Raw genomic sequence first — 114,884 nt, 5'->3', positions numbered from 1 at the left:
GGTCATAGTTCTTATAGACACGGTGACCGAAGCCCATCAGACGGAACGAATCGTTCTTATCTTTGGCGCGACGCAGGAATTCCGGAATGTGTTTAACGGTGCTGATCTCTTCCAGCATCTTCAGTGCGGCTTCGTTCGCGCCGCCGTGCGCCGGTCCCCACAGGGAAGCGATACCAGCCGCGATACAGGCAAACGGGTTCGCGCCCGACGAGCCTGCGGTACGCACGGTAGAGGTGGACGCATTCTGCTCGTGGTCAGCGTGCAGGATCAGAATACGATCCATGGCGCGTTCCAGAACCGGGTTCACTTCGTACGGCTCGCACGGCGTGGAGAACATCATGTGCAGGAAGTTGCCCGCATAGGAGAGGTCGTTACGCGGGTAAACAAACGGCTGACCGATGGAGTACTTGTAGCACATCGCGGCCACGGTCGGCATTTTGGAAAGCAGACGGAACGCAGCGATTTCACGGTGGCGCGGATTGTTAACATCCAGCGAGTCGTGGTAGAACGCCGCCAGTGCGCCGGTCACACCGCACAGCACCGCCATCGGGTGCGAGTCGCGACGGAAACCGTGGAACAGACGGGTAATCTGCTCATGGATCATCGTGTGGCGGGTAACCGTCAGCGTAAACTCTTCAAACTGCTCCTGAGTCGGTTTTTCGCCGTACAGCAGAATGTAGCAGACTTCCAGATAGTTGGACTCAGTCGCCAGTTGATCGATGGGGAAGCCACGGTGCAGCAGAATCCCTTCATCGCCGTCGATAAAGGTGATTTTCGATTCGCATGATGCGGTTGAGGTAAAACCTGGGTCAAAAGTGAAAACCCCTTTTGAACCGAGACTACGGATATCAATAACATCCTGACCGAGCGTGCCTTGTAGCACATCCAGTTCAATAGCATCGTCACCATTGTAGGTGATGGTTGCTTTCTTATCAGCCATTTACGGTCTCCTTAGCGCCTTATTGCTTAAGACCGCCAGCCACCGGGTTTGCCTTCACTTGACCGTCAATGTTAACGAATTGTTATATAGCTCGCTGCTCTGCGAAGAGGAGATACCAGGGTACAGAGCGATAGGCGCGTGCAGATACACATTGAAAATACAGTGAAAAAACAGCAAATCAGCGTCTTAGCAGTCCGAATTTATCAAACCTGTATATCACTAATAACTGTCCTAATTAAATCGGTCAATACCATCACACTGTTACATAACTTATTCTCAGGTGAAAGCAAGACCCCATAACTTTTAAGCATTATAAGTTCTTTCTGGCGTAGTTTGTAACAAGAATGTTTAACTTTTGTCAAATCAGATGATTAAATTTTAAAATAATGTTGTTATCGTGACCTCGGTCACTGTTCTGCATAAAACCCGACAAACTATATGTAGGTTAATTGTAATGATTTTGTGAACGACCTATACTGCCGCCAGGTCTCCGGAATACCCTGCCATCCCGAGCCACCCAGCGTTGTAACCTGTCGTTTAGCATATGGAAGCACATTTTTTGCATGACGAGCAGTTATAGAAAGGACGCTGTCTGACCCGCACGCAGACCGGAGGAAGGAAACTATAAGAATAGCATGTGGGCGTTATTCATGATAAAAAATGTGAAAAAACAAAGACCTGTCAATCTGGATTTAACAACGATCCAGTTTCCTGTTACGGCTATAGCTTCCATTCTCCACCGCGTTTCCGGTGTCATCACGTTTGTGGCGCTCGGCATTCTGTTGTGGTTACTGGGCTTGTCGCTGTCATCTGAAGAGGGCTTCCAGGCCGCTTCTGCCATCATGAGCAGTTTCTTCGTCAAATTCATCTTCTGGGGCATCCTTACCGCGCTGGCGTATCACGCTGTCGGCGGCATTCGCCACATGTTTATGGATTTTGGCTGGCTGGAAGAGAACTTCGCCGCAGGAAAACGTTCCGCTAATATTTCTTTTGTGATCACTGTCGTGCTTTCAATTCTCGCAGGAGTCCTCGTATGGTAAGCAACGCCTCCGCATTAGGACGCAACGGCGTACATGATTTTATTCTCGTCCGTGCTACCGCTATTGTCCTGACGTTATACATCATCTACATGGTCGGCTTTTTCGCGCTGCACAGCGAAGTGACCTGGGGTGTCTGGACGGGCTTCTTCTCCTCCGCCTTCACGAAAGTCTTTACCCTGCTGGCACTCTTTTCCATCCTGATCCACGCGTGGATTGGCATGTGGCAGGTATTGACCGACTACGTTAAACACGTTGCAACGCGCCTGCTGCTGCAGCTGGTGATTGTTGTTGCGCTGCTCGCGTACGTCATTTATGGATTCGTTGTGGTGTGGGGTGTGTAATGAAACTGCCAGTCAGAGAATTTGATGCTGTTGTAATTGGCGCAGGTGGCGCAGGTATGCGCGCGGCGCTGCAAATTTCCCAGAGCGGGCAAACCTGTGCGCTGCTCTCTAAAGTCTTTCCAACCCGTTCCCACACTGTCTCTGCGCAGGGCGGTATCACCGTTGCGCTGGGCAATACCCATGAAGATAACTGGGAATGGCACATGTATGACACGGTAAAAGGCTCCGACTATATCGGTGACCAGGACGCCATTGAATATATGTGTAAAACCGGCCCGGAAGCGATTCTTGAGCTGGAACATATGGGCCTGCCGTTTTCCCGTCTGGAAGATGGCCGTATCTATCAGCGTCCGTTTGGCGGTCAGTCGAAAGATTTCGGCGGCGAGCAGGCGGCACGTACGGCGGCCGCAGCTGACCGTACCGGTCACGCGCTGCTGCACACCCTTTATCAGCAGAACCTGAAAAACCACACCACCATCTTTTCCGAATGGTACGCGCTCGATCTGGTGAAAAACCAGGATGGCGCGGTGGTCGGCTGTACGGCGCTCTGTATCGAAACCGGTGAAGTGGTCTACTTCAAAGCGCGCGCAACCGTGCTGGCAACCGGCGGGGCGGGGCGTATTTACCAGTCCACCACCAACGCACACATTAACACCGGTGACGGTGTTGGTATGGCGCTGCGTGCCGGTGTACCGGTGCAGGATATGGAGATGTGGCAGTTCCACCCGACCGGTATCGCCGGTGCAGGTGTACTGGTCACTGAAGGCTGCCGTGGTGAAGGCGGTTACCTGCTGAACAAACATGGCGAGCGCTTTATGGAGCGTTATGCGCCGAACGCGAAAGATCTGGCGGGCCGCGACGTGGTTGCGCGCTCGATCATGATCGAAATTCGCGAAGGCCGCGGTTGCGATGGCCCGTGGGGCCCGCACGCCAAGCTGAAACTCGATCACCTCGGTAAAGAGGTGCTGGAATCGCGCCTGCCGGGGATCCTTGAGCTGTCGCGCACCTTTGCCCACGTTGATCCGGTCAAAGAGCCGATCCCGGTTATCCCGACCTGCCACTACATGATGGGCGGTATTCCGACCAAAGTAACCGGCCAGGCACTGACCGTTAACGCCCAGGGCGAAGATGTTGTTATTCCGGGTCTGTTCGCGGTCGGCGAAATCGCCTGCGTATCGGTACACGGCGCGAACCGTCTGGGCGGCAACTCGCTCCTTGACCTGGTGGTGTTTGGCCGCGCGGCGGGTCTGCATCTGCAGGAGTCTATCGCCGAGCAGGGCGCGCTGCGTGATGCCACCGATTCTGATATCGACGCTTCCCTTGAGCGCCTTAACCGCTGGAACAACAACCGCGATGGCGAAGATCCGGTCACCATTCGTAAAGCGCTGCAAGAGTGTATGCAGCATAACTTCTCGGTCTTCCGTGAAGGCGATGCGATGGCGAAGGGCCTTGAGCAGCTGAAAGTGATCCGCGAGCGCCTGAAAAACGCCCGTCTGGACGACACCTCCAGCGAGTTCAACACCCAGCGCGTTGAGTGTCTGGAACTGGATAACCTGATGGAAACGGCCTATGCAACGGCGGTTTCTGCCAACTTCCGAACCGAAAGCCGTGGCGCGCATAGCCGCTTCGACTATCCGGATCGTGACGATGAGAACTGGTTGTGTCACTCCCTGTACCTGCCAGAGACGGAATCTATGACGCGTCGCAGCGTCAATATGGAACCGAAACTGCGTCCGGCGTTCCCGCCGAAGATTCGTACTTATTAATGCGGAGACAGGATTGATGAAACTCGAATTCTCGATTTATCGCTATAACCCGGACGTCGATGACGCGCCGCGTATGCAGGATTACACCCTCGAATCGGAAGAGGGTCGCGACATGATGCTGCTTGATGCCTTAATGCAGCTGAAAGAGACCGACTCCACGCTGTCGTTCCGCCGCTCCTGCCGTGAAGGGGTGTGCGGTTCCGATGGTCTGAACATGAACGGCAAAAACGGGCTGGCCTGTATCACCCCGATTTCCGCGCTTGGCAACGGCAAGAAGAAGATTGTGATCCGCCCGCTGCCAGGTCTGCCGGTAATTCGCGATTTGGTGGTGGACATGGGGCAGTTCTATGCCCAATATGAAAAAATTAAGCCTTACCTGTTGAATAATGGGCAAAATCCGCCGGCGCGTGAGCACCTGCAGGGGCCTGAACAGCGTGAGAAACTCGATGGTCTGTATGAGTGTATTCTCTGTGCCTGCTGCTCGACCTCTTGCCCGTCGTTCTGGTGGAACCCGGAGAAATTCATCGGCCCGGCAGGCCTGCTGGCGGCGTACCGCTTCCTGATCGACAGCCGCGATACGGAAACGGACAAACGCCTCGATGGCCTGAGCGATGCTTTCAGCGTATTCCGCTGCCACAGCATCATGAACTGCGTCAGTGTATGTCCGAAAGGGCTCAACCCGACGCGCGCCATTGGCCACATTAAGTCAATGTTGTTGCAACGCAGTGCATAAAAAAGTAAAGCCGGATGGCGCTTGCGCTTATCCGGCCTACAGTATTGAGTAGCCCGGTAAGCGCAAGCACACCGGGCGAGTAAAGCAGCAGAAACCTCTAAAAACCGCCACTGAAACATAATCGAGATGTTTGGCGCGAGACAAGGCAGCAACTGAGCACATCCCGGGGAGTTATGTGACCGGAATGAGTAAAGGCAGCCAACGCCGTCGCAGCCCGAACAACGAAGATTAGGCTGTTTTTAAAGGTTCCTTCGCGGGTCAAAGAACCCGCAGGTGAACCCTGGGACGTGCGCGTACGTGTACGTCGAAGTTATCCACGGCGAAGTAAGCATAACAATGCTTAAGGGATCACGATGCAGAACGGCGCAATGAAAGCCTGGCTGGACTCTTCTTACCTCTCTGGGTCTAACCAGAGCTGGATAGAACAGCTCTATGAAGACTTCTTAACCGATCCTGACTCGGTAGATGCGAACTGGCGATCTATGTTCCAGCAGTTACCAGGTACCGGAGTCAAACCGGATCAGTTCCACTCCAAAACGCGTGATTACTTCCGCCAGCTGGCGAAGGACGCTTCACGTTACTCCCCCTCGATTTCCGACCCCGATACCAACGTTAAGCAGGTCAAAGTCCTGCAGCTCATTAACGCCTACCGCTTCCGTGGTCACCAGCATGCGAATCTCGATCCGCTGGGATTATGGCAGCAGGAGAGGGTCGCCGATCTCGATCCCGCATTCCATGACCTGACCGAAGCCGATTTCCAGAACAGCTTCAATGTCGGGTCATTTGCTATCGGCAAAGACACTATGCCGCTGGGCGAGCTGCTCCATGCGCTGAAAGAGACCTATTGTGGCTCCATCGGCGCGGAGTACATGCACATCACCAGCACCGAAGAGAAACGCTGGATCCAGCAGCGCATCGAGTCGGCCACCGGTAAATCCAGCTTCTCGGCAGAAGAGAAAAAGCGCTTCTTAAGTGAACTGACCGCCGCCGAAGGGCTGGAGCGCTATCTGGGCGCGAAATTCCCGGGTGCGAAACGCTTCTCCCTTGAGGGTGGCGACGCGCTGGTACCGATGCTGAAAGAGATGATCCGCCACGCCGGTAAAAGCGGCACCCGCGAAGTAGTGCTGGGCATGGCGCACCGTGGTCGTCTGAACGTGCTGGTTAACGTGCTGGGCAAAAAGCCGCAGGACCTGTTCGACGAATTTGCCGGTAAACATAAAGAGCATCTCGGCACCGGCGACGTGAAATACCATATGGGCTTCTCGTCCGACGTTGAAACCGAAGGCGGCCTGGTTCACCTGGCGCTGGCGTTTAACCCGTCGCACCTTGAGATCGTAAGCCCGGTAGTTATCGGTTCCGTGCGCGCGCGTCTCGATCGCCTCGACGAACCGAGCAGCAACAAAGTGTTGCCGATCACCATTCACGGTGACGCAGCGGTCGCAGGCCAGGGCGTGGTGCAGGAAACCCTCAACATGTCCAAAGCCCGCGGCTATGAAGTGGGCGGCACCGTGCGTATTGTTATCAACAACCAGGTGGGCTTCACCACGTCGAACCCGCTGGATGCGCGCTCTACGCCGTACTGTACCGATATCGGTAAAATGGTGCAGGCACCGATTTTCCACGTTAACGCGGACGATCCGGAAGCCGTAGCTTTTGTGACCCGCCTGGCGCTCGATTTCCGTAATACCTTCAAACGCGATGTCTTTATCGACCTGGTCTGCTACCGCCGTCACGGCCATAACGAAGCCGATGAGCCGAGCGCAACCCAGCCGCTGATGTACCAGAAGATCAAAAAGCACCCGACGCCGCGTCAGATTTACGCCAGCCGTCTGGAGCAGGAAACCACCATCGCCGCGGAAGACGCCACCGAAATGGCTAACGTCTACCGCGATGCGCTCGACGCCGGTGAGTGCGTGGTCGCTGAATGGCGTCCGATGAATATGCACTCCTTCACCTGGTCGCCGTACCTCAACCACGAGTGGGATGAGAGCTACCCGAACAAGGTGGAGATGAAGCGCCTGCAAGAACTGGCGAAGCGCATCAGCACCGTGCCGGACGCGATTGAGATGCAGTCCCGCGTAGCGAAAATCTACGCTGACCGTCAGCTGATGGCGAACGGCGACAAGCTGTTTGACTGGGGCGGCGCGGAAACTCTGGCTTACGCCACGCTGGTGGATGAGGGCATTCCGGTGCGTCTCTCCGGTGAAGACTCCGGGCGCGGCACCTTCTTCCATCGTCATGCGGTGGTGCACAACCAGACTAACGGTTCGACTTACACCCCGCTGGCACATGTGCATAACAGCCAGGGCGCGTTCCGCGTCTGGGACTCCGTGCTGTCGGAAGAAGCGGTACTGGCGTTTGAGTATGGCTACGCCACCGCTGAGCCGCGCACGCTCACTATCTGGGAAGCGCAGTTCGGCGACTTCGCCAACGGTGCGCAGGTGGTTATCGACCAGTTCATCAGCTCCGGCGAGCAGAAGTGGGGCCGTATGTGTGGCCTGGTGATGCTGCTGCCGCACGGCTATGAAGGGCAGGGCCCGGAGCACTCCTCCGCGCGTCTGGAGCGCTATCTGCAACTCTGCGCCGAGCAGAATATGCAGGTTTGCGTGCCGTCGACCCCGGCGCAGGTTTACCACATGCTGCGTCGTCAGGCGCTGCGCGGTATGCGCCGTCCGCTGATTGTGATGTCACCGAAATCTCTGCTGCGTCATCCGCAGGCGGTCTCAACGCTTGATGAGCTGGCAAACGGCACCTTTATGCCGGCGATTGGCGAAGTGGACGATCTCGATCCGCAGGGCGTGAAACGCGTTATCCTCTGTTCGGGTAAGGTTTATTACGATTTGCTGGAACAGCGTCGTAAGAACGACCAGAAGGATGTCGCGATTGTCCGCATCGAGCAGCTCTATCCGTTCCCGCACCAGGCGGTGCAGGAAGCGCTGAAGCCGTACGCGCATGTGCATGATTTTGTCTGGTGTCAGGAAGAGCCGCTGAACCAGGGCGCATGGTACTGCAGCCAGCATCACTTCCGTGATGTGATTCCGTTTGGGGCAGGTCTGCGTTACGCAGGTCGCCCGGCCTCCGCCTCTCCGGCGGTGGGATACCTCTCCGTTCACCAGAAACAGCAACAAGATCTGGTAAATGACGCGCTGAACGTCAATTAATTAAAGGATAAATAATGAGTAGCGTAGATATTCTTGTTCCCGATCTGCCTGAGTCCGTTGCTGACGCGACCGTTGCAACCTGGCACAAAAAACCAGGCGATAGCGTTAAACGTGATGAAGTGCTGGTAGAAATCGAAACTGACAAAGTGGTACTGGAAGTGCCGGCGTCAGCGGACGGCATCCTTGATGCCGTGCTGGAAGAGGAAGGCACAACCGTTACCTCCCGCCAGATTCTGGGCCGTCTGAAAGAGGGCAACAGCGCAGGCAAAGAGAGCAGTGCTAAATCTGAAGAGAAAGAGTCTACACCGGCGCAGCGTCAGCAGGCCTCGCTGGAAGAGCAGAACAATGATGCCCTGAGCCCGGCGATCCGTCGCCTGCTGGCCGAGCACAACCTGGAAGCCAGCGACATCAAAGGTACCGGTGTTGGTGGTCGTCTGACCCGTGAAGATGTTGAGAAGCATCTGGCGAAAGGCCCGGCGCAGAGCGCTGCACCAGCGGCAGCTCCGGCTGCTGCCAGCACCCCGGCTCCGGCCCCGGCTGGCCGCACCGAAAAACGCGTTCCGATGACCCGCCTGCGCAAACGCGTAGCCGAGCGTCTGCTGGAAGCGAAAAACTCCACCGCCATGCTGACGACCTTCAACGAAGTCAACATGAAGCCGATTATGGATCTGCGTAAGCAGTACGGCGACGCGTTCGAGAAGCGTCACGGCATCCGTCTGGGCTTTATGTCCTTCTACGTCAAAGCGGTGGTTGAAGCGCTGAAACGCTACCCGGAAGTGAACGCTTCTATCGATGGCGATGATGTGGTTTACCACAACTATTTCGATGTCAGTATGGCTGTTTCCACGCCGCGTGGCCTGGTGACCCCGGTGCTGCGCGATGTCGACACCCTCGGCATGGCAGATATCGAGAAGAAAATTAAAGAGCTGGCGCTGAAAGGGCGCGACGGCAAGCTGACCGTGGAAGATCTGACCGGCGGTAACTTCACCATTACCAACGGCGGCGTCTTCGGCTCGCTGATGTCCACCCCGATCATCAACCCGCCGCAGAGCGCGATCCTCGGCATGCATGCCATCAAAGATCGCCCGATGGCGGTTGATGGCAAGGTTGAGATCCTGCCGATGATGTACCTGGCGCTCTCTTACGATCACCGTCTGATAGACGGCCGTGAGTCTGTGGGCTATCTGGTCGCCATCAAAGAGCTGCTGGAAGATCCGACCCGTCTGCTGCTGGACGTGTAGTCGGCCAGGGCCCGGCGGATGCCGGGCCTGAAGTCATCACCTGACTGTGGGCGGATCCGGCAAACAGGGCACCCCGACCCGCAGACACCCTGATAATGATTACCTGAAGGATGGATAGAACAGATGAACTTACATGAGTATCAGGCGAAACAGCTTTTTGCCCGGTCAGGTCTGCCGACTCCGGTTGGATACGCCTGTACTACCCCGCGTGAAGCCGAAGAAGCGGCATCGAAAATTGGCGCAGGCCCGTGGGTCGTAAAATGCCAGGTTCACGCAGGCGGCCGCGGTAAAGCGGGCGGCGTAAAAGTGGTGAACAGCAAAGAAGAGATCCGCGCATTCGCGGAGCACTGGCTGGGTAAACGCCTGGTAACCTACCAAACAGACGCTAACGGCCAGCCGGTTAACCAGATTCTGGTTGAAGCGGCGACCGATATCGACAAAGAGCTCTACCTGGGCGCAGTGGTTGACCGTAGCTCGCGTCGCGTGGTGTTCATGGCCTCCACCGAAGGCGGTGTTGAGATTGAGAAAGTGGCGGAAGAGACCCCGCACCTGATCCACAAAACCACTATCGATCCGCTGACCGGCCCGATGCCGTATCAGGGTCGTGACCTGGCGTTCAAACTGGGTCTGGAAGGTAAGCAGGTTCAGCAGTTCACCAAAATCTTTATGGGTCTGGCGACCATTTTCCTTGAGCGCGACCTGGCGCTGATCGAAATCAACCCGCTGGTGATCACTAAGCAGGGCGACCTGATCTGCCTCGACGGCAAACTGGGCGCTGACGGCAACGCACTCTTCCGCCAGCCGGATCTGCGCGAAATGCGCGACCAGTCTCAGGAAGACCCGCGCGAAGCACAGGCTGCGCAGTGGGAGCTGAACTACGTTGCTCTCGACGGCAACATCGGCTGCATGGTTAACGGCGCAGGCCTGGCGATGGGCACCATGGACATCGTTAAACTGCACGGCGGCGAACCGGCTAACTTCCTTGACGTTGGCGGCGGCGCGACCAAAGAGCGCGTAACCGAAGCTTTCAAAATCATTCTCTCCGATGAGAACGTGAAAGCCGTTCTGGTTAACATCTTCGGCGGCATCGTGCGCTGCGACCTGATCGCAGACGGCATCATCGGTGCAGTAGAAGAAGTGGGCGTGAACGTGCCGGTAGTGGTACGCCTGGAAGGTAACAACGCTGAACTGGGTGCCAAGCGCCTGGCTGACAGCGGCCTGAATATTATCGCAGCGAAAAGTCTGACGGATGCAGCACAGCAGGTTGTTGCCGCAGTGGAGGGGAAATAATGTCTGTTTTGATCGATAAGAACACCAAAGTTATCTGCCAGGGCTTCACCGGAAGCCAGGGTACATTCCACTCCGAACAGGCGATTGCCTACGGTACGCAGATGGTTGGCGGCGTAACGCCAGGCAAAGGCGGCACCACGCACCTCGGCCTGCCGGTCTTCAATACCGTGCGTGAAGCGGTAGAAGCGACCGGCGCGACCGCAACGGTTATCTACGTTCCGGCTCCGTTCTGCAAAGACTCTATCCTCGAAGCGATCGACGCAGGCATTAAGCTGATTATCACCATCACTGAAGGTATCCCGACGCTGGATATGCTGACGGTGAAAGTGAAGCTGGATGAAGCCGGCGTGCGCATGATCGGGCCGAACTGCCCAGGCGTGATCACCCCAGGCGAGTGCAAAATCGGCATTATGCCGGGCCACATCCATCAGCCGGGTAAAGTCGGCATCGTTTCCCGCTCCGGCACCCTGACCTATGAAGCGGTTAAACAGACCACAGATTACGGTTTCGGTCAGTCCACCTGTGTGGGCATCGGCGGCGACCCGATCCCGGGCTCTAACTTTATCGACATCCTGAAACTGTTCCAGGAAGATCCGCAGACCGAAGCGATCGTCATGATCGGTGAGATCGGTGGTAGCGCGGAAGAAGAAGCCGCAGCTTACATCAAAGAGCACGTCACCAAACCGGTTGTTGGCTATATTGCCGGTGTTACCGCGCCGAAAGGCAAGCGTATGGGCCACGCAGGCGCCATCATCGCAGGCGGTAAAGGTACGGCGGACGAGAAGTTCGCCGCACTGGAAGCTGCTGGCGTGAAAACCGTGCGCAGCCTGGCCGATATCGGCGACGCTCTGAAAACCGTAATTAAATAAAAAAACCATCGCTCCCCCTTGCAGGGGAGCAGCGCAATTCGACATGGTTGGCCGCTCCTGGAGCGGCCTTTTTTATTGCCCGTGTCTATACGTAGTAAAAAAGCGCGGCAGGCAGGGGAGGGCGTATGCGGCATTATCCCTCGACCTGAAAGCAAATTATAAAAGTTATGAATAATAGCGCTCAGCCTCGCCTTTTAATGATGGTTATTTTTAATGATAACGAAGCGGTGTTAATTATATTAATTGGATAAGTGAAATATTTGTAAAATCAATATGGGAGTAGTTGGGAAGTTTCACTTTGGACTCGCGTACTTTTCCTGTTTTAACTTACCGCGTAAAGTAACCTGCCTTTCTTCGCTTTATCCGTCAATTGATAACCATAAATTGCGTTACAGTAAACATATTATTAACACTGTTTTTACCCGCCGGACACCTTAAATACAAAATTAACACCGTCAATAATAAATGATTTAAATCAATATTTAAAAGCTTGGAAAAGCGGTCAAAACTAGTTAAATTGTCGCCGATCAAATTGACCGCGAAGTGCAAAGTTGGGGATTAATTGATCGCCGTCGTAAAACGTAAAACATAATCAATAAATGCTTTTTATTGTTAGGGTTTTGCGGAGTAATATATTCGCGAGATCAATTCGAATTTTTTATTAACCTGGTTGTAACTTTTTTTATTCATTGTCCCGACATTTGGGAGAGTGAATAAAACAGTGCAGCAAATTTGTATTGGGGCATGCGTGTGAACCTTCGCTAACGGGGGTTTACTCTCGGAGTCTTCATGCGATGAGCAAGGAGTCATGATGTTAGATATAGTCGAACTGTCACGCTTACAGTTTGCCTTGACCGCGATGTACCACTTTCTATTTGTGCCGCTGACGCTTGGTATGGCGTTCCTGCTGGCAATTATGGAAACGGTCTACGTCCTCTCCGGCAAACAGATCTACAAAGATATGACCAAGTTCTGGGGCAAGTTGTTTGGGATCAACTTCGCGCTGGGCGTGGCGACCGGTCTGACCATGGAGTTCCAGTTCGGGACTAACTGGTCTTACTATTCTCACTACGTTGGGGATATTTTCGGTGCGCCGCTGGCCATTGAAGGTCTGATGGCCTTCTTCCTCGAATCCACATTCGTGGGTCTGTTCTTCTTCGGTTGGGATCGTCTGGGCAAAGTTCAGCACATGGCGGTAACCTGGCTCGTTGCTCTGGGCTCCAACTTGTCCGCACTCTGGATCCTCGTCGCCAACGGCTGGATGCAGAACCCTATCGCCTCTGATTTCAACTTCGAAACCATGCGTATGGAGATGGTGAGCTTCTCTGAACTGGTGCTTAACCCGGTTGCGCAGGTGAAATTTGTGCACACCGTGGCTTCCGGCTACACCTGCGGCGCTATCTTTATTCTCGGTATCAGCTCCTACTACCTGCTGCGCGGTCGCGACGTTGCCTTTGCGAAACGCTCCTTTGCTATCGCAGCCAGCTTCGGTATGGCGGCAATCCTCTCTGTTATCGTGCTGGGTGATGAGTCCGGTTACGAAATGGGTGACGTGCAGAAAACCAAACTGGCGGCCATCGAAGCGGAATGGGAAACCCAACCGGCTCCGGCAGCGTTTACCCTGTTTGGTATTCCGGATCAGGATAAACAAGAGAACAAATTCGCTATCCAGATCCCGTTTGCGCTCGGCATTATCGCTACCCGCTCTGTCGACACGCCGGTTATTGGCCTGAAAGACCTGATGGTGCAGCACGAAGAGCGTATCCGTAACGGCATGAAAGCGTACCAGCTGCTTGAACAGCTGCGCTCCGGCTCTGCGGATCCGGCGGTACGTGAGCAGTTCAATAATGTGAAGAAAGATCTTGGTTACGGCCTGCTGCTGAAACGCTATACCCCGAACGTCACCGACGCAACGGAAGCGCAGATCCAGAAAGCGACCCAGGACTCTATTCCACGCGTTGCGCCGCTCTACTTCGCCTTCCGCCTGATGGTTGCCAGTGGCGTGCTGATGCTGCTGATTATCGGTATCTCCTTCTGGACGGTGATCCGTAACCGTATCGGTGAGAAGAAATGGCTGCTGCGCGCCGCGCTGTATGGCATTCCGCTGCCGTGGATTGCGATCGAAGCAGGCTGGTTTGTGGCGGAATACGGTCGTCAACCGTGGGCGATTGGTGAAGTGCTGCCGACTGCCGTTGCCAACTCCTCATTGACCGTCGGCGATCTGCTGTTCTCAATGATTCTGATTTGCGGCCTTTATACGCTGTTTATGGTGGCCGAAGTGTTCCTGATGTTCAAATTTGCTCGCCTTGGGCCGAGCAGCCTGAAAACAGGTCGCTATCACTACGAGCAGTCCACCGTGACTACTCAGCCGGCACGCTAAGACAGGAGTCGTGAAATGATCGATTATGAAGTATTACGTTTTATCTGGTGGCTGCTGGTGGGCATTCTGCTGATCGGTTTCGCCGTCACCGATGGCTTCGACATGGGCGTCGGCATGCTGACCCGCGTGTTGGGGCGTAGCGACACCGAGCGCCGCGTGATGATTAACTCCATCGCGCCACACTGGGACGGCAACCAGGTATGGCTTATCACTGCTGGTGGCGCGCTGTTCGCCGCCTGGCCGATGGTCTACGCGGCAGCCTTCTCCGGCTTCTATGTAGCGATGATCCTCGTGCTGGCCTCACTCTTCTTCCGTCCGGTTGGCTTTGATTACCGTTCGAAAATTGAAGACGTGCGCTGGCGCGGCATGTGGGACTGGGGCATCTTCATCGGTAGCTTCGTGCCGCCGCTGGTGATTGGCGTAGCGTTCGGTAACCTGTTGCAGGGCGTACCGTTCCACCTGGATGGCGACATGCGCCTCTTCTATACCGGTAACTTCTTCCAGCTGCTGAACCCGTTTGGTCTGCTGGCCGGTGTAGTGAGTGTGGCGATGATCCTGACCCAGGGCGCGACCTACCTGCAAATGCGTACCGTTGGCGAACTGCACCTGCGCGCACGCGCCACGGTACAGATTGCAGCCCTGGTGACGCTGGTCTGCTTCGCGCTGGCCGGTGTCTGGGTGGTGTACGGCATTGACGGGTATGTAATCACCTCTGCGATGAATCACCATGCGGCCTCAAATCCGCTGACTAAAGAAGTTGCGGTACAGGCGGGTGCCTGGCTGACCAACTTCAACAATACTCCGGTATTGTGGGCGATTCCGGCGCTGGGCGTAGCGCTGCCGCTGCTGACTATCCTGACTGCGCGTCTGGATAAATCAGCCTTCGCCTTTGTCTTCTCGTCCCTGACGCTGGCGTGCATCATTCTGACCGCAGGCATCGCGATGTTCCCGTTTGTCATGCCTTCCAGCACCATGCTGAACGCCAGCCTGACAATGTGGGATGCGACCTCGACGCAGCGCACGCTGAACCTGATGACCTGGGTTGCTGCGGTATTCGTACCGATCATTCTGCTCTACACCACCTGGTGTTACTGGAAAATGTTCGGTCGTATTACCAAAGAGCAGATCGAAAGCAACACCCACTCTATGTACTAAGTAAGGAGCTAAATATGTGGTATTTCGCCTGGATTTTAGGAACGCTTCTTGCCTGTGCTTTTGGTGTGATCACCGCGCTGGCGCTGGAACATGTTGAAGCAACCAAAGCCGGTCAAGAAGAACATTGATGGATAAGGTTATCGCAAAGCTCTATGCGGTAATGGACAAGGGCCCGTTACGGGCCCTTTCCTTAATAATGGCGCTGCTGCTGGCAGGGTGCATTTTCTGGGACCCGTCGCGCTTTGCGGCGAAAACCAGCGAGCTTGAGATCTGGCATGGTCTGCTATTGATGTGGGCCGTTTGCGCCGGTGTGATCCACGGCGTCGGTTTTCGTCCTCGCGCGCTGCACTGGCAAGGGCTGTTTTGCCCGCTGATTGCCGATGTTGTGCTGCTTGCAGGTCTGCTTTTCTTCTTCTTTTGAATAAGAAATATCCGCTATCCCGATGGGCTTGCAAAAGCCCATAAATTTTTACTCTCCGTTTACCACAACCCATTCCAAAGCACCTTGCCCGCGCGTATAGTAGCGAAGTTTAAAAGCTCTAACCTTTTGCATTACCGGGATGTAAAGTGAATACAACGCTGTTTCGATGGCCGGTTCGTGTCTATTACGAAGATACTGATGCCGGTGGTGTGGTTTACCACGCCAGCTACGTTGCTTTTTATGAAAGAGCCCGCACCGAGATGCTGCGCCACCATCACTTTAGCCAACAGGCTCTGCTGGCAGAGCAGGTCGCGTTCGTGGTGCGCAAAATTACGCTGGAGTATTTTGCACCCGCCCGACTCGACGACATGCTCGACGTCCAAACGGAAATTACATCAATGCGTGGAACGTCAATGGTGTTCTCGCAGCGGATCGTCAACGCAGAGAACAAAGTGCTGAACGAAGCTGAAGTGCTGGTTGTCTGTGTTGATCCACTCTTAATGAAGCCTCGTGCGCTTCCCAAGTCTATTGTCGCGGAGTTTAAGCAGTGACTGACATGAACATCCTTGATTTGTTCCTGAAGGCGAGCCTTCTGGTCAAACTTATCATGTTGATTTTGATTGGTTTTTCAATCGCATCCTGGGCAATCATTATCCAGAGAACCCGCATCCTCAACGCCGCAGGGCGTGAAGCGGAAGCGTTCGAAGATAAGTTCTGGTCCGGCATTGAACTCTCTCGTCTCTATCAGGAAAGCCAGGGCCGTCGCGATAATCTGAGCGGCTCTGAACAGATTTTCTATAGCGGTTTTAAAGAGTTTGCCCGTCTGCATCGCGCCAACAGCCACGCGCCGGAAGCGATTGTTGAAGGTGCCTCCAGGGCGATGCGTATCTCGATGAATCGCGAACTGGAAAGCCTCGAAAACCACATTCCTTTCCTCGGTACCGTCGGTTCCATCAGCCCTTATATCGGTCTGTTTGGTACCGTCTGGGGGATCATGCACGCCTTTATCGCGCTGGGCGCGGTAAAACAGGCGACGCTGCAAATGGTTGCACCGGGTATCGCCGAAGCGCTGATTGCGACCGCTATCGGCCTGTTCGCGGCAATTCCGGCGGTGATGGCCTACAACCGTCTGAACCAGCGCGTCAATAAACTGGAACAGAATTACGACAACTTTATGGAAGAGTTCACGGCTATTCTGCATCGCCAGGCGTTTGCCAGCAGCGACAGCAATAAGGAGTAAGCCATGGCCAGATCCCGTGGGCGGAGCAAGCGTGCCCTGAAGTCCGAAATCAATATTGTGCCGCTGCTCGACGTGCTGCTGGTGCTGCTGCTGATCTTTATGGCAACGGCGCCCATCATCACCCAAAGCGTCGAGGTCGATCTGCCGGATGCGACGGATTCTCAGACCGTCAGCACCAATGACGATCCTCCGGTCATTATTGAAGTTTCCGGTGTCGGGCAATACAGCGTGGTGGTAGAGAAAGATCGTATGGATCAGCTGCCGCCGGAGCAGGTTATTGCGGAGGCGCAGCGTCGCCTGCAATCCAATCCGAAAACCGTGTTCTTAATCGGCGGGGCGAAGGACGTGCCGTACGACGAAATCATTAAAGCGCTGAACCTGTTACATAGCGCGGGTGTGAAATCGGTTGGCTTGATGACGCAGCCTATCTGATCACCGGCTTAACAGGCGGACAGTTTTTGGGAACCGAGAGTGTCAAAGGCAACCGTACAAAACGACAAGCTTAAGCGAGCGATACTCATTTCAGCCGTGCTGCACGTAATTCTGGTGGCGCTGCTGATCTGGAGTTCGTTCGATGAGCATATTGAAGCGTCGGCGGGCGGCGGTGGCGGCTCGTCGATCGACGCCGTAATGGTCGATCCTGGCGCGGTAGTGGAGAACTACAACCGCCAACAGCACCAGCAATCGAGCGCCAAACGCGCGGAAGAGCAGCGTGAAAAACAGGCGCAGCAGCAGGCGGAGGAGATGCGTGAAAAGCAGGCCGCCGAGCAGGAACGTCTGAAGCAGGTAGAGAAAGAGCGTCTGCAAGCGCAGGAAGCGGCGCGCGAACAGGCTGAACAGCAGAAACAAGCGGAAGAAGCGGCTAAGCAGGCGCAACAGCAGCAGAAACAGGCTGAAGAAGCGGCAGCGAAAGCAGCCGCTGACGCGAAAGCCAAAGCGGATGCGCAGGCGAAAGCAGCGGAAGAGGCGGCGAAGAAAGCCGCAGCGGACGCACAGAAGAAAGCGCAGGCGGATGCAGCCAAAGCCGCCGCCGATGCACAGAAGAAAGCCGAAGCGGAGGCCGCGAAAGCCGCCGCTGACGCACAGAAGAAAGCCGAAGCAGAAGCCGCGAAAGCAGCCGCTGATGCGAAGAAGAAAGCGCAGGCGGAAGCGGCTAAACAGGCTGCTGCTGAAAAAGCCGCAGCCGAGAAGGCCGCCGCCGCTGAAAAAGCTGCCGCAGAGAAGGCCGCTGCCGCAGAGAAAGCCGCAGCGGAGAAGAAAGCCGCTGCAGCGGAAAAAGCAGCAGCCGAGAAGAAAGCGGCTGCGGAAAAAGCCGCCGCTGAGAAGAAAGCTGCCGCCGAGAAGGCCGCCGCCGATAAGAAAGCGGCTGCCAAAAAAGCCGCAGCAGAGAAAGCCGCCGCCGCTGAAGGCGTTGACGATCTGTTTGGCGATCTCAGCTCCGGTAAGAATGCACCGAAAACGGGCGGCGGAGCGAAAGGCAACAATGCAGCGCCGGCGGGTTCGGGTAACACTAAGAACAACGGTGCATCCGGAGCCGATATCAGTAACTACGCAGGGCAGATTAAAACGGCGATTGAGAGCCGCTTCTATGATGCATCCTCCTACACCGGGAAGACCTGTACGTTACGTATCAAACTGGCTCCTGATGGGACGCTGTTAGATATTCAGTCTGAAGGGGGCGATCCGGCGCTCTGTCAGGCCGCGCTGGCCGCGGCACGACAGGCGAAAATGCCGAAGCCACCAAGTCAGGCTGTGTATGAAGTGTTCAAAAATGCGCCGCTGGACTTCAAACCTTGAGGTACACTTTCCTCGCGATCCCGTGAGGAAAGTATGCGAAGGCGGTTCCAACGCGGGTAGTTTTGTCTTATTGGTTTGTTAAAATTCTGCTAAATTATCGCGGGTTTTTTGCCCGGATAAGGGAGATATGATGAAGCAGGCATTACGTGTTGCATTTGGTTTTTTGATGCTGTGGGCAGCGGTGCTGCATGCAGAAGTACGTATCGAGATCACCCAGGGGGTAGACTCGGCACGCCCGATTGGCGTTGTGCCGTTCCAGTGGGCAGGCCCAGGCGCTGCGCCTGAGGACGCTGGCGGTATCGTTGCGGCGGATCTGCGCAACAGCGGTAAATTCAACCCGCTGGACCGCTCCCGTTTACCGCAGCAGCCGGGCACCGCGCAGGAAGTGCAGCCCGCTGCATGGTCCGCGCTCGGTATTGATGCGGTCATCGTAGGTCAGGTGACACCGAATCCTGATGGCAGCTACAACGTCGCTTACCAGCTGGTCGACACCGGCGGCGCGCCGGGTACCGTGCTGGCGCAAAACTCCTTCAAAGTGAACAAGCAGTGGCTGCGTTATGCTGCCCATGCCGCCAGTGACGAAGTATTCGAAAAGCTGACCGGTATTAAAGGCGCGTTCCGTACCCGTATCGCTTATGTCGTTCAGACCGCGAACACTCAGTTCCCGTACGAACTGCGCGTCTCTGATTACGACGGCTACAACCAGTTCCTCGTCCACAAATCGCCGCAGCCGCTGATGTCCCCGGCCTGGTCCCCGGACGGTTCAAAAGTCGCGTATGTGACCTTTGAGAGCGGTCGTTCTGCGCTGGTTATCCAGACTCTGGCTAACGCCAGCATTCGTCAGGTAGCTTCGTTCCCGCGCCACAACGGCGCACCGGCCTTCTCGCCGGATGGCACCAAGCTGGCGTTTGCCCTGTCAAAAACCGGCAGCCTGAACATCTATGTGATGGACATCGGTTCCGGCCAGATCCGTCAGGTTACCGACGGTCGCAGCAACAACACCGAACCAACCTGGTTCCCGGACAGCCAGAACCTGGCCTTTACCTCTGACCAGGCCGGTCGTCCGCAGGTTTACAAAATCAATATCAATGGCGGCGCAGCGCAGCGTATCTCCTGGCAGGGTTCTCAGAACCAGGATGCGGATGTCAGCAGCGACGGTAAATTTATGGTGATGGTTAGCTCTGACGGTGGTCAGCAGCACATTGCTAAACAAGATCTGGAAGCGGGTGGCGTGCAAGTTTTGTCGTCAACGTTCCTGGATGAAACGCCAAGTCTGGCACCTAACGGCACTATGGTCATCTACAGCTCTTCTCAGGGGATGGGCTCCGTGCTGAACCTGGTTTCTACAGATGGGCGTTTCAAAGCGCGTATTCCGGCGACTGATGGACAGGTTAAATTCCCTGCCTGGTCTCCGTATCTGTGATAATAAATAAATATTAAAGGAATCAAAGAAATGCAACTGAACAAAGTGCTGAAAGGCCTGATGCTGGCTCTGCCTGTTATGGCAATCGCTGCATGTTCTTCTCACAAGAACAACACCAGCGACCAGAGCGGCGAAGGCATGATGGGTGCCGGCACTGGCATGAACGGTAGCGGTAACATGTCCTCTGAAGAGCAGGCGCGTCTGCAGATGCAGCAGCTGCAGCAGAACAACATCGTTTACTTCGATCTGGACAAGTACGACATCCGTTCTGACTTTGCAGCGATGCTGGATGCTCACGCTAACTTCCTGCGTAGCAACCCGTCCTACAAAGTGACCGTAGAAGGTCATGCTGACGAACGCGGTACCCCGGAGTACAACATCTCCCTGGGCGAACGTCGTGCTAACGCCGTTAAAATGTACCTGCAGGGTAAAGGCGTTTCCGCTGACCAGATCTCCATCGTTTCTTACGGTAAAGAAAAACCTGCAGTACTGGGTCACGACGAAGCGGCTTACGCTAAAAACCGTCGCGCCGTACTGGTTTACTAAGAGAATTGCATGAGCAGTAACTTCAGACATCATCTGTTGAGTCTGTCGTTACTGGTTGGCATAGCGGCCCCCTGGGCCGCTAATGCTCAGGCGCCAATCAGTAGTGTCGGCTCAGGCTCGGTCGAAGACCGCGTCACTCAACTTGAGCGTATTTCCAATGCTCACAGCCAGCTTTTAACCCAACTTCAGCAGCAGCTCTCTGATAATCAGGCCGATATTGACTCCCTGCGTGGACAGATCCAGGAAAGCCAGTATCAGCTCAATCAGGTCGTTGAACGCCAGCAGCAAATTCTGCAGCAGATCGGCAATCTGAGCAGCGGTGCAGCAGCAGGGCAGACGCAGCAGGCTTCCGGCGATCAGAGCGGTGCGGCAGCGCAGGCTCCGGCAGCGGATGCAGGCGCAAACAACGGTGCGGCGGCTTCAGGCGCACCGGTACAAAGCGGCGATGCCAATACCGATTACAACGCGGCTATCGCCCTGGTGCAGGATAAATCCCGCCAGGATGATGCGCTGGCTGCGTTTCAGAACTTCGTCAAAAAGTACCCGGATTCAACTTATGTACCGAACGCCAACTACTGGCTCGGTCAGTTGAATTACAACAAGGGTAAGAAAGACGACGCGGCTTACTACTTTGCCTCGGTAGTGAAGAATTTCCCGAAGTCACCGAAAGCGCCAGACGCGATGTTTAAAGTCGGCGTGATTATGCAAGACAAGGGCGATACTGCAAAAGCCAAAGCGGTTTACCAGCAGGTGGTCAGCAAATACCCTGGTACCGATGGTGCGAAACAGGCGCAAAAACGCCTTGCTTCGATGTAATGCATAGCGCATGACCAGAAAACGCGGTTTTTCTGGTCTTGTCGCATGAATCATAAGCAGTTAAACAGTGCGCGTCGAAATTGTTGTTGCGCTGAGTTCTTAAATCAGTAATATATGCCGCCGTTGCCACGGGATATCTCTTAACCCGGAAGCAGCACAAAAGTGGGTCGTTAGCTCAGTTGGTAGAGCAGTTGACTTTTAATCAATTGGTCGCAGGTTCGAATCCTGCACGACCCACCACTTAACCTCGCGGTGGAGAGGTTAAACGTTACGAAAGTAACGAACCACCTAAAAGCAGTATCCAGCGCAGTATCGGGTGATTAGCTCAGCTGGGAGAGCACCTCCCTTACAAGGAGGGGGTCGGCGGTTCGATCCCGTCATCACCCACCACCGGGTCGTTAGCTCAGTTGGTAGAGCAGTTGACTTTTAATCAATTGGTCGCAGGTTCGAATCCTGCACGACCCACCAATTTTGATAATTGGTGAAGGTGTCAAACGTGAAGGATAGCGTTGCGTCAGCAACCGCCCGCCGGTAAAAGCCGACTCATCCTGAACAATTGCCACGCATTACGTGGTTCCAAAGATTTATCTTCGAAGTCGCTACCCTGTATGGGTCGTTAGCTCAGTTGGTAGAGCAGTTGACTTTTAATCAATTGGTCGCAGGTTCGAATCCTGCACGACCCACCAATTTTGATAATTGGTGAAGGTGTCAGACGTGAAGGATAAGGTTGCGTCAGCAACGGCCCAGTAGGGCGAGGCAAAAGCCGAGTCATCCTGCACGACCCACCACTTCGAAGAATCCCTGCAAAGGGTCGTTAGCTCAGTTGGTAGAGCAGTTGACTTTTAATCAATTGGTCGCAGGTTCGAATCCTGCACGACCCACCAATGTAAAAAAGCGCCCTAAAGGCGCTTTTTTGCTATCTGCCGGTTTCAAAGATTCGAACCTGCGGCAGGTTCGGGTCGAACGTAGTGAGACAACGGAGCCGCTTGCGGCGACGGCCCGAAGGGCGAGCGAAGCGAGTCATCCTGCACGACCCACCAATGTAAAAAAGCGCCCTAAAGGCGCTTTTTTGCTATCTGCCGGTTTCAAAGATTCGACAAAATTGTCGGGAACAATTTTGAACAACGCGAAGCGTTGGCCCGTAGGGTGAGTCTCAGGATGAGACGAATATACCTGCGGCAGGTTCGGGTCGAACGTAGTGAGACAACGGAGCCGCTTGCGGCGACGGCCCGAAGGGCGAGCGAAGCGAGTCATCCTGCACGACCCACCAATGTAAAAATGGCGCTTGCGGCGCTTTTTTGCTATCTGCGATTTGAAAATTCCGTGCGCTCTTCTTGTCGGATGGCGGCTACGCCTTATCCGGCCTACAATACCTCTCCGCACCCGGTTTTCGTAGGCCTGCTAAGCGCAGCGCCAGCAGGCAATCTGTTTTGAACCGGAACGCACAGCCGGATGGCGGCTACGCCTTATCCGGCCTACAACACCTCTCCGCACCCGGTTTTCGTAGGCCTGCTAAGCGTAGCGCCAGCAGGCATTCTGTTTTAGCCCTGAACGCACTGCCGGATGGCGGCATGAATGCCTTATCCGGCCTACGCACCCGCAGCGCCAGCAGGCAATAATCCACACCAACTACTTCCCACCGCGAATAAATTCACCGCGACAATATCTCTGCGATCGGGTATCTTGTTTAGTATATAAAACATCGGCCGCTCAGGAATCCATATCAGGCCGCTGTTAGGGTTATCATGTTAAGCATGCAAAACGAGTGAGCATCATGAGCGTAATGTTTGATCCTGAAACCGCAATCTATCCCTTTCCTGCCAAACCCGCGCCGTTAAATCCGGCGGAAAAAGCGTTTTACCGCGATAAAATCAAACGCTTGCTGAAAGAGCGTAATGCGGTGATGGTCGCCCATTACTACACCGACCCGGAAATCCAGCAACTGGCGGAAGAGACCGGCGGCTGCATCTCCGATTCGCTGGAGATGGCGCGCTTTGGCGCGCGTCATTCCGCCTCAACGCTGCTGGTCGCGGGCGTGCGTTTTATGGGGGAAACGGCGAAAATCCTCAGCCCGGAAAAAACGATCCTGATGCCGACGCTTGACGCTGAATGCTCGCTCGATCTGGGCTGCCCCATTGAGCCGTTTAACGCTTTCTGCGATGCGTACCCGGATCGCACAGTAGTGGTCTACGCCAACACCTCGGCGGCGGTAAAAGCCCGTGCCGATTGGGTGGTCACCTCAAGCATTGCGGTAGAGTTGATTGAGCACCTTGATAGCCTTGGCGAAAAAATTATCTGGGCACCGGATCGTCATCTCGGCAATTACGTCCAGAAGCAGACGGGCGCGGACGTACTTTGCTGGCAGGGGGCGTGCATCGTCCATGATGAGTTCAAAACCCAGGCGCTGCGGCGCATGAAGGCGCTCTACCCGGACGCCGCAATATTGGTGCATCCTGAATCGCCACAGGCGGTGGTAGAGTTAGCTGATGCGGTCGGTTCGACCAGCCAGTTGATCCAGGCCGCAAAAACGTTGCCCCACTCGCAGCTGATTGTCGCCACCGACCGCGGGATCTTCTATAAAATGCAGCAGGCCGTGCCGCATAAAGCGCTGATCGAGGCGCCAACGGCTGGCGAAGGGGCGACGTGCCGCAGCTGCGCTCACTGCCCGTGGATGGCAATGAACGGTCTGAAAGCCATTGCCGACGGGCTGGAGCAGGGCGGAACGGCGCATGAGATAGAGGTGGAGGCCAGCCTGCGTGAACGCGCGCTGCTGCCGCTTAACCGCATGCTCGATTTTGCGGCTACACTTCGACCTTAACGTTTTCATAGACATCAATGCGTAACACTACGCTCTGGGGAAAGAATGGACTTTTTTAGTACGCAAAACATCCTCGTGCACATTCCGATCGGTGCCGGGGGATATGACCTTTCATGGATTGAAGCCGCAGGCACGCTGGCGGGTTTACTCTGTATCTGGCTCGCCAGCCTTGAGAAAATCAGCAACTACGCTTTTGGTCTGATTAACGTTACGCTCTTCGCCATTATCTTCTTTCAGATCCAGCTCTACGCCAGCCTGCTGCTGCAGCTATTCTTCTTCGCCGCCAATATCTATGGCTGGTATGCCTGGTCGCGCCAGACCTCGCAAAATGAGGCCGAGCTACAAATCCGCTGGTTGCCGCGCAGCAAAGCCCTCGGCTGGCTTGCCGCCTGCGTGGTGGCGATTGGCCTGATGACACTGTTTATCAACCCGGTCTTCGCCTTTCTGACGCGTATCGCCGTCAATATCATGCAGGCGGTCGGGCTGAACGTGGCGATGCCAACGCTGCAACCTGATGCTTTCCCGTTCTGGGACTCCTGCATGATGGTGCTCTCTATCGTGGCGATGATCCTGATGACGCGTAAATATGTCGAAAACTGGCTGCTGTGGGTAATTATCAACGTGATAAGCGTGGTGATTTTTGCACGTCAGGGTGTGTGGGCGATGTCGCTGGAGTATATGATCCTCACCTTTATTGCCCTCAACGGCAGCCGGATGTGGATTAACAGCGCGCGCGAGCGTGGCTCTCGCGCGCTTTCACATTAATGATGATGTCCGTGGTGGGGATCGGCCGTAACGTCGCCCAGACGGCAGTCTGAGCCGCTACAGGGCTGATACTCCATCTGCACCGTTGCATGAGCAATCTCATAATGGTGCGCCAGGAAGTGGTGGATCTCGCCGAGCAACTTATCGTGATCGCGCGGCGGGATCACCTGCACATGCAGGGTCATCAGCGGTTTTTCACCCACCTGCCAGACGTGCACATGGTGCACATCGCGAATTTCCGGAATCGCGCGGCGCAAATGGCGCTGCAACGCACCGATATCCAGCGAAGCGGGAACCCCCTCCAGCAGTTCATTGACGCTCTCCTTCATCAAGCGCCACGCGCTCTTCAGCACCAGCGCAGAAACCAGCACCGACAGAATCGGGTCGATGGGCGTCCAGTTGGTCACCATGATCACCACTGCCGCGACAATCGCGCCGACGGAGCCAAGCAGATCTCCCAGCACATGCAGCGCGGCGGCACGCACGTTCAGGTTCTTCTCTTCACTACCGCGATGCAGCAGCCAGAAGGAGAGCAGATTTGCCACAAGGCCGGCGATCGCAATCGCCATCATTGTCATTCCGGCAACCGGCTGTGGGTGGCTAAAACGCAGAATCGCTTCCCAGACAATCCATATCGTTATCAGCACCAGCGCCAGGGCGTTGATAAAGGCGGCAAGCGTTGTCAGACGTAGCCAGCCGAAGGTACGTTTTGCGCTCGGCGGCTGGCGGGCAAACCACACCGCCAACAGGGCGAAGAGCAGGGCGGCGGCATCCGTGAGCATATGTCCGGCGTCGGCCAGCAGCGCCAGCGAGCCGGAAATAATCCCGCCCACCACTTCAATAACCATAAAAACAGCGGTGACCGTAAAGGCCAGTAGCAGACGGCGAGCATTGGCATCCGATGAGCCATGCGAGTGATCGTGCGCCATGATGGGATCTATCCTTTTGACCGTTGAGAAAACGCCTACATCATTGCAGATTTTGAGTTTTAAGGAATAAAAAAAGGAGAGCCTCAGCTCTCCTTCTTCACTTCAGCATCACGCCTTACTGGGTGGTGCCATCAGTTTTGGTGTTCACTTTGCTGTTGTCACCGCTGCCGGTTTCAACTTTTTTATTCACGTCCGGGCAACGACCATCTTTACACATGGTGTTTTTATGCACTTCCTCTTTGCTCATATGGCCAGATTTGTGCTCCATCTGCGTAGAGGTGGAATTAGTGTTGGTATTGCCGGTATTAATGTTGCTGTTATCAACATTGCCTGGCGCTACATTCTGTTTCGCGTCAGGTGCAACCTGGCCTGCATTCGCTGCCGCGTTTGCATCGCCGTTGCTGGAGCTGGAAGAGGATGCGTCCGCCGCATACGCTGCGCCGCCTGCCAGAGTCAATGTGGTGGTCAGTAAAAGCGTCGCTAATTTATTCATTTTCATCATGATGCTCCTGTGCTGGTCGTCTAATGCCGCGCTGGACGTCGGCAGAATATGCGCGAACCCATCGCACGCTCAGTGGTGAAAGATGCCATACGTGCCATAAGTAGCAGCATGGAATAACGAAAAAATGTAAAACAAAGGTATTTACAGTTAAAAAGTGTAGTCGGGATGTGGCGACTTGCTACTTTTCCCACCACTTTCCGTAGATTCCAGGAATTATCCGGGCGAAGTGTAAAATCGCGTTTACACTACGGCGCGAGCGAGATAGATTGGTCAGATTGCTTTTCTTCTAAAAAACATGTTCACACTGGAAAGATCATGACTTATCAGAACGACGATTTACGCATCAAAGAGATCAACGAGTTACTCCCTCCTGTCGCGCTGCTTGAAAAATTCCCCGCTACCGAAACCGCTGCCAGAACGGTCTCCCAGGCGCGCCGGGCGATCCATCAAATCCTGCGCGGCAGCGACGACCGCCTGTTAGTGGTGATTGGCCCCTGTTCCATTCACGATCCCGTCGCGGCGAAAGAGTATGCTTCGCGCCTGCTGGCGCTGCGTGACGAACTGAAGGGCGAGCTGGAAATTGTAATGCGCGTCTATTTTGAGAAACCTCGCACCACCGTTGGCTGGAAGGGGCTGATTAACGATCCGCATATGGATAACAGCTTCCGCATCAATGACGGCCTGCGCATTGCGCGCAAACTGCTGCTGGAAATTAACGACAGCGGGCTTCCGGCGGCGGGTGAGTTCCTCGATATGATCACCCCGCAATATATGGCGGATTTGATGAGCTGGGGCGCGATTGGCGCGCGCACGACCGAATCTCAGGTACACCGTGAGCTCGCCTCCGGCCTCTCTTGCCCGGTTGGTTTTAAAAACGGCACCGACGGCACCATTAAAGTAGCGATTGACGCTATCAATGCCGCTGGCGCGCCGCACTGCTTCCTCTCCGTGACCAAATGGGGCCACTCGGCCATCGTTAACACGGCGGGCAACGGCGATTGCCATATTATTCTGCGCGGCGGCAAAGAGCCGAACTACAGCGCGAAGCATGTCGCCGAAGTGAAAGCAGGGCTGGAAAAAGCGGGCTTGCCGGCGCAGGTGATGATCGACTTCAGCCATGCGAACTCCAGCAAGCAGTTTAAAAAGCAGATGGAAGTGAGCGCAGATGTTTGCCAGCAGATCGCCGGCGGTGATAAAGCGATCATGGGCGTAATGATTGAGAGCCATCTGGTAGAAGGCAACCAGAGCCTTGAGAGCGGCGATGTGCTGGTCTATGGCAAAAGCGTGACCGATGCCTGTATCGGCTGGGAAGATACCGACGCGGTGCTGCGCCAGTTAGCGCAAGCAGTCAAAGCGCGCCGCGGTTAACGGGCCCTCTGTTTTGTATGCCGGATGGCGGCTACGCCTTATCCGGCCTACGGTAACGAAGCCGCTGAAACCGCGTAGGCCGGATAAGCGTTTACGCGCCATCCGGCAATTTTACGCAGCAAAAAGCCCGGCAGCGCGAAGCGTACCGGGCCTGAGAGTTGAAAGCCGGGCATCGATGATGTCCGGCTTTTTTATTACTTCGCTTTACCCTGGTTTGCTACCGCAGCAGCTTTCGCGGCGATCTCATCCGCATTACCCAGATAGTAGTGCTTAATCGGTTTGAAGTTTTCGTCGAACTCATAAACCAGCGGTACGCCGGTCGGAATGTTCAGTTCGAGGATCGCTTCTTCGCTCATGTTGTCGAGGTATTTCACCAGCGCACGCAGGGAGTTACCGTGTGCGGCGATGATCACGCGCTCACCGCTTTTCAGACGCGGCAGAATGGTTTCATTCCAGTAAGGAATAACGCGATCGATAGTCAGCGCCAGGCTTTCGGTCAGCGGCAGCTCTTGTTCGGTCAGTTTCGCGTAACGCGGATCGTGGCCCGGGAAACGCTCATCATCTTTGGTCAGCGCCGGCGGGGTAACGGCGAAGCCGCGACGCCACTGTTTAACCTGATCGTCGCCATATTTCTCAGCGGTTTCTGCTTTGTTCAGACCCTGCAGCGCACCGTAGTGACGTTCGTTCAGTTTCCAGCTCTTCTCAACCGGTAACCATGCCTGATCCAGTTCGTCCAGAACGTTCCACAGCGTGTGGATGGCACGTTTCAGCACAGAGGTATAAGCAAAATCAAACGCGTAGCCTTCAGCTTTCAGCAGTTTGCCTGCCGCTTTCGCTTCGCCAACGCCTTTCTCTGACAGATCAACATCGTACCAACCGGTGAAGCGGTTTTCGTTGTTCCACTGGCTTTCGCCATGACGAACCAGAACCAGCTTAGTAACAGCCATACACTTACTCCTGTGAGCCTGATTTAATGATAACGATTCTCATTGTATTGCCGAAGCGCACTGCCCGGCAACGATTACCCTTAACCATAGCGAAAATAGGCGCAGAGTGTAAGCTGCTTGTGAATCAAGGGTTATTGTTTTGAGGATAAGTGGCGCATATTTCAGCAAAAAGGGCAAAAAAAAGCCCTCCCGCAGGAGGGCTCATGCTCAGAGCGGAATAAAGTGATACTCCGTCCGGCTGACATATTCGTCGCCAGGTTGCAGCATACAATTCGGCTGCGGGAAGTCCGGGCGGTTCGGGCTGTCGGGTAAAAACTCGCTCTCCAGCGCCAGACCCTGCCATGCGCTGTAGGTTTTCCCGCCGCGCGCAGGCGTCCCTTCGAGATAGTTGCCGGAGTAGAATTGCAGCGCAGGCGCGCTGGTATAAACCGACATTTGCAGCTGCTTATCCGTTGACCACAGGTGCGCCGCAGGGGTATTCACATCCCCCTGCGCCTGCAGTAAAAAGGCGTGATCGTAACCCTTCACCACGCGCTGATCCTCATCGCTGAGGAACTCTTCCGCCACGGTTTTTGGCGTACGGAAATCAAAACTGGTCAGCGCCACCTTCTTCAGATCGCCGGTCGGAATGCCCATCTCATCCACTGGCAGATAGGCATCGGCCAGCAGTTGCAGCGTATGGTTGCGGACATCGCCCTGCGCGCCATCAAGGTTGAAATAGGCGTGATTGGTCAGGTTGACCGGGCTGGGCTTGTCGGTGGTCGCGCGGTACTCAATGGTGATGCGGTTATCATCACCGAGACGGAAGTGCGCCGTGGCGTTGACCGTGCCCGGATAGCCCTGATCGCCATCCGGCGAGGTGAGGGAGAAGAGCACTTCGCTGTCGTTCTGGCGCTCAATGCGCCAGCGGCGTTTATCAAACCCTTCCGGGCCGCCGTGCAGCTGATTTTCGCCCTGGCTTGGGGTCAGCGACCAGGTCTCGCCATCAAGGGTAAAGCGGCTCTTCGCAATGCGGTTCGCATATCGGCCAATAGAGGCACCGAGATAGGCGGTCTGCTCCCAGTAGTGCTCCGGCGTCGCGCAGCCGAGCAGCGCTTCGCGCACGCTGCCATCTTTCATCGGCACGCGCGCAGAGAGCAGCGTCGCGCCCCAGTCCATTAAGCTCACCACCATTCCCGCGCCGTTGCGCAGGGTGATCAGTCGTACCGGCAGCCCATCGGGTGCTACCGCAGGCGTTTCATTTAGCACTGTCCTGCCCCCTGAGAAGGTTTACACACGTAGAAGGTCTCTTTGATACCGGTTTTCGCTTCGTACTGGCTCTCAACCGCCTGTTTCACTTCCGGCACCAGCGCTTCCGGCACCAGCGCAACGACGCAGCCGCCAAAGCCGCCGCCGGTCATGCGCACGCCGCCTTTATCACCGATGGTTGCTTTGACAATCTCTACCAGCGTATCGATTTGCGGCACGGTGATTTCAAAATCGTCGCGCATAGAGGCGTGAGATTCCGCCATCAGCTCGCCCATCCGTTGCAGGTCGCCTTTCTCCAGCGCGGCGGCCGCTTCCACGGTGCGGGCGTTCTCGGTCAGCACATGGCGCACACGTTTCGCGACCAGCGGATCCAGCTCATTCGCCACAGTGTTGAACTGATCGAGGCTGACATCACGCAGCGCTTTTTGCTGGAAGAAGCGCGCACCGGTTTCGCACTGCTGGCGGCGGGTGTTGTATTCGCTGCCCACCAGCGTACGTTTGAAGTTGCTGTTAATAATGACAATCGCCACGCCTTCGGGCATAGAGACCGCTTTAGTACCGAGCGAGCGGCAGTCGATCAGTAGCGCGCTACCTTTCTTGCCAAGCGCAGAGATCAGCTGATCCATGATGCCGCAGTTACAGCCGACAAACTGGTTCTCCGCTTCCTGGCCGTTGAGCGCAATCTGCGCCCCGTCCAGCGGCAGATGGTAAAGCTGCTGGAAAACGGTACCGACCGCCACTTCCAGCGAGGCAGACGAGCTTAAGCCCGCGCCCTGCGGCACATTGCCGCTGATCACCAGATCCGCGCCGCCAAAGCTGGCATCGCGCTGTTGCAGATGTTTCACCACGCCGCGCACATAGTTGGACCACTGCTGGCTGTCGTGCGCCACAATCGGCGCATCCAGCGAAAACTCATCGCGCTGGTTGTCGTAGTCGGCCGCGACCACGCGCACGGTGCGATCGTCGCGCGCTTTGCAGCTGATCACCGTCTGGTAATCGATGGCGCAGGGCAGCACAAAGCCGTCGTTGTAATCGGTATGTTCGCCAATCAGGTTGACGCGGCCCGGGGCCTGGATGGTGTGGGTGGCAGGGTAGCCGAATGTCTCAGCAAACAGCGCGTCTGTTCTCTCTTTCAGGCTCATTGTTATTCTCCGGATTCGCGAAAATGGATATCACTGACCGCGCGCAGGCGTTCGGCCGCTTGTTCTGCCGTGAGATCGCGCTGGGTTTCGCCGAGCATCTCGTAGCCAACCATAAATTTACGCACCGTGGCGGAGCGCAGCAGCGGCGGATAGAAGTGCGCATGCAGCTGCCAGTGGGCGTTATCCTCGCCATTAAACGGCGCGCCGTGCCAGCCCATCGAGTAGGGGAAGGAGCACTGGAACAGGTTGTCGTAGCGGCTGGTCAGTTTTTTCAGTGCCAGCGCAAGATCGCTGCGCTGCGCGTCGGTTAACTCGGTAATGCGCTGAACGGCGGCTTTTGGCAGCAGCAGCGTTTCAAACGGCCAGGCGGCCCAGTAGGGAACCACCGCCAGCCAGTGCTCGGTTTCCACCACCGTGCGGCTGCCATCTTTCAGCTCGCGCTGCACATAATCGAGCAGCATCGGTGAGTGGTGTTCGGCAAAGTAGACTTTTTGCAGGCGATCTTCGCGCTCGGCTTCATTCGGCAGGAAGCTGTTAGCCCAAACTTGCCCGTGCGGATGCGGGTTGGAGCAGCCCATCGCCGCGCCTTTGTTCTCAAACACCTGGATCCACGGGTAGGTTTTCCCCAGCTCAGCGGTCTGCTGCTGCCAGGTTTTTACTACCTCTTCCAGTGCCGCCACGCTCAGCTCCGGCAGCGTTTTGCTGTGATCCGGTGAGAAGCAGATAACCCGGCTGGTGCCGCGCGCGCTCTGGCTGCGCATCAGCGGGTCGTTACTCTCTGGCGCATCCGGCGTGTCGGTCATCAGCGCCGCAAAGTCGTTGGTAAAGACATAGGTGCTGGTGTAATCGGGGTTTTTATCCCCGGTGACACGGGTATTGCCCGGACAGAGGAAACAGTCCGGATCGTGCGCAGGCAGCGTCTGTTTAGACGGCGTCTCCTGCGCCCCTTGCCAGGGGCGTTTCGCACGGTGCGGAGAGACCAGAATCCACTGATCCGTCAGCGGATTGTAGCGGCGATGCGGGTGATCGACCGGGTTAAATTGCGACATTACCACTCCTGTTAATCGGGATAGCCCTGCGGATGGCGTGACTGCCAGCGCCAGGTATCTTCTGCCATTTCATCAAGGGTGCGTGTTACGCGCCAGTTCAGCTCTTTGTCGGCTTTGGTGGCGTCCGCCCAGTAGGCCGGGAGATCGCCGTCGCGGCGCGGCGCGAAGTGCCAGGCAATCTGTTTGCCGCAGGCTTTGCTGAAGGCGTTAATCACATCAAGCACGCTACTGCCGACGCCAGCGCCGAGGTTGTAAATATGGACGCCCGGTTTACCTGCCAGCTGCTGCATTGCGGCAACGTGACCGTCGGCCAGATCCATCACGTGGATATAGTCGCGCACGCCGGTGCCATCTTCTGTCGGGTAGTCATTGCCGAACACCGCCAGCGATTCGCGGCGGCCCACCGCCACCTGGGCGATATAGGGCATTAAGTTGTTCGGAATCCCCTGCGGATCTTCACCCATATCGCCTGACGGATGCGCGCCCACCGGGTTGAAGTAGCGCAGCAGCGCGATGCTCCACTCCGGCTGCGCTTTTTGCAGGTCGGTGAGGATCTGCTCAACCATCAGTTTGCTTTTGCCGTACGGGCTTTGCGGGGTGCCGGTCGGGAAGCTTTCGGCATAAGGGATTTTCGGCTGGTCGCCATAGACGGTTGCCGAGGAGCTAAAGATAAAGTTCTTCACGTTGGCGGCGCGCATGGCGTTAATCAGGCGCAGCGTGCCGTTGACGTTGTTGTCGTAATACTCCAGCGGTTTGGCAACGGATTCGCCAACGGCTTTCAGCCCGGCGAAGTGGATCACCGCTTCGATAGCGTGATCGTGCAGGATCTCAGCCAGCAGCGCTTCATCGCGAATATCGCCCTCAACGAAGAGCGCCCGTTTACCGCCAAAGCGCTCAATCTGGTTAAGCACGCTGCGCTTACTGTTGCAGAGGTTGTCGAGGATGATAACGTCATGACCGTTTTGCAGCAGTTGCACGCAGGTGTGGCTTCCTATGTAACCGCTACCACCAGTAACCAGAACTCGCATATTTGACTCCATCAAGCATTTGATATGAATTAACCTTAGCATAACAGAGCGGTAAAAAGTGTGACATGGGATAAAATAGTGGAATCGTTTACACTGATTTTTCAACCGCCCGCAATGCCGCATAAACGCCGGGACAGCCGCGTATTTACCGGGCTGCGCCGACGAGTGTGATTAGTCTGAAAATGACGTCACTGCGCTGCAGCGACGCAGGGAAGGTCAGCGAAAGCTGGCCAGCGCCCCGTGGAGGTTATAGGTCATCAGGGAGAGCCAGGCAATCAGCCCAAAGTACAAAAGGGTATATTCCAGACGTTTGCCAGGGGTTAGTGCGGTTAAATTGGGCGTTTCTTTGCGCCGGGTCCAGATTTGCGAAGCCGCCAGCAGGCAGACAATCAGCAGCAGCGGGCTGGGGTGCAGGTAAAAGAAACCGAGCAGCAGCGGAATGCCGAGATACCAAATCTTGCGCGAAATGGCGACGGTAATACGCCCGCCATCAAGGGGCGGCACCGGGATCAGGTTAAAGAGGTTGAGGAAAAAGCCAGCGTAAGCCACCGCCATCAACATCGAACTGTCGAAGTACTCCGCCAGATAGTAGCAGCCCAGCGCGGCAAGCGAGCCGAGCAGGGGGCCGGCGATACCGACCCACGCCTCCGTTTCCGCATCCGGAAACTCCTCTTTTAGCGCCACCCAGGCACCGACGAAAGGGATAAACATCGGCAGACCCACCGGCAAGTTACGCTGGCGCGCCGCAAGATAGTGGCCCAGTTCATGACAAAAGAGCAGCACCACGAAGCCGGTGGCGTAGGGCCAGCCGAAGGCCAGCGCATAGGTCGCCACCGACAGCAGCATTGTCCCCCCGGAAAGCAGCAGCTTGCCGAGGGTTGCGCCTTTAAACAGCAGAAACAGCAGCTTCATGCTTATTCGACAATTTTAGATTTGTCGTCTTTTTTACGGAACAGCAGCTTCTTGATGCCCATGCCTGCGCCCGCCAGCGCAATCAGCGCCAGTTTCCAGAACTTCAGCAGGGTGACGCCGATAATTGCCAGCAGACCCAGTTTTTTTGCCGCCAGGCCGCCAATCAGCGCCGCCAGGCCATATTCGGCGATCTTGTCAGTCGAGGCGTTGAAGTCGCTGTACTTTTTACCGTCGTTAAAGGTCACGGCGTTAAGCAGGTTTTTCGCCAGCGGCTTCTCTTGCTCCACGGTGCCGCGATCGGTCACCAGGTTCAGCGAGAGATACCCTTCACGGCCGAGCAGGTAGGTGTTGTAGTTCACGCCTTGCTCTTTCAGCGGTACGTTACTGCCGATATCGCGAATGGCAGCAGACCAGATCAGGCGATGAGTTGCAGCATCATAGCTCGGTTTCTCTACCCAGCCGACCACTTCGATAGGCGGAATGCCTTTCTCGCTGCGCATCTTGTTGCCTTCCTTGGTCCCTTCCTGCAGGTTGCTCAGCAGTTCGGCCGCGTCCCAGTCTTTGGCATCGTCATCTTTGATATAACCCGCATTGTCATACTCGATAGAGACGAACCCGGAGATGGCATCATTGAACACCAGCCCGTAAAAGGCGCTCTCATCGACGTGGTTGCCCAGTTCGCGCATAAATTCCGCTGCCTGCCGCGGGGGAATGTAGGTAAAACCTTCCGGAAGATTCAGCACCGCCTGGTTACCCAGCGTGACTTTATGCGGGCCCGGCACGCTAACGCGCTGCATGTTTTCTACGGCCTGGTTGATTTTTGCTTCGTTGGGGTCCGGTGCTGCCTCTTCCGCAAAAGCCAGCGTGCTGAAACCAAAGCAGAGCGCCGCGACCAGTGTAAGGGCGCGGGGAAGGGAGAGATATTGAGTCATAAAGGTCCCGTTTATATTGACCCGTCGTCCATCGGCGGGCTTTTTTCTTGCCATAACAAAAACTGGCCGCCGATAACGGGGGCGTCATCAGCAAGCCAGTAAGCGATCATTATTTTTTTTACGCGAAAACGCGCGGGCGCTATTACAGCACACAGCCAGGAGGCGAAGCAGCCCCCCAATTATTGTGGTGTTAAGGCGTAGCGGTAGCCCTCGCCGTCGGCAATAAACGCCAGCTGGTGGGTAATGCAGGCGGGCGCGTCGGTGGCGTGGTGGGAGACAAACAGCAACTGGGTTTCGCCTTCGCCGATCAGCACATCGATAAAGCGGCGCACCAGCTGTCGGTTAAGCGGGTCCAGCCCCTGCAAAGGTTCATCAAGGATCAGCAGCGTCGGGTGTTTAACCAGCGCGCGGACAATCAGCGCCAGCCGCTGCTGCCCCCAGGAGAGGCTGTGAAACGGCGCATCGGCGGTACGGGCATCAAAGCCGAGAATATCGAGCCACTGCTGCGCCAGCTTGTGCTGCTTATCGGAGACCGCCTGATAGATACCAATCGAGTCGAAATAGCCGGAGAGGATCACATTGCGCACCGTGGTGCTGACGCGGTAATCGAGATGCAGGCTGCTGCTGACATAGCCAATATGTTTTTTGATATCCCAGATGGTCTCGCCGCTGCCGCGACGGCGGCCAAAGAGGGTTAAATCGTTGCTGTAACCCTGCGGATGATCGCCGGTAATCAGGCTCAGCAGCGTCGATTTCCCCGCGCCGTTCGGGCCGGTGATCTGCCAGTGCTCGCCCGGATTCACCTGCCAGCAGAGGTGGTTAATGATCGGGCGGTCATCATAGGAGACCACGCCGTCGTTAAGCACAATCAGCGGTGCGGTGGGATCGAGCGTTGCACGGGCGGGCGCAGCGTCCGGCTCCGGCAGCGTCATGCCGCTCAGCTGTTCGCTGTGTGCCAGTTGCGCAATCAGCGCCTGCTGAAGCAGGGCCTCCTTCTCACCGGTCTCCGTTAGCGCACAATCCACCAGCACGCCCGCATGCTGAACAAAGGCCGGGATCTCATCGAAGCGGTTGAGCACAAGCACCAGCGTGTAGCCATCGGCATTCAGACGGGCGAGCAACTGGGCAAGCTGCTGGCGGGAGTCGACATCCAGCCCGTCAAAGGGCTCATCAAGAATAAGTAACTCCGGCTGCGCCATCAGCGCCTGGCAGAGCAGGGTTTTGCGGGTTTCGCCAGTCGAGAGGTATTTAAAGCGCCGCTCAAGCAGATGGGTAATACCAAACTGCGCCGCCAGCGCCGCGCAGCGCGATGGGTCTTTAACCTCATCCTGGATAATATCGGCGGTGGTGCGCCCGGTATCCTCTTCGCCCGGCGAGAGCATATCGGTGTTATTACGCTGCCACTCCTCGCTGACCAGCTTTTGCAGTTGTTCGAAGGAGAGGCGGGTAAGGCGGGTGAAGTGGCACTGGCGCTCGCCGTTAAGCAGCGTCAGCTCACCCGCCAGCGCGCGGGCCAGCGCCGATTTGCCGCTGCCATTGGCACCGACAAAGGCCCAGCTCTCTCCGGCCTGCAGGCGGAGATCTTCAAGATGCAGCGTGCGGGTATCGCTAAGACGAAACGTACCTTGCGAAATTTGCAATGACGACATGATGTATCCCAGGTTTTGCAGCACAGAAACTCAGGGATACGTGCAATGGCCCGGCTTGTCAATGCCCTCAGCACAACGTGGCGAGAATCACCCGATCGGCATTAAAATATGCCGTCACCTGCTGCTGTTCCTGCATATCCTCCACCTGCGCATTTGGCACCGTAGCGCAAAGCGTCTGGCCATCGGGCAGGGCGATCAGCACTTCACTCTGCGCCTCGCCGTGCTCAATATGGGCAATCGCGCCGGTTATCTGGTTATCCGCCTGCGCCGCACGCTGCGCATCGCAGGTCACATTGACCCACGGCGCTTTCAGCAGTACCAGCACCTCTTTACCCGCCTCAAGCCCTAAGCGTTCAGCGCTTTGCGCCGTGACCGCCGCCTTAAGCCGGGTTTGCCCATCCGCCAGCAATACCTCGACATGCTGCTGCACCTGCTGGTGGTCGCGGGCGGTAATGGTGCCAAACCACTGATTGCGGGCGCTGGTTTGCAGGGAGAAACGTGAGATTGCCGCCAGCAGGCTGTCGAGCGGCAGGGCGTCGTCGTCGCTCAGCACATCAAAAGCTTTTTGCTGGATCTGCCCCAGCAGCTCGTAGAGCTGAATCAGACGCTGCCCGTAGCGCGTTACCACCGCTCCGCCGCCGCCTTTGCCGCCGGTAGCGCGCTCAACCAGCGTCTGCTCGCTGAGCTGGTTCATCTCATTGATGGCGTCCCACGCGCTTTTGTAGCTGATGCCGGCGTTCTTCGCGCCCTGGCTGATGGAGCCGGTTTGCTCAATCTGCTTAAGCAGAGCGATGCGCCGCGGGTCGGCGAAGAGGCGCTGCTGGAGTTTAAGAGTAAGGAGAATTTCAGCCTGCATGACGCACTTCCCTCGCAAAAGGGCTATTGTGAAGGAAAAGCGCCGACGCGCCTAGTGCCAGGCAATCGCACAAAAGGCGAGTGTTTTACACAATGTTCAGGCTAGAATGCCGCATTCCCACTTTCTGGAGACGACCATGTTAGAGCTGTTGAAAAGCCTGGTTTTTGCCGTGATTATGGTGCCGGTGGTTATGGCGATCATCCTCGTTCTGATTTATGGCCTGGGTGAAGTGTTCAACGTCTTTTCCGCCGTTGGACACCGCGAAAAGCGCCGCGATACCACTACCCCATCGCGCTAATCCCTTCCTAAACGCCCACTTTGTGGGCGTTTCGCTTTCCGCCATTCAAGATCTTTTCCCTTTCTGCCGATATAGTTAGGTAGGTTTTAATTATTGATGGGTATTTCCGGCCCGCTGCCATTCTCTGATACTATCGTTATGTTTTTTTTTATATAACGAAAATGAGAGGAGTAAAAAATGGCACACACAAGGCGACGTCTGCTGGTTGGCGCAGCATTAACACTTGTCGTAGCAGGGCAGGCCGTGGCGCAGGAGGGTAAAATTACCGTCTTTGCCGCCGCCTCGCTGACCAACGCGATGCAGGATATTGCCGCCGCGTACACCAAAGAGAAGCAGGTTAAGGTGGTTTCTTCGTTCGCCTCCTCTTCCACACTTGCACGCCAGATTGAAGCGGGCGCGCCAGCGGATCTCTTTATCTCGGCCGACCAGAAGTGGATGGATTACGCGGTCGAGAAAAAAGCGGTAGATAGTGCGAGCCGTGAAACCCTGCTCGGGAATAGCCTGGTGGTGGTTGCGCCGAAAAGCAGCGCGCAGGGCGAGATCAAGATTGATGCGAAAACCGACTGGAACAGCCTGCTGAAAGGCGGCCGTCTGGCGGTGGGCGATCCGGAGCATGTTCCGGCCGGTATCTACGCCAAAGAGGCGCTGCAAAAACTGGGCGCCTGGGAAACCCTCTCGCCGAAACTGGCACCTGCGGAGGATGTTCGCGGTGCGCTGGCGCTGGTGGAGCGCAGCGAAGCGCCGTTAGGCATTGTCTACGGCTCTGACGCGGTGGCCAGCAAAGGGGTGAAAGTGGTAGGCACCTTCCCGGAAGCGTCGCATAAAAAAGTGGAATACCCGCTGGCGATTATCGATGGTCATAAAAACGCAACCGTAAGCGCGTTTTATGACTATCTGAAAGGCCCGCAGGCTTCTGAAATCTTTAAACGTTACGGATTTACAACGCACGAATGATATTGACCGATCCTGAATGGCAGGCTGTTCTGCTGAGCCTTAAAGTCTCTTCCCTGGCGGTACTACTCAGTTTGCCCTTTGGGATCTTCTTTGCCTGGCTACTGGTGCGCCGCACCTTTCCGGGCAAAGCGCTGCTCGACAGCGTGCTGCATCTGCCGCTGGTGCTGCCGCCGGTGGTTGTCGGTTACCTGCTGCTGATCGCCATGGGCCGCCGTGGCATCGTTGGTCAATGGCTCTATGACTGGTTTGGCATCACCTTCGCCTTCAGCTGGCGCGGCGCGGTGTTAGCCGCTGCGGTGATGTCATTCCCGCTGATGGTACGCGCCATTCGCCTCGCGCTGGAGAGTGTCGATACCAAACTCGAACAGGCTGCCCGCACACTGGGAGCCGGTCGCTGGCGCGTCTTTTTCACCATTACCTTACCCCTCACCCTGCCGGGAATTATTGTCGGCACGGTGCTGGCCTTTGCCCGCTCCCTCGGCGAGTTTGGTGCCACCATTACCTTCGTCTCTAATATTCCAGGCGAAACCCGCACCATTCCCTCTGCCATGTACACCTTAATTCAGACGCCGGGGGGCGAGAGCGCCGCCGCGCGCCTGTGCATTATTTCGATTATTCTGGCGCTGATCTCACTGCTGATTTCAGAGTGGCTGGCGCGCGTGAGCCGCGAACGGACGGGGAGATAACCGATGCTGGAGCTTAATTTCACCCAGACGCTGGGCACCCATCGGTTACGTATTGCCGAAACGCTGCCTGCCAGCGGCATCACCGCAATTTTTGGCGTCTCGGGCGCGGGAAAAACCTCACTGATTAACGCCATCGGCGGCCTGACGCAGCCACAAGAAGGCCGCATCGTGCTTAACGATCGCGTGCTGTTCGATACTGAACGCAAAGTGTGCCTGCCGCCCGAAAAGCGCCGCGTCGGCTATGTCTTTCAGGATGCGCGCCTCTTTCCGCACTACAGCGTGCGCGGCAATCTGCGCTACGGCATGGCGAAATCGATGGCTGCTCAGTTTGACAAACTGGTGACACTGCTCGGCATCGAGCCGCTGCTCGACCGGCTGCCCGGTGGCCTCTCCGGCGGTGAAAAGCAGCGCGTGGCGATTGGCCGCGCGTTATTGACCGCGCCGGAATTGATGCTGCTGGATGAACCGCTGGCCTCGCTGGATATCCCGCGCAAGCGCGAACTGCTGCCTTACCTGCAACGGCTGGCGCAGGAGATCAATATCCCGATGCTCTATGTCAGCCACTCGCTGGATGAGATCCTCCATCTGGCAGATAAAGTGATGGTGCTGGAAGCGGGCGAAGTAAAAGCCTTTGGCAGCCTCGAAGATGTGTGGGGCAGCAGCGTAATGAACCCGTGGCTGCCGCCGGAACAGCAGAGCAGCGTGCTGAGAGTGCTGGTGCTGGAACACCATCCGCACTACGCGATGACCGCGCTGGCGCTGGGCGATCAGCATATCTGGGTCAATAAGATCGACCGGCCGCTGAAAAGCGCGCTGCGCATCCGCATTCAGGCCACCGATGTGTCGCTGGTGCTTCAGCCGCCGATGAATACCAGCATCCGCAATATTCTGCGTGCCAAAATCGTGCAGTGTTTCGATGTCGACGGGCAGGTGGAAGTGCAGCTGGATGTCGGTGGAAGAACCCTGTGGGCGCGCATCAGCCCCTGGGCGCGGGATGAACTCAGTATCAAACCCGGCCAGTGGCTCTATGCGCAAATCAAAAGCGTGTCGATTACCGCCTGATGCTGACAAAACTGGCGCAACAAACTACCTTGCGCCAGCAAATATCCCACCTGATTTGATGATTCGCTTGTCGCGAAGTATAGTTTGCAGTCTCACTTAGCAATGAGACAAGGAAGACTATATGTATGCTCACAACAGGGATAAAGATGAATTTGAACGCCGTAGCCTCGAATATCTGAACCTTGTCCAAAAGTTATCAATGAGACATCTACAGTTTTTGCGTTCTGATTTTTACTCTAAAGCCGGAAAGCTAATACGGGATCTCACTAACGATGTACACGCAAACTGCCTCACTTTTAAAGGTGCCGCTGAAATTCTGCAGAGAGAAATTCAACACATTAGCCAACAAGATGTTGAACTGGTAGCTAATCAGGCGAAGCTTTACGTGATAGTAAAAAAAGAAAAAGTAAATAATCTAGTGCAGATTGGTCTGCATCAGGTGGGCTTTGTGGGGGGCGGTTCGCAGATTTTCGGCGGAGCAGGGATATGCGTTGCATCTTTAGGGGCTGCATGTGCTGGTTATGGTGCGCCAATGATTTTACATGGAGCCAATAATGTTTATGAAAATGGATATTATCTTTTGTTTAGAGAGAATGTTTCGGGGACTGTTCGCGACGCTTATCGTTACGCCGCTTCTAAATTAGGCTTTGGTCAAAGAGTTGGTGATTTTGCATACGGTACAGTCGATATTGCGACCGCGGGATATGGCGCTTTTCGAAAGTTGTTTAAACCCCGCGAACAATCCTGGAAATTATGGGATGTAATGTATAACGATTATGTGTTTGGATGGGAGCAAATGAGTAAAGTGGCGCTCGGTAATGACGCAATTAATAGCATCATTACGGGATGGTCTGTATATCAAATCGTAGACGAGCCGGAATGATGCCAGAGGATATTATTTTCGATAAGTATGCATGGGTGCCATGTGCTTTATATTACATTGTTTCATTAGTGATCTTTTTAGGTTTGATGCTCGGCAAGTTCTTTGTAAATAGAAATAAATCGCGGCTGCTATATATTTTTTACACGCTTTTCGTTTTTGTAGTGGCAGGAATTCAGTTTTGCCTGGCGGTGCACGGAACCTCCTTCCTGCAAGGGTTTTTCCATATTGATTATGATATTGATAGCTCGTACCCGATACGCTTTGGAGCATTCGCGTTTGGGCTGCTATTTTTCGCTGCAACGCCATCAAATAGACATTATAAAGCCACATAAAGGCGAGGCCTCGCACCTCGCCTTGCCAAAACAAAAGCGTGTCGATTACCGCCTGATTAAAGCAGTTCTTGATAGATAAATTGGGCAATGCTATCGACGGTGTTGTCGCCAATCACCACATTGGCATGGGCTTTCACCGCATCGTCGGCGTTGCCCATCGCCACACCGGTACCTGCGGCCTGTAGCATGCTGATATCGTTATAGTTATCGCCAAAGGCCACAACATCCTGCATCGATAAGCCCTGCGCGGTGACCCATTCGGCAAGCCGCTTGCCTTTGCTGTTACCGGCGCGGGCGATATCCACCTGATCGTGCCATGACCATTCGCACTCCAGCCCTAACGTCTGCTCAACATGGTGAGCAAAGTTCTTCAGCTTGCCGGTATCTTCATCGGTGAGGGCGAATTTCCAGATTGCTTCCACCTCTGCGGCCGCGGCGCGCAGGGAGTCAACCTGCTGGAACACCGGGCGCTGCTCGGGCGGCAGCGCTTCGGCCCAGGTGTTGGTGCGCAGCACATGGCCGGTCGGCTTTTCATACAGCATGGCGTTATCGACATACATCAGGCCATGCACCTGGTACTCTTCCAGCAGGGCGATCAGTTGTAGCGCCTGGTTGACCGGCAGCGGATCGGCGGCGAGCACCTTTTTTGCTTGATAATCATACAAATAGGTGCCATTACAACAAATTGCAGGTGTATCCAGCGCCAGTGCCTGATAAAAAGGGTGGATAGCGACATGGTGCCGACCGGTCACGATAATGGGCAGATGCCCGGCGGCTTTTGCGCGTGCTAACGCTTCAAGGGAAGAGGGCAGAAGCGTTTTCTTCGGGGTTAAAAGCGTACCGTCTAAATCGAGTGCTATTACGCGCGAGGTCATATCGTTTCCCGTGGTTGAAGGTGAAAATTCGTGTCCGGGGATGGTACACCCCGTCGCCGCATGCGCAAAATCTGAGGGCGAAATTCAGCATCAAGCCGCAAAAACGGCTATCCTGGTTACTTAACGCAGAGAAGAATTTGAGGAAAGGAGTGTTCATGAAACAGACCGTTTATACCGCCAGCCCCGAAAGTCAGCAGATCCACGTCTGGCGTTTGAATTCCGAAGGCAGCCTGACGCTGGTGCAGGTTGTCGATGTGCCAGGCCAGGTGCAGCCGATGGTTGTCAGCCCGGATAAACGTTACCTCTACGTTGGCGTTCGCCCTGAATTTCGCGTTCTCGCGTACCGTATTTCCCCTGAAGATGGCGCTCTGAGTTACGCCGCAGAAGCGCCGCTCTCCGGCAGCCCGACCCATATCTCCACCGATCATAGCGGTCGTTTCCTGTTTAGCGCCTCCTACAATGCGGGCAGCGTCAGCGTGGTGCGCCTGAATGATGGCATTCCGGGCGAGACCGTACACCTTGAAGAGGGGCTGGAAGGGTGCCACTCGGCCAATATTTCGCCGGACAACCGCACGCTGTTTGTCCCTGCCCTGAAGCAGGATCGCATCTGTCTCTTTACCCTCGGTGAAACGGGCGCGCTGACCGCGCAGGAGCCGTCGGAAGTGACCACCGTCGAGGGCGCAGGCCCGCGCCATATGGCCTTCCATCCGAATAAGCGTTTCGCCTACTGCGTTAACGAACTCAACAGCAGCGTCGATGTCTGGCAGCTCAGCGATCCGCACGGCAAAACCGAGTGCGTGCAGACTGTGGATATGATGCCGCCGGACTTTACCGATACCCGCTGGGCGGCGGATATCCATATTACGCCGGATGGCCGTCATCTCTATGCCTGCGACCGCACCTCCAGCACCCTGACTATTTTCAGCGTGTCGGAAGATGGCAGCGTTATCGCCGTTGAGGGTTTCCAGCCGACGGAAACCCAGCCGCGCGGCTTCAATATCGATAACAGCGGGAAATACCTGGTTGCCGCCGGGCAGAAATCCCATCACATCGCGCTGTATGAGATTGCCGGTGCGCAGGGTCTGCTGACTGAAAAAGCGCGCTACGCCGTGGGCCAGGGCCCGATGTGGGTAGTCATTAACGCCATGTAATGACCGGAAGCTAATCTCCGGGCATAAAAAAACCTCGCCGTGGCGAGGTTTTTTGTTTTGAGCGCTGAATTACTTCTTCGGCTCGGCAACCACTTTGCTGCCGAGGCCGCGGTTGTTGAACTCCCAGAAGCGGTTGAACTTCGCATCGTTCAAATCGCGCTGGATGTTGCCTTTATCATCCGCAGTGCCGGTGTTGCCCGCATAGGCGCGGCCCGATACGGCGGCATCGCCCCACGGTTTCGCCACGTTAAAGCCTTCGTTAATCACGCTATCGCGGATCACAGCCTGGCCGTTGGTGCTGCTGTCGATATCCAGCGAGCGGCCCAGCTGCGCGACACCGTTTCCGGCGGCGGTAAAGCGGCTGTTGACGGCGAGGAAACCGTAATAGAGGTTCGACAGGGTAGACGGTGCGAAGACATAGCCCGCCTGCTGAGTACGCGAGTTGACCACGCGGAAGTCGGTGTTATCAAACACCACCGCGCCGCGCCCGGAGACGATATCCACATCGCCTTCGAGGTAGCTGTTGGTCACCAGCGTGCGGGTCTGGCGATCGCTACGCAGGGTGTTATCCACGCCGCTGTTGGTCACAAAGAAGGTGTTCTGGCGGCCGAGGATATTGACGTTGTTGATCTGCACTTTATCGCCATCGCTGCGCAGCGCCACCGCCTGGTGGTTACCGGCATCGACACTGTCACCGAGCGTATTCTGAATGGTCAGGTTCTGCAGTTGCAGGCCGTTGTTCTGCGACCAGACCACGGCGGAGCACATCACGCCCACAGTCGCCGCGCGGCTGCGCTGGCAGGCATCAAACATATACCATGCTGGTTTGCCCGGCATATATTTGCCCGATGGATTAACCAGACGACGCCAGCTGGTCGGATCCATTTCAGAATCGATCGCCTGACCAATCTTCACATCCGCCGCTTTCTCACCGGTACCGTAAATGGTCACGCTGCCCGATGCCGCAGGCACATAGACGGTGCCTTCATATTCACCCGGCATCACCGCAATGTACTGGCGGTCGCTGGCGTGTTTATTGATGGCAGCGTCAACTGCGGCCTGAATGGTGGTGTGGGTTACACCCGCCGTACCGGCAGGCCCGACCACGAAATCTGCTTTTTCCGGCACGCGGATAGCATAAGGTTTCCACGCGGCGCTGTTGGCGGCCAGCGGGGTGAAGTAGCGATCGGCGGTGAAGTTTTTCGCTTCAGCTTCGCTTAGGATCGGGCGCGAGGAGGTGCCCGGCGCAGTTTGTTCAGACGGACGCTCAGAGGGCGGCGTCGAGCTACAGGCGGTCAGTGTCACGCCAAAAGCGAGCGCCAGCGCCAGACGGGAAACCGATGATGTGTTCAAGGGGTGCTCCAGACTATGCAAGTTAAAGGGGATAGCGTAATGCCTGCTTTTTTATACTAAGTTGAGCGAAACGGGAAGCCGATTTGTTAAATCGGCTGTAAAACCCTGGCTTTTAGCTGAAAAGGGCGGTGAGAGTGGCGCTGCCGAGGGTGTGAAAATGGACATTAAAGCCGACCATTGCCCCGCTGGCGTTTTCATCAATATCCAGACTCTCCACGTCCAGCGCGTGAACGGTAAAGATATAGCGGTGGGTTTCACCCTTCGGCGGTGCCGCGCCGCCATACCCGGCGCTGCCGAAGTCGGTGCGCGTCTGCACGCTTCCTTCCGGTAACGCAGCGCTGCCGGATCCGGCACCCTGTGGCAGCACACGCGTATCCGCCGGCAGGTTCGCCACAATCCAGTGCCACCAGCCGGAGCCGGTTGGCGCGTCAGGATCAAAGCAGGTGACGACAAAGCTTTTGGTGCCCGCAGGCACCTCATCCCATGTCAGATGGGGCGAAATATTATCGCCCGCATAGCCCATGCCGTTAAACACGTGACGCAGCGGTAACTTCTCGCAGTCACGAAAATTATGGCTGAGTAACTTCATGCGGCCTCCTTGCTTAGCGGTGCAGCACTTTCAGCAACTCTTCGGCGGTTGCCGCAGAGGAGGCCGGGTTCTGACCGGTGACCAGATGGCCGTCGGTCACCACATAGACGCCCCAGTCATCGGTGCGCTCGAACTGCCCGCCTGCCTGTTTCAGTGAATCTTCCACTAAAAACGGCACCACTTTCGTCAGGCCAACCGCCTCTTCTTCGCTGTTGGTAAAACCGGTGACGCGTTTACCCTGCACCAGCGGCGTGCCGTCCGGTTTTTTCACATGGCGCAGTACGCCCGGTGCGTGGCAGACCGCCGCGACCGGTTTCCCTTCCGCCCAATATTTTTCAATCAGATCGATAGAGACTGGGTGCTCGGCCAGATCCCACAGCGGGCCGTGGCCGCCCGGGAAAAAGACCGCGTCATAATCGCTGATGTTGATGCTGCTCAGGGGCAGGGTATTTGCCAGCGCCTGCTGCGCTTTTTCATCTTTACGGAAACGCCCGGTGTCCTGCGTCTGCGCATCCGGCGCATCGCTGGTCGGGTCGAGCGGCGGCTGTCCGCCCGCCGGAGAGGCGAGCACCACCTCCACGCCTGCATCCTGAAAGATGTACCAGGGTGCGGCAAACTCTTCGAGCCAGAAACCGGTTTTCTTACCGGTATCGCCGAGGGTGTCGTGCGAAGTCAGAACCATCAGAATTGCCATATATCCTCCATTTTTCAGGTCAGTAACCCAAAAGTGTAGTGCATCTTTTACGCCTCGTCGGCGAAGAGATCCGCGCGCAGCACGGCAGTATTCACCGCCTGGGTCAGGCGCGACAGCTGCTCAGGAGTGATGATATAGGGCGGCATCAGATAGATCAGGCGACCAAACGGGCGGATCCAGACGCCCTGCTCGACAAAGAAGCGCTGTAACGCTGCCATATTCACTGGCGAGCGAGTCTCCACCACGCCAATCGCCCCGAGAACCCGCACATCCGCGACGCTTGCGGCCTGCGCGGCGGGAGCCAGCTCCGCCTTCAGCTGCGCTTCGATGGCGGCGACCTGCGCCTGCCACTCGCCGCGCTGCAAAATCTCCAGGCTGGCGTTTGCCGCCGCGCAGGCCAGCGGGTTGCCCATAAAGGTTGGGCCATGCATAAAGCAGCCCGCCTCGCCGTTGCTGATGGTCTCTGCCACCGCGCGGGTAGTCAGCGTGGCGGAGAGGGTCATAGTGCCGCCGGTCAGCGCTTTGCCAAGGCAGAGAATATCCGGCGTGATACCCGCATGCTCACAGGCGAAGAGTTTACCGGTGCGGCCAAAGCCGGTGGCGATCTCATCGGCAATCAGCAGGATCCCTTCGCGATCGCACATCTTACGGATGCGCTTCAGCCACTCGGGATGATACATGCGCATGCCGCCCGCGCCCTGCACAATCGGCTCCAGAATAACGGCAGCGATCTCATGGCGATGGGCCGCCAGAGTGCGGGCAAACGCCACCATATCGTGCTCATCCCATTCACCATCAAAACGGCTCTGCGGCGCGGGCGCAAAGAGGTTTTCCGGCAGATAACCCTTCCACAAACTGTGCATCGAGTTATCGGGATCGCACACCGACATCGCACCGAACGTGTCGCCATGGTAGCCGTTACGGAAGGTGAGGAAGCGCTGCCGCGACTCGCCCTTCGCCTGCCAGTATTGCAGCGCCATCTTCATCGCCACTTCTACCGCCACCGAACCGGAGTCGGCGAGAAACACGCACTCCAGCGCCTCGGGCGTCATCGCCACCAGCTTACGGCACAGCGCCACGGCGGGCGCATGGGTAATGCCGCCAAACATCACGTGAGAGACGGCATCGATCTGCGTTTTCATCGCCGCGTTCAGCGCCGGATGGCCGTAACCGTGGATTGCCGCCCACCATGATGACATACCGTCAATTAGCCGTTCGCCGCTGGCGAGATGCAGCTCGCAGCCCTGCGCGGAAGCGACCGGATAGACGGGGAGAGGGGCGGTCATGGAGGTGTAGGGATGCCAGATATGGCTGCGATCAAAAGCTAAATCGTCGTGGGTCATAATCGACTTGTAAACCAAATTAAAAAGTTTTAGGTTTACGAGTCTACACCGAATAACGATTTAATCACACTTTTGGAGAGGCCAGATGGCTCACCACACACGCTGGACACTGTCGCAAGTTACTGCTTTATTTGAAAAACCACTGCTGGATCTGCTTTTCGAGGCGCAGCAAATCCACCGCCAGCATTTTGACCCGCGCCAGGTGCAGGTCAGCACGCTGCTGTCGATCAAAACCGGCGCCTGCCCGGAAGATTGCAAATATTGCCCGCAAAGCGCGCGCTACAAAACGGGCCTCGAGTCGGAGCGGCTGATGGAGGTGGAGCAGGTGCTGGAGTCGGCGCGCAAAGCGAAGCTCGCCGGTTCAACGCGCTTCTGCATGGGCGCGGCGTGGAAAAACCCGAACGATCGCGATATGCCCTACCTGGAGCAGATGGTGGAAGGGGTGAAAGCGATGGGGCTGGAAGCCTGCATGACCCTTGGCACCCTCAATGAGAGCCAGGCGCAGCGTCTGGCCCACGCCGGGCTTGATTACTACAACCACAACCTCGACACCTCGCCGGAGTTCTACGGCAATATCATCACTACCCGCACCTATCAGGAGCGTCTCGACACGCTGGATAAAGTGCGCGATGCCGGGATCAAAGTCTGCTCCGGCGGCATTGTCGGGCTGGGCGAAACCGTCACCGATCGCGCCGGGCTGCTGATGCAGCTCGCCAATCTGCCAACACCGCCGGAGAGCGTGCCGATCAACATGCTGGTGAAGGTGAAAGGCACGCCGCTGGCGGATAACGACGATGTCGACGCCTTTGATTTTATTCGCACCATCGCCGTGGCGCGCATCATGATGCCGACCTCCTACGTTCGCCTCTCGGCCGGGCGCGAGCAGATGAACGAGCAGACCCAGGCGATGTGCTTTATGGCGGGGGCCAACTCCATCTTCTACGGCTGCAAACTGCTGACTACGCCAAACCCGGAAGAGGATAAAGACCTGCTCCTGTTCCAGAAACTGGGGCTGAACCCGCAGCAGACCCAGGTGCTGAATGGCGATAACGAACAGCAGCAGGAGATTGAGCAGCAACTGCTTCACGCCGACACGGAGCACTATTACAACGCGGCGACCCTATGAGCTGGCAGCAGCGAATCGAAGCCGCGCTCAGCGAACGCCGCGCGGCAGATGCCCTGCGCCGCCGTATCACCGTTGAGCAGGGTGCCGGACGCTGGTTAACCCTTGAGGGTGAGCGTTTTTGCAACTTCGCCAGTAATGATTATCTCGGCTTAAGTCAGCATCCGCAGGTGATTGCTGCCTGGCAGCAGGGCGCCGCGCAGTATGGCGTCGGCAGCGGCGGTTCGGGCCATGTTGTTGGCCATACGGCTGCGCATCATCAACTTGAGCGCGAGCTGGCGCAGTGGCTCGGTTACGACCGCGCGCTGCTCTTTATCTCCGGTTTTGCCGCCAACCAGGCCACCATTGCGGCCCTCACCGGCAAAGAGGATCGCATTGTTGCCGACAAGCTGAGCCACGCCTCGCTGCTGGAAGCGGCCGCCCTCAGCCCGGCGCAATTGCGCCGTTTTGCTCATAACGATGTCGGGCAACTGGCGAGCCTGTTGAGCAAATCGCTCAGCGGGCAACAGCTGGTGGTCACCGAAGGGATCTTCAGCATGGATGGCGACAGCGCACCGCTGGCGGCGATTGCTGAGGCCACGCATCACGCAAAAGCGTGGCTGATGGTGGATGATGCCCACGGTATCGGCGTACTTGGCGAGCAGGGGCGCGGTAGTTGCCATTCGCAGGGGGTGAAGCCCGACATTCTGGTTGTCACCTTCGGCAAAGGCTTCGGCGTCAGCGGCGCGGCGGTGCTTTGCAGCGAAGCGGTTGCTGACTACCTGGTGCAGTTCGCCCGCCATCTTATCTACAGCACCGCAATGCCGCCCGCGCAGGCAGTGGCGCTCAGCGTCGCCCTCGATATTATCCGCTCCGCTGAAGGCGACGCGCGCCGCGCGCAGCTGGCAGCGCTGATCGGCCGTTTTCGTGACGGCGTACGCGGGCTGGATCTGGCGGTGACGGATTCGCACAGCGCCATTCAACCGCTGATTGTTGGCGACAACAGCCGCGCGCTGCGCCTCGCCCACACTCTGCGCCAGCAGGAGCTGTTTGCAACTGCCATCCGCCCGCCCACGGTGCCGCCGGGCACGGCGCGTTTGCGCCTGACCTTAACCGCCGCGCATCAGCCAGAGGATATCGACAGGTTGCTGGAGGCGCTGCATGGCGGTGAATAAACAGGCGGTGGCCGCCGCCTTTGGTCGCGCGGCTCAAAGCTACGCGCGACATGACGAGTTACAGCGGCTCAGCGCCGACTGTTTGCTGGCGCAACTGGGCGACATTAATCCTGCGCGGGTGATTGACGCCGGCTGCGGGCCTGGAGCGATGAGTCGTTACTGGCGCGCGCAAGGCTGCGATGTTACGGCACTCGATCTCTCGCCCGCTATGCTGGCAGAAGCGCGCCAGCAGCAGAGCGCCGCGCATTATGTCACCGGCGATATCGAAGCGTTGCCACTGGCAGACGCGACCTTTTCGCTGGCGTGGAGCAACCTCGCGGTGCAGTGGTGCGACGATCTGCGCCAGGCGGTTAGCGAACTGCGCCGCGTCACCGAACCGGGTGGGCATATCGCTTTTACCACGCTGGCGGACGGCTCCTTACCGGAGCTGAACCTGGCCTGGCGCGCGCTGGACAGCCTGCCCCACGCCAACCGCTTTTTGCCCGCAACGGAGATTGAGCAGGCGCTGCGTGACTGGCCGCTGCGCTGCGGTATTGACACCGTCACCCTGTGGTTTGCCGATGCTGCCAGCGCCCTGCGATCCCTTAAAGGGATTGGCGCGACCCATCTGCATGCCGGACGCCAGCAAGGGCTGACGCGCGGCAAATTGCAGCGCTTACAGGAAGCCTGGCCGCAACAGCAGGGCAAGTTCCCGCTGACCTATCAACTTTTTTGGGGAGTGATAACCCGTGACTGAACGCTATTTTGTGACCGGTACTGATACCGAAGTGGGTAAAACCGTGGCGAGCTGCGCACTGTTGCAGGCGGCGAATCTGCGCGGGTTGCGCAGTGCGGGCTATAAACCGGTCGCCTCCGGCAGTGAGATGACGCCCGATGGGCTGCGCAACAGCGATGCACTGGCGTTGCAGCGCCACAGCAGTTTGCTGCTCACCTATCAGGCGGTTAATCCGTACACCTTTGCCGAGCCGACCTCGCCGCACATTGTCAGCGCTGACCTGAATCAGCCGATAGAGGCGGAAGTAATGTCGGCCGGTTTACGCCAGCTGGAGCAGCAGGCTGACTGGCTGCTGGTGGAAGGGGCAGGGGGCTGGTTTACGCCGCTCTCGCCGACGCTGACCTTTGCCGACTGGGCCACCGCAGAGCGCCTGCCGGTGATTCTGGTAGTTGGCGTCAAGCTTGGCTGCATCAACCATGCAATGTTAACTGCCCAGGCAGTGCAGCAGGCAGGCTTGAGGCTGGCAGGGTGGATCGCTAATGATGTGGTCAAGCCGGGTAAACGCCACCAGGAGTATATGGCGACGCTGCAACGCGTGCTGCCCGCGCCGCTGATCGGTGAGATCCCGTGGCTGGCGGATGCGCCGGAAACCGCCGCAACCGGCCACTATCTCGATCTCAGCGTACTGACTCCGGCGACATCCAGTGCGCCAGCAGCGGATCATCTAACTGCCTGATATCCCCCCCGGCCACGCGCCGCCCGCGGTGCAGCAGGCAGAAACGGTCCGCCACCCGGCGGATCAGCGACAGCTGCTGCTCCGCCAGTAAGATCGACATGCCAAACTCCTGATTGAGTCGCACGATCAAATTCCCCAGTTTATGGATAAACGCCTGGCCGAGGCCGCGCGTCGGTTCATCGAGGATCAACAACCGTGGGCGCGTTACCAGCGCCCGCGCCATCGACAGCTGCTGCTGGTTATCCTCCGACAGCGTCGCGCCGCGCTGCTGACGCAAACTATACAACTCCGGGAAGAGATCAAAGATCTCGCGGCTCAGGCTCTGGCCTGCGTCACCGGCGGCGCGCATCGCCACATGCAGATTCTCCTCCACCGTCAGCTGCGAAAAAATGCGCCTGTCCTGCGGCACATAGCCGATGCCGACCGCGCTGCGGTGCTCGGCCTGGAGCGTCAGCAGATCGCGCGGCGGTGCGCCCGCATCCTGCCAAATCATGCTGCCGCTCTCCACCGGCAGGTAGCCGGTAATGCAGTTCACCAGCGTGGTTTTTCCCATACCCGGCAGCCCGACCAGCGAGGTGCAGAGGCCGGGGGCTAACTCCAGATCGATATCCCATAACGTATGTTGGTCGCCGTAATAGTGGTTCACCGCATGTAAGCTCAACATGATCCGCTCCTTGTTCCCATCAGGTATGACTGCTTTTCACTATGGTCAATTGCAAAAGCCTTGCCAGAACGTGAAAAGGGCATTTTTTTCGGAGACGGCTGAGAAAGCATGCGAAAAAAACGTGATGGCGCGCAAACCCAGGTAAAAATTCTGCACTTTGCCAGTGCTTACCGCAGCGGCTGGTGGTGCAACAGCGGGTGAAATTGTGAGAAGGATCCCAGGCGGATCCTGCGCATCGTTAGCCGATAATTGTCGAAAAGAGTCGATAAAAAATTTTTCCCGCACCCTTTTTGCCGCAGAGGGGGAGTTTGGCGAGGGGCGGGGTGCACGGGCTGGCGGCAGTTATCCACTATTCCTGTGGATAACCTTGTGTATTAGAGTTAGAAAACGTGTGGCAAGCGAGAGGCGGCGCGGCTTGCGCATGAATTGGTGTGAAACCCGCCTTTTTAATATTTTCTTTTTTAATCAAACGTTTAAATAAAAGCAATGGGTGTAAGAAAAGTGTCACCGACTGCCATAAAAGCGTCAAACATCACCTTGACAAATGTTAAAAGGGCAAAAATTCTGGGGATAACCTTTAACGCGAGGTTTAATCGCTTACCGATCGTCCAATCGCAGCCACAATGCGATGTTTTGCACTGCGGTAGATGAGATCGGCTTGCCTGCTACTGTTTTTTCATCCAGTATCTTCGGTTGGCAAAAATGCGCATGGTGAGTAAACTGTCTTACCTGCCCCACTCCTCATCAGGTGCCATTCATGAGTAAACCGTTCAAACTGAATTCCGCTTTTCGCCCCTCCGGCGATCAGCCTGAAGCAATCCGTCGCCTCAAGGAAGGGCTGGAAGACGGGCTCGCGCACCAGACGTTGCTCGGGGTAACCGGTTCAGGGAAGACGTTCACCGTGGCCAATGTGATTGCCGATCTGCAGCGCCCAACGATGGTGCTGGCACCCAACAAGACGCTGGCTGCGCAGCTCTATGGCGAGATGAAAGAGTTCTTCCCGGATAACGCGGTGGAGTATTTTGTCTCCTACTACGACTACTATCAGCCGGAAGCCTACGTACCGAGCTCGGACACCTTTATCGAGAAGGATGCGTCGGTTAACGAACATATCGAGCAGATGCGTCTCTCCGCCACCAAAGCGCTGCTGGAGCGGCGTGATGTGGTCGTGGTGGCGTCGGTCTCCGCCATCTACGGTCTGGGCGATCCTGACCTCTACCTGAAGATGATGCTGCATCTCACCAATGGCATGATCATCGATCAGCGCGCGATCCTGCGCCGGCTGGCGGAGCTGCAATACACCCGTAACGACCAGGCGTTCCAGCGCGGCACCTTCCGCGTGCGCGGCGAAGTGATTGATATCTTCCCGGCGGAGTCGGACGATCTGGCGCTGCGCGTTGAGCTGTTCGATGAAGAGGTTGAGCGCCTGTCGCTTTTCGATCCGCTGACCGGCCATATCGAATCGGTCATTCAGCGTTTTACCATCTACCCGAAAACCCACTACGTGACGCCGCGCGAGCGCATCGTGCAGGCGATGGAAGAGATCAAAGTCGAGCTGGCGGAGCGGCGGAAGTTTCTGCTGGAGAACAATAAGCTGCTGGAAGAGCAGCGTATTACCCAGCGCACCCAGTTCGATCTGGAGATGATGAACGAGCTGGGCTACTGCTCCGGCATCGAGAACTACTCGCGCTACCTCTCCGGGCGCGGGCCGGGCGAAGCGCCGCCAACGCTGTTTGACTATCTGCCTGCCGATGGGCTGCTGGTGGTCGATGAATCCCACGTTACCATTCCGCAAATCGGCGGCATGTATCGCGGCGACCGGGCGCGTAAAGAGACGCTGGTGGAGTACGGTTTCCGTCTGCCGTCGGCGCTCGATAACCGCCCGATGAAGTTCGAAGAGTTCGAAGCCCTGGCCCCGCAGACGATCTACGTCTCCGCGACGCCGGGTAACTATGAGCTGGAGAAATCGGGCGAAGAGGTGATCGATCAGGTAGTGCGCCCAACCGGACTGCTGGATCCGATTATCGAAGTGCGCCCGGTGGCGACCCAGGTCGACGATCTGCTGTCCGAGATCCGCAAGCGCGTCGAGATCAACGAGCGCGTGCTGGTAACTACGCTGACCAAACGCATGGCGGAAGATTTGACCGAATATCTGGTTGAGCACGGCGCGAAGGTGCGCTATCTGCACTCCGATATCGACACCGTCGAGCGTATGGAGATTATCCGCGACCTGCGACTTGGCGAGTTCGATGTGCTGGTCGGCATCAACTTGCTGCGTGAGGGGCTGGATATGCCGGAAGTGTCGCTGGTCGCCATTCTCGATGCCGATAAAGAGGGCTTCCTGCGCTCCGAACGATCGCTTATCCAGACCATTGGTCGTGCGGCGCGTAACGTCAACGGCAAAGCGATCCTCTACGGCGATAAGATCACGCCGTCGATGGCGAAAGCGATTGGCGAAACGGAGCGCCGCCGCGAGAAGCAGCAGAGCTACAACGAAGAGCATGGCATTACGCCGCAGGGGCTCAACAAGAAAGTGGTGGATATTCTGGCGCTGGGCCAGGGGCTGGCGAAAACCAAAGCCAAAGGGCGCGGCAAGTCCCGCTCGCCGGTTGAGGCAGATGCATCCGATCTGGGTCTGACGCCAAAAGCGCTGCAACAGAAAATTCATGAACTGGAAGGGCAGATGATGCAGCATGCGCAGAATCTGGAGTTTGAAGAGGCGGCGAAGGTGCGCGATCAGCTTCATCAACTCCGCGAGCTGTTTATTGTTGCCTCTTAATGTTGACTTAACATAGCCCTGTCACACTCTCCTCAGTTTTCGTGGAGGAGAGTGTGATGCAACAAATTACCGTTCGTGAGTGTTTTGCCGTCGCCTGCGCGCTGGCAGTGGTGCTCGGTTTTACCCATTTTTGGCTGCTGAGCTACTGATCGTCCCCCGGTCGGGCGCGCTGAATTTGACCCACGCCCGCACCCCATTTTGTGTCAGCCGATTGTGCAGGAAAAACTGCGCGTCATGCAGTTGCGCGATACGCGTGACGATACTTAAGCCGAGACCGGCACCGCCGTAACGGCTGTCCATTCTGACAAACGCTTTGCTCAGCTCGCCGCTGCGGCTCTCATCAATTCCCGGTCCTTCATCTTCTACCGCCAGCACTGGCGTTTCTGCCTGCTCGAGGCGCACGGTGATCGTGCTGCTGACCGGGCTGTAGCGATGGGCATTCTCCACCAGGTTACGCACCAGCAGTCGCAGCAGGGTGGCATCGCCCGCTACCGCCATATTTTCACCGTCAACCGGCATCACCAAGCGCTGATCGCGTGCCGCCAACATGGTGCGCAGCTCCTCTTCCATCGGCTGCACCACATCACTTAATAACGTCACTTGCTGATAGGTACCGGCGGAGAAAGATTGCCCTACGCGCGCCAAAAGCAGCAACTGGGCGATATTTTCCGTCATCTGATCGAGGCGCTGCACCAGCGGCTCGACCTGCATGCCGCTGCTTTTTGCCATCAGTTCAAGGTGCAGACGCAGCCCGGCCAGCGGTGTTCGCAGCTCATGGGCGACATCGGCGGTAAAGAGCCGTTCGCGGTCGAGGGTTAAGGTCAGGCGCGAGACCAGATCGTTAATCGCTGAGGTGACCGCCTCCACTTCGCTGACGCTCTGATCGAGGGTGATAGGCTGCAAATTGTTTGGCGTGCGCTTATTCAGCTCCTGCTGAAGTTCGGAGAGCGGGCGGGTGATCGCTTTCACCGCCTGCATGCAGAGCAGCAGCGCCAAGCCGATAATCAGCAGGCTTGGCACCAGCAGGCTCGCCACCGCTTCACGCACTTCATGCTCAATATGTTTGCGGTTGTTGTGGTTGTGGATCGCCGTCTGCACCAGCAGCTGGATCTGCTCTTCGCTCTCATGCCAGAGCCAGAAGACGCTGACCAGCTGACAGAAGAGAAGAATGCCGCCAATGGTCAGCAGCAGCCGGCGGCGCAGGCTCCAGTGACGAAAGTCGAACATCGCCATCACTCAGACCGCTCTTGCGGCGACACCAGCATATAGCCGAAGCCGCGCACGGTGCGGATGCGCGACTTGCCAATCTTGTCGCGCAAATTGTGAATATGCACCTCCAGCGTATTGGTCGACGGCTCGTTATCCCAGTTGTAGATATCGTTGTAGAGGATCTCGCGGTGCACCGGGCTTTCGGCTTTCAGCATCAGGCGCGATAAGAGCGCGTACTCTTTTGGCGTCAGCTCCAGCAGTTGCCCCTCGAGCCACGCCTGGCGGCGGGTAACATTCAGAGTCAGATTGCCGTGAGTAATCTCGTTATCACCCTGATTGTGGTGACGGCGCAGCAGCGCGCGGATGCGGGCGTTAAGCTCGTCGAGGGCAAAGGGTTTCACCAGGTAATCATCTGCGCCGGTATCAAGCCCCGCCACGCGATCGTCAAGGGTATCGCGGGCGGTGAGGATCAGCACCGGCAGGGTATATTTCTCTTTGCGCAGCCGGTTGAGCAGATGCAGGCCATCTTCATCAGGCAGGCCGAGATCGAGCACAATCAGGCTGTAGTGGCCACCCGCCAGGCAGAGCGCCGCTTCATGGGCGGTCGAGACGCCATCGCAGGCGTAGCCTTCACTCTGCATCGCGAGAATTAACCCCTGTTGCAGCAGCGCATCATCTTCAATCACCAGAATTTTCATTTCACCTGCTCCCGGCACGGCGTAAGGATATCGTCTTCAGGATGGTAGACCGTGGTGCTGACGCCCAGTATACCCAACATGGTCGGGAAGAGGTTGTCCTGCGAGTAGGCCTTCTCCCGCGCATTTTTCGCGACACACTGGCTGTTAATGCCGTAACGCGTCTGGTAATCCGGCGAGAGCCAGATCAGCAGCGGCACATGTTTCTGCGTGGCGGGCGCGATGGAGTAGGGCAGCCCGTGCAGGTAAACGCCATTTTCACCCAGTGATTCGCCATGATCGGAGAGGTAAACCAGGCTGGTGGTAAACCTGTCCTGTTTTGATTGCAGTAATTTAATCGCTTTATCAACAATATAGTCGACATAGACGATGGTGTTGTCATAGGTGTTCACCAGTTGCTCGCGGGAGCAGGTCTGGATCTCATTGGTATCGCAGGTGGGAGTGAATTTCCGCATCTGCGCCGGGTAGCGGTTGTAGTAAGTCGGGCCGTGGCTGCCAATGGTGTGCAGCACAATCAGCCCGTCGCCCGGCAGTTGATCGATATAGCGCGCCAGGTCGCGAAACAGGATCTCATCCTGGCACTCGCCCTTGATGCAGTAATCCGCCAGGTTCAGCTGCGTCATATCCTGGTGCGGCACGCGGTCGCAGGCCCCTTTGCAGCCGCCATCATTCTCATTCCACAGCACCTGAATCCCGGCGCGCTGCACTACATCAAGCAGCCCCTCCTGGTGATGCGCCAGCTGATCGTCATAGTGGGCACGGCCCATACCGGAGAACATGCAGGGCACGGAGACCGCTGTCGCGGTGCCGCACGAGGTGGTGTTGGGGAAGTAGATAACATTATCCTGCTTCAGCAGCGGGTTGGTCTCGCGATCGTATCCGCCAAGCGAGAAGTCATCCCCACGCGAGGTTTCGCCCAGCACCAGAATAGTGAGGTTTTTACGCGCGCCGCTCTTCATCTGCGGGAGTTGGTGGGCATCTTCGCCGATGCGCACCAGCGGCAGGTTATCCATGCGGTTATGAACATACCAGGAGAGCGAGGCGGCAATGGCGTTCGACGGGCCGAGGGATTTCACCAGCTCTTTGTTGTTGCGAAACAGCGAGGCGTAATCTTTATAAAACGGCACCGCCACGGCAACGATAATCAGCGCGGAGATCGCTACGCTAAGCAGGCGCAGCGTGATGCTGCGCAGCAGCGGGCGAGTCGGTTTGATCTTGATCCACCAGGCGATAAGCACCGGCAGCAGCGCGGTCAGCAGCAGCGTCATCACCATTTTGCCCGACATCAGGGCGAAGCTCTCCGCCGCGGTGGTATCGAGAATATTGGTGATCATCGAGCGGTCAATAATCACGCCGAAGGTGGAGATAAAGTACTGTGCGGCGGCGCAGACGAGGATAAACAGGCTCAGCAGCAGCCGGTCGAGGCGCAGAAACGACGCCAGTGTCAGCACAATGTTGATCACGCTAAAGGCCACCAGCGGCATGGTGAGGAACACCAGCGCGTTATGCAGTGAGTCGACCGGAAGCAGATGAAACGCCTGGCGGTAAAAGACAATGTTAAGCACCAGCGCGATATAGAGCGCCGCAAGGGTAAGCAGAGAGAGGCGGCTTAAAGAGGGCCGGTAGAGCGAAAGCGTGCGCATAGCCAAATTCCATAATGTGAATAGCGCTATGCTGACAGGGGTTTTTTAAGACAACCTTAAGAAATTAAGCAAAGGCTATGGCGGGGCTGATTCTGCCCCGCCGGTGCGTCAGCCAAGCTGCTGCACCGCTTTCTCCAGCGCGTTGCGCAGCAGAACACGGTCGTGGCGATAGGGGATATCGCTCGCTTCAAGCTCTTCCTGAATAATCAGCCGGTCAGTGACCGTGCTGGCGTCCACTTTTGGCCCCACCACTGCGGCATCGATAATGCGCTTGCCGATGTACTGCTCCATGATCGAAAGCTTATCCGCCAGCGTCAGGCGGGCAGCGGCGGGGCTGAGCTCTTTGCCAAGGTTGCCGATATAGACCACTGGCGCAGGCGTGCGGCGCAGTGCCTGGGCTAACTCATCAAGCAGCAGCAGTGGCAGCAGGCTGGTGTAGAAGCTGCCGGGGCCAATCAGGATCAGATCTGCTTCGGCAATCGCCTGCACCGCTTCGCGGGTGGCGTGGACTTTCGGCGACAGCATCAGCTCCTGCACCGGCGCGTGCAGTTGGTCGATATTGACCTCGCCATACACCACGTTGCCTTCGCTGTCCGTCGCCATCAAATCGACCGGCTGCTCGGACATCGGGATTAAAAAGGCATCCACCTTCAGTAAATTGCGAATTAAATTGATCGCTTCCAGCGGGCGCACGCTGAGGTGATCCAGCGCCTTTAACATCAGGTTTCCGAGGTTATGGCCAGAAAGTTCGCCATTGCCGCTAAAACGGTACTCAAACATCGCCGAGGCGACGCTCGGTTCGGTAATCAACTGATTGAGGCAGTTGCGCATATCGCCCCAGGCGATGCCGCCTTCGGAGCGGCGAATACGCCCGGTAGAGCCGCCGTTGTCGGTGGTGGTGACAATGCCGGTGAGGCGCGATCCCAGTGAGGCAAGCGAAGACATCACCCGCCCAAGACCATGCCCGCCGCCGAGTGCGACAACGCGATCCAGGTCGGCGAGGGTGCGATTACGCATAATTGTTCCTTATGATTTTTTATCGCGCTACGTTAGCGTAAATACCACCAAAAGACGATGCCGCGCACCGCGTAAAATGACACATATCAAAGCAAAAAAGCGATTTTCACGTACTCTGTAGCCATTGTGCACGATTATGTCGCTATGTAGTGGTTTATATAACGATATTCACAATGGCGAAAGCCGGGCGATCGCGCTACTATCGCCAGAGCATGTTAGCGTGCCTAACATAACCCTCCTCAATGGATTTTGGCTTGCTTCTTACTGATGCAGCCCGAAAGACGATGAGGATACACTCAAGCCTCTGCACCTGTGTCTTATGGATCTATGCCGCAAGATATGGTGCTTTGGCCGTAGCAGAGCAATAGCTCTTGCTGCCAGGGTGCAGGAAGAAATGACTGCATCTCCCGAATCTGGAAAGGTGTACATGGCCTCACAACTGACTGACGCGTTCGCGCGCAAGTTCTATTACTTGCGTTTGTCGATTACCGACGTGTGCAATTTTCGTTGCACCTACTGCCTGCCGGATGGCTACAAGCCCGGCGGCGTCAATAACAACGGCTTTCTCAGCCTCGATGAAATTCGCCGCGTGACCCGCGCCTTTAGCGCAATGGGCACGGAAAAAGTGCGCCTGACAGGTGGTGAACCCTCCCTGCGCCGCGATTTCACCGACATCATCGCTGCGGTGCGGGAAAACGCCGCCATTCGCCAGATTGCCGTCACCACCAACGGTTACCGCATGGCCCGCGACGTTGCCCAATGGCGCGACGCCGGTCTGACGGCGATCAACGTCAGCGTCGACAGCCTCGACGCTCGCCAGTTTCACGCCATTACCGGGCAGGATAAGTTTCGCCAGGTGATGGCGGGCATCGACGCCGCCTTTAGCGCCGGATTTTCGAAGGTGAAGGTCAATACCGTGCTAATGCGCGACGTGAACCATCACCAGCTTGATACCTTCCTTGACTGGATCCAGACGCGGCCAATCCAGCTACGCTTTATTGAACTGATGGAGACGGGCGAGGGGAGCGATCTGTTCCGCAAACATCACCTCTCCGGCATGGTGCTGCGCGACGAGCTGCTTAAACGCGGCTGGATCCACCAGTTGCGCCAGCGCAGCGACGGCCCGGCGCAGGTCTTCTGCCACCCGGATTACGAAGGCGAAATCGGGCTTATCATGCCCTACGAAAAAGATTTCTGCGCCAGCTGCAACCGCCTGCGCGTCTCCTCCACCGGCAAACTGCACCTCTGCCTGTTTGGCGATGGCGGCGTCGATCTGCGCGATCTGCTGCAGGCGGACGAGGAGCAGGGCAGGCTTGAGGATCGTATCGCCACGGCGCTGAGCCAGAAAAAGCAGACCCACTTCCTGCATCAGGGCAATACGGGCATTACGCAAAACCTTTCATATATCGGCGGGTAACGCCGCAAGGAGAGAGAGATGAGCCAGGTCAGCGCTGAGTTTATCCCGGTCAGGCTTGCTATTTTGACGGTCTCCAGCCGTCGTGGCGAAGAGGATGACACTTCCGGACACTATCTGCGCGACGCCGCGCACGATGCCGGACATCAGGTGGTTGATAAAGCGATCGTTAAAGAGAACCGCTACGTCATTCGCGCCCAGGTTTCGGCGTGGATCGCAAGCGATGAGGTGCAGGTGGTGCTAATCAATGGCGGGACGGGCTTCACCGAAGGTGACCAGACGCCAGAAGCGCTGCTGCCGCTGTTTGACCGCGAAATTGAGGGCTTCGGCGAGCTGTTTCGCATGTTGTCCTTTGAAGAGATCGGCACCTCGACGCTGCAATCCCGCGCGCTGGCGGGCGTCGCCAACCAGACGCTGATTTTCGCCATGCCCGGCTCGACCAAAGCGTGCCGCACCGCATGGGAAAATGTCATTGAACCGCAGCTCGATGCGCGTACGCGCCCGTGTAATTTTTACTCCCATTTGAAGAAGTAAGTTATGTCGCAACTGACCCACATTAACGCCAATGGCGAAGCGCATATGGTGGATGTCTCCACCAAAGCGGAAACCGTGCGCGAAGCGCGCGCCGAAGCCTTTGTCACCATGCTGCCAGAGACGCTGGCGATGATTGTCGACGGCAGCCACCACAAAGGCGATGTCTTCGCCACCGCGCGCATCGCCGGTATCCAGGCGGCAAAACGCACCTGGGAGCTGATCCCGCTCTGCCACCCGCTGTTATTGAGCAAAGTAGAAGTGCTGCTCCAGGCGCAGCCGGAGCATAACCGCGTGCGCATCGAATCTGTCTGCCGTCTGAGCGGCAAAACCGGCGTTGAGATGGAGGCGTTAACCGCCGCCTCGGTCGCCGCGCTGACGATTTACGATATGTGCAAAGCGGTGCAGAAAGATATGGTGATTGGCCCGCTGCGCCTGCTGGCGAAAAGCGGCGGCAAATCGGGTGATTTCAGGGTAGAGAGCGATGCTTAAAGTACTGTTTTTCGCGCAGGTGCGCGAGCTGGTGGGCTGCGAAACCCTCAACGTTGAGACGCTTTTCCCCTCCGTTGAAGCGCTGCGCCAGCATCTTGCTGCGCAGGATGATCGCTGGGCGCTGGCGCTGGAAGAGGGCAAGCTGCTGGCAGCGGTGAATCAGACGCTGGTCAGCTTCGATCATCCGCTGGCAAGCGGCGATGAAGTGGCCTTTTTCCCGCCGGTGACCGGAGGCTGAGATGAGCGAAACGCGAATTTGTGTCGACCGCGCCGCGTTTAACGTCGGCGAAGAGTACAGCTGGCTGGCCGCGCGCGATGAAGATGGCGCGGTGGTGACCTTTACCGGCAAAGTGCGCAACCACAATCTGGGCGACAGCGTCAGCGCCTTAACCCTTGAGCACTATCCGGGGATGACGGAAAAATCGCTGGCCGCGATCGTCGACGAGGCGCGCAGCCGCTGGTCGCTCGGGCGGGTAAGCGTTTATCACCGCATCGGCGAACTCTGGCCGGGGGATGAGATTGTCTTTGTTGGCGTAGGGAGCGCGCACCGCAGCAGCGCTTTCGAGGCCGGGCAGTTTATTATGGACTACCTGAAAACCCGCGCGCCGTTCTGGAAGCGCGAAGCGACGCCGGAAGGCGAACGCTGGGTGGAAGCCCGTGACAGTGACCAGCAGGCAGCGAAGCGCTGGTAGCACGCAGGGTACCGATTGATGTGTTAACCTTACTGCATTGTTAACCCATCAATCAGGAGTGATTATGGACCGTTTCCCCCGTTCTGATTCTATCGTGCAGGGCAGCCGTAGCGGGCTGCAAACTTATATGGCGCAGGTTTATGGCTGGATGACCTGCGGTCTGCTGTTAACCGCGTTTGTCGCATGGTATGCCGCGCGCAGCGAAGCGATCATGAGCTTCGTCTTCTCCAGCCAGATCACCTTCTTCGGGCTGATTATTGCCCAGCTGGCGCTGGTGTTTGTCATCTCCGGCATGATCCATAAACTGAGCCCCGCGCTGGCGACCGGCCTGTTTATGCTCTATTCGGCGCTCACCGGCCTGACGCTCTCCAGCATTCTGCTGGTCTATACCTCGCAGTCGATTGCCGCCACCTTTGTGGTGACCGCCGGGATGTTTGGTGTGATGAGCCTCTACGGCTACACCACCAAGCGCGATCTCAGCGGCTTCGGCAATATGCTGTTTATGGGTCTGATTGGGATTGTGCTCGCCTCGCTGGTCAACTTCTGGCTGAAGAGCGAAGCGCTGATGTGGGTGATCACCTATATCGGTGTGATTGTCTTCGTCGGCCTTACTGCTTATGACACGCAGAAGCTGAAAGGGATCGGTGAGCAGATCGATGTCAGCAACAGCGCCGAGCTGCGCAGATACTCGATTCTGGGCGCGTTAACGCTCTACCTCGACTTTATCAACCTGTTCCTGATGCTGCTGCGTATCTTCGGCAACCGCCGTTAAGCGACGCTATACCTCATCCCGGCTGCGGCCGGGATTTTTTTGCCTTTTTCACGGAGGAGCGGTGAGAGTATTTGGCTGGATTGCCCCGGTGCAGGTTACGCCCGTTGAGTTACTGGTGAAGGCCTGTTTGTGGCTGGCGGCGGGCATGGCGCTCAGCGCGGTGCTCTGCTGGCTGGTACTCGATCTGCTGGCGCTACCGCAGTTCACTGAACACAGCGCGATTATCGTGCTGCTGGCGATCCTCTGGTTTATCACGCTTTTCGCCCTCAGCATGCTGTTTGAGCGCATGAAGACGCTACACGCCATCGGCGGGCTGGTGCTGCTGAGCGTCATCGGCGGCCTGCTGGCCGCGAGCCTCTTTTCGCTGCAACTCTGTCTGGTGCTCTACGGCGTGACAGGCGGGATGTTCGCCCTCGGCGCGCTGATTGCCCATCTTTATGGTGAGCGGCTGCGCAACAGGCGTTTTTACTGGCTTTTGGCCGCAGCGGGCGGCGCGCTTGCCGTGGTGATTAATCTTGCGCTGGCAGGCGGCGTGGCACAGTGGTGCGCAAGCCTCTTTCTGGTGGTGCTGTTTAGCGTTGTGAGCGCGCGCAAAAGCCCGCAGATGCTCGACAGCGCACGCGGGCTTTACCGCCAGCAGTTTGTCACGGTGCAGCACTGCGCAACCCGCGGTGCGCTCAGCATCTGGCTCGGCGCAGCGACCGCGTTTCTCGACATACTTCAAACGCTGATGTTTCTGGTTTCATCAGGATCGTCCAGCGCGTCGCGCTAGAGCACCGATTGCCGGATGGCGGCTTTGCCTTATCCGGCCTACGTGTACCGAGCCGCTGAAACCGCGTAGGCCGGATAAGCGCCAGCGCCATCCGGCATTCTCTCCGTGGCACAATTGCCGGATGGCGGCTTCGCCTTATCCGGCCTACCAAACGAGCCTACAGCCACACTGATATTGCTTTTACGTCAGATTTCACAGCGAGGGGTTGTGTCCCCGCTGAAATCGGCGAACCGAAGCGTGAATGACAAGGTCTGGACGCCATGGATGGCGGACAGAGGCGAACCGAGACAGGATGTCGAGTCGAGCCGGCCGCAGTCAGGCACGCGGGAGGTGAGCGCAGTGCGCAGCACCGATTTCCTCGCGGGGCCGCGGGGATTGACAAGGGGAGCGCGGCCGCTTCCCTTGTCCCGTTCACCGCACAAGAGATTAATGAAACTCCCGAACGCCTGGTGAACGGAACCATTCCACAAAACGCCACATGAAGCCCATTGCCGGATGGCGCGTTACACGCTTATCCGGCCTACGCCGTTTCCTGGGACGGCACTATCACTGCTGCGCCATCGCCTTCTCGTTTTTCGCCCGTAGCTTCTTGGCGCGGCCCTCCAGCAGCAGATAACCAATCAGCGCCAGCAGCAGCGGCAGGAAGTAGTAGAGCACCCGATAGGCGAGCAGGGCGGCGATGATAATCCCCTGCGACACATGCTCGCTGGCGAGCAGGGCGATAAACACCGCTTCCAGCACGCCGATACCCGCCGGGATATGCACAATCACCCCGGCGATACTGCTGACCAGCAGCACCCCAAGCACAAAGAAGAAGTCGGCGCGCATACCAAGCAGGATCCAGATAATCGCCCCCATCGCAATCCAGTTAGCGCTGGAGATCACCATCTGCGCGACGGCGAATTTCCACGACGGCAGCACCAGCTTGTGGCCCTTAATGGTGACGTGACGGCGTTTCGCAAACGCGCAGCCCCACAGGTAGACGGCGATAATCAACAACAGCACCACGCCGACAATGCGCAGCGTCGAGGCGTCGATATACCAGTGCTCTGGGATCTCCACCACGCCAAAGGTAAAGATCAGCCCGCCGAGCAGAATATAGCCCAGCCAGTTGGTGGTGATACTGAGCGAGAAGATGCGCGTAATGGTGCTGCCCGGCAGCCCAAGCCGCGAGTAGAGGCGATAACGCATGCCAATCCCGCCAACCCAGGTACTGAGCGTCAGGTTAAAGGCGTAGCAGATAAACGACACCAGCATCACCTGGCGCTTTGCGAGCTTATGGCCGCAGTAGGCGCGGCCGAGCAGATCGTAAAAGCCATACAGCACATAGCTGAGGATCACCAGCGCCACCGCGCTCAGCAGGGCGGTGCGGTTGTAATCGCGAATGACCTTCCAGACATCTTCCCAGTTCACCTTCTGCGCGTAGAGCACCAGCAGAACAATAACGGCGATAAAAAAGATCACCGTGAGGATTTTTTTAGCCAACCGCCAGCGCGGATGTGATGTTGACATCAGGGTTTTGCTCCCGAGTGCTGTGCTTCGTTTCTGTCCTGGGTTTCCATCTCCGGCTGTACCGGCGGCCCCACTTCAGCCAGTTTTGGGGTATGCGCCGGCAACCAGCCGACCAGCGCCGGGAAGTGGCGTAAGAAGTGGAACACCACCACGCTTTTCCCCAGGTTCCACCAGGTGCGCTTCGGCGCCATTGACTCATCCACCTGCTTACAATCCTGCTCAATAATCTTTTGCAGATTGTCGCGCAGCGTCTGGTTAAACTCGCGATCGTGAATAATCAGGTTCGCTTCGAGATTGAGCGACAGGCTTAACGGGTCAAGGTTGCTGGAGCCAACGGTCGCCCAGTGATCGTCCATCAGCGCCACTTTGCCGTGCAGCGGGCGGCGGCGATACTCATACACCTTCACGCCGCCTTTCAGCAGGTAGTTATAGAGCAGCTCCGCGCCCACTTTGACAATCGGCATATCCGGCTCGCCCTGCACAATCAGCTTCACGGTGACGCCGCGACGGGCAGCGTTACGCATCGCGTGCAAAAGCCGGTAGCCGGGGAAGAAGTATGCATTGGCGATAATCGCTTCCCGGCGGGCGTTAGCCAGCATCTTCAGATAGTGGCGTTCAATATCGTCGCGGTGATCGTCATTATCGCGCCAGACAAACAGCGCCTGAGCTTCGCCCGGCTTCCGGTTCTCTTCCGGGCGATGACGGCGGCGCTGCCACCAGCGTTTCGCCGGGGCGTTATCGGGCAGGTTTTCCAGCTCAAATTGCAGAATATCTTCGACGATTGGCCCCTCGACCCGCACGGCGTAATCCTGTTTTGCCTCGGGGCCGTAATCAGAGAGATGCTCGGCCGAGTAGTTAATCCCGCCGACAAAGGCGACGGTGTTATCGATCACCACAATTTTGCGGTGCATGCGTCGAAAGACGTTGGTACGCATCCCGAGCAGCGGCGGGCGCGGATCGTAATAGCGGAAAATCACGCCCGCCGAGGTGAGGGTGCTGACAAAGGATTCGCTTAAGTCGGGAGAGCCGTAGCCGTCGAGCAGCACCTCAATACTTACCCCGCGCTGAGCGGCGCGCAGCAGCACGCTGTGCAGCTCTTTGCCCACCTTGTCTTCAAACCAGATAAAGGTTTCGAGAATAATTTTCTGTTGCGCGTTATCAATCGCATCGTAGAGCGCCGGATAGTAGTTATCACCATTTTCCAGCAACTGGATGCGGTTACCGTCCCGCCAGCTACATTTCATAAATGGATCTCCGCACTCAGGGGGGCATGATCGGACAGATGACGCCAGTTGCGCAGCGGCAGCGCGGTTGGCGCAGTGGCGCTGGCGTTTTTGACATAAATTCTGTCGAGGCGTAGCAAAGGCAGGCTGACCGGGAAGGTGCGCGCCGGGCGACCATGCGCGCGGGTGAAGATCTCCTCCAGCCCGGCCTGCGCTTTAAGCGGCTGGTTGGCTTTTTGCCGCCAGTCGTTGAAATCCCCCGCCACCAGCACCGGCTCGCCTTCCGGCAGAGAGTTAACCCACTCTGCCAGCATTTTGAGCTGCGCCTGGCGGTGCGCCTCTTTCAGCCCAAGATGAACACTGAGGACATGTACCGCGCCGCCATAATCGGGCGGCATAATCCGGCAGTAGAGCAGGCCGCGTTTTTCGCTGCCATCTACTGAGACGTCGAGGTTTTCGTAGTGTTCAATCGGATAGCGGGAGAGCACCGCATTGCCGTGGTGCCCTTCAGGATAGACCGCATTGCGCCCGTAAGCGAAGTCGCTCCACATGGTATCGGCGATAAATTCGTAATGGGTGGTATCGGGCCAGTTCTCAACGCGCAGCGGGTGCACTTCGTGGGCGCCCATCACCTCTTGCAGGCAGACGATATCCGCGCTCACCAGGCGCACGGCATCGCGCAACTCGGGCAAAATAAAGCGCCGGTTGAAGGTGGTAAAGCCTTTGTGTGTGTTAATCGTCAATACTTTTAATGAAAATGGTCGCGCGTGTTGGGTCATAAATCTCCTGCCAGCATCACTCTCCTGTATAGAAATAAATTGTAGTCCCTGTCACAAAAAAAGCCGGGGTTACAGAATTTTCTGTAGATCGGGGTACTCTTCTGTAAGAGTAAAATCCTTGCGGAGAGATGCCATGAAGTGGCAACAATGTGTTCGTGTCGCAACAGGCCTGAGTTGCTGGCAGATTATGTTGCATTTGATGATTGTGGCGATACTGGTGATGGGCTGGATGAGCGGCAGGCTGGTGCACGTGGGGCTGGGGCTGTGCGTGCTTTATGGCGTCACCGTGCTGCTGATGCTCTTTTTCCAGCGCCATCATGACGCGGGCTGGCGCGGCATCGGCGATGTGCTGGAGGAGCTAACCACCACCTGGTATTTTGGCGCATCCCTTATTGCCATCTGGCTGCTCTCGCGGGTGCTGCAAAACAACTACCTGCTGGCGCTTGCCGGGCTGGCCATCCTTGGCGGCCCGGCGGTGGTTTCACTATTAACCAAAGAGAAACGATTAGGCCGTGTGGCGACGAAACATGGCGTAGGCCGCGGTGCCCGTTGACAGGGCAATCGCGATCAGCGGCCACAGGCTTCCCCAGATAATCTCCAGACTGGCATCCTTCAAATAGATCTGCTTGGTGATATCGGTAAAGTGCCGGATCGGGTTAATCCAGGTTAAATCCTGCAACCATACCGGCATGTTCTCCACCGGCGAAACGTAACCCGAGAGCAGGATCGCCGGCATCATCCAGACAAATACCCCGATAAACGCCTGCTGCTGCGTTTCGCAAAACGACGAGATCAACAGCCCAAACCCGACCAACGACAGGCCGTAAACCAGCATCGTGAAGTAGAAGAGCAGCAGCGATCCGGCAAACGGGATCTGGTAAGCCAGAATGCCGAACAGCAGCACAATCGTCGCCTGGAATGCGGCGACAATCAGCGCCGGCACCGCTTTGCCGATAAAGATCTGCCAGGTGGCGAGGGGCGACACCAACAGCTGATCGAAGGTGCCTTGCTCCCGCTCGCGCGCTACCGACAGCGAAGTGACAATCATCACGCCAATGGTGGTGATCATCGCCACCAGCGACGGCACGATAAACCATTTGTAATCGAGATTTGGGTTGTACCAGTTACGCACCACCAGCTCGCTGTTGTTCGGCTTCGGCTGCCCGGCCAGCAGCTCCTGCTGATAATCTTTCACCACCTGCTGAAGATAGTTGGCGGCAATCTGCGCGCTATTCGAGTTACGCCCATCGAGAATCAGCTGCATCTGCGCGGGTGTGCCGCTGTCGAGATCGCGGGAAAAATCGGCCGGGAAGCGCACCAGCAGCAGCGCTTTTTGCGTATCCAGCGTCGGGCGGATCTCCTGCGGGCTGCGCAGCAGCAGCACGTGGGTAAAGGCTTTGGCGCGGGCGAAACGCTGGGTCAGCTCCACCGCGTGCTTGCCGTTATCTTCGTTATAGATAGCGATAGTGGCGTTGGTCACCTCAAGGGTGGCGGCAAACGGGAAGAGCAGCACCTGAAAAATCACCGGCAGAATCAAAATGGCGCGGGTTTGCGGCTCGCGCAGCAGGGACTGCAACTCTTTGCGGATCAGCGTCCATAAACGGTGAAACATGGCTTCTCCTTAATCCAGCCTGCGTTTGGTTTTCAGCCACGTCAGGCCGATAAACATCACGGCGGAGGCCACCAAAAACAGCATGTTAATGGTCAATACCATGGGAATATTGCCCGCGAGAAAGAGGCTTTGCAGCGTGCTGACGAAGTAACGCGCCGGGATGATATAGGTCACCGCACGAATAATCGCCGGCATACTGTCGATCTGAAAGATAAAGCCAGAGAGCATAATCGACGGCAGAAACGCGGCGTTCAGCGCCACCTGCGCGGCGTTAAACTGGTTGCGCGTGGTGGTCGAGATTAAAAGCCCCATACCAAGCGTGCTGAGCAGAAACAGGCTGCTCAGCAGGAAGAGGATCAGCAGCGAGCCGCGATAGGGGACGCCGAGAATAAAGACCGACACCAGCATACAGAGCAGCATCGCCAGCATGCCGAGAAAGTAGTAGGGGATAAGTTTACAGAGCAGCAGCTCGGCACGGGTGATCTCAGTGGAGAGCAGCGCCTCCATGGTGCCGCGCTCCCACTCGCGCGCCACCACCAGCGAGGTGAGGATCGCGCCAATCACCGTCATGATAATGGTCACCGCGCCGGGAATAATAAAGTGCTGGCTGATGGCCGCCGGGTTGAACCAGTAGCGGGTCTGCACATCGATCAGCGGCGTGAAACTCTCTCCGCGATCTTCGGCGCGCTGCGCCTGCCAGAGTTGCCAGATCCCCTGGAGATAGCCCTGCACAAAATTGGCGGTATTCGGTTCACTGCCGTCGGTGATCACCTGAATCGGTGCCACTTCGGCAGGTCTTGCCATCTGCGCATCGAAGTTGACCGGAATAACCACCAGACCACGGATGCGCCCGGCCTGCATCATCTCGATCAACTGCTGGCGATCGCTGCTGATGGTGGAGTCAATGTAGGGCGAGCCGGTGAGCGCGTGGGTAAAATCGAGCGCCTCATCGCTGCGCTGCTCAAGCAGCACGCCGACGCTCAGCTTGCTGGAGTCGAGGTTGATGCCGTAGCCAAAAATAAACAGCAGCAGCAGCGGGATCACCACCGCAATCAGCCAGCTGCTCGGGTCGCGCACGATCTGCCGCGTCTCTTTGACGCACAGCGCCCGTACGCGCCGCCAGGAGAGGGCGTTAACGCGCATTGCTATGCTCCTTATCCCAGTTCTGGATCAGCGTGATAAACGCATGCTCCATGGTGGGATCGGGGTGGTTATCATCGGCGGTCTGCGCTTTCAGCTCGTCCGGCGTGCCGCTGGCAATCAGTTTGCCGCGGTAGACCAGCCCGATGCGGTCGCAATACTCCGCCTCATCCATAAAGTGGGTGGTGACCATCACCGTCACCCCTTTTTCCACCATGCTGTTGATATGCAGCCAGAACTCGCGGCGGGTGAGGGGATCAACGCCGGAGGTCGGCTCATCGAGAAAAAGAATGTCCGGCTCGTGCATCAGCGAGCAGGCCAGCGCCAGACGCTGCTTATAGCCGAGCGGCAGAGCATCAGTGGCGTGGCGGGCAATGGTTTGCAGGCCAAACGCTTCGCTCATTCGCGCCATCTTCTCCCGCTGCGCGCTGCCGCGCAGGCCGTAGACGCCGGAGAAGAAGCGCAGGTTCTGCTCTACGGTCAGGTTGCCGTAAAGGGAGAACTTCTGCGCCATATAGCCGAGGCGCTGGCGCGCTTTGCCGGAGCTGACCTTGAGATCCATATTCAGCACCAGCGCCTGGCCGGAGGTCGGCACCAGCAGGCCGCACATCATTTTAAAGGTGGTGGATTTGCCCGCGCCGTTCGGGCCGAGCAGGCCAAATATCTCGCCGCGTTTGACGGCAAAATTGACCTCGTTAGTAGCGGCGAAGTCACCAAACTTTTTGGTGAGGGATCTCGCTTCAATCACCGTCTCTTCGCCATCGCCGCTCACCGAGTGCAGGATCTTGCCAAGCGGCGACTCGGCCGCACCCGCGCCGCCCAGCAGGTCGATAAAGGCATCTTCAAAGCGCGGAGCGGTCTCCTCAATCTCCAGCGGTGGCATCTCTGGCGCGGCGTGAATCGCCTGCACATCGGCCCCTTTTTTCAGGATCATGCGTACCGAGCGCCCCTGGATCACGCCGTCGCTCACCTGCGGCAGCCTGAGAATGCGCCGCAGCAGGCGGCGGTTATTCTCATCCCGGCTGGTGAGCAGAAAGCTGCGCCCGGCCATGCTCTGGGTTAACGCTTTCGGCTCGCCGTGGTAGAGCAGCTCGCCCTCGTTCATCAGCAGCACATCGCGGCACTGCTCCGCTTCATCAAGATAGGAGGTGCTCCAGAGGATCAGCATCCCGTCGCCCGCCAGTTCATGCACCATCTGCCACAATTCACGCCGCGAGATGGGGTCGACGCCGACGCCTGGCTCATCAAGCAGCAGCACCTGCGGATCGCCGATCAGCGTACAGGCGAGCCCCAGCTTCTGCTTCATACCGCCAGAGAGTTTGCCCGCCAGCCGCTCGGTGAAGGGGGCGAGGGAGGTAAACTCCAGCAGACGGGTAAACATCTGCTGGCGCTTCTCGCCGGTGACGCTGCGCAGATCGGCATAGAGGATCAGGTTCTCCATCACCGTCAGATCTTCATAGAGGCCAAATTTCTGCGGCATATAGCCGAGCACGGCGTGCAGCTCGCTGTCGTTCTCGATGGGGTCGAGGCCCAGTACACGCACGCGGCCTTCGTTCTGCTTCATTAACCCGGCCAGAATGCGCATCAGCGTGGTTTTGCCCGCGCCATCCGGGCCGACCAGCCCGGTGACATAACCGGCGTGGATTTCACAATCGAGCCGCGCTACAGCAGGTTTCTCCATGCCGGGGAACTGTTTTACCAGCCCCTCAAGTTGAATGGTCCGCTCATTCATGACGCGCCTCGCCGTCGAAGCGCAGCGTCACCGGCATCCCCTGGCGCAGGTTATCATCGGCATCGGTGACGATAATGCGCAGGCGATAAACCAGGTCGGTACGCAGATCCGGGGTCTCAACGGTTTTTGGGGTAAATTCGGCGGTCGGCGAGACAAAGCCGATTTTGCCGTGATAGGGCTTATCCGGGCGGCCATCGGTGTAGAGCAGGATTTCGGCTCCCGGTCGAGTCTGGTGCAGATTGCGCTCATCGACATAGGCGCGCACCCACACCGGGCGGGTCAGCGACAGGGTTAACACGCTGCTGCCTGCGTTAAGCATGCTGCCCGGCTCGACGGCGCGGGTCAGCACCGTGCCGTTGCTCGGCGCGACCAGCGTAGTGTCCTGCAAATCAAGTTCTGCCTGCGCCAGTGCGGCCTGCGCCTGTTCGAGGCCCGCTTTCGCCTGGGCGATCTCCTGCGGGCGGTTACCGGCGCGGAACTGGCGCAATTTATCCTGCGCCGATTTGAGCGTTGCCTGCGCCTGGTCACGCGCCGAACGGGCGTTCTCCAGATCGTTTGCTGAAATCACTTTCGTTTTCCACAGCCCCTGCTGGCGCTGGTAGAAGTTCTGCGCGTAATCGTACGCCGCCTTTGCCTGGCTGACGGCGGAGGCGGCCTGGGCGATCTCCTCGGCGCGGTAGCCTTCGGTGGCTAACGCATATTTGGCTTCGGCAGTCGAGACGTTGGCTTTCGCCTGCAACAGCGCGTTTTCATAAGGCGCGCGGTCGATTTCGCCGAGCTTCTGCCCGGCCTGTACGCTGTCACCCTCATCCACCTGCAACGCCGCCAGCCGCCCGCCGACGCGAAAACTTAAATTAACGGTGCGGATATCGACATTGCCATACAGCGTCAGGCTGTCGTCCTGCCTGCTTTGATACCAGTACCAACCGCCAGCCAGCATCGCCAGCAGCACCACGCTGAGTAACACCACAACGCTACGCTTTTTCATCACTCCGGACTCCTGTGCGTTAATCCCTGCAAAATAAAATCGATATGGCAGGTGATGACTTGAAAGATCATTTCCGTTTTCTCTTCGTCGAACTGCGTCCAGCCTGCACGCAGCAAAATGGTTTCCCGCACCAGGCGGAAGGCGAGGATCTCGCCGATTAAGGCGTGGGCATGCAGCACCATCTGCGTGCTGTCGGCATCCTGGCCGGTGTAGGCGGCGAGCAGGCGCGTCAAATGCTGGTGCATCGGGTCGATCACCTGCTCATGCACAATCTGATACGCGCGGGTGGGGGAGAGCTGCTCGCGGGAGATAAATTTGCTCAGGTTGAGGGTTTCATCATGGGTGAGCAGCGTGAGCATCTCTTTGCTGGCGCGATGGATCAGCGCACGGATCGCCGGGCGGTCTGGTTCAGGTTCGGCAAACAGCGCTTCGGCGGCCTGCACGTGGGGTTGAAAATGGTGGCTGATAAAGTCGGCAATCCACTGCGCGCAGGCGTGGTAGAGATCCTCCTTCGAGCCGAAGTAGTAAGGGATTGCGGCGATGTTCTGCCCGGCCTGCGCGGCGATATCCCGCGTGGTGGCATGCAGTCCATACTCGCCAAACTGCGCCAGAGCAGCGGCAATCAACTGATTTTTGGCCTGTTCGCCTTTACTGGTGGTCGGTGTGCTATTCATGGGAGTTATAAAATTAATCAATCGATTGATTAACTCTACGACGGCGGGAAAATGTTGTCCAATTTTTGCGCAGGAAATGTGAGGGGGGCTAAATTTATGCCTTTTTCAGAGAATGAAGCGGGAAGATATCTTGCTGAGTCATTGACGTGGGATATTTTATGCGCCGGATCACAAAAGCTGATACACTCCGCACCTTCATGACATTGTGGTTTTTGTCATCAGTCTACCTATTATCTCCTCGAAAACTACACCTGTGACAGGTCGGGGCGGTGCGGAGTTGTTATGTCATTTGATGCCCTTGGCCTGAATCCGGATATCCTGCGCGCAGTTGCGGAGCAGGGTTACCTCGAGCCGACCCCTATTCAACAGCAGGCGATCCCTGCGGTGCTGCAAGGCCGCGATCTGATGGCCAGCGCCCAGACCGGTACCGGTAAAACCGCCGGTTTTACGCTGCCGCTGTTGCAACGCCTGGTGCAGAGCCAGCCTCACGCGAAAGGCCGCCGTCCGGTACGCGCCCTGATCCTGACCCCAACCCGTGAACTCGCGGCGCAGGTCGGTGAGAACGTGCAGGAGTATAGCCAGTATCTCAATATTCGTTCGATGGTCGTCTTCGGCGGCGTCAGCATTAACCCGCAGATGATGAAACTGCGCGGCGGCGTTGACATCCTGGTGGCTACCCCGGGTCGTCTGCTCGATCTTGAACACCAAAACGCCCTGAAGCTCGACAGCGTGGAAATTCTCGTGCTGGATGAAGCTGACCGTATGCTGGATATGGGCTTTATCCACGATATTCGCCGCGTGCTGTCGAAGCTGCCGGCGAAGCGTCAGAACCTGCTCTTCTCCGCGACCTTCTCGGATGAGATCAAACAGCTGGCGGAAAAGCTGCTGCACAACCCGCTGGAGATTGAAGTTGCGCGCCGTAACACCGCTTCCGAGCAGGTGACGCAGCACGTTCACTTCGTGGATAAGAAACGCAAGCGGGAACTGCTGTCGCAGATGATTGGCGAAGGTAACTGGCAGCAGGTACTGGTCTTTACCCGTACCAAGCATGGCGCCAACCACCTGGCCGAGCAGCTGAATAAAGATGGCATCACCAGTGCGGCGATCCACGGTAACAAGAGCCAGGGCGCACGTACCCGCGCGCTGGCAGACTTTAAATCCGGTTCGATTCGCGTGCTGGTGGCAACAGATATCGCCGCGCGTGGCCTCGATATCGAAGAGCTGCCGCATGTCGTCAACTATGAGTTGCCGAACGTGCCGGAAGATTACGTGCACCGTATCGGTCGTACCGGCCGTGCTGCCGCCACCGGCGAAGCGCTGTCGCTGGTCTGTGTCGATGAGCATAAACTGCTGCGCGACATTGAGCGCCTGCTGAAAAAAGAGATCCCGCGTGTTGCGGTTGAAGGCTATGAGCCGGATCCGTCAATCAAAGCGGAGCCGATCCAGAACGGCCGAGGTCAGAATGGCGGCCGTCAGGGCGGCGGTGGACGCGGGCAGGGCGGTGGCGGCGGTCGCAGCCAGTCCGCACCGCGCCGTAGCGAAGGCGAGACGCAGAAAGCGCGTCATCCGCGTCGTAGTAACGACGGCGGAGCCGCGAAAACGGAAGGTGGAGCCGCGAAGCCTGTGGGCAATCGTCGTCTTGATGGCGGTGCAGCGAAACCGGCAAACAACGGCGCACGCCGTCGTCGTCCGCGCAAACCCGCTTCCGCGTAAATCAGTTTCCGTTCAGGCCGGGTAGATTTATTCGGCACTCAAAACCGCCATCAGGCATTAAGCCGGATGGCGGTTTTTTTATGGTGCCGCTGAAACGGCGTAGGCCGGATAAGCGGTACGCGCCATCCGGCAATGGGCTTACCACGGTGGAATGGTTCCGTTCACCAGGTGTCCGGCGGGATATTTTTATCACCGGTGCGGTGAACGGGATAAGGGGAGCGGCCGCGCTCCCCTTATCAATCCCCGCGGCCCCGCGAGGAAATCGGTGCTGCGCACTGCGCTCACCTCCCGCGTGCCTGACTGCGGCCGGCTCGACTCGACTTGCTCGTTCCATTCTGGAACTCGGTTTACTCGTCCCATCCATGGGACTCGCCCCTTCGGGGCCAGCGCAAGCGCTGTTCAAAATTGCTCCCGGCAATTTTGTCCTGTCTCGGTTCGCCTCTGTCCGCCATCAATGGCGTCCAGACCTTGTCATTCACGCTTCGGTTCGCCGATTTCAGCGGGGGCCAACACCGCCGCTGCCATATCGCAGATAAAAGCAAAGACGGTGTCGCTGGAACTGCGTTTTGGTAGGCCGGATAAGGCGAAGCCGCCATCCGGCAATTGGTGTGGAGGGGATAATGCCGGATGGCGCTGACGCTTATCCGGCCTACGCCGTTCCAGCGGCTGCATTCCCGTAGGCCGGATAAGGCGTAGCCGCCATCCGGCAAGTGTGTCGCGGTGATATTGCCGGATGGCGCGTAAACGCTTATCCGGCCTACGCGGTTTCAGACGCCGGGCTTCTACAACACCTCGCCATTACTGGCGATAACCTGCTGATACCAACTGAAGCTGCGCTTCTTGCTGCGCTTGAGCGTGCCGTTGCCCTCGTTGTCTTTATCGACATAGATAAAGCCGTAGCGCTTTTTCATCTCGCCGGTGCCTGCGCTGACAATATCAATCGGTCCCCACCAGGTGTAACCCATAATCTCGCAGCCATCCGCAATCGCCTCGGCCATCGCCTGAATATGGCGGCGGCCATAATCGATGCGTGCCCGGTCATTAATTTCACCGCTGGCATCCACTTCATCAACACCGCCATAACCGTTTTCAACGATAAACAGCGGCTTGCGGTAGCGGTCTGCCAGCTCATTACAGACGATACGAAAACCGAGGGGATCGATAGGCCAGCCCCACTCGGTCTTCTCCAGGAACGGATTGTCCAGCCCGGCGGTGCCGCCGGTATCGACGCGGAACTGCCCGCCCGCCTGGTGCAGCACGCTGCGGTAGTAGCTAAAGCCAAGGTAATCAGAAGGGTACGCTTTAAGCAGCTGCATATCGCCCTCTGCCATCTCCAGCTTCACCCCAACATCGTTCAGCAGCCGTTTAGCATAAGCCGGATACTCGCCCAGCATCATCACATCGGAGAAGAGCAGCGAGCGGCGGCGCAGCTGCATAGTCGAGAAGATATCCTCCGGGTTGCAGCTCGCCGGGTAGACGGTACTCAGAGACAACATACAGCCGATAAGCGCATTGGGCATGATCTCGTGGCAGAGCATGTTCGCCAGCGCATTGGCGACGAACTGGTGGTGATTCGCCTGCCAAATCTCCTGCGGGCTGGCGTCAACATCCACCGCGCCGGTGGCGAACGGCATGCGGTTCATGTTGTTCAGCTCATTAAAGGTCATCCAGTATTTGACCTTGCCCTGATAACGGCGGAACACCGTCTCGCAGTAGCGGGTGAAGAAGTCGATAAGCTGGCGGTTTTTCCAGCCGCCATACTCCTGATAGAGCGCCAGCGGCGTTTCGTAATGCGAGAGTGTGATCACCGGCTCTATGCCGTACTTCAGCAGTTCATCAAACAGGTTGTCGTAAAATTGCAGCCCCGCCTCGTTGGGCGTGGTCTCATCCCCGCGCGGGAAGATGCGCGACCAGGCAATCGAGGTGCGAAAGCATTTGAAGCCCATCTCGGCGAAGAGCGCCACATCCTCTTTGTAGTGATGGTAAAAGTCGACCGCCTGGTGGCTGGCGTAATAGAGGTTCGGGTCAATTACCGCATCATGTTTACCGGAAGCGATACCGCCGCGCACCACGTCAGCGATAGAGGGCCCTTTGCCATCTTCGTCCCATGCGCCTTCCGCCTGATTAGCAGCAATCGCGCCGCCCCATAAAAAGTCGTTCGGAAAAACAGACATATCCGCTCCTTAATCCGCTAAGTCTTCGCCATTCGAGGCGATCAGTTTTTTATACCAGTGGTAGCTTTTCTTCAGCGAGCGCGCCTGGCTGCCGTTGCCCATATCGTCCTGATCGACATAGATAAAGCCGTACCGCTTGGAGATTTGCGCCGTGCCGGCGCTGACCACATCAATTGGCCCCCACCAGGTGTAACCAAAGAGATCAACACCGTCGGCAATCGCCTCCTGCATCTGCACCACGTGCTGGCGCAGGTAGTCGATACGGTAATCGTCATCGATGGAGCCATCCGCCTTGACGGTATCCACCGCGCCGAGGCCGTTTTCGGCAATAAACAGCGGCTTTTGGTAGCGGTCATAGAGCTGATTGAGCGCCAGCCGTAGCCCCTTCGGATCGATCTGCCAGCCCCATTCACTGGTGGTGAGGTGCGGGTTACGAATGCCGCCGGTGATCAGGTTGCCTTCTGCGCCGTCATGCAATGCCGGGTTGGCGCTGACGGTGCTCGACATGTAGTAACTGAACGAGACGAAATCGACCGGGTGCTGGCGCAGGATCTCATCATCGCCAACCACTTTTTGCAGCGTCACCCCTTTTTCCGCCAGCATGCGATCGGTGTAGGCGGGGTAGTAGCCGCGCGCCTGCACGTCGCTGAAGAAGAGCGACACGCGCTGCATCTCTTCGCAGGCCTGCAAATCATCCGGGTGGCAGGTGTGCGGGTAGAGCATCTGGTAGCTGATCATGCAGCCCATCTGCGAGCCGGGAATAATCGCGTGGCACGCTTTGGTGGCGAGCGCGCTGGCAACAAACTGGTGGTGCGCGCCCTGGTACTTATCCTGCTCGAGATGCGGGTTGTCCTCCTCAATCACCCCGACGCTGACATAGGGGTGGTGCTTCACGCAGTTGATCTCGTTAAAGGTCATCCAGTACTTCACCTTTTTGCGATAACGCGTAAAGACGGTAGTGGCGAAGCGGACATAGAAATCGACCAGCTGGCGGTTCGGCCAGCCGCCGTAATCGGTGACCAGCGCCAGCGGCATCTCGTAGTGGGAGAGTGAGACAATCGGCTCGATGCCGTGCGCGCGCAGCGTGTCGAACACTTCGTCATAAAACGCCAGGCCCGCTTCGTTGGGCGTGGTCTCATCCCCGCGCGGAAAGATGCGCGTCCAGGCAATCGACATGCGAAAACACTTAAAGCCCATACCGGCAAACAGCGCGATATCCTCTTTAAAGTGGTGGTAGAAGTCGTTGCCTTTGCGCTTCGGGTAGTACTTTTTGCTGTCCGGATCCTGCGCTTCGCGCACCTGCGCGTGGGTCATGCCGAGCCACTGATCGAGCCAGCGCTCGCGCGGCGTGTTGATATCGAAGGTGTAGACATCGGAGACGGAGAGCCCTTTGCCGTCGACATTCCATGCCCCTTCAAGCTGGTTGGCCGCCGTTGCGCCGCCCCATAAAAACCCTTCCGGAAATGATTTCGAATAAGCCACTGATGTGCTCCTTAGGCCGCGCTTGCGGTCAATGTGAGAAATGCGTCCCGGCTGGCGACATCGCCATCTGTTTTTACCGGGCTGATATCGCCGTACTGTTCGCTATTAGTGACCACCACGATCACGCTCGGATCGATCCCCTCTGCCCGCAGCGCGGCGAGATCGAAGCTGACCAGCAGATCGCCCACCTCTACGTTCTGCCCGGCCTCGATATGGCTGGTAAAGTGCTTGCCGCCGAGTTTCACCGTGTCGATTCCGATGTGGATGAGGATTTCGGCACCGGTGTCGCTCTCCAGCGCCAGCGCGTGGTGGGTTTCAAACAGCGATTCAACCTTGCCGTTGACCGGCGAACGCAGCTCGCCGTTGCTTGGGTCAATGGCCAGCCCTTTACCGAAAATTTCATCGGCAAAGACCGGGTCGCTCAGGGTATTGAGAGCTTTCAGCGTGCCGCTGACCGGGGCGAAGAGTCGCTCCTCTTCGCGTGCGATCTTCACCGGGCTGACGCCCGCTACCACCTTCTCTTCGAAACCGAGGATCACCGTCAGCACGGCGGCAGAGACAAAGGAGAGCGCGATACTGACCACTGCCCAGATAAAGGTCGGGCCGACCAGCGCTGGCAGGCCGGGCAAGCCGCTGAGGGCAAAGGCGTAGGTTTTCACCCCCATTGCCATCGCAAAGCCGCCGCCAATCGCGCCGCCCAGCAGCGCGGCGGCAAAGGGGCGTTTGTAGCGGATATTGACGCCATACATCGCCGGTTCGGTGATGCCCATCATCGCGCTGAAGCTGGTGGAGAGTGCCAGCGACTTCAGCTTCTTATCGCGTGCGCGAATAAATACGCCGAAAGCCGCACCCGCCTGGCCGAGGTTGGCGACATAAAAGAGGATTTTGAACGGATCGAAACCCATGGTGCTGATGTTGTTGATCATGATTGGCACCAGCACATAATGCATGCCGGTAATGATGATCATCGACAGTGTGCCGCCCACCACCACGCCTGCGACGATGCCCATGTTCTCCACCAGCCAGATAATGCCGCCGGAGAGCGTATTCCCGGCGAAGATACCGAGCGGCCCGATAACCATCAGCGTAATCGGCGCGACAATCACCAGGCTCAGCAGCGGCACGAACATCGTTTTCAGCACGCCGGGCATCATGCGGTCAATCAGCTTCTCCACCCGGCTTAACAGCCACACCGCCAGCAGAATCGGGATCACCGTCGAGGCGTAATTGACCGTCGGCACCGGCAGGCCGAGAAAGCTCACCGGCGCGCCGGATTTAAACAGCGTCTGGATCGCCGGGTGGAAGAGGGTGGCGGCGAGCGCCACGGCGACGTAGGGGTTGGCACCAAACTTATTCCCGGCGCTGAAAGCCAGCGCCAGCGGCATAAAGTAGAAGACGCCATCGCTGATGGCGAGCAGGATCTGGTAGGTCTGGTTGCTGGTCTGAAGCCACTGCATAGCGACCATCAGTGCCAGCACCCCTTTCAGGATCCCGGCCCCGGCAATCGCCGGAATGATCGGTGAGAAGATGCTCGATAACCCCTCCAGCACCACCGACACCGGGTTACGCCGTTTGCTGCTGCTGGCGCTGGAGGAGACGCCGGGGAGTTGCGCAAGCAGCGCTTCGCAGAGCGGGGCGACCTCATTGCCGATAATCAGCTGGTACTGATCGCCAGAGATATTCACGCCGATCACGCCATCCAGCGCTTCCAGCGCCGCGCGGTCGACCTTGTCGTGGTCATGAAGGAGAAAACGCAGACGGGTGATGCAGTGAAACAGCGACAGGATATTCTCCTTGCCGCCAATATGCGCAATGATCTTCTGCGCGGTTTCCGGGTAGTTCATGCTCATTCCTCCAGACAGACGCCGATTTTCTGGCGTCATCAACAAACATCGGCCTCGGCCGATACCTTGTTTCCTCTGGGGTTTGCCTGATTTAACAGTAACAAGCCTGGATGGAATTCATTTTTCACGCCGCAGGCATCTCTGCCTGCCGGGTGAATTACGCCGACCGCTGCACCACGTTTTCGATATGCACGGTCAGATAAAGCTTCTCGGAGTTGCTCATGGTGTGATGATAATGTTTGCCGACAAACTCGCTGATGGCGTTAACGCACTTCAGCGTCGTCTGGTAGCGGCGCTCAACCATGGCAAATAACTCCTCGTCATCGTTGTTTAATACCTCCCCGGCAATCACCCGCTGCGCGAAAAATTTTAAGTGGGTAATAAAGCGCTGGTAATTGAGGGTGTGCTCATCGGGCGGCAGGGTAAAAAAGTATCTGACGATATTTTGCAGCTGATAAATAAGCCGGGTAATTTGCGTGGTTTTTCCCATCGTATCGTTCAGCCCGGCATTCACAATATGCAGGGCGATACTGCACGCTTCGCTATCCGGTAACAGCGTGCCGGTGCGCGCTACCACCATGCCCAGCGCCTGGCGGCCAATGGCGTACTCGGCGGTGTAAAAGTGGCGCACTTCCCACTCCAGCGGGTTGGCTAAACTCTCGCCTTTTTCACTGCGCTGGAGGGCAAAATGGAGGTGATCGGCAAGGGTGACATACAGCCCGTCGCTTAATTTATGCGGCAACGTTTCGCGTGCGAGGGCAACAATATCCGCCGTTAGCTGGACAATTTCCACCGGCACTTCGCTCACCAGATCTTTAAAACGGGCCGAGAGCTGAGAGTCTTTCAGGTGGAATATCTTCTCGATGGCGTCCATATTGACGCGGTCGCCGCTCTGGGTATTAAACCCGAGGCCGCGCCCGGTCAGAATTACCTCAAAGCCGTGCTCATCGAGGGCGCTGACAACGTTATTATTTAATATTTGTTTGACCAGCATCGCCAACTCCTGCAAACAAAAACGGGCAAAACGTAAATACAGCCAGGGACGGATTAATCCCCTCAGTCTGCATTTAGGTTTTGCCCGATATTCGGTAACAAGCGTAATGCAGATAAAAAGCTAGCATTGACCATATAAATGTTCAACGCGTCGGGAAGCGGTTTCATAAATGGATCTGCCAATTTGTGATCGGCTTTGCGAAAAGTATCGTCTGCCTGACGTGCGATTTACGAGCAGCCTTCCATAACGGCAAAAAGCGTTCGCCCCTGCGGGCGAAAAAGTGCCACAATAGTGGCCGTTTATACAGTACTTCAGGTTATCGAATGGCCCTTACCGCCGCGTTAAAAGCGCAAATTGCCGCCTGGTATAAGGCGTTGCAACAACAGATCCCGGACTTTATTCCCCGCGCGCCGCAGCGTCAGATGATTGCTGACGTGGCAAAAACGCTGGCGGGCGATGAGGGCCGCCATCTGGCGATTGAAGCGCCGACCGGGGTCGGGAAAACCCTCTCATACCTTATTCCGGGCATTGCCATTGCCCGTGAAGAGCAGAAAACGCTGGTGGTCAGCACCGCCAACGTCGCCCTACAGGATCAGATTTTCAGTAAAGATCTGCCGCTGCTGCGCAAAATTATTCCCGATTTACGCTTTACCGCCGCCTTTGGCCGCGGGCGCTATGTCTGCCCGCGCAATCTCGCCGCGCTCGCCAGCAGCGATCCCAATCAGCAGGATCTGCTGGCCTTTCTTGATGACGAACTGACGCCCGGCAACAAAGAGGAGCAGACGCGCTGCGCATCGCTGAAAGCCGATCTCGACAGCTACAAGTGGGATGGCCTGCGCGATCACACCGATAAAGCCATCAGCGACGATCTCTGGCGACGCCTGAGCACCGATAAAGCGGGCTGCCTGAACCGCAACTGCCACTACTACCGCGAGTGCCCCTTCTTTGTGGCGCGTCGGGAGATCCAGGAAGCGGAAGTGGTCGTTGCCAACCACGCGCTGGTGATGGCGGCAATGGAGAGCGAAGCGGTGCTGCCGGAGCCGAAAAACCTGCTGCTGGTGCTCGATGAGGGCCACCATCTGCCGGATGTCGCCCGTGATGCGCTGGAGATGTCGGCGGAGATCACCGCTGGCTGGTATCAGCTACAGCTCGACCTTTTTACCAAACTGGTGGCGACCTGCCTTGAGCAGTTTCGCCCGAAAACCCTGCCGCCGCTGGCAATCCCCGAGCGGCTCAACGCCCACTGCGAAGAGCTGTTTGAGCTGATCTCCTCACTCAACGCCATTCTCAATCTCTATCTCCCCGCCGGTCAGGAGGCGGAACACCGCTTTACGATGGGCGAACTGCCGGATGAAGTGATGGAGATCTGCCAGCGGCTGGCGAAGCTGACCGAGATGCTGCGCGGGCTGGCGGAGCTGTTTCTCAACGATCTCAGCGAGAAAACCGGCAGCCATGACGTTGTGCGTCTGCACCGGGTGATTTTGCAGATGAACCGCGCGCTGGGGATGTTCGAGAGCCAGAGCAAGCTCTGGCGGCTGGCGTCGATGGCACAGGCCTCCGGCGCACCGGTCTCAAAGTGGGTCACGCGCGACGTGCGCGACGGGCAACTGCACCTGCAATTTCACTGCGTCGGTATTCGCGTCAGCGATCAGCTGGAAAAGCTGCTCTGGCGCAGCGTGCCGCATATTGTCGTCACCTCGGCGACCCTGCGCTCGCTCAACAGCTTTAACCGCTTGCAGGAGATGAGCGGGCTGAAAGAGAAAGCGGGCGACCGCTTTGTCAGCCTCGACTCGCCGTTCAACCATGTCGAGCAGGGCAAGATTATTATTCCGCAGATGCGCTACGAGCCGCTGATGGAGAACGAAGAGCAGCATATCGCCGAGATGGCGGCCTGGTTCCGTGAGCAGGTGGAGAGCAAAGCGCACCGCGGAATGCTGGTGCTCTTCGCCAGCCAGCGCGCGATGCAGCTCTTCCTCACGTATGTGCCCGACCTGCGTCTGTTGCTGCTGGTGCAGGGCGATCAGCCCCGTTACCGGCTGGTGGAGCTGCACCGAAAACGCATCGATGGCGGCGAGCGCAGCGTGCTGGTTGGCCTGCAATCCTTTGCTGAAGGGCTGGATCTGAAGGGGGATTACCTCACCCAGGTGCATATCCATAAGATTGCCTTCCCGCCCATCGACAGCCCGGTAGTCATCACCGAAGGGGAGTGGCTGAAAAGCCTTAAGCGTTATCCCTTCGAAGTACAGAGCCTGCCGAGCGCCTCGTTTAACCTGATTCAGCAGGTCGGGCGCCTGATCCGCAGCCATGAGTGTCGCGGTGAAGTGGTGATTTACGATAAGCGGCTGTTGACCAAGAGTTATGGGAAACGCCTGCTTGATGCACTGCCAATATTTCCAATTTCCCAACCGCCGATGCCTGACGTTATAGTGAAGAAACCAGAACAGAAGCGCCGCAAGCGCCGTTAACGATGTGAGCACGCAAGGAGAGTCCATGGATTACCGCACCATCATTAAAGAGGTTGGCCGGGGCAAAAATCACGCCCGCGACCTTGATATTGACACCGCCCGCAGCCTCTACGCGAGGATGCTTAACGGCGAGGTACCGGAACTGGAGATGGGCGCGATCCTGATTGCGCTGCGCATTAAAGGGGAAGGCGAGGCCGAAATGCGCGGCTTCTACGCGGCGATGCAGGATCGGACAATGAAGCTGACGCCGCCGGTGGCGAAACCGATGCCGATTGTTATCCCGAGCTATAACGGCGCGCGCAAGCAGGCGAACCTGACGCCGCTGCTGGCGATTCTGCTCAGCAAACTGGGCTTTCCGGTGGTGGTGCACGGCGTCAGCGAAGATCCGACCCGCGTCGTCAGCGAAACCATTTTCGCTCTGCTGGGCATTGAAGCCACCACGCTTGCCGGGCAGGCGCAGGCGAAGCTGGAGGGGCATCAACCGGTCTATATTCCTGTAAGCGCCCTCTGCCCGCCGCTGGAGGATCAACTGGGCTTACGCTGGCGTATGGGCGTGCGAAACAGCGCGCACACGCTGGCGAAGCTGGCGACACCGTTTGCCGAAGAGGCGGCGTTGCGCCTCTCCAGCGTGTCGCACCCGGAGTACCTCACCCGCGTAGGGAAATTTTTTGCCGATATCGGCGGGCGCGGGCTGCTGATGCAGGGCACCGAAGGGGAGGTATACGCCAACCCGCAGCGCTGCCCGCAGATGAACCTGATCGATCCCGCGGGCGAGCGCGTGCTCTTTGCCCGCAGTGACGCGGCGCTGGAACCTGCTTCAGGCGGTGCGGCGAAAGATGCGGACAGCACCGCGCGCTGGATCGAGCACTGCCTGAGCGGACGCGAAGCAATACCGGAGTCATTAAAAGTGCAGCTGGCCTGCTGCCTGCTGGCGAGCGGTGAAGTGGAAACGCTGGAAGAGGGGCTGGCGCGGGTCGCGGCGACATTTGCATAAAAAAAAGCCCGTCACAATCCTGGACGGGCCATGCAAAGGGCAATAAGGGTCAATGAGGGTGGTGCATCCGGCAGAGGGTTAAAATGCCGGGGTAAAACGCGGGTCAGGTTACTTATAGATAACCGCAGTGCCGCTCAGCTTGTTGTTGCCGCTGGTGGACTGGATGCTGTAGCCGGAAGCGCCTGCCGCCTGAGCTTTTTCTGCCAGGCGCGCTTCAAGGCCGTCCAGCGTGGTTGCGCCATGGGCGGAGACCACACCGATTTTGTTCAGCTCGCCTGCCTGAGCAGGGTTAACAGATTGAGCCGCAAAAGCACCGAAAGAGAGGGTGGATAATGCGACAGCAGCAACAGCATATTTAATGGCGTTCATAGGGTTTCTCTCGCAGGTTATACTAAATTTGGGACGATGTTCCGTCGATGTGATAAGTATCACAGTTTTTTATCAGCGAGAAAATCGAAGAGAATTGAAAGCCTTGTTCTAAAAAATTGAATAATAGTTAACTTTTTGAAAAATAAAGGTTAAAAAGATAAAAAAGCAAGAAGTGGGCGCACTCGATCTCTGTTCGGAGATATGCGGCACATTTTGCGACAAGCGAAGCGGAAAAATATGAAGGTAAAGGTAAGTGCTTATCCCGCAGGGAAGCGTCAGGAAAAGTCAGCGTAACTGGCTATCCTTCGATCCTCTGCGATTATATCCTGAATATGTTGAGTTATGTAAATCTTTCTCCTGCTGGCATTTCACGCACAGCCGCACGCCGGGAATCGCTTTTCGCCGCGCTTCCGGAATGGTTTCACCGCACTCCTCGCACTCTTTAAGGCTCTCACCCCCCGGAATGTCCCGGCGCGCACGGGCGACCGCATCCTCAATGGTGCTGTCGATCTGCTGCTGTACTGCATCGTCGTTTGCCCAACCTGAAGCCATAATTTCCTCCTGTATAGCTATTAAGTATAGACGCTATAGCGGCAGGGCAATTTTGTAGGCCGGATAAGCGGTACGCGCCATCCGGCAATATCCCGGCGACACCCTTGCCGGATGGCGGCTACGCCTTATCCGGCCTACGGGAATGCAGCCGCTGGAACGGCGTAGGCCGGATAAGCGTTTACGCGCCATCCGGCAATGGGGTTTTGTGGGATTGGTGGAATGATTCCGTTCACCATGCGTCGGGAGTTTCATTGATCTCTTATGCGGTGAACGGGACAAGGGGAGCGGCCGCGCTCCCCTTGTCAATCCCCGCGGCCCCGCGAGGAAATCGGTGCTGCGCACTGCGCTCACCTCCCGCGTGCCTGACTGCGGCCGGCTCGACTCGACCTGCTCGCCCCTGCGGGGACTCGCTCCATGTCTCGGTTCGCCTCTGTCCGCCATCCATGGCGTCCAGACCTTGTCATTCACGCTTCGGTTTGCCGATTTCAGCGGGGACACAACCCCTCGCTGTGAGACCGGAGATAAAAACGATAAAGGTGTCGCTGTAGGCTCGTTTTGGTAGGCCGGATAAGGCGGAGCCGCCATCCGGCAATCGTGCCGCGGAGATAATGCCGGATGGCGCTGGCGCTTATCCGGCCTAGGCCGTTTCAGAAATAATCGTTTTGTAGGCCCGTCGATAATAGCCTGGCGGCGTTGATTAACGATTATCCGGGCGAACCAGATCGAAACGCTGATCCTCGCTAATACCGTAATAAGCGGACGGCCCTCCGGCACGCAACACCGGTTGCGCCTTCGCCGTCTGGTAAATGCCCTCTTCGAGCAGCGACTCATCGATATGCACCGCCACCACTTCCCCCAGCACCAGCCAGCTCTCAATCGGGCTGCCGTCGGCGGCGGTGAGCTGAATGCACTGCGACAAGCGGCACTCAAAGTTAACCGGGCTTTCCGCCACGCGCGGGGCGCGCACCAGGCGACTCTCTGCCGGGGTCAGCCCGGCGCGGGCAAACTCATCTTCACCGTGCGCCAGCGACGCGGAGGTCTCATTCATCTGCACCGCCAGATCGCGGGTGGTTAAATTCCAGACGAACTCCTTGCTCTCGACGATATTCTGCACGCTATCTTTCCAGCCGCTGCTGGCGAAACCAATAATTGGCGGGCGGTAGTTAAAGCAGTTGAAGAAGCTATAGGGCGCCAGGTTGCGGCGGCCTTGCCCGTCCAGCGAGGCGATCCAGCCGATAGGGCGCGGGCCGACAATGGCATTCAGCGGGTCGTGCGGCAGGCCATGACCTTTCGCGGGCTCATAAAAATACATAGCGTCTCCTGATGGCAAAAAGTTTCTTCAGGCTCCCTTATTTACCCGGCTGGCGTCAACGGGTATCTTACGCCGCTGTTAACAGGAGAATGCCATGAATGCCCAGAAGCCGGGTCTGCACCCGCGTAACCGCCACCACAGCCGCTACGACCTTGACGCCCTGTGCGCCGTCAACCCGTCGCTGCGCGCCTTTATCACGCGCAATCCGAACGGGGAAGAGACCGTTAACTTTGCCGATCCGCAGGCGGTGAAAGCCCTGAACAAGGCGCTGCTGGCGCATTTCTACGGCGTGCGCGAGTGGGATATCCCGGACGGCTTTCTCTGCCCGCCTGTGCCGGGGCGCGCAGACTATCTGCACCATCTCGCCGATCTGCTGGCAGAAAGCGATAACGGTACCATTCCGGCGCAGGCCAGCGTGCTCGATATCGGCACCGGTGCGAACTGCATCTATCCGCTGATTGGTGCCCATCAATATGGCTGGCGTTTTACCGGCAGTGAAGTCAATGCCGAAGCCTTTGCCAGCGCACAGGCGATCATTGCCGCCAACCCTGGCCTGACCCGCGCGGTGCGCCTGCGTCGCCAGAAAGATATGGCGGCGATCCTCACCGGTATCATTCATAAAAATGAGTCCTACGATGCCGTTATCTGTAACCCACCTTTCCATGACTCGGCGCAGAGCGCGCAGGCAAACAGCGAGCGCAAGCGGCGCAACCTCGGCCAGTCTGTCACGGACGCGGCCAACTTCGGCGGCCAGCAGCAGGAGCTGTGGTGTGAAGGTGGCGAAGTCGCCTTTATCAAAACGATGATTGCCGAGAGCAAGCAGTTTGCCCGCCAGGTGTTGTGGTTCACCTCGCTGGTGTCGCGCGGTGACAACCTGCCGGAACTCTACCGCGCACTGACCCAGGTCGGCGCGGTAAAAGTAGTGAAAAAGGAGATGGCGCAGGGGCAGAAGCAGAGCCGCTTTATCGCCTGGACCTTCCTCGACGAGGCCCAGCGTAAACGCTGGGCGCAGAGTCGCTTTAAAGGGTAGGTTGTGCGGGCGGCGTACCGGGGTTCGCCGCCGGTTGCGCTTGCCCGATCGCTTCCGGTGCTGACACCATCTGGTAGGTCTGCACCGGCGGGCGCACGTGGGCGAGGTCGAAATGTTTTTTCACCATCGTGTCGAGGGCGAAACGCACCGTCCACTGCTTTAGCGGCAGGGTGGTGAAGGTGACTCGCAGCGTAAAGGCGGTGTTAGTCAGCCCGACCAGCCCGGCAAAGTTCGGCTCGCCGATAATCAAACCGCGGATCTCCTCCTGCTCCATCAGTTCCGCCACCGCATCCTTCAGCGCCTGATTGGCTTTGTCTGTATCCTCATGACGATCAACATCATAGTTCGCCACCACTGAGCCAATCCCGCGCACAAAGTTGGCGAAGGTGGTAATCGATGACCACGGGATGATGTGGTACGCGCCGGTATCCTGACGCACGCCGACGGAACGAATGGTCATGCGTTCCACCGTGCCGGTAAGCGGGCCGATGGTCACCAGATCGCCGGTGTTCATCCCATTTTCAAACTGAATAAATATGCCGGTGATAATATCCTTCACCAGGGTCTGCGAACCGAACGAGATCGCCAGCCCCAGCGCCCCGGCACCCGCCAGCAACGGCGCGATATTCACTCCAATCTCTGAAAGCACAATCATTACCGTAATTGTGCTGATTACCACCGCCAGCGCGTTGCGAAACAGCGTCAGCAACGTACGCGTGCGTGCGCTGGGCAGCGGGCGACCATGAATATCCGATGTCAGCCGGTTCTCAATAATCGTCGCCAGCAACGTCCAGCCGACGGCGGAGAAGAAGAGGATCAGCGCGATACGGATCAGAATATCGACTGCCTTCTCCCCGGCACCATAATTGAGCCAGTGCCAGAAATCGAACAGCCCCCACGCGCTTAACAGCAGCAGAATGGTGGTGCAGACCACCAGGAAACGGGCGGTCTTCATCGAGGCGGATAACCAGCCGTTAAGCCGCTTTTGCAACTCCGGATAGTTGCGCTGTACCTGCGGCGACAGGGTGATGGTCTTATCCAGCCAACGCGACAGCACGCCGGAGATAAACGCGGAGACGCTGAGGATCGCCAGGCTGCTCAACGACGCGCCCATCATAAACTTCAGGCTGTTGCCCGGATCGAAGAGTGAGAAGAAGAAGAGCACGATGAAGTAGGCGCTGGCGAGCCAGTGCCACACCAGCGCAAAGGCGCGAATAAAGAGGCTGAAGAAGGCCAGCGAGCGCTCTGCCAGCAGGATCAGGTTGTGCTGGATCTCGCGCTTGTTATGGAAAATAAGGTAGAGCGCCCAGAGGGTGATGCAGAGCATGATCACCACATTGGCGAGGGCGCCGAACTGGATATTCACCTGATTGGAGATAATCGGCACCGCCACCAGTAGCCCATAGCCAATCAGGCTGCTGAGCGCGCTTAAGCGCAGGTGCCAGTAGCGCGCCGTCTCATCACGAATATGAAACGGGCGCAGATCGGGAATGCGCGGGCAGAAGATAAGCCGCAGGATCGCTTTGAAAAACTCAATCAGCGCGAAGGCGTTAAGAAACAGGCTCTGCTGAAAGGCGATGGTGCTGTTACCGCCGGTAAGGTTGGCTCGCAGCACCTGGCCGACAAACAGCGTTAGCGCCAGCAGCATGATGTCGATAATAAAAGCCCCGACGATCATCGACGGCAGCTGTAGCCAGTTGCTGCTGTCGCGGTTTTTATGCCGCCCCCAGGCGCCCATTCGGCGGTAAACCGGCGAGACGCAGAACCGCACTGTCCACCAGAAGGCGAAGACCAGCACCGCGAGCAGCATGAAGTGGCTGGCAGCATTGGTGAAAGTTTGCGGGTTAAAGGCTTTGTGCGGCGAGCCGGTAATATTGCGCCACAGCTGGGCAAAACGGGTCGCCAGCGCCTCGCCATAGTAATCCGCCACTTCAGTAACCTTCTCCAGCACCGTTTTCTGCTCTTCAATGGCGGGCGGCGAGATGACCGGCAGCGGCTCCTGCGGCGGTGTCGTGGCGACTTTACGCAGCTGGTCGATCAGCTCTTTGCGTGATTCGTCATTCTCCAGCACATCCGCCAGCGCGCCATAAGCGGCTTTTTTCTGTTCAACATCGGGTTCGCTGGTTTGCGCTGAGGTGGGTGTAGTGGTTGCGGCGGTAACGCCGGGTATCGTCGCGGCCTGAAGCGGCGCGCATAGCAGGCTAATCAGTAACAAAATCCACGGCATAGCTCCTCCGGTGAGAAAATCCCGCAAAGGGATAAGTATAGGTGCCGGGGGAGGGCGAGAGGAAATTGCGCACAATCCGCAAAAGAAAAACCCCTCCGGGTGGAGGGGTTGGCTATCAGGAGACGTGCTGCAGGAACTCCTGCAAACGCTGGCTGGGCGGATTCTCAATCAGCTGCTGCGGGTTGCCATCTTCGGCAATGCGGCCCTTATCAATGAAAATCAGACGCGAAGCCACTTTTTCGGCAAAGCCGATTTCGTGGGTCACGATCACCATCGTCATTCCCTCTTCGGCCAGATCCTGCATCACTTTCAGCACTTCGTGACGCAATTCCGGATCGAGCGCCGAGGTTGGCTCATCAAACAGCATCATCTTCGGTTTGACCGCCAGCGCGCGGGCAATTGCCACACGCTGCTGCTGGCCACCGGAGAGCTCGGATGGGTAGTGATGGGCGCGCTCAGCGAGACCCACTTTCGCCAGCAGTGCTTTCGCCTGTTTTTCCGCTTCCGCTTTGTTGGTGCCGCGCACGCGCAGCGGGCCAAACATCACGTTCTCCAGCGCCGTCAGGTGCGGGAAGAGGTAAAACTGCTGGAACACCATGCCCGCTTCCTGGCGGATCAGGCGCTCATCCACTTTCGGATCGTTGACCTTCAGGCCATCAACAATCAGATCGCCTTTGGTGATCTCTTCCAGCTTGTTGATGCAGCGCAGCAGGGTCGATTTACCGGAGCCGGACGGCCCGATAATCACCACCACTTCGCCCTGAGTAATGTTGAGGTCGATATCATGCAGCACCTGGGTTTTACCGAAGTGCTTGGAAACGTTTTTAAATTCAATCACAGGATTTTCATCCTTTTTTCAAGACGGCGAAGCACGATGTTCAGTGCCTGGGTAATGATGAGATAGATAACCCCGACGGCGGTCCAGATCTCCAGCGCGCGGAAGTTCCCGGCGATGATCTCCTGGCCCTGGCGGGTCAGTTCAGCCGCGCCGATAACAATAAACAGCGAGGTATCTTTGATGCTGATGATCAGCTGGTTGCCAAGCGGCGGCAGCATGCGGCGCAGCGCCAGCGGCATAATGACGTGGCGAATGGTTTCGCGGCGCGACAGACCAAGCGCCATGCCCGCTTCGCTAAAGCCTTTATGGATCGACAGCACCGAACCACGGGTGATCTCGGCAATATAGGCGCCGGAGTTGATCATGATCGTCACCACCGCGGCGGTGAAGGTGTCGATGCGCAGATCCGGCAGCGCCATCGGCAGGGCGAAGTAGATGTACATCACCTGCACGACAATCGGCGTGCCGCGGACAATTTCAATAAACACGAGGGCGACGTGGTTTGAGATCCACCCGCCGTAGGTACGGGCTAAACCAGCCATCAGGCCGATAACGATACCGCCAGCCAGACCGAGGATCGAGATCCACAAGGTCATTTTGGCCCCGTCCAGTAGAAGCGGAATGGCGGGCCAGATGGCGCTCCAGTCAAACTGCATGTGATTAATTCCTGTATACCGTAGAAGAGACAAATAGCGCGGGGACGAAAGCCGCCCCCGACGTTTAACCTGTTACTTTTTAATAATTATTTAGGCTCGGAACCGAACCATTTTTTGTAGATTTCGTTGTACGTACCGTTCTCACGCAGGGTTTTCAGCGCGCCGTTCACTTTCTCACGCAGATCGTCGCTGCCTTTCGGGAAGGCGATACCGTACTGCTGCGCTTCCAGAGAGTCGCCTACCGCTTTAAAACGACCGTTGCCGGCGGTTTTGATGAAGTAGAGGATGTTCGGCGTATCGTGCAGAACCGCGTCAGCGCGGCCGGTACCCAGTTCCATGTAGGCATTATCGATGTTCGGGAACTGGCGCAGATCTTTAGTTTTGATGTTCGCTTTCGCGTAATCCACGGAGCCGGTGCCGCTCTTAACCGCGATCACTTTACCGTTGAGATCTTTCGCGCTTTTAACGTCGTTGTTGTCGGCTTTCACCATCACCAGCAGGCCGCTTTTGTAGTAGCCGTCGGAGAACTCGATCGCTTTTTTACGCTCTTCAGTAATGGTGATGCCCGCCAGTGCGACATCAACGTTTTTGGTTTGCAGGGCAGGGATGATGCCGCTGAAGTCCATCGGCTTCAGTTCATAATCCAGCTTCAGCTCTTTCGCAACGGCAGCCCACAGGTCGATGTCGAAACCAACGTACTCATTGCCTTTTTTGAATTCGAAAGGAACGAATGCAGTATCGGTAGCCACAACCAGTTTTTTATCAGCAGCCTGAGAAGAAACAGCAAAGGCGAGAGCGAGTGCGGCCAGGGAGAATTTCAATACAGACTTCATAGTGTTTCCTTTTGTATCGGGGGAGCGAGCCCCTGCGAGAATGAACGCAGTATGAAAAAATCATGCCAGGTTTACAACCTATTGTTTTGTAAAGGCGAAGCTTTAACCGGTTGCACAATAAGTGTAGCAATGACACCGCAATGCACCATTTTGAGTCACTCTTTTGGTGCGCTCGCGCGAGATTGTCGGCTGTGCTGCTATTTAGCGCACAACGTGGGCGAGAAACAATCACTTATTAACAATTTTGTGATGAGATAATTACGAAGCGGTAACTTTCTGGCGGGAAGGGGGGAGAAGTGTTGCACCATAAAAGTGCAAACCCCCGCACCGGAGGCGCAGGGGTCAGAGCGATAACGAAAAGATCTGGCTTATTCGATGTTAGCTTCGATAAACCACAGGTACTGATCGAGATCGCGGGAAGCGGCGGTAAAGATATCTGCGGTATCTTCATCTTTCGCTTCGGTGATGGCTTTACGCAGGTCGTTCGCGACAACTGCGTAACGATCGGCCAGCTCTTTCAGGTGATCCTGCACGCTGTGAATGTCCAGCGGGTAGCTTTTCAGTGCCGTTTTGCTGTTGATCACCTGAGTGGTACCCAGTGCAACACCGCCCAGCTGAACCGCGCGCTCTGCCATGGTATCAAGGTGCGTTACCAGCGAAGTACGGAACTGATCCAGCATTTCGTGCACGCCGATAAAGTTCGCGCCGCGCATGTTCCAGTGGGCCTGCTTGGTGATCAGAGACAGGTCAGTGAAGTGGATCACCTGGCGATTCAGCAGCTCAATGGTCGCTTGTTTGTCGCTGTCCGATACATCGTTACGGGTATAAAGCAGATTAGACGCTTTCGTTTTTACCAGTTTAGCGGTACTCATAATCCATATCCTCTTGATGTTTGTGTCCCAGGTAATTACCGGAACTAAGTATAGCACCAGATTAACCGTAGTCGGTTTTGGCTATGCCTATCAGTTCGATAGCGTGATTTAAATATAGGTCACGATTTCGAAAATGCGCAACTAATCGAATGAAATGTAAGATAAATCTAATAAAGAGACAGCGGATAACTAAGAATAATTCTAATTAATAAAGAATTTACTTAAAGCGTAAAAAATAATGTCAAAGGTCTGAATGAATATTCAGCATGAGCGAAATCTCATGCTGAATAATTATTATTTACCAATATCCACTTCTTTTATTGTGGTCTCGCGGCGCAGGGTTAATGTCGACCCCATCGAGGCAATCACAATCGCCATCAAAGCCAGCACCTGCTGGAGCGCAAGCGTCTCGCCGAGGAAGATCATCCCCGAAACGGCAGCCAGCGCTGGTTCCATGCTCATCAGCGTGCCGAAGGTGCGCGTCGGCAAACGGGTGAGGGCGATCATCTCAAGGGAGTAGGGCAATGCAGTCGACAGAATCGCCACCGCAATGCCGAGCGGTAAAATCGACCAGTGCCACAACACGTCGCCCGCCTGGAACGCGCCAAGGGGGACAAAGACGATGGCGGCAATCAGCGAGCCCAGCGCAACCGTCGCCGGGCCATGATCCTCGCCCGCGCGTTGCCCGCTAATAATATAGATAGCCCAGCAAGCCCCCGCACCGAGCGCAAACGCCGCGCCGGTTAAATCGACGTGCGTAACATCCTGGCCCAGCGGCAGCAGATACCACAGCCCCAGCACTGCGAGGATCACCCAGATAAAATCGACTGCGCGGCGGGAGGAAAAGAGGGCAACAGCCAGCGGACCGGTGAACTCCAGCGCAACGGCCACGCCGAGCGGCACGGTCTGGATCGCCAGATAGAACATGTAGTTCATCGCGCCGAGCGACAGGCCATAAAAGAGCAGCGGCAATCGCTGTTCACGGGTAAAGCGCAAACGCCATGGTTTAAAGACGATAACCAGGATAAGCGTGCCGAGGGCAAGACGCAGCGCGGTGACGCCGGGCGCGCCAACCAAAGGAAAGAGCGATTTCGCCAGCGACGCCCCTCCCTGAATCGAGGTCATAGCGATAAGCAGTATGATAACCGGTACCCACACCGGCAGTTTACGCGGCAAAACAGGCATCCCTTCTCCGTTAAGTGTCAAATGAGGCAGAGCCGTCAGTCTACTTGAAATAGTATTCAGACGGTTGATGGTTGGTTGTAAAAAAGGCTGAAAAAATCCGTATAATGACCATCGGGCGGTCGATTATTGGCCTGTTTATTTAAGAATAATCTGGATGAACGAATTCCAGAACAGGTACCATAATAGTCCGACTCTTGAGAAAAGTGCTTTTTAATGAATGAGTTGTTAAGAAGCGGAAACTTTCTGTTACATGAAAGAACGCTTTAGACTCTATTTCTCTCAAAGAGTTTCCTTATAATTTTTGATATATTTAAATGCGTAGTACCCAGGATTTCTTGAAGCACATTTGAGGTGGATTATGAAAAAAATTGCATGTCTTTCAGCACTGGCCGCTCTTCTGGCGGTTTCTGCAGGTTCCGCAGTAGCATCAACTTCTACTGTTTCCGGCGGTTATGCTCAGAGCGACGCTCAGGGTATTGCTAACAAAACCAACGGTTTCAACCTGAAATACCGTTACGAGCAGGATAACAACCCGCTGGGCGTTATCGGTTCCTTCACCTACACCGAAAAAGATCGTACTACCGGTGAAGGCGTTTATAACAAAGCTCAGTACTACGGCATCACTGCTGGTCCGGCTTTCCGCATCAATGACTGGGCGAGCATCTACGGCGTAGTGGGTGTTGGTTACGGTAAATTCCAGCAGACTGCTGACGTTGCTAAAGTTTCTGATACCAGCGACTACGGCGTTTCTTACGGTGCTGGTCTGCAGTTCAACCCGATGGAAAACGTTGCTCTGGACTTCTCCTACGAGCAGAGCCGTATCCGTAGCGTTGACGTTGGCACCTGGATTGCCGGTGTTGGTTACCGCTTCTAATCGCTTTTGCGATAATAAAAATCCGCCTCAAGGGGCGGATTTTTTTTGCCTGCAAAAAGCATAGACCGTTAACGGGTGCTGCGCGTGTCGAACAGATCCGTGCCGAGATGGTTATAGTCCACTTTCTGTAACTTAAAGTTGGTCACGTAGACGGGCCCCGCTTTTTTCCCCGAGATAAAGGGGTACGAATTTTTGATCTGCGTGGCGGTAATGCCGGTCCACTGCGAGAAGAAGCTCAAAAAGTCGTTGGCGGAGCGGCGCGCTTTAATCAGACGGTGTTTGGTCGCATCGCTTGAGACCACCATAAACGGCACCTGGAAGTTCTGCTGAAAGTGGTCATCATGCGCCAGGTACTGCACCTCTTTGCCGCGCTCTTTGAACGCCAGACCATGATCGGAGAAGTAGACCATTGAGAATCTTTCGCCGCTGTTGCGCAGCTGGGAGTAGATCTTGCCCAGCAGATCGTCCGTCTGGGTGATGGAGTAGAGGTAGCAGGAGGTCTCTTTCGACTGCACAAACTCGTTGTACTTGCCGCCGGTGCGATCGCACGCCTGCGGATGCGACCCCATCAGATGCAGCACAATCAGCTGCGGTTGATTACGCCGCACGCTCAGCACCTGGTTGGTGAGCTTTAACAGATCCTCATCGCGGGTGTTTTTATCCGCTTCAAAGTCGCCCCGTTTCAGGAACTGCACTTCATCGGCGCGCTTGGCGATGCTGGCGATGGCGGTGTCATATTCGCCAATCTGCCCCTGGTTTGAGAACCACCAGGTCTGGAAACCGGCGCGGCTCGCCAGCGTGACAAAGTTATCCTGATACTGTGGCTTGTCGTTGACCACGCGGTTTAAGGTCAAACCAAGTGACTTCTGTGTCGATCCGCTGGCGGCAATATAGTCGGTAAAGAGATCGCCATTCACCTGGCTGGCAAACGGCGTATTGTTCCAGTGCCCACCAAAAGCGCCCAGCGCATCGCGGCGCGCGCTCTCGCCAATCACCACCACATAGACATGATATTTCGGATTTACTGCGGTGACCGTCCAGGTATCTTTCATCCCGGAGAGCTGCGCCATGTTCTCCTCTTCTACCTTCACTTCGTGGTAGTTGTAGGCGACATCGCGCACAAAGCGCAGCACCGGCACGCCGGTGTCGATCAGGCGGAACTCAAAGCCGCGAAAATGGTTCTGCACCGGGCCGATAAAGTAGGAGGCGACGCAAAACAGCACGCCCAGCGTGTCCCACTTCAGCCACGGCGTCGAAGGCACCAACACTCGGCGGCGCAGCGCAATCACGCCCAGCGCGAGGATGCCAACGCTAATAACGTAGTGATACCACGGGAAGATGGTGAGAATTTCCGACGACTCTTCGAAATTGGTGGAACGCAGCGCCAGCAGGGTGTTGAAGTTGGGCGCGCCATAAGCCTGGCCAAACGGAAAGTAGCTGGCGGCGACCAGCGTGGTAATGGTCAGAAAGATTTTTTGCGCGCGCGGCGCATGACGCCACAGCACGCAGAGTGCGCAGGTGGAGACCACCGCATACAGCACGCTGAATTCGTAGCCAAGGGCAAAGTTAATTAATAGTGACTGCAGGAAATAGAAACCAATCCACGGATTGATCGACTGACCGCGCAGGGCAACGGACTCTTTAAGGATTACGCTCATAGATGATTTCGTGAAACGCCATGTGCTCACCCTGGCGTAAGGGTCAAAACCTGCCGGACAGCGCGCTGAGAGGGGGAGGGGATCCGCGTCTGCGGTGCGCATTGAGTGCAGGGCTGCGCAAAGATAAAGCGCGGCGGGTTCCAGGTCAACAGCAGCTAAGAGATTGTTTTGCGAGAGTGATTGCAAATCCAGCAAAAATACGCGGATTTTGGGGAAAACAGGTCAGTATGAAGCGATAAGATGACAGAAATATGAAGCGGCGTACCGCGACGCCGCATCAGTGGGTAGGTTTATCTTCGTTCTGCTGCGGCTTACCGTTGACGATATCGCACAACATATTGAGCAGCATTAAACGGACTTTAAAGGGAGAGTGGCTAAACACGCGCATACACCTCTTGAACTCATTCATTGTCACCTCCTGATGATTAGGACCCCTTCGATCCATGAAAGGTGAACGCATTACATACAGATATAGCACAGGCTATATTACATAGCTACGGCTAATACGTTAATTTTTTGTACTGATTCACGGATGGTTTACAATGCGCCTCTCTTATATGATGCTGCACAGCGTCTCACCGTCAGGGGAAGCACTATGAACCGTCGCGCAGGTAAGCAAACAATAAAAAAAGTGACGCTGGTTAATGTCGAAGAGCATGTCGAAGGCTTCCGCCAGGTCCGCGAAGCGCACCGCCGCGAGCTGATTGATGACTATGTTGAACTCATCTCCGATCTGATCCGCGAAGTGGGGGAAGCCCGCCAGGTGGATATGGCCGCGCGCCTCGGCGTGTCGCAGCCCACGGTGGCAAAAATGTTAAAAAGGCTCGCCTCGGTCGGTCTTATTGAGCAGATCCCGTGGCGCGGCGTCTTTCTCACAGCCGAAGGGGAGAAGCTGGCACAGGAGAGCCGCGAGCGTCATCAAATCGTTGAGAGTTTCCTGCTGGTGTTAGGCGTCAGCCCGGATATCGCCCGGCGCGATGCGGAAGGGATGGAGCACCACGTCAGCGAAGAGACCCTTGAATGTTTCCGTCGTTTCACGCAGCAACACGAGACGCCATCTGAATGAACCTCCCTTTTATTCGCGCCCTGGCGCGTGACCGCTTTCTTCACCTGTTACTGTTAATCGGCGTCGCCTTATGCTTCTTTGTGCCCTTTGCGCCAAAGAAGTGGCCCGGCGCCATCGACTGGCACACCATTATTACCCTCAGTGGGTTAATGCTGCTGACCAAAGGGGTGGAACTGAGCGGCTATTTTGATGTGATTGGCCGACGCATGGTGCGCCGTTTTCAGCATGAACGTCAGCTGGCGATTTTCCTCGTGCTGGCGGCGGCGGTGCTCTCTACCTTTCTCACTAACGATGTGGCGCTCTTTATTGTCGTGCCGCTGACCATCACGCTAAAGAAGCTGTGCGAAATCCCGGTTAACCGGCTGATCATCTTCGAAGCGCTGGCGGTCAACGCCGGATCGCTTTTAACGCCCATCGGCAACCCGCAGAACATCCTGATTTGGGGCCGTTCAGGGCTCTCTTTCCCGGCCTTTATCTGGCAGATGGCACCGCTGGCGCTGGCCATGATGGTCACTTTGCTGGTGCTGTGCTGGTTCTGTTTCTCTGGCAAAGCGCTGACTTACCATAGCGGGCAGAGCTCAAGCGAGTGGAAACCGAAGCTGGTCTGGAGCTGCCTCGGCTTCTACCTGGTCTTTATCACCGCGCTTGAGCTGAAGAAGGAGTTGTGGGGGCTGGCGATTATCGCCGTCGGTTTTCTCTTCCTGGCGCGCCGGGTGGTGTTCAGCGTCGACTGGACATTGCTGCTGGTCTTTATCGCCATGTTTATCGACGTCCATCTGCTGACCCAGCTGCCCGCGCTGCACGCGACCCTTGCCAGCACCGGCCAGCTCTCACAGCCGGGCCTATGGCTGACCGCGATTGGCCTGTCGCAATTTATCAGCAATGTGCCAGCGACCATTTTGCTGCTCAACTATGTGCCGCCCGATACGCTGCTCGCCTGGGCGGTTAACGTCGGTGGTTTTGGCCTGCTACCGGGATCGCTGGCGAACCTTATCGCCCTGCGTATGGCGAATAATCGTCGCATCTGGTGGCGCTTCCATCTCTACTCCATGCCGCTGCTGGTGTGGGCTGCGCTGGTGGGATACGGATTACTCTTAGTCATATAGTGCTGATTTGTCAGTTTATCCTGGCAAATGTATAGCAACCGCCTAAGTTTAGTAAACGGCGCACCCTCGGCGCCGTTACCTGACAGGAACGTTGCGAGATTATGGCAGAAAAGAGAACCCAACCTGACGACGTTCAGGACGACGAAAAAGAGCAGCAAGACGACAAACCCCGCAAACGCCCCGGAAAGAAGCCGCTGATTATTCTCGGCATTGTCGTCGTAGTGATGGTTGTTGTGGCGCTGGTGTGGTGGTTATTAACCCGCAACCAGGAGACCACCGATGACGCCTTCACCGACGGCGATGCGGTGACCATTGCGCCGAAAGTGGCGGGCTACGTCACCGATCTGCGGGTGAAAGATAACCAGCGGGTGAAAAAGGGCGATCTGCTGGTGGTGATCGATCCGCGCGATGCTACCGCCCAGCGCGATCAGGCGCAGGCCCAGCTTGGGCTGGCGACCGCGCAGCTTCACCAGGCGCAGGCGCAGCTCGCGCTCTCCAAAGTGCAGTACCCGGCGCAGCGGGATGAAGCCCGCGCGCAGGTACTGAAAGCGAAGGCCGATCTGGCCAACGCCGAAGCCGCTTACAAACGTCAACGCGGTGTCGATCCCCGCGCGACCACCCAACAAAACATTGATACCGCCAATGCGCAGTTGCGCAGTGCCCAGGCGCAGCTTGCCAGCGCGCAGGCGCAGCTGGAAGTGGCCGAGCAGGTGCAGTTGCAGATCCGTCAGCAGGAGACTAACGTCGAGGCGCGCGAGCAGCAGGTGGCGCAGGCGAAAGCGCAGCTGGAAACCGCTAACCTCAACCTCTCATGGACTAACGTCCGCGCGCCGTTTGATGGCTATGTCACCAAACGTAACGTGCAAACCGGCACGCTGGTGCAGGCCGGAAGCGCGCTCTTTTCGCTGGTCTCCCAGGAGGTGTGGGTGACGGCCAACTTTAAAGAGTCGCAGCTGGAGCGGATGCGTCCGGGTAATAAAGTGACGGTCACCGTCGATGCGTGGCCGGATCTGGAGCTGGAAGGGCATGTCGACAGTATCCAGCAGGGGAGCGGCTCGAAGTTCGCCGCCTTCCCGTCGGAAAACGCCACCGGTAACTTTGTGAAGATCGTTCAGCGCGTGCCGGTGAAGATCGTTATCGATAAGGGGCTGGACCCGAACAAACCGTTACCGCTTGGCCTCTCTGTTGAACCGAAGGTTACGCTGGAATGACCGACCACAGTCATGAAAACTGGCGTCCGGCCAGTAACCCGTGGGCGGTGGCGTGGGTCGTCACCCTCGCGGTGTTTATGGAGATCCTCGACACCACCATCGTTAACGTGGCGCTGCCGCACGTCGCCGGGTCACTCTCCGCCAGTTATGACGAATCCACCTGGGTGCTGACCAGCTACCTGGTGGCGAACGGTATTGTGCTGCCCATCTCCGCATTTCTTAGCCGTACCTTTGGCCGCAAACAGTTTTTCCTTATCTGCATTGTGATGTTTACCGTCTGCTCGTTTTTGTGCGGTATCGCCACTGAGCTGTGGGAGATCATTCTGTTTCGTATTTTGCAGGGCTTCTTCGGCGGGGGCCTGCAACCGACGCAGCAATCGGTGCTGCTGGACTACTTCAAACCGGAAGATCGCGGCAAAGCTTTTGGTCTCTCCTCCATCGCCATTATCGTCGCCCCGGTGCTCGGCCCGACGCTCGGCGGCTGGATCACCGATAACTACTCCTGGCGCTGGGTCTTCTTTATCAATATCCCGGTGGGCATCGTTACGGTGCTGGCGATCTACCAACTGCTGGAAGATCCGCCGTGGGAGCGTAAATCAAAACAGAAACTCTCCATCGACTGGCCGGGCATTGGCCTGATCGCCCTCGGGCTTGGCTGCCTGCAGGTGATGCTCGATCGCGGCGAAGATGAGGATTGGTTTAACTCCGACTTCACCCGCATCTTTGCGGTGCTGACGGCGGTAGGGATTGTCGGCGCGATCTACTGGCTGATGTACGCCAAAAAGCCGGTGGTGGATTTGCGCTGCATGGCCGATAAAAACTTTACCGTCTCCAGCCTGCTGATGGCCGGGATGGCGATGATTCTCTATGGCAGCTCGGTGGTGATCCCGCAGCTGGCGCAGCAGGATCTTGGTTACACCGCTACCTGGTCAGGGCTGGTGCTCTCGCCGGGGGCCATATTGATTGTGTTAACCATTCCGCTGGTGTTGAAGCTGATGCCGGTGGTGCAGACGCGCTGGATCATCGCCTTCGGCTTCTTCTGCCTGGCGGCCTCCTTCTGGTGGACACGCTCGCTGACGCCGGATGTTGATTTTGAAACGCTGGTGTTGTTCCGCAGCGCGCAGTCGATCGGGCTGGGCTTCCTGTTTGTGCCGCTCACCACCATCGCCTTTATCACTATTCCGCGGCAACTCAATGCTGATGCGGCGGCGCTGTTTACCATGTTTCGTAACGTGGCGGGATCGATCGGCATTTCGCTCTCAACGGCGGCGATCACCGAGCGTTCACAGGCGCATATGTCGCACCTCTCCGAACACACTTCACCGTTTAATGAGCAGTTCCAGCTGGCGCTGCGCTCGATGGCGGAAGCGGTGCGCAACTTTACCAGCCTGGCGGGCGATCCCTTCTCTAACGCCACCGGACAGATGTACAAAGCGATGGTCGCCCAGTCGCGCATTCTGGCCTACATCGATGTCTTTACCATCCTGAGTGTGGTGGCGGTTCTGTTGATCCCATTTTGTCTATTGCTTTCGCCGATCAAGAGCGAAGGCAGCGCAGGAGCACATTAATATGGCATGGCGTCATTTTCCCGTTACCTTTCTGTCACTGTGCCTTGCAGGCTGCGCAGTCGGGCCGGATTACCAGCCCGCGCAGCCGCAAACTCCGGCGCGCTGGAACGATCCGGGTGATGCGTCGGTGAAATCCCGGGCGACGCCGCAGGCGGTTAACCCGCGCTGGTGGACCACCTTCAACTCGCCGCAGCTTAACAGCCTGATCGAACGGGCGATTGCCGGGAATCTATCCCTGCAACAGACGGTGCTGCGTATTGCCGGTGCGCGTGAACAGATCAACCAGGCGGGCGGCGCGTTTCTGCCGGCGGTGAACGGCTCGCTACAGGCGACGCGTCAGCAACTGGGGCTGGAAGGGGAGCTGAAATCCCATGATGTCTACGGCCAGCTGGAGAATGCCGATCCGGCGGTCAGCGGCGCGCTGGGCGCGTTAACTCAGCCGGTCAATCTCTATCAGGGCAGCTTTGATGCTCAGTGGGAGCTGGATCTGTGGGGCAAAGTGCGCCGTCAGGTTGAGGCCACCACCGCCCAGCAGCAGCAGGCGATTGAGCAGCGCAACGATGCGCTGGTGTCGCTGGAAGCGGAAGTGGCGCGCGCCTGGCTGCAACTGCGCGGCGCGCAGAGCATCATTGCCTCACTCAATACGCAGATTCAGAGTGCGCAAGAGACTTTGACCCTGACGCAAAACCGCCAGCAGGGCGGGTTATCGCCGCAGCTTGATGTGGAGAATGCCCGCGCTCAGGCAGCGAACCTCGAAGCGCAACTGCCGCAGTACCAGGCGCAGGAGCGCCAGGCGATGAATGCGCTGGCGGTGCTGCTCGGCAAAACGCCGGGTGCGCTGGATAGCGAACTGCGCGGCACGCAGCCGCTCCCGGCCTTGCCGGACGTGGTGCCGACCGGCATTCCCTCCACCTTAGCGCGCCGTCGCCCGGACGTGCGCGAAGCGGAAGCGACGCTGCATGCGGCGACCGCGCAAATCGGCGTCTCCGTCGCACAGCTCTTCCCGAGCCTGACCCTTAGCGGCCAGTTTGGTCTGCGCAATAGCGAAACCAACTGGCTGACGGACTGGAGCAGCCACTTCTACAGCTTCGGCCCGCAGGTCTCGATCCCCATTTTCCAGGGCGGACGGCTGGTGTCGAGCGTCAAACTGGCGCGCGCGCAGCAGGGTGCTGCGGTGCTCAATTATCGCCAGACGGTGCTCAGCGCGCTGAACGATGTCGAGAATGCGCTGGTCAGCTACCGCGCCGATCAGCAGCGTGAAGCGAGCCTCGATAAGACGCTGGAAGCGTTGCAGAACGCCTTCTCGCTTGCCAGCGACAGTTACCGCAAAGGGATTGCCAGCTTCCTCGATGTGCTCGACGCTCAGCGCCAGCTGGCGCAGGCGAGCCAGCAGCGCGAGCAGGCGCGCGTGCAGAGCAGCCTCGATCTCGTCGCGCTCTACAAAGCCCTCGGCGGCGGCTGGGAGCCGTACCAGAACGTGCAACTGCCTGATTACAAAGTCTTTGGCGACGCGCCGCGCGGATAATCAGAGGATTGGGCAAGAAACAGGCAGGATCCCCACATTCGCCGCGCAGGCACGGAGCGTATAACTGATTGCGTCAAACAACCGATGAGGAGACGCTACCATGCGCTACAAAAAACTGGGCAATACCGGACTGTTTGTTTCTGAACTCTGCCTCGGCACCATGACCTTCGGCGGTCAGGAGGATATGTGGGGCAAAATTGGCCAGCTGCAGCAGGCACAGGCTGAAGAGCTGGTTGGTCGCGCCCTTGATGCCGGGATCAACTTTATTGACACCGCTGATGTTTACTCCGGCGGACGCTCGGAAGAGATCACCGGCCAGGCGTTAAAAAACCTGAAGGTGCCGCGCGAAAATGTGGTGGTCGCTACCAAAGTGTTTGGTGAAACCGGCACCGCAGGCGTCAATTCGCGCGGCAGTTCGCGCTTTCACATTATTCAGAGCGTGAAAGCGAGCCTCAAGCGCCTGCAACTCGATCATATCGATCTCTACCAGCTGCACGGGTTTGATCCGGCGACGCCGATGGAGGAGACGCTTTACGCCCTCGATACGCTGGTGCAGCACGGGCATGTGCGCTATATCGGCGTCTCCAACTGGGCGGCGTGGCAGATTGCCAAAGCGCTGGGCATCTCTGAACGCCTCGGCCTCGCGCGTTTTGCTTCGCTACAGGCTTATTACACTATTGCCGGGCGCGATCTGGAGCGCGAACTGGTGCCGATGATGCAGAGCGAAAATGTCGGGCTGATGGTCTGGAGCCCGCTGGCGGGCGGCCTGCTGAGCGGCAAATATGGCCGCGACGGCAAAGCCGAAGCGGGCGGTCGCCGGGTGGAGTTTGACTTCCCGCCGGTAAATAAAGATCGCGCCTTTGACTGCGTGGATGTGATGCGCGCCATCGCCGACAGCAAAGGCGTCAGTGTGGCGCAAATCGCGCTGGCCTGGCTGCTGCACCAGCAGGCGGTGACCAGCGTGATTATCGGTGCGAAACGCCCGGAACAGCTGGATGATAACCTCGCTGCAACCACCGTGCAGTTGAGCGACGAGGAGCTTAAACAGCTTGATGCCGTCAGCGCCTTGCCTGGCGAATACCCCGGCTGGATGCTGGAGCGCCAGGGCGAGTATCGCCGTAATCAACTGAATCAGCAGTAATTTACCCTCAGAAATAAAGCACAGGCCGGATAAGCATTAACGCTATTCGGCCTGCTGCACTTTGCACCGCTCATCTCTCCCGTTTCACACAATTCTTTCGAAAAGCGTCACAAAACCGCGCTTCTCTCTTTGCCTGTTTTTTCGCCATTCGCTATATGACTAGTCATATAAACGAAATGACTAGTCATGGAGAAAGCGCAATGAGCAGAACATTACCGACCGGTTTTTTATGGGGTAACTCGGTCTCCAGCATGCAGACCGAAGGGGCGTGGAATGAGGGCGGAAAAGGGATGTCGGTCTACGATATCCGCGAAGCCAGCGAATTTGCCTCCGACTGGAAAGTCGCCACCGACTCCTATCACCGTTACGAGGAAGATTTCGATCTGATGCAGGATCTGGGCATGAACTGCTACCGCTTTCAGATCGCCTGGAGCCGCGTCTGCCCTGAGGGCGATGGTGAATTCAATCAGGAGGGCATCGATTTTTACGCGCGCTTTATTGACGGTCTGCTGGCGCGCGGCATTGAGCCGATGGTCTGCCTTTATCACTTCGATATGCCGCTGGCGCTGGCGGAAAAGTATAACGGTTTCGTCGATCGCCACGTGCTGGACGCCTTTGTGCGCTACGGCCAGAAGATGATCGACTGCTTCGGCAGCAAGGTGAAGTACTGGCTCACCTTCAACGAGCAGAATATCTACCATATGCCCGGCGCGTTTCAGGTTGGCGGCTACCTGAAGGGCGAGAAAACCCTGCGCGAGCTTTACCAGATCCAGCACCACGTGATGATGGCGCACGTGCTGCTGACCCACTATCTGCACGATACCCAGCCCGGCAAATTAATGGGCGGCATGCTGGCGCACCAGTTGATCTACCCGGCTACCTGCAAACCGCGCGATATCTTCTGTGCCATGCAGTATGACGAATTCCTCAATCAGAACCTGCTGCGCGTCTACGCCGGGCAGGGTTACAGCCCGGCGGTGATGGCGGTGGTGGAAAAAGAGGGCTTCGGCGATATCTACCGTGATGAGGATTTGGCGCAGATTGCGCGCGTCAAAAACGACTTTATGGCCTTTAGCTACTACGCCAGCAAAACGCTGGACAGCGACGCCATTGGCACGGATACGCCGGTCAACTACTACCTGCACGAAGGCGACAAGCCTAACCCTTACCTTGAAGCGACGGAGTGGGGCTGGCAGATCGATCCCCTCGGTTTTCGCGCCATCATTACCCGCTACTACAACGACTGGCGGCTGCCGGTCTTCCCGATTGAGAACGGCATCGGTGTGATTGAGGAGTGGGACGGCGTCAACCCGATTGATGATGAGTACCGTATTGCCTATCACCGCGATCACCTGCAGGCGATGCAGGATGCGATGTTTGAAGATGGCGCACAGGTGATTGGCTATCTCGGCTGGGGGCTTATCGACATCCTCAGTTCCCAGGGCGATATGCGTAAACGCTACGGCGTGGTCTACGTCAACCGCGATAACCACGACCTGAAAGATATGCGACGCGTACCGAAAAAGAGCTACCGCTGGCTGCAACGGGTGATCCGTAGCAACGGGCGTGACATGTAACGCAGTGATAAGAGGGCAGCGCAATGTCTGAGACAAAAATCACGCCGAAAATGCAGTTATTCGTCGATAAGTTCGTGGAGTTCTCCGCCCGCCTGGCAAACCAGGTGCATCTGCGATCCCTGCGAGATGCCTTCGCGGCGGTGATGCCGATTTTCATCCTCGCCGGGCTGGCGGTGTTGATCAATAACGTCATTTTCCCTTGGGTGCTGGAGGGCGAGACGCTGGCACGCTTTAAGGTGTGGGGCGAGGCGGTCATTAACGGCACGCTGAATATCGCGGCCCTGTTGATTGCGCCAATGACCGCCTGGTCGCTGGCGCGCAATAAGAACTTCGGCAACCCGGTCTCAGCGGTGGTCATTGCGATTGCCAGTTTTATTATCATGATGCCGATGCAACTCGATGTGGTGCCGGTGGGGAGTAAAACCACGGTGAGCGTCGCGCAGATGCTGTCGTTTGCCAATATCGGCACCACCGGCATCTTCGCCGGGGTGATTATCGGCCTGCTCTCGACGGAGCTGTTTATCCGCGTCGCCAGCGTGAAGCGCTTCTCCATTTCCCTCGGCGATAATGTGCCGTCGGCGGTGGGGCAATCCTTCTCGGCGCTGATCCCGACCATTATCACGCTGTCGCTCTTCGCGATGGTAGCGGCGCTGCTGGCGAACCTGCTGCATACGGATTTGATCCATCTCATCACCACCCTGATTCAACAGCCGCTGCGCCAGATCAACACCAGCCTGCCGGGCACGCTGTTTATCTACAGCTTCGGCAACTTCCTCTTTACGCTCGGTATTCACCAGACGGTGGTCAACGGCGTGATCCTCGAACCGCTGCTGCTGATTAACACTAACGAGAATATGCTCGCCTTCGCCAACGGCCAGCCGATCCCGCATATCATCAACAGTATTTTTGTGCCGACCTTCGGCATGATTGGCGGCACCGGCAGCACGCTGTCGCTGCTGATTGCTATCTTTATCTTCGCCAGGCAGCAGTCGGCAAAGCAGGTGGCGCGGCTGGCCATTTCGCCAGGGCTGTTCAACATCAACGAACCGGTGATTTTCGGCCTGCCGATTGTCTTTAACCTGCCGCTGATGATCCCCTTTGTGCTGCTGCCGGCGCTGGGGATTTGGTTTGCCTGGTTCTGCACCACGATGGGCTGGATGGCACGCTGCGTGGTGATGATCCCGTGGACAACGCCGCCGATTTTAAGCGCCTGGCTGGCGACGGCGGGCGACTGGCGGGCGGTGGTGGTTCAGTTGATAATCATCATCTTTGGTGTATTCTTCTACCTGCCTTTCCTCAAAATTGCCGAGAGAGTGGCCTTAAGAAACAATGGGATAGACTAAATTACCGGGACGGGTCATGGCGGCAAAATATATCACCATCGCGCGGGAAATTAAGCGGCGCATCCTCAGCCAGCAGTATCTTGCCAGCGCGCCGCTGCCGGACCAGTTCGCGCTGGCGGCAGAGTTTAATACCAGCCGCATGACCATCCAGCAGGCGATGCGTCAGCTGATTGTTGAGGGGCTGGTCTATACCCGCCAGGGGCAGGGCACCTTTATCCGCAAAAACTTCCTCCAGCTGTCGCGCTGGGATCTGCCGGGCAGCGACTATTTTGGTGCCACCAAAACCTGGGAAAACGTTGGCGAAGTGACGAGCAAGATCGTGCGCTTCGATCTGCGTTTTGCCAGTGAAAAGGAGCAGGCTTCGCTGCTGGTGGGGCCGGATGAGCCGGTGTATGACTTTGTGCGTTTGCGTCTGCTGGAGGGCGAGCCGGTGTCGCTGGAGTTCACATTGATGCCGGTAAACCTGGTGCCGGGGCTCAATCGCAGCCATCTCGAAAGCTCGGTGTTTCGCTATGTGCAGGACGATCTGGCGCTAAAAATCATGGGGTCGTACCGCATTGTCCGCGCGCTGAAGCCCTGCGAGGAGGATAAGCAGCACCTCAATTGCGACGAGACCGATCCGGTGCTGGAGGTGGAGCAGGTTATCTACCTGGAGGATGGCACGCCGCTGGAGTATGCCCATTGCCATTACCGCTACGATCACGGCGGGGTGATTGTGGTTAACCACGGATAAAAGCGCTGTTTTTATTATTGCCGGATGGCGGCTACGCCTTATCCGGCCTACGCGGTATGTTGCCGGTAACGGGTTTTGTAGGCCGGATAAGCATCGCGCCATCCGGCAATCACATGAAAAAAGCGGAGCCGAAGCTCCGCTTTTTGTTACCGATTCAAATCAGTTGTAGGCCGGATAAGCGCAGCGCCATCCGGCATTCAAACCGACCGCAAATCAGTTCAGACGTACCGGCATACCGGAACGGTTCTGAATCGCCTGGTCAACGACGCTTGAATCAACGTCCGCCTGGCTGGTCACCGCCTGCACCGCTTTGGTCAGCGCGATCGGCACGATTTCGCCGCCGGTAAACTGCGCTTCAGTGGTAGAGAGCGGGTTGTGAACTTCGATATAGCGGCTGCCATCCGGTTCGGTGGTCGCTTTTACCGGCTCATCAATAAACTGCACGCGGGTGCCGACCGGCACGTTCTCGAACAGGAATTTGATGTCGTCGTTACGCAGACGCACACAGCCGTGGCTCACGCGCAGGCCGATACCGAAGTTGGCGTTAGTACCGTGGATCGCATACAGGCGGCCAATATAGAGCGCGTAGAGACCCATCGGGTTATCCGGGCCTGCCGGTACCACCGGCGGCAGCGGTTGACCCATTGCCTGATACTCGGCGTGCATTTTTGCCGTCGGTGTCCAGGTCGGACCGGCTTTTTTACGCTCGACTTTGGTGGTCCAGGCAATCGGGGTATCTTTGCCCAACTGACCGATACCGATTGGCAGCACGATCACCGTGTTGGTGCCTTTCGGATAGTAGTAGAGGCGCATCTCCGCACTGTTAATCACAATCCCTTCATGAACGGTATCCGGCAGGATCAGCTGCTGCGGAACGTTCATTACCGTGCCGCCTTTCGGCAGATAGGCGTCAATGCCCGGGTTAGCTTCCAGCATGTTGGAGAGACCCATCTGGTATTCAGCCGCAAAGTATTCCAGCGGCTGGTTATTGCCTTCAGGAATGGTTACGACCTGGTTCTGACCGATCAAACGGCTGCCATCAGTCGGCAGCGGATAAGTCACAGCAGACGCGCTATTGCAAAATCCCACGACAGCAAAGGCCGCCGCGAAGAGAGTTCTTAATTTCATATTCATGTTGTGCGAGATTATTGCCACACTGGCCGTTGGGTTGAGAATGCAGGAAGCGCATTATATGTGCATTCCCCCGTCCAGGGAATTCAGATGTTGACGAAATCACACTTTTTTCCCGTTGTTTGCAGTGTAGCGGCCGGACAGGGGGCAAGAATCTAATTCGGAATTGTGGCATACTATGGCGTTTGTCACATATTTCAGGATATCGCCGTGTTAGTCACCAGCAACGTCACCATGCAGTTCGGCAGTAAGCCGCTGTTCGAAAACATTTCCGTCAAATTTGGCGGCGGCAACCGTTACGGCCTGATCGGCGCGAACGGGAGCGGTAAATCCACCTTTATGAAGATCCTCGGCGGCGACTTAGAGCCGTCGCTGGGTAACGTCTCTCTCGATCCGAATGAGCGCATCGGTAAGCTGCGCCAGGATCAGTTCGCCTTCGAAGCCTTCAGCGTGCTCGACACGGTGATCATGGGCCACGCCGAGCTGTGGGAAGTGAAGCAGGAGCGCGACCGCATTTACGGCCTCGCCGAGATGAGCGAAGAAGATGGCTATAAAGTGGCCGATCTCGAAGTGCTGTATGGCGAAATGGATGGCTACTCCGCGGAAGCGCGCGCGGGCGAACTGCTGCTCGGCGTCGGTATTCCGGTTGAACAGCATTACGGCCCGATGAGCGAAGTTGCCCCCGGCTGGAAACTGCGTGTGCTGCTGGCCCAGGCGCTGTTCGCTAACCCCGATATTCTGCTGCTCGATGAACCAACCAACAACCTGGACATCGACACCATTCGCTGGCTGGAGCAGGTGCTGAACGAGCGTGACAGCACCATGATCATCATTTCGCACGACCGTCACTTCCTGAACATGGTCTGCACCCATATGGCGGATCTCGACTACGGCGAGCTGCGCGTCTACCCGGGCAACTACGACGAATACATGACTGCCGCCACCCAGGTGCGCGAGCGTCTGCTGTCGGATAACGCCAAGAAGAAAGCGCAGATTGCCGAGCTGCAATCCTTCGTCAGCCGCTTTAGCGCCAACGCCTCTAAATCGCGTCAGGCAACTTCCCGCGCCCGCCAGATCGATAAGATCAAGCTCGACGAGGTGAAAGCCTCCAGCCGTCAGAACCCGTTCATCCGCTTCGAGCAGGATAAGAAACTGTTCCGTAACGCGCTGGAAGTAGAGCAGGTGACGAAAGGCTTCGATAACGGCCCGCTGTTTAAAAACTTCAATATGCTGATGGAAGTGGGCGAGAAAGTCGCCATCCTCGGTACTAACGGCGTCGGTAAAACCACGCTGCTGAAAACGCTGGTCGGCGAGCTTACGCCAGAGAGCGGCACGGTGAAGTGGTCGGAAAACGCCCGCATCGGCTACTACGCGCAGGATCACGCGGCGGATTTCGATAACGATCTGACGGTGTTCGACTGGATGAGCCAGTGGAAGCAAGAGGGCGATGACGAGCAGGCGGTGCGCAGCATCCTGGGTCGTCTGCTGTTCAGCCAGGACGATATCAAGAAACCGGCGAAGGTGCTCTCCGGGGGCGAGAAGGGCCGTATGCTGTTCGGCAAGCTGATGATGGAAAAACCAAATATTCTGGTGATGGACGAACCGACCAACCACCTGGATATGGAATCAATCGAATCGCTGAACATGGCGCTGGAGATGTACCAGGGCACGCTGATTTTCGTCTCGCACGACCGTGAATTCGTAAGCTCCTTGGCAACCCGTGTGATCGAGATTACGCCGCAGCGCGTGGTCGATTTCACCGGTAACTATGAAGATTATTTGCGTACCAAAGGTATCGAATAAATTTACCGTCGTCTTTCACGCTGCAGGTGCGTTGGCTGCACCGTCGTACCCCGGTCACTTACTTCAGTAAGCTCCCGGGGATACTCAGGTTTGCCGCCTTCCTGCAACGCGAAATACTTAGGTAAATGCTTTGTGGATAAAGGAACGGATTGCCGGATGGCGGCTTGCGCCTTATCCGGCCTACAAAACCGCTCCGATCCCGTAGGCCGGATAAGCGTTTACGCGCCATCCGGCGGTGAGATGCACGCGGATTGCCGGATGGCGGCTACGCCTTATCCGGCCTACAAAAACCGCTCCGATCCCGTAGGCCGGATAAGCGTTTACGCGCCATCCTGCGGTGAGATGCATGCTAAAGCCGGATGGCGGCTTACGCCTTATCCGGCCTACAAAACTGCTCCGATCCGTAGGCCAGATAAGCGTTTACGCGCCATCCGGCATTTTTTTACCTGAAAGACCACGCCGTTGCCGGCTCGCCGTTAATCATTAACCGGCGTTTTTCCCCGGTGGGCAAGGTGACATTCAGCGTCTGCCACGCCGGGCGGTAATCGCCGCGCGCGGTAACCTCAAGGTTAATGGTTTCGCTGTCGCAGACCATCTCCCAGCTTAACCACAGCGCATTGCCCTCTTTATAACCCCACGACTCGCCATCATCCTCAAACAGCAGGCCGCTGGAACGCCCGGTGCCTTTCAGCGGGAAGAGTTGCAGTTCGCGGAAGGTGTCGCTTTTCGCCTCTACATGACGAATGCGGTCGCTCAGCGGTAAAGCGGCGCCAGCGCGCACCAGCAGCGGCAACTTTTCCAGCGGCGCATCCAGCGTCACCCACTGGCCTGGCGCATACCACGCCCCGGTATAAAAATCGTACCAGCCACTCTCATTGACGGGCAGCCAGAGAGAACGCTCGCGCTGACCCGGCTCAACGACGCTGGCGACCAGCAGATCGCGGCCAAGCAGGAAGTCGTCGCACTCCTCAAAGGTCTGCGCATCGTGTTCATGATCGAGGAAGGTCGGGCGCAGCATCGGTTCATCATCGGCATGCGCCTGCCACAGCAGAGTGTAGAGATAGGGCAGCAGACGGTAGCGCAGCTCAATAGCGCTACGGATTGCAGGGGTAACCGCCGGGTACATCCACGGCTCGTTTACCGTCTGGTCATCATTCCACGAGTGGATGGTAAAACGCGGATGCATCACGCCGTTTTGCACCCAGCGCACAAACAGCTCAGCATCGGGCTTATCGCCGGAGAAGCCGCCGACATCGTGCCCGACGTTATAGAGCCCGGACAAACTCATCCCCAGCCCCATGCGGGTGTTGTAGCGCAGCGTCTGCCAGTTGGTGCGGTTATCACCGCTCCAGGTCTGCACATAGCGCTGCATCCCGGCGCAGCCGGAGCGGGAGATGAGGTAAGGGCGTTTATCCGGCGCGAAACGCTGCTGCGCTTCCATCGAGGCGCGCATCATCAGGAGCGGCATCACCGGGCGAATATGCTTGATGGCGATCTCCTGGCCAAAGCCCGCGCAGCGCGCTTCGCCATCCCACACTTCAAATTCGTTATTGTCGTTCCAGGTGGAGTCGATCCCCATCTCCAGCAGTTGCGTAGTCACGCCCTCCTGCCACCAGGCAATGGTCTGCGGGTTGGTGAAATCGAGATGCGAACCTTCGTCATCCCAGAAGCTGGAGCGCTCCGGCCCGGGGTTTTCCGAATCGCGGATAAACAGCCCTTTTTCCGCCACTTCGTGATAGCGCGGGTGATCCTGCAGCAGGCAGGGTTTGATATTGGCCGCCAGCTTCAGCCCGGCAGCGTGAAACGCCTGGCTCATCACCTTCGGCTGCGGCACTTTGTCGTAGTTCCAGTTAAAGACGTAGCGTTTGCCGTTGATCGAGGTGTAACCCGACGAAAGCTGGAACGAGTCACAGGGGATCGCATGCTCTTCACACAGGCGGATAAAGTTCATCAGCTGGTTTTGCGCATCCGGCGCATCGGTGTAGTGCATAGTCGAGCCGCTGTAGCCGAGGCTCCACTTCGGCCCGAAGAGGGTTTTGCCCGTCAGGCGCACAAAGGCTTTGGTGACATCCAGCGCGCGTGCGCCGGTAAAAATGTAGTAATCAATATCGCCCGCTTCTGCCTGCCAGCGGCGATAGGCGGTGTGGTAGTTATCGATCTCATTCCCGAGATCGAGCCAGCAGCTGCTGAGGTTGTCGTAAAACAGCCCGTAGCTGACATCATCGCGGCGGGTGAGGGTGAAAGGGACATGTTTATAGAGCGGGTCGGTGCTTGCCGCGTTGTAGCCCATCGCATCAAGGTTGCGCATCTCATAGCGCTGGCCGGTGCGTTGCAGGTTACCCGCTTTCTCGCCGAGGCCGTAAAAACGTTCCTCCTTTTTACGGCTGAGATAGTGCGCCACGCCGTCGCCGTGAGCATTGATCTGATAGGCGCTGGTAGGGCGATCGCCTGCCAGCCACTGCCACTCGCCCGCGTCATTACGGTAGTGCCACTCCAGCCATAACGGCTGGTGCACCGTCACTCGCAGTTGCTCGCTCTCAACGGTCAGCGTCTCCTGCTGCTGTTCAAGCTTCCACTCAGGCAGGCTAAAACCGCTCAGATCCTCACGGCTGCGCCCCTCCCACGGCACATCCTCACCTGGCGCGATGCTCCAGGTGCGCGCCAGCGCCAGCTCGCCCTTGCGCTTAATCAGCACGCGAAACAGGTTCGCTTCCAGCACATAGAGGCAGAGCGTATGTTGCCCATCAACCAATAGCTCAACGTGATGAGCGCTCTGTTTTTGTAACGTCCAGTTCTTCAGCGTTTTCATAGCAGACTTCCACAATCAGGCGCGTTTTGCGCGACGTTCAGCAATAAATGCCACCAGGAAAATAGCGCCAATCAGGTCAAAGAAACCCATGGCAATAAACAGCGGGTTGAAGCCAATCTTGTCGGCAGTAACGCCAATCAGCAGTGAGAAGAGGAAGCTGGCGATCCACGCCGCCGAGCCGCGCATACCGTTGACGGTCGCCATCTG

Annotated in this window: 105 protein-coding genes, 5 tRNA genes, 2 other RNA genes and 1 riboswitch (2 of these 113 running past the window's edge); of the genes, 64 read left to right on the top strand and 48 right to left on the bottom strand. The window is 57.1% G+C overall.

Translation table 11 applies throughout. The annotated features are described in order from the left end of the window. A protein-coding gene (locus N7V53_RS03885; RefSeq protein ID WP_023478210.1) for a citrate synthase crosses the window boundary here: on the bottom strand, positions 1-940 show its 5' portion. Its footprint begins 347 nt before the window's first position; only the first 940 of its 1,287 coding nucleotides appear in the window; the start codon lies at positions 938-940; the stop codon falls past the left edge of the window. A 635-nt stretch (positions 941-1,575) separates the two neighbouring features. Between N7V53_RS03885 and sdhC the strand changes: the two genes are divergently transcribed. From sdhC to pnuC, 28 genes are all read left to right on the top strand, one after another. Further along, complete coding sequence (sdhC, locus tag N7V53_RS03880) at positions 1,576-1,980, top strand: succinate dehydrogenase cytochrome b556 subunit (RefSeq protein WP_034811753.1); 405 nt, start codon at positions 1,576-1,578, stop codon at positions 1,978-1,980. Then, positions 1,974-2,321 (top strand): succinate dehydrogenase membrane anchor subunit, encoded by a 348-nt coding sequence (sdhD, locus tag N7V53_RS03875; protein WP_023478217.1) that lies wholly within the window; start codon positions 1,974-1,976, stop codon positions 2,319-2,321. Before sdhC ends, sdhD begins: the two co-directional genes overlap by 7 nt. Next, on the top strand, positions 2,321-4,087 hold the full coding sequence (sdhA, locus tag N7V53_RS03870) for a succinate dehydrogenase flavoprotein subunit (protein WP_279792198.1): 1,767 nt from the start codon (positions 2,321-2,323) through the stop codon (positions 4,085-4,087). Before sdhD ends, sdhA begins: the two co-directional genes overlap by 1 nt. Positions 4,088-4,103: 16 nt before the next feature. Beyond that, the gene (locus N7V53_RS03865; RefSeq protein ID WP_023478213.1) at positions 4,104-4,820 is read left to right on the top strand and encodes a succinate dehydrogenase iron-sulfur subunit; all 717 of its coding nucleotides are present in this window, start codon (positions 4,104-4,106) and stop codon (positions 4,818-4,820) included. A 353-nt stretch (positions 4,821-5,173) separates the two neighbouring features. Continuing rightward, positions 5,174-7,981 carry a 2-oxoglutarate dehydrogenase E1 component gene (sucA, locus tag N7V53_RS03860; protein ID WP_279792196.1) on the top strand — a complete coding sequence of 936 codons (2,808 nt, stop codon included), beginning with the start codon at positions 5,174-5,176 and terminating at the stop codon, positions 7,979-7,981. 14 nt (positions 7,982-7,995) lie between these two features. Then, complete coding sequence (gene odhB, locus N7V53_RS03855; protein WP_023478231.1) at positions 7,996-9,222, top strand: 2-oxoglutarate dehydrogenase complex dihydrolipoyllysine-residue succinyltransferase; 1,227 nt, start codon at positions 7,996-7,998, stop codon at positions 9,220-9,222. A 123-nt stretch (positions 9,223-9,345) separates the two neighbouring features. After that, entirely contained in the window at positions 9,346-10,512 is a 1,167-nt protein-coding gene (gene sucC / locus N7V53_RS03850) for an ADP-forming succinate--CoA ligase subunit beta (RefSeq protein ID WP_034811760.1), read from the top strand. After that, positions 10,512-11,381, top strand: a complete 870-nt coding sequence (gene sucD / locus N7V53_RS03845; RefSeq protein WP_023478233.1) for a succinate--CoA ligase subunit alpha — start codon at positions 10,512-10,514, stop codon at positions 11,379-11,381. The genes sucC and sucD overlap by 1 nt, the downstream gene beginning before the upstream one ends. An 811-nt stretch (positions 11,382-12,192) precedes the next feature. Beyond that, entirely contained in the window at positions 12,193-13,761 is a 1,569-nt protein-coding gene (cydA, locus tag N7V53_RS03840) for a cytochrome ubiquinol oxidase subunit I (protein ID WP_023478219.1), read from the top strand. Positions 13,762-13,776: 15 nt separating this feature from the next. After that, a complete protein-coding gene (gene cydB / locus N7V53_RS03835) occupies positions 13,777-14,916 on the top strand; it encodes a cytochrome d ubiquinol oxidase subunit II (RefSeq protein WP_023478221.1) in 1,140 nt (379 codons plus the stop codon). 14 nt (positions 14,917-14,930) lie between these two features. Further along, entirely contained in the window at positions 14,931-15,044 is a 114-nt protein-coding gene (cydX, locus tag N7V53_RS03830; RefSeq protein ID WP_071789428.1) for a cytochrome bd-I oxidase subunit CydX, read from the top strand. After that, positions 15,044-15,337, top strand: coding sequence for a cyd operon protein YbgE (gene ybgE, locus N7V53_RS03825; protein WP_023478215.1), 294 nt, complete (start codon positions 15,044-15,046; stop codon positions 15,335-15,337). Before cydX ends, ybgE begins: the two co-directional genes overlap by 1 nt. Positions 15,338-15,483: 146 nt before the next feature. Beyond that, on the top strand, positions 15,484-15,888 hold the full coding sequence (ybgC, locus tag N7V53_RS03820) for a tol-pal system-associated acyl-CoA thioesterase (protein ID WP_034811764.1): 405 nt from the start codon (positions 15,484-15,486) through the stop codon (positions 15,886-15,888). After that, a complete protein-coding gene (gene tolQ / locus N7V53_RS03815) occupies positions 15,885-16,577 on the top strand; it encodes a Tol-Pal system protein TolQ (RefSeq protein WP_023478229.1) in 693 nt (230 codons plus the stop codon). Before ybgC ends, tolQ begins: the two co-directional genes overlap by 4 nt. A 3-nt stretch (positions 16,578-16,580) precedes the next feature. Next, positions 16,581-17,009 (top strand): colicin uptake protein TolR, encoded by a 429-nt coding sequence (gene tolR / locus N7V53_RS03810; protein ID WP_023478226.1) that lies wholly within the window; start codon positions 16,581-16,583, stop codon positions 17,007-17,009. 39 nt (positions 17,010-17,048) lie between these two features. After that, complete coding sequence (gene tolA, locus N7V53_RS03805; RefSeq protein ID WP_034811770.1) at positions 17,049-18,374, top strand: cell envelope integrity protein TolA; 1,326 nt, start codon at positions 17,049-17,051, stop codon at positions 18,372-18,374. Positions 18,375-18,504: 130 nt separating this feature from the next. Further along, on the top strand, positions 18,505-19,797 hold the full coding sequence (tolB, locus tag N7V53_RS03800) for a Tol-Pal system beta propeller repeat protein TolB (protein WP_023478234.1): 1,293 nt from the start codon (positions 18,505-18,507) through the stop codon (positions 19,795-19,797). A 30-nt stretch (positions 19,798-19,827) separates the two neighbouring features. Beyond that, the gene (gene pal, locus N7V53_RS03795) at positions 19,828-20,343 is read left to right on the top strand and encodes a peptidoglycan-associated lipoprotein Pal (protein WP_007373922.1); all 516 of its coding nucleotides are present in this window, start codon (positions 19,828-19,830) and stop codon (positions 20,341-20,343) included. Between the two features lie 9 nt (positions 20,344-20,352). Further along, the gene (cpoB, locus tag N7V53_RS03790; RefSeq protein ID WP_094420453.1) at positions 20,353-21,159 is read left to right on the top strand and encodes a cell division protein CpoB; all 807 of its coding nucleotides are present in this window, start codon (positions 20,353-20,355) and stop codon (positions 21,157-21,159) included. Between the two features lie 164 nt (positions 21,160-21,323). After that, positions 21,324-21,399: transfer RNA gene (locus N7V53_RS03785), tRNA-Lys, on the top strand. 74 nt (positions 21,400-21,473) lie between these two features. Next, positions 21,474-21,549: transfer RNA gene (locus tag N7V53_RS03780), tRNA-Val, on the top strand. A gap of 2 nt (positions 21,550-21,551) precedes the next feature. Continuing rightward, positions 21,552-21,627, top strand: a tRNA-Lys gene (locus N7V53_RS03775). A gap of 142 nt (positions 21,628-21,769) precedes the next feature. Continuing rightward, a tRNA-Lys gene (locus N7V53_RS03770) sits at positions 21,770-21,845 on the top strand. A 122-nt stretch (positions 21,846-21,967) separates the two neighbouring features. Next, positions 21,968-22,043: transfer RNA gene (locus tag N7V53_RS03765), tRNA-Lys, on the top strand. A gap of 24 nt (positions 22,044-22,067) precedes the next feature. After that, positions 22,068-22,199, top strand: a non-coding RNA gene (locus tag N7V53_RS03760) — RtT sRNA. Between the two features lie 94 nt (positions 22,200-22,293). Then, positions 22,294-22,429, top strand: a non-coding RNA gene (locus N7V53_RS03755) — RtT sRNA. A gap of 504 nt (positions 22,430-22,933) precedes the next feature. Beyond that, positions 22,934-23,977, top strand: a complete 1,044-nt coding sequence (gene nadA / locus N7V53_RS03750; protein ID WP_279792189.1) for a quinolinate synthase NadA — start codon at positions 22,934-22,936, stop codon at positions 23,975-23,977. Positions 23,978-24,022: 45 nt separating this feature from the next. Then, positions 24,023-24,742, top strand: coding sequence for a nicotinamide riboside transporter PnuC (pnuC, locus tag N7V53_RS03745; protein ID WP_076769566.1), 720 nt, complete (start codon positions 24,023-24,025; stop codon positions 24,740-24,742). On the opposite strand, the gene zitB is transcribed toward pnuC, so the two are convergent. After that, positions 24,739-25,671, bottom strand: coding sequence for a CDF family zinc transporter ZitB (gene zitB, locus N7V53_RS03740; RefSeq protein ID WP_034812825.1), 933 nt, complete (start codon positions 25,669-25,671; stop codon positions 24,739-24,741). The genes pnuC and zitB overlap by 4 nt on opposite strands. 115 nt (positions 25,672-25,786) lie before the next feature. Next, entirely contained in the window at positions 25,787-26,170 is a 384-nt protein-coding gene (locus N7V53_RS03735; RefSeq protein WP_279792718.1) for a YbgS-like family protein, read from the bottom strand. 318 nt (positions 26,171-26,488) lie between these two features. Here N7V53_RS03735 and aroG point away from each other — a divergent pair, with 318 nt between their 5' ends. Continuing rightward, positions 26,489-27,541, top strand: coding sequence for a 3-deoxy-7-phosphoheptulonate synthase AroG (gene aroG, locus N7V53_RS03730; protein ID WP_279792186.1), 1,053 nt, complete (start codon positions 26,489-26,491; stop codon positions 27,539-27,541). Between the two features lie 194 nt (positions 27,542-27,735). On the opposite strand, the gene gpmA is transcribed toward aroG, so the two are convergent. The 9 genes from gpmA to modE form a co-directional block, all read right to left on the bottom strand. Next, positions 27,736-28,488, bottom strand: coding sequence for a 2,3-diphosphoglycerate-dependent phosphoglycerate mutase (gene gpmA, locus N7V53_RS03725; protein WP_023479514.1), 753 nt, complete (start codon positions 28,486-28,488; stop codon positions 27,736-27,738). 207 nt (positions 28,489-28,695) lie between these two features. Next, positions 28,696-29,736, bottom strand: coding sequence for a galactose-1-epimerase (gene galM / locus N7V53_RS03720; protein WP_279792183.1), 1,041 nt, complete (start codon positions 29,734-29,736; stop codon positions 28,696-28,698). Next, positions 29,730-30,878 carry a galactokinase gene (gene galK / locus N7V53_RS03715; protein ID WP_279792181.1) on the bottom strand — a complete coding sequence of 383 codons (1,149 nt, stop codon included), beginning with the start codon at positions 30,876-30,878 and terminating at the stop codon, positions 29,730-29,732. Before galK ends, galM begins: the two co-directional genes overlap by 7 nt. Positions 30,879-30,880: 2 nt before the next feature. After that, complete coding sequence (gene galT / locus N7V53_RS03710; RefSeq protein ID WP_023479537.1) at positions 30,881-31,927, bottom strand: galactose-1-phosphate uridylyltransferase; 1,047 nt, start codon at positions 31,925-31,927, stop codon at positions 30,881-30,883. Positions 31,928-31,938: 11 nt separating this feature from the next. Further along, complete coding sequence (gene galE, locus N7V53_RS03705) at positions 31,939-32,955, bottom strand: UDP-glucose 4-epimerase GalE (RefSeq protein ID WP_023479508.1); 1,017 nt, start codon at positions 32,953-32,955, stop codon at positions 31,939-31,941. A gap of 216 nt (positions 32,956-33,171) precedes the next feature. Next, the gene (locus N7V53_RS03700; protein ID WP_023479504.1) at positions 33,172-33,867 is read right to left on the bottom strand and encodes a site-2 protease family protein; all 696 of its coding nucleotides are present in this window, start codon (positions 33,865-33,867) and stop codon (positions 33,172-33,174) included. 2 nt (positions 33,868-33,869) lie between these two features. Continuing rightward, complete coding sequence (locus N7V53_RS03695; protein WP_279792180.1) at positions 33,870-34,799, bottom strand: DUF2167 domain-containing protein; 930 nt, start codon at positions 34,797-34,799, stop codon at positions 33,870-33,872. 179 nt (positions 34,800-34,978) lie between these two features. After that, a complete protein-coding gene (gene modF, locus N7V53_RS03690) occupies positions 34,979-36,448 on the bottom strand; it encodes a molybdate ABC transporter ATP-binding protein ModF (RefSeq protein WP_279792179.1) in 1,470 nt (489 codons plus the stop codon). Between the two features lie 67 nt (positions 36,449-36,515). Continuing rightward, complete coding sequence (gene modE / locus N7V53_RS03685) at positions 36,516-37,304, bottom strand: molybdenum-dependent transcriptional regulator (RefSeq protein ID WP_279792170.1); 789 nt, start codon at positions 37,302-37,304, stop codon at positions 36,516-36,518. Positions 37,305-37,440: 136 nt separating this feature from the next. Here modE and N7V53_RS03680 point away from each other — a divergent pair, with 136 nt between their 5' ends. From N7V53_RS03680 to N7V53_RS03655, 6 genes are all read left to right on the top strand, one after another. Continuing rightward, on the top strand, positions 37,441-37,602 hold the full coding sequence (locus tag N7V53_RS03680) for an AcrZ family multidrug efflux pump-associated protein (protein ID WP_279792169.1): 162 nt from the start codon (positions 37,441-37,443) through the stop codon (positions 37,600-37,602). A 177-nt stretch (positions 37,603-37,779) separates the two neighbouring features. Beyond that, positions 37,780-38,556, top strand: coding sequence for a molybdate ABC transporter substrate-binding protein (gene modA, locus N7V53_RS03675; RefSeq protein WP_279792168.1), 777 nt, complete (start codon positions 37,780-37,782; stop codon positions 38,554-38,556). Then, positions 38,553-39,242 (top strand): molybdate ABC transporter permease subunit, encoded by a 690-nt coding sequence (gene modB / locus N7V53_RS03670; protein ID WP_023479527.1) that lies wholly within the window; start codon positions 38,553-38,555, stop codon positions 39,240-39,242. Before modA ends, modB begins: the two co-directional genes overlap by 4 nt. A gap of 3 nt (positions 39,243-39,245) precedes the next feature. Continuing rightward, positions 39,246-40,304, top strand: a complete 1,059-nt coding sequence (modC, locus tag N7V53_RS03665; RefSeq protein WP_200135664.1) for a molybdenum ABC transporter ATP-binding protein ModC — start codon at positions 39,246-39,248, stop codon at positions 40,302-40,304. Between the two features lie 121 nt (positions 40,305-40,425). Next, positions 40,426-41,187 (top strand): DUF4225 domain-containing protein, encoded by a 762-nt coding sequence (locus N7V53_RS03660; protein ID WP_279792164.1) that lies wholly within the window; start codon positions 40,426-40,428, stop codon positions 41,185-41,187. Then, the gene (locus N7V53_RS03655) at positions 41,184-41,519 is read left to right on the top strand and encodes a hypothetical protein (RefSeq protein ID WP_279792163.1); all 336 of its coding nucleotides are present in this window, start codon (positions 41,184-41,186) and stop codon (positions 41,517-41,519) included. The genes N7V53_RS03660 and N7V53_RS03655 overlap by 4 nt, the downstream gene beginning before the upstream one ends. 56 nt (positions 41,520-41,575) lie before the next feature. Here N7V53_RS03655 and N7V53_RS03650 read toward each other — a convergent pair whose 3' ends face one another. Then, positions 41,576-42,394 (bottom strand): pyridoxal phosphatase, encoded by an 819-nt coding sequence (locus N7V53_RS03650; RefSeq protein ID WP_279792162.1) that lies wholly within the window; start codon positions 42,392-42,394, stop codon positions 41,576-41,578. Between the two features lie 155 nt (positions 42,395-42,549). Between N7V53_RS03650 and pgl the strand changes: the two genes are divergently transcribed. Then, complete coding sequence (gene pgl / locus N7V53_RS03645; protein ID WP_279792160.1) at positions 42,550-43,545, top strand: 6-phosphogluconolactonase; 996 nt, start codon at positions 42,550-42,552, stop codon at positions 43,543-43,545. A 69-nt stretch (positions 43,546-43,614) separates the two neighbouring features. Here pgl and N7V53_RS03640 read toward each other — a convergent pair whose 3' ends face one another. The 4 genes from N7V53_RS03640 to bioA form a co-directional block, all read right to left on the bottom strand. Next, a complete protein-coding gene (locus N7V53_RS03640; protein WP_124969074.1) occupies positions 43,615-44,898 on the bottom strand; it encodes a putative acyl-CoA thioester hydrolase in 1,284 nt (427 codons plus the stop codon). 112 nt (positions 44,899-45,010) lie between these two features. Beyond that, positions 45,011-45,487 carry a kinase inhibitor gene (locus tag N7V53_RS03635; RefSeq protein WP_279792158.1) on the bottom strand — a complete coding sequence of 159 codons (477 nt, stop codon included), beginning with the start codon at positions 45,485-45,487 and terminating at the stop codon, positions 45,011-45,013. Between the two features lie 13 nt (positions 45,488-45,500). Further along, positions 45,501-46,181, bottom strand: a complete 681-nt coding sequence (locus tag N7V53_RS03630) for a type 1 glutamine amidotransferase domain-containing protein (RefSeq protein ID WP_279792156.1) — start codon at positions 46,179-46,181, stop codon at positions 45,501-45,503. Positions 46,182-46,228: 47 nt separating this feature from the next. Then, positions 46,229-47,524: an adenosylmethionine--8-amino-7-oxononanoate transaminase gene (gene bioA, locus N7V53_RS03625; protein WP_279792154.1), complete on the bottom strand. Its 1,296-nt coding sequence runs from the start codon at positions 47,522-47,524 to the stop codon at positions 46,229-46,231. Between the two features lie 85 nt (positions 47,525-47,609). Between bioA and bioB the strand changes: the two genes are divergently transcribed. Genes bioB through bioD form a run of 4 tightly spaced genes read left to right on the top strand, consistent with a single transcriptional unit; the run spans position 47,610 to position 51,252 of the window. Next, positions 47,610-48,650, top strand: coding sequence for a biotin synthase BioB (gene bioB, locus N7V53_RS03620; protein WP_076769577.1), 1,041 nt, complete (start codon positions 47,610-47,612; stop codon positions 48,648-48,650). Next, the gene (gene bioF, locus N7V53_RS03615; protein ID WP_279792152.1) at positions 48,647-49,801 is read left to right on the top strand and encodes an 8-amino-7-oxononanoate synthase; all 1,155 of its coding nucleotides are present in this window, start codon (positions 48,647-48,649) and stop codon (positions 49,799-49,801) included. The genes bioB and bioF overlap by 4 nt, the downstream gene beginning before the upstream one ends. Next, complete coding sequence (bioC, locus tag N7V53_RS03610; RefSeq protein ID WP_279792151.1) at positions 49,788-50,537, top strand: malonyl-ACP O-methyltransferase BioC; 750 nt, start codon at positions 49,788-49,790, stop codon at positions 50,535-50,537. The genes bioF and bioC overlap by 14 nt, the downstream gene beginning before the upstream one ends. Next, positions 50,530-51,252 carry a dethiobiotin synthase gene (gene bioD, locus N7V53_RS03605; RefSeq protein ID WP_279792150.1) on the top strand — a complete coding sequence of 241 codons (723 nt, stop codon included), beginning with the start codon at positions 50,530-50,532 and terminating at the stop codon, positions 51,250-51,252. Before bioC ends, bioD begins: the two co-directional genes overlap by 8 nt. Here the strand turns inward: bioD and N7V53_RS03600 are convergent. Beyond that, complete coding sequence (locus tag N7V53_RS03600) at positions 51,194-51,916, bottom strand: ATP-binding cassette domain-containing protein (RefSeq protein WP_279792147.1); 723 nt, start codon at positions 51,914-51,916, stop codon at positions 51,194-51,196. The genes bioD and N7V53_RS03600 overlap by 59 nt on opposite strands. A 757-nt stretch (positions 51,917-52,673) precedes the next feature. Between N7V53_RS03600 and uvrB the strand changes: the two genes are divergently transcribed. Then, a complete protein-coding gene (uvrB, locus tag N7V53_RS03595) occupies positions 52,674-54,695 on the top strand; it encodes an excinuclease ABC subunit UvrB (protein WP_094420432.1) in 2,022 nt (673 codons plus the stop codon). A 120-nt stretch (positions 54,696-54,815) separates the two neighbouring features. On the opposite strand, the gene pmrB is transcribed toward uvrB, so the two are convergent. The 4 genes from pmrB to yvcK all read right to left on the bottom strand — a co-directional run bounded on the left by pmrB (position 54,816) and on the right by yvcK (position 59,259). Continuing rightward, the gene (pmrB, locus tag N7V53_RS03590) at positions 54,816-55,928 is read right to left on the bottom strand and encodes a two-component system sensor histidine kinase PmrB (RefSeq protein WP_279792146.1); all 1,113 of its coding nucleotides are present in this window, start codon (positions 55,926-55,928) and stop codon (positions 54,816-54,818) included. Further along, positions 55,928-56,602 carry a two-component system response regulator PmrA gene (pmrA, locus tag N7V53_RS03585; protein WP_279792145.1) on the bottom strand — a complete coding sequence of 225 codons (675 nt, stop codon included), beginning with the start codon at positions 56,600-56,602 and terminating at the stop codon, positions 55,928-55,930. The genes pmrB and pmrA overlap by 1 nt, the downstream gene beginning before the upstream one ends. Then, on the bottom strand, positions 56,599-58,242 hold the full coding sequence (gene eptA / locus N7V53_RS03580) for a phosphoethanolamine transferase EptA (protein ID WP_279792144.1): 1,644 nt from the start codon (positions 58,240-58,242) through the stop codon (positions 56,599-56,601). Before eptA ends, pmrA begins: the two co-directional genes overlap by 4 nt. 108 nt (positions 58,243-58,350) lie before the next feature. Beyond that, on the bottom strand, positions 58,351-59,259 hold the full coding sequence (yvcK, locus tag N7V53_RS03575; protein WP_023479505.1) for a uridine diphosphate-N-acetylglucosamine-binding protein YvcK: 909 nt from the start codon (positions 59,257-59,259) through the stop codon (positions 58,351-58,353). 281 nt (positions 59,260-59,540) lie between these two features. Next, positions 59,541-59,699: riboswitch (molybdenum cofactor riboswitch) on the top strand. Between yvcK and moaA the strand changes: the two genes are divergently transcribed. From moaA to N7V53_RS03540, 7 genes are all read left to right on the top strand, one after another. Then, the gene (gene moaA / locus N7V53_RS03570) at positions 59,687-60,676 is read left to right on the top strand and encodes a GTP 3',8-cyclase MoaA (RefSeq protein WP_023479507.1); all 990 of its coding nucleotides are present in this window, start codon (positions 59,687-59,689) and stop codon (positions 60,674-60,676) included. Its footprint overlaps the riboswitch before it by 13 nt. Positions 60,677-60,694: 18 nt before the next feature. Continuing rightward, positions 60,695-61,207 (top strand): molybdenum cofactor biosynthesis protein B, encoded by a 513-nt coding sequence (gene moaB, locus N7V53_RS03565; protein ID WP_279792142.1) that lies wholly within the window; start codon positions 60,695-60,697, stop codon positions 61,205-61,207. 3 nt (positions 61,208-61,210) lie between these two features. Further along, a complete protein-coding gene (moaC, locus tag N7V53_RS03560) occupies positions 61,211-61,696 on the top strand; it encodes a cyclic pyranopterin monophosphate synthase MoaC (RefSeq protein WP_279792140.1) in 486 nt (161 codons plus the stop codon). Continuing rightward, a complete protein-coding gene (moaD, locus tag N7V53_RS03555; RefSeq protein ID WP_279792138.1) occupies positions 61,689-61,934 on the top strand; it encodes a molybdopterin synthase sulfur carrier subunit in 246 nt (81 codons plus the stop codon). The genes moaC and moaD overlap by 8 nt, the downstream gene beginning before the upstream one ends. Before the next feature lies 1 nt (position 61,935). Further along, entirely contained in the window at positions 61,936-62,388 is a 453-nt protein-coding gene (moaE, locus tag N7V53_RS03550; RefSeq protein ID WP_023479530.1) for a molybdopterin synthase catalytic subunit MoaE, read from the top strand. A gap of 64 nt (positions 62,389-62,452) precedes the next feature. After that, positions 62,453-63,160 (top strand): Bax inhibitor-1/YccA family protein, encoded by a 708-nt coding sequence (locus tag N7V53_RS03545; protein ID WP_023479511.1) that lies wholly within the window; start codon positions 62,453-62,455, stop codon positions 63,158-63,160. Between the two features lie 61 nt (positions 63,161-63,221). Next, positions 63,222-63,932, top strand: a complete 711-nt coding sequence (locus N7V53_RS03540; RefSeq protein WP_279792134.1) for a Bax inhibitor-1 family protein — start codon at positions 63,222-63,224, stop codon at positions 63,930-63,932. 546 nt (positions 63,933-64,478) lie between these two features. Here N7V53_RS03540 and N7V53_RS03535 read toward each other — a convergent pair. Genes N7V53_RS03535 through N7V53_RS03525 form a run of 3 tightly spaced genes read right to left on the bottom strand, consistent with a single transcriptional unit; the run spans position 64,479 to position 67,446 of the window. Continuing rightward, positions 64,479-65,444: a lysylphosphatidylglycerol synthase domain-containing protein gene (locus N7V53_RS03535; RefSeq protein WP_279792133.1), complete on the bottom strand. Its 966-nt coding sequence runs from the start codon at positions 65,442-65,444 to the stop codon at positions 64,479-64,481. After that, positions 65,444-66,688 (bottom strand): cardiolipin synthase ClsB, encoded by a 1,245-nt coding sequence (clsB, locus tag N7V53_RS03530; RefSeq protein ID WP_279792132.1) that lies wholly within the window; start codon positions 66,686-66,688, stop codon positions 65,444-65,446. Before clsB ends, N7V53_RS03535 begins: the two co-directional genes overlap by 1 nt. Beyond that, positions 66,685-67,446, bottom strand: a complete 762-nt coding sequence (locus N7V53_RS03525; RefSeq protein WP_279792130.1) for an endonuclease/exonuclease/phosphatase family protein — start codon at positions 67,444-67,446, stop codon at positions 66,685-66,687. The genes clsB and N7V53_RS03525 overlap by 4 nt, the downstream gene beginning before the upstream one ends. A gap of 133 nt (positions 67,447-67,579) precedes the next feature. Here N7V53_RS03525 and N7V53_RS03520 point away from each other — a divergent pair, with 133 nt between their 5' ends. After that, positions 67,580-67,999, top strand: a complete 420-nt coding sequence (locus N7V53_RS03520) for a YbhQ family protein (protein WP_279792128.1) — start codon at positions 67,580-67,582, stop codon at positions 67,997-67,999. Here N7V53_RS03520 and N7V53_RS03515 read toward each other — a convergent pair. From N7V53_RS03515 to cecR, 5 genes are read right to left on the bottom strand one after another with little or no spacing between them, the layout of a single operon-like run. After that, complete coding sequence (locus N7V53_RS03515; protein WP_279792125.1) at positions 67,952-69,058, bottom strand: ABC transporter permease; 1,107 nt, start codon at positions 69,056-69,058, stop codon at positions 67,952-67,954. The two genes, N7V53_RS03520 and N7V53_RS03515, sit on opposite strands and share 48 nt — an antisense overlap. A gap of 9 nt (positions 69,059-69,067) precedes the next feature. Then, positions 69,068-70,201, bottom strand: a complete 1,134-nt coding sequence (locus N7V53_RS03510) for an ABC transporter permease (RefSeq protein WP_279792123.1) — start codon at positions 70,199-70,201, stop codon at positions 69,068-69,070. Further along, positions 70,191-71,930 carry an ATP-binding cassette domain-containing protein gene (locus N7V53_RS03505; RefSeq protein ID WP_279792122.1) on the bottom strand — a complete coding sequence of 580 codons (1,740 nt, stop codon included), beginning with the start codon at positions 71,928-71,930 and terminating at the stop codon, positions 70,191-70,193. Before N7V53_RS03505 ends, N7V53_RS03510 begins: the two co-directional genes overlap by 11 nt. Continuing rightward, the gene (gene hlyD / locus N7V53_RS03500; protein ID WP_124969035.1) at positions 71,923-72,918 is read right to left on the bottom strand and encodes a secretion protein HlyD; all 996 of its coding nucleotides are present in this window, start codon (positions 72,916-72,918) and stop codon (positions 71,923-71,925) included. The genes N7V53_RS03505 and hlyD overlap by 8 nt, the downstream gene beginning before the upstream one ends. Further along, positions 72,918-73,592: a transcriptional regulator CecR gene (gene cecR, locus N7V53_RS03495; RefSeq protein WP_279792120.1), complete on the bottom strand. Its 675-nt coding sequence runs from the start codon at positions 73,590-73,592 to the stop codon at positions 72,918-72,920. Before cecR ends, hlyD begins: the two co-directional genes overlap by 1 nt. Positions 73,593-73,874: 282 nt before the next feature. Between cecR and rhlE the strand changes: the two genes are divergently transcribed. Continuing rightward, the gene (gene rhlE / locus N7V53_RS03490) at positions 73,875-75,305 is read left to right on the top strand and encodes an ATP-dependent RNA helicase RhlE (protein WP_279792118.1); all 1,431 of its coding nucleotides are present in this window, start codon (positions 73,875-73,877) and stop codon (positions 75,303-75,305) included. A gap of 782 nt (positions 75,306-76,087) precedes the next feature. Here rhlE and N7V53_RS03485 read toward each other — a convergent pair. From N7V53_RS03485 to N7V53_RS03470, 4 genes are all read right to left on the bottom strand, one after another. After that, positions 76,088-77,479, bottom strand: a complete 1,392-nt coding sequence (locus tag N7V53_RS03485; protein WP_279792116.1) for a family 1 glycosylhydrolase — start codon at positions 77,477-77,479, stop codon at positions 76,088-76,090. A 9-nt stretch (positions 77,480-77,488) separates the two neighbouring features. Further along, the gene (gene ascB, locus N7V53_RS03480; RefSeq protein ID WP_279792115.1) at positions 77,489-78,961 is read right to left on the bottom strand and encodes a 6-phospho-beta-glucosidase; all 1,473 of its coding nucleotides are present in this window, start codon (positions 78,959-78,961) and stop codon (positions 77,489-77,491) included. Between the two features lie 11 nt (positions 78,962-78,972). Further along, on the bottom strand, positions 78,973-80,805 hold the full coding sequence (locus N7V53_RS03475) for a beta-glucoside-specific PTS transporter subunit IIABC (RefSeq protein WP_279792114.1): 1,833 nt from the start codon (positions 80,803-80,805) through the stop codon (positions 78,973-78,975). Between the two features lie 157 nt (positions 80,806-80,962). Further along, positions 80,963-81,799: a PRD domain-containing protein gene (locus N7V53_RS03470; protein ID WP_023479241.1), complete on the bottom strand. Its 837-nt coding sequence runs from the start codon at positions 81,797-81,799 to the stop codon at positions 80,963-80,965. A 323-nt stretch (positions 81,800-82,122) separates the two neighbouring features. On the opposite strand from N7V53_RS03470, the gene dinG reads away from it, so the two are divergent. Together dinG and ybiB are read left to right on the top strand one after the other, a co-directional pair. Further along, positions 82,123-84,264, top strand: a complete 2,142-nt coding sequence (gene dinG, locus N7V53_RS03465; RefSeq protein WP_279792111.1) for an ATP-dependent DNA helicase DinG — start codon at positions 82,123-82,125, stop codon at positions 84,262-84,264. A gap of 25 nt (positions 84,265-84,289) precedes the next feature. Beyond that, entirely contained in the window at positions 84,290-85,258 is a 969-nt protein-coding gene (gene ybiB, locus N7V53_RS03460) for a DNA-binding protein YbiB (RefSeq protein ID WP_279792109.1), read from the top strand. A gap of 108 nt (positions 85,259-85,366) precedes the next feature. Here the strand turns inward: ybiB and ybiJ are convergent, their stop codons facing one another. From ybiJ to N7V53_RS03445, 3 genes are all read right to left on the bottom strand, one after another. Then, the gene (gene ybiJ / locus N7V53_RS03455; protein ID WP_279792107.1) at positions 85,367-85,627 is read right to left on the bottom strand and encodes a DUF1471 family protein YbiJ; all 261 of its coding nucleotides are present in this window, start codon (positions 85,625-85,627) and stop codon (positions 85,367-85,369) included. 285 nt (positions 85,628-85,912) lie between these two features. After that, positions 85,913-86,179: a DksA/TraR family C4-type zinc finger protein gene (locus N7V53_RS03450; protein WP_279792105.1), complete on the bottom strand. Its 267-nt coding sequence runs from the start codon at positions 86,177-86,179 to the stop codon at positions 85,913-85,915. 697 nt (positions 86,180-86,876) lie between these two features. Next, positions 86,877-87,491 (bottom strand): flavin reductase family protein, encoded by a 615-nt coding sequence (locus N7V53_RS03445; RefSeq protein WP_054804079.1) that lies wholly within the window; start codon positions 87,489-87,491, stop codon positions 86,877-86,879. A gap of 94 nt (positions 87,492-87,585) precedes the next feature. On the opposite strand from N7V53_RS03445, the gene rlmF reads away from it, so the two are divergent. After that, entirely contained in the window at positions 87,586-88,521 is a 936-nt protein-coding gene (gene rlmF, locus N7V53_RS03440) for a 23S rRNA (adenine(1618)-N(6))-methyltransferase RlmF (protein ID WP_139568131.1), read from the top strand. Here the strand turns inward: rlmF and ybiO are convergent. From ybiO to rhtA, 6 genes are all read right to left on the bottom strand, one after another. After that, entirely contained in the window at positions 88,511-90,748 is a 2,238-nt protein-coding gene (gene ybiO / locus N7V53_RS03435) for a mechanosensitive channel protein (RefSeq protein ID WP_279792101.1), read from the bottom strand. The two genes, rlmF and ybiO, sit on opposite strands and share 11 nt — an antisense overlap. Before the next feature lie 115 nt (positions 90,749-90,863). Then, on the bottom strand, positions 90,864-91,586 hold the full coding sequence (glnQ, locus tag N7V53_RS03430; protein WP_023481528.1) for a glutamine ABC transporter ATP-binding protein GlnQ: 723 nt from the start codon (positions 91,584-91,586) through the stop codon (positions 90,864-90,866). Then, positions 91,583-92,242 carry a glutamine ABC transporter permease GlnP gene (gene glnP / locus N7V53_RS03425; protein ID WP_023481646.1) on the bottom strand — a complete coding sequence of 220 codons (660 nt, stop codon included), beginning with the start codon at positions 92,240-92,242 and terminating at the stop codon, positions 91,583-91,585. Before glnP ends, glnQ begins: the two co-directional genes overlap by 4 nt. 86 nt (positions 92,243-92,328) lie before the next feature. Then, positions 92,329-93,075, bottom strand: coding sequence for a glutamine ABC transporter substrate-binding protein GlnH (glnH, locus tag N7V53_RS03420; RefSeq protein WP_094420411.1), 747 nt, complete (start codon positions 93,073-93,075; stop codon positions 92,329-92,331). Positions 93,076-93,443: 368 nt separating this feature from the next. After that, the gene (gene dps / locus N7V53_RS03415; RefSeq protein WP_023481476.1) at positions 93,444-93,947 is read right to left on the bottom strand and encodes a DNA starvation/stationary phase protection protein Dps; all 504 of its coding nucleotides are present in this window, start codon (positions 93,945-93,947) and stop codon (positions 93,444-93,446) included. Positions 93,948-94,241: 294 nt separating this feature from the next. Continuing rightward, complete coding sequence (gene rhtA, locus N7V53_RS03410) at positions 94,242-95,132, bottom strand: threonine/homoserine exporter RhtA (protein ID WP_279792099.1); 891 nt, start codon at positions 95,130-95,132, stop codon at positions 94,242-94,244. A gap of 358 nt (positions 95,133-95,490) precedes the next feature. Here rhtA and ompX point away from each other — a divergent pair, with 358 nt between their 5' ends. Further along, the gene (gene ompX / locus N7V53_RS03405; RefSeq protein ID WP_023481426.1) at positions 95,491-96,006 is read left to right on the top strand and encodes an outer membrane protein OmpX; all 516 of its coding nucleotides are present in this window, start codon (positions 95,491-95,493) and stop codon (positions 96,004-96,006) included. 68 nt (positions 96,007-96,074) lie between these two features. Here the strand turns inward: ompX and N7V53_RS03400 are convergent, their stop codons facing one another. Together N7V53_RS03400 and mntS are read right to left on the bottom strand one after the other, a co-directional pair. Continuing rightward, positions 96,075-97,664: a phosphoethanolamine transferase gene (locus N7V53_RS03400; RefSeq protein WP_279792097.1), complete on the bottom strand. Its 1,590-nt coding sequence runs from the start codon at positions 97,662-97,664 to the stop codon at positions 96,075-96,077. A 277-nt stretch (positions 97,665-97,941) separates the two neighbouring features. Beyond that, positions 97,942-98,073 carry a manganase accumulation protein MntS gene (gene mntS, locus N7V53_RS03395; protein WP_023481863.1) on the bottom strand — a complete coding sequence of 44 codons (132 nt, stop codon included), beginning with the start codon at positions 98,071-98,073 and terminating at the stop codon, positions 97,942-97,944. 186 nt (positions 98,074-98,259) lie between these two features. On the opposite strand from mntS, the gene mntR reads away from it, so the two are divergent. The 9 genes from mntR (at position 98,260) to N7V53_RS03350 (ending at position 108,934) form a co-directional block, all read left to right on the top strand. Beyond that, positions 98,260-98,730 carry a manganese-binding transcriptional regulator MntR gene (mntR, locus tag N7V53_RS03390; RefSeq protein ID WP_187801874.1) on the top strand — a complete coding sequence of 157 codons (471 nt, stop codon included), beginning with the start codon at positions 98,260-98,262 and terminating at the stop codon, positions 98,728-98,730. Continuing rightward, the gene (locus N7V53_RS03385; protein WP_279792090.1) at positions 98,727-99,836 is read left to right on the top strand and encodes an anion transporter; all 1,110 of its coding nucleotides are present in this window, start codon (positions 98,727-98,729) and stop codon (positions 99,834-99,836) included. Before mntR ends, N7V53_RS03385 begins: the two co-directional genes overlap by 4 nt. A 101-nt stretch (positions 99,837-99,937) precedes the next feature. Next, positions 99,938-101,047, top strand: coding sequence for an HlyD family secretion protein (locus N7V53_RS03380; protein ID WP_076769595.1), 1,110 nt, complete (start codon positions 99,938-99,940; stop codon positions 101,045-101,047). Further along, on the top strand, positions 101,044-102,615 hold the full coding sequence (locus N7V53_RS03375) for a DHA2 family efflux MFS transporter permease subunit (RefSeq protein WP_279792088.1): 1,572 nt from the start codon (positions 101,044-101,046) through the stop codon (positions 102,613-102,615). Before N7V53_RS03380 ends, N7V53_RS03375 begins: the two co-directional genes overlap by 4 nt. A 1-nt stretch (position 102,616) precedes the next feature. Next, a complete protein-coding gene (locus N7V53_RS03370) occupies positions 102,617-104,140 on the top strand; it encodes an efflux transporter outer membrane subunit (RefSeq protein WP_124969010.1) in 1,524 nt (507 codons plus the stop codon). 100 nt (positions 104,141-104,240) lie between these two features. Beyond that, positions 104,241-105,281 carry an aldo/keto reductase gene (locus N7V53_RS03365; protein ID WP_279792085.1) on the top strand — a complete coding sequence of 347 codons (1,041 nt, stop codon included), beginning with the start codon at positions 104,241-104,243 and terminating at the stop codon, positions 105,279-105,281. Positions 105,282-105,481: 200 nt separating this feature from the next. After that, positions 105,482-106,858, top strand: a complete 1,377-nt coding sequence (locus N7V53_RS03360) for a glycoside hydrolase family 1 protein (RefSeq protein WP_279792083.1) — start codon at positions 105,482-105,484, stop codon at positions 106,856-106,858. Between the two features lie 23 nt (positions 106,859-106,881). Continuing rightward, on the top strand, positions 106,882-108,201 hold the full coding sequence (locus tag N7V53_RS03355; RefSeq protein ID WP_279792081.1) for a PTS transporter subunit EIIC: 1,320 nt from the start codon (positions 106,882-106,884) through the stop codon (positions 108,199-108,201). A gap of 16 nt (positions 108,202-108,217) precedes the next feature. Continuing rightward, entirely contained in the window at positions 108,218-108,934 is a 717-nt protein-coding gene (locus tag N7V53_RS03350; RefSeq protein ID WP_279792078.1) for a GntR family transcriptional regulator, read from the top strand. Positions 108,935-109,147: 213 nt separating this feature from the next. Here N7V53_RS03350 and ldtB read toward each other — a convergent pair whose 3' ends face one another. Continuing rightward, positions 109,148-110,068, bottom strand: a complete 921-nt coding sequence (gene ldtB / locus N7V53_RS03345) for a L,D-transpeptidase (RefSeq protein WP_023481393.1) — start codon at positions 110,066-110,068, stop codon at positions 109,148-109,150. 207 nt (positions 110,069-110,275) lie between these two features. Between ldtB and N7V53_RS03340 the strand changes: the two genes are divergently transcribed. Further along, positions 110,276-111,868, top strand: coding sequence for an ABC-F family ATPase (locus N7V53_RS03340; protein WP_023481823.1), 1,593 nt, complete (start codon positions 110,276-110,278; stop codon positions 111,866-111,868). Between the two features lie 442 nt (positions 111,869-112,310). Here N7V53_RS03340 and N7V53_RS03335 read toward each other — a convergent pair whose 3' ends face one another. Together N7V53_RS03335 and N7V53_RS03330 are read right to left on the bottom strand one after the other, a co-directional pair. Then, positions 112,311-114,677 carry a glycoside hydrolase family 31 protein gene (locus tag N7V53_RS03335; RefSeq protein ID WP_279792075.1) on the bottom strand — a complete coding sequence of 789 codons (2,367 nt, stop codon included), beginning with the start codon at positions 114,675-114,677 and terminating at the stop codon, positions 112,311-112,313. 15 nt (positions 114,678-114,692) lie between these two features. Then, positions 114,693-114,884: the 3' end of an MFS transporter gene (locus N7V53_RS03330; protein WP_023481536.1), read on the bottom strand. 1,110 nt of this gene lie beyond the right edge of the window; 192 of the gene's 1,302 nt are visible here — the last part of the coding sequence; the start codon falls outside the window, past its right edge — the gene reads right to left on this strand; the stop codon is at positions 114,693-114,695.

It is taken from the genome of Kosakonia sp. HypNH10 (genome assembly GCF_029850615.1).
GTDB lineage: Bacteria > Pseudomonadota > Gammaproteobacteria > Enterobacterales > Enterobacteriaceae > Kosakonia > Kosakonia cowanii.
Note: the sequence above shows the minus strand (reverse complement) of the source record. Positions and strands in the feature narration are given on the sequence as shown.

Bases quoted from the DNA above. Each gene is read 5' to 3' on its own strand.
- moaE (WP_023479530.1), top strand. From the start codon at position 61,936: ATGAGCGAAACGCGAATTTGTGTCGACCGCGCCGCGTTTAACGTCGGC.
- N7V53_RS03650 (WP_279792162.1), bottom strand. From the start codon at position 42,394: ATGACCTCGCGCGTAATAGCACTCGATTTAGACGGTACGCTTTTAACC.
- N7V53_RS03545 (WP_023479511.1), top strand. From the start codon at position 62,453: ATGGACCGTTTCCCCCGTTCTGATTCTATCGTGCAGGGCAGCCGTAGC.
- moaB (WP_279792142.1), top strand. From the start codon at position 60,695: ATGAGCCAGGTCAGCGCTGAGTTTATCCCGGTCAGGCTTGCTATTTTG.
- clsB (WP_279792132.1), bottom strand. From the start codon at position 66,688: ATGAAATGTAGCTGGCGGGACGGTAACCGCATCCAGTTGCTGGAAAAT.
- N7V53_RS03865 (WP_023478213.1), top strand. From the start codon at position 4,104: ATGAAACTCGAATTCTCGATTTATCGCTATAACCCGGACGTCGATGAC.
- nadA (WP_279792189.1), top strand. From the start codon at position 22,934: ATGAGCGTAATGTTTGATCCTGAAACCGCAATCTATCCCTTTCCTGCC.
- N7V53_RS03700 (WP_023479504.1), bottom strand. From the start codon at position 33,867: ATGAAGCTGCTGTTTCTGCTGTTTAAAGGCGCAACCCTCGGCAAGCTG.
- tolR (WP_023478226.1), top strand. From the start codon at position 16,581: ATGGCCAGATCCCGTGGGCGGAGCAAGCGTGCCCTGAAGTCCGAAATC.
- cecR (WP_279792120.1), bottom strand. From the start codon at position 73,592: ATGAATAGCACACCGACCACCAGTAAAGGCGAACAGGCCAAAAATCAG.
- N7V53_RS03525 (WP_279792130.1), bottom strand. From the start codon at position 67,446: ATGACCCAACACGCGCGACCATTTTCATTAAAAGTATTGACGATTAAC.
- ybgE (WP_023478215.1), top strand. From the start codon at position 15,044: ATGGATAAGGTTATCGCAAAGCTCTATGCGGTAATGGACAAGGGCCCG.
- uvrB (WP_094420432.1), top strand. From the start codon at position 52,674: ATGAGTAAACCGTTCAAACTGAATTCCGCTTTTCGCCCCTCCGGCGAT.
- sdhA (WP_279792198.1), top strand. From the start codon at position 2,321: ATGAAACTGCCAGTCAGAGAATTTGATGCTGTTGTAATTGGCGCAGGT.
- N7V53_RS03735 (WP_279792718.1), bottom strand. From the start codon at position 26,170: ATGAAAATGAATAAATTAGCGACGCTTTTACTGACCACCACATTGACT.
- N7V53_RS03485 (WP_279792116.1), bottom strand. From the start codon at position 77,479: ATGTCTGTTTTTCCGAACGACTTTTTATGGGGCGGCGCGATTGCTGCT.
- mntR (WP_187801874.1), top strand. From the start codon at position 98,260: ATGAACCGTCGCGCAGGTAAGCAAACAATAAAAAAAGTGACGCTGGTT.
- N7V53_RS03655 (WP_279792163.1), top strand. From the start codon at position 41,184: ATGATGCCAGAGGATATTATTTTCGATAAGTATGCATGGGTGCCATGT.
- N7V53_RS03445 (WP_054804079.1), bottom strand. From the start codon at position 87,491: ATGTATTTTTATGAGCCCGCGAAAGGTCATGGCCTGCCGCACGACCCG.
- moaC (WP_279792140.1), top strand. From the start codon at position 61,211: ATGTCGCAACTGACCCACATTAACGCCAATGGCGAAGCGCATATGGTG.
- glnP (WP_023481646.1), bottom strand. From the start codon at position 92,242: ATGCAGTTTGACTGGAGCGCCATCTGGCCCGCCATTCCGCTTCTACTG.
- modB (WP_023479527.1), top strand. From the start codon at position 38,553: ATGATATTGACCGATCCTGAATGGCAGGCTGTTCTGCTGAGCCTTAAA.
- rhtA (WP_279792099.1), bottom strand. From the start codon at position 95,132: ATGCCTGTTTTGCCGCGTAAACTGCCGGTGTGGGTACCGGTTATCATA.
- pmrA (WP_279792145.1), bottom strand. From the start codon at position 56,602: ATGAAAATTCTGGTGATTGAAGATGATGCGCTGCTGCAACAGGGGTTA.
- sucD (WP_023478233.1), top strand. From the start codon at position 10,512: ATGTCTGTTTTGATCGATAAGAACACCAAAGTTATCTGCCAGGGCTTC.
- N7V53_RS03360 (WP_279792083.1), top strand. From the start codon at position 105,482: ATGAGCAGAACATTACCGACCGGTTTTTTATGGGGTAACTCGGTCTCC.
- cydA (WP_023478219.1), top strand. From the start codon at position 12,193: ATGTTAGATATAGTCGAACTGTCACGCTTACAGTTTGCCTTGACCGCG.
- N7V53_RS03475 (WP_279792114.1), bottom strand. From the start codon at position 80,805: ATGAACTACCCGGAAACCGCGCAGAAGATCATTGCGCATATTGGCGGC.
- N7V53_RS03470 (WP_023479241.1), bottom strand. From the start codon at position 81,799: ATGCTGGTCAAACAAATATTAAATAATAACGTTGTCAGCGCCCTCGAT.
- N7V53_RS03520 (WP_279792128.1), top strand. From the start codon at position 67,580: ATGAAGTGGCAACAATGTGTTCGTGTCGCAACAGGCCTGAGTTGCTGG.
- sucC (WP_034811760.1), top strand. From the start codon at position 9,346: ATGAACTTACATGAGTATCAGGCGAAACAGCTTTTTGCCCGGTCAGGT.
- bioA (WP_279792154.1), bottom strand. From the start codon at position 47,524: ATGACCCACGACGATTTAGCTTTTGATCGCAGCCATATCTGGCATCCC.
- N7V53_RS03385 (WP_279792090.1), top strand. From the start codon at position 98,727: ATGAACCTCCCTTTTATTCGCGCCCTGGCGCGTGACCGCTTTCTTCAC.
- N7V53_RS03660 (WP_279792164.1), top strand. From the start codon at position 40,426: ATGTATGCTCACAACAGGGATAAAGATGAATTTGAACGCCGTAGCCTC.
- galE (WP_023479508.1), bottom strand. From the start codon at position 32,955: ATGCGAGTTCTGGTTACTGGTGGTAGCGGTTACATAGGAAGCCACACC.
- odhB (WP_023478231.1), top strand. From the start codon at position 7,996: ATGAGTAGCGTAGATATTCTTGTTCCCGATCTGCCTGAGTCCGTTGCT.
- ybiB (WP_279792109.1), top strand. From the start codon at position 84,290: ATGGATTACCGCACCATCATTAAAGAGGTTGGCCGGGGCAAAAATCAC.
- bioB (WP_076769577.1), top strand. From the start codon at position 47,610: ATGGCTCACCACACACGCTGGACACTGTCGCAAGTTACTGCTTTATTT.
- bioF (WP_279792152.1), top strand. From the start codon at position 48,647: ATGAGCTGGCAGCAGCGAATCGAAGCCGCGCTCAGCGAACGCCGCGCG.
- tolB (WP_023478234.1), top strand. From the start codon at position 18,505: ATGAAGCAGGCATTACGTGTTGCATTTGGTTTTTTGATGCTGTGGGCA.
- pmrB (WP_279792146.1), bottom strand. From the start codon at position 55,928: ATGGCGATGTTCGACTTTCGTCACTGGAGCCTGCGCCGCCGGCTGCTG.
- N7V53_RS03635 (WP_279792158.1), bottom strand. From the start codon at position 45,487: ATGAAGTTACTCAGCCATAATTTTCGTGACTGCGAGAAGTTACCGCTG.
- N7V53_RS03510 (WP_279792123.1), bottom strand. From the start codon at position 70,201: ATGCGCGTTAACGCCCTCTCCTGGCGGCGCGTACGGGCGCTGTGCGTC.
- pal (WP_007373922.1), top strand. From the start codon at position 19,828: ATGCAACTGAACAAAGTGCTGAAAGGCCTGATGCTGGCTCTGCCTGTT.
- N7V53_RS03535 (WP_279792133.1), bottom strand. From the start codon at position 65,444: ATGTCAACATCACATCCGCGCTGGCGGTTGGCTAAAAAAATCCTCACG.
- aroG (WP_279792186.1), top strand. From the start codon at position 26,489: ATGACTTATCAGAACGACGATTTACGCATCAAAGAGATCAACGAGTTA.
- dps (WP_023481476.1), bottom strand. From the start codon at position 93,947: ATGAGTACCGCTAAACTGGTAAAAACGAAAGCGTCTAATCTGCTTTAT.
- N7V53_RS03350 (WP_279792078.1), top strand. From the start codon at position 108,218: ATGGCGGCAAAATATATCACCATCGCGCGGGAAATTAAGCGGCGCATC.
- N7V53_RS03355 (WP_279792081.1), top strand. From the start codon at position 106,882: ATGTCTGAGACAAAAATCACGCCGAAAATGCAGTTATTCGTCGATAAG.
- cpoB (WP_094420453.1), top strand. From the start codon at position 20,353: ATGAGCAGTAACTTCAGACATCATCTGTTGAGTCTGTCGTTACTGGTT.
- moaD (WP_279792138.1), top strand. From the start codon at position 61,689: ATGCTTAAAGTACTGTTTTTCGCGCAGGTGCGCGAGCTGGTGGGCTGC.
- ybiJ (WP_279792107.1), bottom strand. From the start codon at position 85,627: ATGAACGCCATTAAATATGCTGTTGCTGCTGTCGCATTATCCACCCTC.
- N7V53_RS03630 (WP_279792156.1), bottom strand. From the start codon at position 46,181: ATGGCAATTCTGATGGTTCTGACTTCGCACGACACCCTCGGCGATACC.
- rhlE (WP_279792118.1), top strand. From the start codon at position 73,875: ATGTCATTTGATGCCCTTGGCCTGAATCCGGATATCCTGCGCGCAGTT.
- eptA (WP_279792144.1), bottom strand. From the start codon at position 58,242: ATGCGCACGCTTTCGCTCTACCGGCCCTCTTTAAGCCGCCTCTCTCTG.
- ompX (WP_023481426.1), top strand. From the start codon at position 95,491: ATGAAAAAAATTGCATGTCTTTCAGCACTGGCCGCTCTTCTGGCGGTT.
- pgl (WP_279792160.1), top strand. From the start codon at position 42,550: ATGAAACAGACCGTTTATACCGCCAGCCCCGAAAGTCAGCAGATCCAC.
- modE (WP_279792170.1), bottom strand. From the start codon at position 37,304: ATGCAGGCTGAAATTCTCCTTACTCTTAAACTCCAGCAGCGCCTCTTC.
- moaA (WP_023479507.1), top strand. From the start codon at position 59,687: ATGGCCTCACAACTGACTGACGCGTTCGCGCGCAAGTTCTATTACTTG.
- galK (WP_279792181.1), bottom strand. From the start codon at position 30,878: ATGAGCCTGAAAGAGAGAACAGACGCGCTGTTTGCTGAGACATTCGGC.
- ldtB (WP_023481393.1), bottom strand. From the start codon at position 110,068: ATGAATATGAAATTAAGAACTCTCTTCGCGGCGGCCTTTGCTGTCGTG.
- modA (WP_279792168.1), top strand. From the start codon at position 37,780: ATGGCACACACAAGGCGACGTCTGCTGGTTGGCGCAGCATTAACACTT.
- sdhD (WP_023478217.1), top strand. From the start codon at position 1,974: ATGGTAAGCAACGCCTCCGCATTAGGACGCAACGGCGTACATGATTTT.
- zitB (WP_034812825.1), bottom strand. From the start codon at position 25,671: ATGGCGCACGATCACTCGCATGGCTCATCGGATGCCAATGCTCGCCGT.
- N7V53_RS03375 (WP_279792088.1), top strand. From the start codon at position 101,044: ATGACCGACCACAGTCATGAAAACTGGCGTCCGGCCAGTAACCCGTGG.
- bioC (WP_279792151.1), top strand. From the start codon at position 49,788: ATGGCGGTGAATAAACAGGCGGTGGCCGCCGCCTTTGGTCGCGCGGCT.
- glnH (WP_094420411.1), bottom strand. From the start codon at position 93,075: ATGAAGTCTGTATTGAAATTCTCCCTGGCCGCACTCGCTCTCGCCTTT.
- N7V53_RS03450 (WP_279792105.1), bottom strand. From the start codon at position 86,179: ATGGCTTCAGGTTGGGCAAACGACGATGCAGTACAGCAGCAGATCGAC.
- N7V53_RS03380 (WP_076769595.1), top strand. From the start codon at position 99,938: ATGGCAGAAAAGAGAACCCAACCTGACGACGTTCAGGACGACGAAAAA.
- N7V53_RS03505 (WP_279792122.1), bottom strand. From the start codon at position 71,930: ATGAATGAGCGGACCATTCAACTTGAGGGGCTGGTAAAACAGTTCCCC.
- modF (WP_279792179.1), bottom strand. From the start codon at position 36,448: ATGTCGTCATTGCAAATTTCGCAAGGTACGTTTCGTCTTAGCGATACC.
- N7V53_RS03515 (WP_279792125.1), bottom strand. From the start codon at position 69,058: ATGTTTCACCGTTTATGGACGCTGATCCGCAAAGAGTTGCAGTCCCTG.
- N7V53_RS03695 (WP_279792180.1), bottom strand. From the start codon at position 34,799: ATGACTCAATATCTCTCCCTTCCCCGCGCCCTTACACTGGTCGCGGCG.
- N7V53_RS03400 (WP_279792097.1), bottom strand. From the start codon at position 97,664: ATGAGCGTAATCCTTAAAGAGTCCGTTGCCCTGCGCGGTCAGTCGATC.
- sdhC (WP_034811753.1), top strand. From the start codon at position 1,576: ATGTGGGCGTTATTCATGATAAAAAATGTGAAAAAACAAAGACCTGTC.
- gpmA (WP_023479514.1), bottom strand. From the start codon at position 28,488: ATGGCTGTTACTAAGCTGGTTCTGGTTCGTCATGGCGAAAGCCAGTGG.
- galT (WP_023479537.1), bottom strand. From the start codon at position 31,927: ATGTCGCAATTTAACCCGGTCGATCACCCGCATCGCCGCTACAATCCG.
- N7V53_RS03365 (WP_279792085.1), top strand. From the start codon at position 104,241: ATGCGCTACAAAAAACTGGGCAATACCGGACTGTTTGTTTCTGAACTC.
- N7V53_RS03600 (WP_279792147.1), bottom strand. From the start codon at position 51,916: ATGTTGAGCTTACATGCGGTGAACCACTATTACGGCGACCAACATACG.
- sucA (WP_279792196.1), top strand. From the start codon at position 5,174: ATGCAGAACGGCGCAATGAAAGCCTGGCTGGACTCTTCTTACCTCTCT.
- modC (WP_200135664.1), top strand. From the start codon at position 39,246: ATGCTGGAGCTTAATTTCACCCAGACGCTGGGCACCCATCGGTTACGT.
- hlyD (WP_124969035.1), bottom strand. From the start codon at position 72,918: ATGAAAAAGCGTAGCGTTGTGGTGTTACTCAGCGTGGTGCTGCTGGCG.
- yvcK (WP_023479505.1), bottom strand. From the start codon at position 59,259: ATGCGTAATCGCACCCTCGCCGACCTGGATCGCGTTGTCGCACTCGGC.
- N7V53_RS03335 (WP_279792075.1), bottom strand. From the start codon at position 114,677: ATGAAAACGCTGAAGAACTGGACGTTACAAAAACAGAGCGCTCATCAC.
- rlmF (WP_139568131.1), top strand. From the start codon at position 87,586: ATGAATGCCCAGAAGCCGGGTCTGCACCCGCGTAACCGCCACCACAGC.
- N7V53_RS03680 (WP_279792169.1), top strand. From the start codon at position 37,441: ATGTTAGAGCTGTTGAAAAGCCTGGTTTTTGCCGTGATTATGGTGCCG.
- mntS (WP_023481863.1), bottom strand. From the start codon at position 98,073: ATGAATGAGTTCAAGAGGTGTATGCGCGTGTTTAGCCACTCTCCCTTT.
- cydB (WP_023478221.1), top strand. From the start codon at position 13,777: ATGATCGATTATGAAGTATTACGTTTTATCTGGTGGCTGCTGGTGGGC.
- dinG (WP_279792111.1), top strand. From the start codon at position 82,123: ATGGCCCTTACCGCCGCGTTAAAAGCGCAAATTGCCGCCTGGTATAAG.
- ybiO (WP_279792101.1), bottom strand. From the start codon at position 90,748: ATGCCGTGGATTTTGTTACTGATTAGCCTGCTATGCGCGCCGCTTCAG.
- cydX (WP_071789428.1), top strand. From the start codon at position 14,931: ATGTGGTATTTCGCCTGGATTTTAGGAACGCTTCTTGCCTGTGCTTTT.
- pnuC (WP_076769566.1), top strand. From the start codon at position 24,023: ATGGACTTTTTTAGTACGCAAAACATCCTCGTGCACATTCCGATCGGT.
- N7V53_RS03370 (WP_124969010.1), top strand. From the start codon at position 102,617: ATGGCATGGCGTCATTTTCCCGTTACCTTTCTGTCACTGTGCCTTGCA.